The organism is Cellulomonas telluris, from assembly GCF_004886325.1.
GTDB lineage: Bacteria > Actinomycetota > Actinomycetes > Actinomycetales > Cellulomonadaceae > Cellulomonas > Cellulomonas telluris.
Genome location: NZ_QXFN01000001.1, coordinates 914497 through 1028338 on the forward strand (window position 1 = coordinate 914497; position 113842 = coordinate 1028338).

The window sequence follows — 113842 nt, forward strand, 5'->3', positions numbered from 1 at the left end:
GGCCCGGCGACGGCGGGGACCGTGGCCTTCACGCTGCCGGACGCCGGCGGCACCCCCGCCGACGTCGAGGTGTGGCTGCCGTACCGCGAGCGCGTCGCCCTCGTCGCGGTCGAGGCCGACGCCCCGGTGCTGCTGCCCGCACCCGTCGACGCGCCGCGCTGGGTGCACCACGGCTCGTCCATCAGCCACGGCGCCGACGCGGACGTGCCGACCGGCACCTGGCCGGCGGTCGCCGCCCGCAGCGCCGGGTTCGACCTGGTCAACCTGGGCCTGTCCGGCAACGCCGTGCTCGACCCGTTCGTCGCCCGCGCGGTGCGGGACCAGCCCGCGGACGTCATCAGCCTCAAGCTCGGCATCAACGTCGTGAACCACGACCTCATGCGCCGGCGCGCGTTCGTCCCGGCCGTGCACGGGTTCCTCGACACGGTCCGCGAGGGCCACCCGACGACGCCGCTCGTCGTCGTCTCGCCCGTCCTGTGCCCGCTCGTCGAGGACGCGCCGGGGCCGACGTCGATCGACCCCGACGCGCCCGTGACGACGTTCCGCACGGCCGGGCGGGCGGAGGAGGTCGCCGAGGGCAAGCTGTCGCTGCGCGTCATCCGCACCGAGCTCGCGGCCCTCGTGGCCGCCCGGCGCGCCGCGGGCGACACCGCGCTGACGTACGTCGACGGGCGCGACCTCTACGGCGAGGCCGACGCCGCCGAGCTGCCGATGGCCGACCTGCTGCACCCGGACGCCGCCGCGCAGCGGCGCATGGGCGAACGCTTCGCGCGGGTCCTGGCCGCCGTGCAGCGGGCGGCACCGGCCCGCTGACGGCGGCGCGACGTCAGATGCCGGCGTCCTTCAGCGTGCCCGTCACGCCGCCCTCCTGCTGCACCACCAGGCACTGCACCACGTCGTCGCCCTGGTCGAAGCTGAGCTCGGAGGGCACGAGGTAGCTGTAGTACAGGGCGGACTCGTCGTAGCTCATGCCGACGAACGTCGTGAACTGCTCGAGGCAGAACGCGTCCGCGAGCGTCTCGACCGTCGGGAGCTGGTCCTCGGTGATCGTCATCTCGGCGTAGATCTCCGAGTCGTGCGGCTCGCTGCAGGGCACCGTCGGCAGCGACGAGATCTGGTCCGCCTCCGACTGGTCCATGTAGTTCAGGCAGTCGCCCACCTGGAGCGTGAAGACGTCGGCCTCGGCGGAGGCGGTCACCTCGCCGCCGGGCTCCGCGCGGGGCGCCGGCGGGGCGTCGTCTCCGACGACGGCGTCGAGGACCGTGCCGCACCCGGACAGGGCGACGGCGGCGGCGAGGACGGTCAGGGGGAGCAGCGCACGGCGGTGGTTCACGGTCACCGGAGGAGTGAACCAGCAGGTCAGGGACGTTCCGGCGCGATTTGGACGCGCGTGCGGGTGAACCTGCGCACGCACGGTGTGCCGTGCGTCACGATGGGCCGCGCTGCTAGCGTGGGCGCCGGCGTGACACGACGCCGACCGAGCTGACCAGGAGTGCCGCACCCGTATCCGGGTCCCCGTGCCCCCGCAGGAGCGGGTGCGCGGTCAGCTTCGTCGTGCGCGCACTCCTGGGACGTCCCGCCACCTGCACGCGCACGGCCTCGTCCCGAAAGGTCGTCACCATGGCGCGCGTCCGTCTCCTGACCGCGACGGCATCCCACCTCTCCGCCCTCCTGCGCTCGCCGCAGGACCTGTCGGCCCTGCTGGGCGTCCCCGTCCCCGCGGGGTGGCCGGAGTTCCCCGAGGCCGTCCCGGCCACCCTGCGCATCCTCACCGAGCACCCCGGGCAGGCGCCGTGGTGGATGCACCTGTTCCTCGACGACGACAGCGGCCTGCTCGTCGGCTCCGGCGGGTTCGCCGGTCCGCCCGTGGACCGCACCGTCGAGGTCGGCTACGAGATCGCGCCCGAGCACCGGCGGTGCGGGTTCGCCACCGCGGCCGTCCGCGCGCTGCTCGCGGCCGCGGCCGCGTCGGGCGAGGTCGACCGGGTCGTGGCGCACACGCGCGACGGCGACGAGCGCTCCGGCGGCGTGCTGCGCGCGGCCGGGTTCGCGCAGGTCGCCCGGGTCGAGCACCCCGAGGAGGGGACGCTGCTGCGCTGGGAGCGCGGCGTGCCCGGCCCGGGGGAGTGACGCGCACGAGGGCGCCGGCACGTGGCCGGCGCCCTCGTGGTCACGCGCGGGGCACGCTCACGCGTGGGGCGTCCTCACAGGTGCGGCAGGACGTGCCGCACGTGCCGCTCCGCCAGGGTGGCCAGGGTGCGGTCGGCGGGGTCGGCCCAGATGCTCTCGTTGAAGATCTCGACCTCGACGTCGCCGGCGTACCCGGCGTCGCGCACCCACCCGGTGATCGTCGCGAAGTCGACGTACCCGTCGCCGACGTGCCCGCGCGAGTTCAGGGGCTCGGCGGCCAGCGGCAGCACCCAGTCGCACACCTGGTACGACGCGATGCGTCCCTCGGCGCCGGCCCGCGCGACCTGCCGCTGCAGGTCCGGGTCCCACCACACGTGGTACGTGTCGACGACGACGCCCACGACGTCGGCGTCGAACGGCGCCGCGAGGTCCAGCGCCTGCCCGAGCGTGGAGACGACCGCCCGGTCGGCCGCGAACATCGGGTGCAGCGGCTCGAGCACGAGCCGCACGCCGTGCTCGGCGGCGTACGGCGCGAGCTCCGCGATGCGGTCCGCGACGCGCTGCCGGGTGGCGACGAGGTCGCGGGCGGGGTCGGCGGCGCCGTCGCCGGGGTACGGGCGCGCACCGGCGCCGGGCGCGGGGCACGCCGGCAGGCCGCCGACGACCATGATCAGCTCGTGGGTCCCGAGGGTCGCCGCCTCGCGGATCGCGAACCGGTTGTCCTCGAGCGCCGCGGCCGCGGCCTGCGGGTCCGGCGTGGTGAGGAACCCGCCGCGGCACAGCGACGACACGCGCAGCCCCTGGTCCGCGACGATCCGGGCGGCCTGCTCGGCGCCGACCTCCTGCACGCGGTCGCGCCACACGCCGATCGCGGACAGCCCGGCGTCGGCGGCGGCCGCCGCGGCCTCGGCCAGCGTCAGGTGCTTGGTCGTCGCGGTGTTGAGCGAGAGCCGCGCGAGGTCCGCGCGCCGCCCCTCGGCCGCCTGCGCGACCGGGGCGACCGCGACCGTGCCGGTGCCCGCCCCGGTCACAGCGTGATCTCGGGGACGTCCAGGCGCCGGCCCTCGTCGGAGGAGCGCAGGCCCAGCTCGGCGAGCTGCACGCCGCGCGCCGCCGAGAGCAGGTCGAAGCGGTGCGTCCGGCCGAGCGCGACGTCCGCGAGGAACTCCTCCCACTGCGCCTTGAACCCGTTGTCGAGCTCGGCGTTCGCGGGGATGTCGATCCACTGGTCGCGGAACTTCTCGGTGGTCGGCAGGTCCGGGTTCCAGACGGGCTTCGGAGTGGCCGACCGGGGCTGCGCGACGCAGTGGAACAGGCCCGCGACCGCGGAGCCGTCCGTGCCGTCCACCTGGAACTCGACGAGCTCGTCGCGGTGCACGCGCACGGCCCACGAGGAGTTGATCTGCGCGATCACCGGGTCGCCGCCGGGCGTCTCGAGCTGGAAGATCCCGTACGCCGCGTCGTCGGCCGTCGCCTCGTACGGCTCGCCCTTCTCGTCCCAGCGGGTCGGGATGTGCGTCGCGGTCTGCGACGAGACGGTGCGGACCTTGCCGACGATGCCCTCGAGCACGTAGTTCCAGTGGCAGTACATGTCGACGGTCATGCCGCCGCCGTCGGCCTTGCGGTAGTTCCACGACGGGCGCTGGGCGGGCTGCACGTCGCCCTCCCACACCCAGTAGCCGAACTCGCCGCGCAGCGACAGGATGCGGCCGAAGAAGCCCTCGTCGACGAGGCGGCGCAGCTTGACCAGACCCGGCAGGTAGAGCTTGTCGTGCACGACGCCCGCGGTGACGCCCGTGGTCTCGCGCAGGCAGGCGAGCTCGACGGCCTCGGCCAGCGTCTCGGCCGTCGGCTTCTCGGTGTAGACGTGCTTGCCGGCCTTCATCGCCTCGGTCAGCGTGCCCGCGCGCAGGCTCGTCATCGACGCGTCGAAGACGATGTCGGTCGCCGGGTCGTGGATCGCGGCCTGCAGGTCCGTCGTCCAGTGCTCGACCCCGTGCTTCTCCGCGAGCTCGCGGACCTTGTCGGCGTTGCGGCCGACGAGCACGGGCTCCACCTGCACGCGCGTGCCGTCGGGCAGCGTGATGCCGCCCTGGTCGCGGATCGGCAGGATCGAGCGGACGAGGTGCTGGCGGTAGCCCATGCGGCCGGTGATGCCGTTCATCGCGATGCGCAGCGTGCGGGTGGTCATCGGGTCTCCCTGTGGTCGGGGCCGGCACCGTCGCCCGCCCGAGGAATGCGCTTTCCGGATCGTACGGACGGCCGGGCGGCACCGTCAAGACGCGACGGTCCCCGACGACCCCGGACTTCGTCAGCACCGCGGCCCCCCGGTCCTGACGAACTCCGGCCTCGCCGCCGTCTGCCCCGGGGGGAGGGCGGTGAACCCGGAGTTCCCGGCGTCCAGGCGGCGGCCGGCGCCGAGAAGTCCGGGTTCGCCGGGGCGGTCGCGGTGTCGCGGTCAGCGGGTCAGGTCGCGGAGGGCGGCGACGGCCGCCGAGCGGAACTCCGTGGACGCCGCGACGTCCGCCGGCACGACCTGGCGCAGCGCGAGGACGCCGTCGACGGCCTCCTCCGGCGAGCCCGCGGCGGCCTCGGCGAGCACCGGTGCCAGCGGGTCGTCGAGGGCCACCGTGCGGCCGCCGACGACCAGCCCGCCCTCGCTCGCGGCCCGCACGTACGCGACCCAGCCGGCGAACGCCGTGGCCGCCGCGTGCGGGACCGCGCCGGCCGCGAGCCGGTCGGCGACCGTGCCGAGCAGGCGCACGGGCAGCTTCTGCGAGCCGTCCATGGCGACCTGCACGGTCGTGTGACCGGTCGCGGGGTTCGCGAACCGGTGCAGCACCGAGTCCCGGTAGGCGGGCAGGTCCATGCCGTCGGGTGCGGTGAGCGTCGGCAGGACGTCCTCGTCGACGAGGGCGCGCGCCACCGCGGCCAGGTCCGGGTCCGCCACGGCCTCCGCGATCGTCGCGTGCCCGCGCAGCGCGCCCAGGTACGCGAGCGTCGAGTGCGTCGCGTTGAGCACGCGCAGCTTCGCCCGCTCGTACGGCGCGACGTCCTGCGTGAGGGTCGCCCCGGCGCGCTCCCACGCCGGTCGCGGCCCCGCGAACGCGTCCTCCACGACCCACTGGAAGAACGGCTCGCCCACGACGAGGCCCTCGTCCCGCAGTCCCAGCAGCGCCTCGGCCTCGGCGTGGTGCGCCTCGGTCGTCGCCGGGACGATCCGGTCGACCATGGTGGACGGGAACCGCACCGACTCCTCGACCCACGCGCGCGCCTTCTCGGCGCCGGGCACCGCGGCCAGCGCGTCCCCGACCAGCCCCGCCAGCACCGTGCCGTTGTCGGTGAGGTTGTCGCAGCACACCACGGTCAGCGGCGCCGCCGACGTGCGGTGCCGGCGGACGAGCCCGCGCACCAGCATGCCGACGGGCGTGCGTGCGGCGCCGGCGGCCCCGCCGGTCAGCTCGGCGCGGGCGTCGGCCAGGTCCGCCGCGACGTCCTCGGCGCCGACGTCGAGGCCCCCGCCGGCGCCGCGCCGGTAGCCCTTCTCCGTCACGGTCAGCGTGACGACGTGGGTCGTGGCCGCCGCGAGCGCGTCGAGCACCCGCCCGGTGTCACGCCCCGGGTACGCCACGTCGCGCACGGACCCGACGAGCCGCAGCGACGTCCCGTCCGCGCCCGCCGTGAGCACGCCGTACAGGCCGTCCTGCGGCACGAGCTGCTCGGCGACGCGCGGGCTGCGCTGCGTGACGCCGAGGACGCCCCAGCCCGTCCCGCCGGTCGCCGCCGCGGCGTCCTCGGTGCACACGGCCTGGTGCGCGCGCGTGAACGCACCGAGGCCCAGGTGCACCTGGCCGACGGTGGTCGCGGCGGGGTCCACGGCGGGGCCACGGACGCCGTCGGGCAGGGGCCGGGCGGCGCGCTCGTGCCACGTGCGCAGGGACAGCCGGGGGTTCGTCATCGAAGGGCTCCGGGGCTCGGGGGTGGTGGGCGGCCGCGGTCAGGCGGGCGGCGGTGCGGTGGACGCGCGTACGACGAGCTCGACGGGCAGGGCGACCCGCGCGGGCTCGTCGGTGCGCGGCGGGTCGAGCAGCAGGTCGACGGCGGTGCGCCCGAGCCGGGCGAGCGGTGCCGCGACGGTGGTCAGCGCGGGCGTCACGAGCGTGGCGACGGGCGCGTCGTCGAACCCGACCACGGAGACGTCGTCCGGCACCCGGACCCCGCGCGTGCGCAGCCGGTCGAGCAGGCCGAGCGCCATGAGGTCGTTGTGCGCGAGGACGGCCGTCGCCCCGGCGGCGAGTGCGAGGTCCGCGGCGGCGACGCCGCCGGCGAACACGGGGGCGTGCGCGCCCAGGTCGACCACCTCGAGGCCGGGCAGTGCGTCGGTCAGCTCGCCGCCGAGCCCCTCGCGGCGCCGGGCGTCGGACCAGGACCCGGGTGGCCCGCCCGCGTAGGCGACGCGGCGGTGGCCGAGCGCGTGCAGGTGGCGCACGGCCTGGCGGACGCCGTCGCGGTTGTCGATGACGACGGAGGGCAGCCCCGCGGCCTCCCGGTTCACCAGCAGCAGCGGGCGGTCGTCGGCCGCGACGTCGGCGAGGTCGTCGGGGGACATGCGCGGCGAGCAGAGCAGGACCCCGTCGGCCTGCGCGCCGAGGTGCCCGACGAGCTCGGCCTCGAGCAGCGGGTCCTCCTCGGCGTCGGCGACGACGACGGCGTGCCCGGCGGCACGGGCGCGGGCCTGCACGGCCTTGGCGACCGCCGCGAAGAACGGGTTCTCGAGGTCGGGCACGACGAGGCACAGGTGCCCGGAGCGCCCGGTGATGAGCTCGCGGGCCGCGCGGTTGGGCCGGTAGCCGAGCTCGCGGGCGACGCGACGGACGAGCTCGCGGCGCTCGGGCGCCACCAGGTCGGGTGCGCTGAGGGCGCGGGAGGCGGTCGCGGGGGAGACGCCGGCGGCGCGCGCGACGTCGCGCAGCGTGACGGCCATCCGTCCTCCTCGTGGCGCTCCTGCCCGGCGTCCCGTGCCGCAGGAGGCGGACGGGTGTCCGTGATGAATGCGATTGCAGCACGGTTCACGCACCGCGCGCAACGTTGCCGTCGACCCCTTGCGGTCGCCGCCTCACGCCTGGCATGGTCGTGCGTGCAAACGCATTCATCCGTCGGAATGCGCCGCCCGACCGGGCTCACCGCCCGGGACCGGGCCCGCGGCGTCGGGCGCGCAGGGGCGCCCGCCGCGCCGACGTCCAGGAGGACTCATGCCCGCAACCGACGCCCGCTGGACGCTGCACCCGGACCGCGCACTGCCGGCGGACCCCGTGACGCGGGGCATCGCCCGCCAGATCTTCGACGCGACCCGCGAGCTGCCGATCGTGTCCATGCACGGCCACGTGGACGCCGGCATGCTCGCCCGCGACGAGCCGTTCGGCGACCCCGCGTCCCTGCTCGTCGTGCCCGACCACTACCTCGTGCGGATGCTCGTCTCGCAGGGCGTGCCGCACGACGCGCTCGGCGTCCCGCGGCGCGACGGGCAGCCGGTGGAGACCGACCCGCGCGCGATCTGGCGCACGTTCGCGGCGCACTGGCACCTGTTCCGCGGCACGCCGACGCGGTTCTGGATGGAGCACGTGCTCGTCGAGGTGCTGGGCGTGCGGCACAAGCTGTCCGCGCGGACGGCCGACGAGGCGTACGACACGATCGCGGAGCGGCTCGCCGACCCGGCGTTCCGGCCGCTCGCGCTGCTCGACCGGCTCGACATCGAGATCCTCGCGACGACCGACCCGGCGACGGCGACGCTGGCCGACCACGCCGACCTGGCCGCCCGCGGGTGGGGGCAGCGCGTGGTCCCGACGTTCCGCCCCGACGCCGTGCTGCACGTGGACCGCCCGGGCTGGCGGGACGACGTCGCGCTGCTCGGCGAGCGGGCCGGCACGGAGATCGGCTCGTACCGCGACTACGTGCGGGCGCTCGAGGCACGCCGCTGGGCGTTCGTCGAGGCGGGCGCCCGGGCGACCGACCACGGGCACCTGCGCGCGGACACGACGCCGATGGACCCGGCGGACGCCCAGGCGGTGTTCGCGGCCGCCCTGCGCGGCGAGGTCACGGCGGCGGAGGCGCAGGCGTTCAGCGCGCACATGCTGTTCGAGATGGCGCGCATGTCGACGCAGGACGGGCTCGTCATGCAGCTGCACCCGGGTGCGCTGCGCGACCACGACCCGCGCGTGGCGCTCGAGCGCGGCGCGGACGTGGGCTACGACATCCCGGTCGCGACGGAGTACGTGCGCTCGCTGGCGCCGCTGCTCGAGGCGTTCGGGCACCACCCGGACCTGCGGCTCATCCTGTTCACGCTCGACGAGGACACGTTCAGCCGCGAGCTCGCGCCGATCGCCGGCGTGTACCCGGCGGTGCGCCTCGGGGCGCCGTGGTGGTTCCTCGACACCCCGGACGGCATGCGCCGCTACCGGGAGGCCGTGACCGACACCGCCGGCTTCTACAACACGACCGGCTTCGTCGACGACACGCGCGCGTTCCTGTCCATCCCGGCCCGCCACGACCTGGCGCGGCGCATCGACGCGGGCTTCCTGGCCCGCCTGGTCGCCGAGCACCGGCTGGACGTCGACGAGGCCGTCGAGACGGCCGTCGACCTGGCCTACCACCTGCCGCGCATGGCGTACCCTCCTGTCACAGCAAGCGCTTTCCGCGGCACCGACGCCGCCGCTCCCCAGGAGGTCCTGCCGTGACCGGCACCGACAGCGCCACCGCGACCGACGCGGGCACCACCGTCCTCGAGCGCCTCGCCGCGCACCGCCTCGTCCCTGTCGTCGTCCTCGACGACGCGAAGGACGCCGACGGCCTCGGCGCCGCCCTCGTCGGCGGCGGCCTGCCCGTCGCCGAGGTCACGTTCCGCACCGCCGCCGCGGCCGACGCCATCCGCGCCCTGCGCGACCGCGGCGACGTGCTCGTCGGCGCGGGGACGGTCCTCACCCCGCAGCAGGTCGACGCGGCCGTCGCGGCCGGGGCGTCCTACGTCGTGTCCCCGGGCACGAGCCGCGCCGTCGTCGAGCGGTGCCACGAGCACGGCGTGCTCGCGCTGCCCGGCGCCGTCACCGCCACGGAGGTGCAGGCCGCGCTCGAGCTGGGCGTCACCACGGTGAAGTTCTTCCCCGCCGGCACCTCGGGCGGTGCGAAGGCGATCGCCGCGCTCGCGGCGCCCTTCGGCGACCTGCGCTTCGTGCCCACCGGCGGTATCGGCCCGGCGAACCTCGAGGAGTTCCTCGCGCTGCCGTCGGTCGCGGCCGTCGGCGGGTCGTGGATGGTCCCGCGCGACCTCGTGCGCGCCGGCGACCTCGAGGCCGTGCGCGGCCTCGTCGCCGACGCCGTCGCCCTCGCGACCGACCTGCGCCCGACCGTCTGACGCACGCCCGCCCGCCGACGCCGCCCGCCCGCCCCCGGACCTCTCAGGAGCCGACGATGCCCGACCTGACGATCCGCCCCGCCGCCGAGACCCGCTACGACGCCGTCAGCCTCGGCGAGGTGATGCTCCGCCTCGACCCGGGCGAGGGCCGCATCCGCACCGCGCGCCAGTTCCGCGCGTGGGAGGGCGGCGGCGAGTACAACGTGGCCCGGGGCCTGCGCCGGGCGTTCGGCCTGCGGGCGGCGGTCGTCACCGCGCTCGCGGACAACGAGGTCGGCCGGCTCGTCGAGGACTTCATGCTCCAGGGCGGGCTCGACACGCAGTTCGTGCGGTGGGTGCCCTACGACGGCGTCGGCCGCGCGGTCCGCAACGGCCTGAACTTCACCGAGCGCGGCTTCGGCGTGCGTGGCGCGGTCGGCGTCTCCGACCGCGGCCACACGGCGGCGTCGCAGCTCAAGCCCGGCGACGTCGACTGGGAGCACCTGTTCGGCGAGCTCGGGGTGCGCTGGTTCCACACCGGCGGCATCTTCGCGGCGCTGTCCGACTCGGCGGCCGAGACGGTGATCGAGGCCGTCACGGTCGCGCACGAGCACGGCACGGTCGTCTCCTACGACCTCAACTACCGCCCGTCGCTGTGGAAGGCCGTCGGCGGCCAGGCCCGCGCGCAGGAGGTCAACCGGGAGATCGCGCCGCACATCGACGTGATGATCGGCAACGAGGAGGACTTCACCGCCTCCCTCGGGTTCGAGGTCGAGGGCGTCGACGAGAACCTCTCCGACCTCGAGGTCGACAAGTTCGCCGCCATGATCGAGAAGGTCGCGGCGACGTACCCGAACTTCCAGGTCATCGCGACGACCATGCGCACGGTCCGCACGGCCACCGTCAACGACTGGGGTGCGATCGCCTGGTCGCGCGCGTCGGGCCTCGTGCAGGCCACGCACCGCCCGGGCCTGGAGATCCTCGACCGCGTCGGCGGCGGCGACTCGTTCGCGTCCGGCCTCGCGTTCGGCCTGCTCGACGGGCAGCCCCTGCAGACCGCCGTCGAGTACGGCGCCGCGCACGGCGCGCTCGCCATGACGACGCCCGGCGACACGACCATGGCCACGAAGGCCGAGGTGCTCAAGCTCGCCGGCGGCGGCAGCGCGCGCGTCGACCGCTGAGCCGACCGGCCGCCCGGGTGGGCGCCGCGCCCGCCCGGGCGGCCGTCTCGCCGTCGCGCAGGTCCCGGCGGCGGTGGCCCTTGCTGCCCTAGCCTGACCGCCATGGCCTCCAGCGTGACCCTCAGCGACGTGGCGCGTGAGGCCGGCGTCTCGCTGGCCACCGCGTCGCGCGCGATCAACGGCAGCGCGAACCGCACCGTCCGCCCCGACCTGCGCGAGCGCGTCCTCGCCGCCGCCGAGCGGCTGCGCTACACCCCCGACGCGAACGCGCAGGCGATGGCCCGCGGGCGCACGACGTCCCTCGGCCTCGTCGTGCACGACATCGCCGACCCGTTCTTCTCGTCCATCGCGGCGGGCGTCACGCGCGCGGCCGACCGCGCCGCGCTGCAGGTGACGCTCGCGAGCACGCAGCACGAGCCCGCGCGCGAGGTCGAGCTCGTGCGGCTGCTGCAGCGGCAGCGGGCGCGCGCGATCGTCATCGCCGGCGGCCGGCACGACGACGACGCGGAGAACGTCGCCATGCGGGACGCCCTCGCCGACTTCCGGGCCGCCGGCGGCGCCGTGGCGCTGGTCGGGCAGCCGGTGCTCGGCGTCGACACGGTCGCGGTCGACAACGCGGCGGGGGCGGACGCGCTCGCGCGGGCCCTGCACGCGCGCGGCTACCGCCGGCCAGGGGTGCTGGGCGGACCGCAGGACCACCTGACGGCGCGCGAGCGGCGGGAGGCGTTCACGTCGGCGTTCGCCGAGCTCGGCGCGCCCGTCGACCCCGCGCACGTCGTCCCCGGGGAGTTCACGCACGAGGGCGGCGAGGCCGCGATGCGCGAGCTGCTGCACGTGGGCCCGGACGTCGACGTGGTGTTCGCCGTCAACGACGTCATGGCGCTCGGCGCGCTGGCGGCCGCGCGCGACCTGGGTGTGCGCGTCCCGGAGGACGTCGCGCTCGCGGGCTTCGACGACATCCTCACGCTCCGCGACGTCGTGCCGCCGCTGACGACCGTGCGGGTCCCGCTCGTCGACGTCGGGGTGCTCGCCACCGAGCTCGCCCTCGAGGAGCACGCCGGCGAGCCGCGCGTGCGCGCCGTGCCGACCGAGGTCGTGCTGCGCGCGTCGACGCCCGACCGCACCGCCTGACCGCCACGACGTCCGGCGCGGCGACCCTCGGACCGGAGACCGCCGGGCCGCCTGAGGGTCGGAGCGCGTGACTGCGTACCTCCGAGCGCCCGGCGCCGACACGAGGGTCGGAGCGCGTGACTGCGTACCTCCGAGCGTCCGGCGCCCGGCCCGGCACTCGGTCGGCGTGTCCGGCGGCGCGTCGCGCCGGAGGCGGGGCCCCTCCCGCACTCGTACGCCCGGTGTGCGCACACGGGGCGTACAGCCGCAGGAGAGGCTCCTCCCCACCTCGCGACACGCCGGTGTTCCGACGGCCGGCGCCGTGGGGGACGATGCGGTGGTGCCCCCCGACGGCCGGCTGTCCGCGCACGCGTGGGTGGGACGCGCCCCCGCCGGTGCGGCCGCCGTCGTCCTCGCGGCCGTCGCGGCCGTCGCGGCGTGCACGCCGGGTGCGACGGGCCCGGCGGCGCCGACGAGCGGCGGCTCGTCCGCGACCGGCGCACCCGCCTCGCCCGGACCGCTGCCCCGCTCCGTCACCGAGGGCCTCACGGTCGAGATCGCGCAGGCGCGCAGCGACCGCGTCGCCCGCGTCGTGGAGCTGCGCGTGCACAACGGCAGTGCCGCCGACCTGACCGTCCTCGAGGGCCGCCTGACGAGCGCGACGACCTCCGGCCCCGCGGTCACCGAGGAGCCGCGTGAGGTCGGTGCGGGCCGCACCCGCGCGCTGCGGGCGGCGCTGGCCGCGCCCGTCTGCCCACGCGGCGGCGTCACCACTGCGGTCGACCCCGCACCCGTCGTCGAGCTCGACGTCGTCGACGCCGACGGCCGCCGCGCCACGGTCCGCGTCGCGCCGACGGAGGAGACCGACGACCTGCGCCGCGTGCACGGCGAGGACTGCGCCGCCGCGGCCGTCGCCGCCGGCCTGGAGCTGGGCCTCGAGGAGACGCTGACGACCCGCGACGACGGCACCGCGGAGGTCGTCCTGCGGGTGCGGCCCGTGCCCGGAGGGCCGCACGTGCGGCTCGTCCAGGTCGGCGGCACGACGCTGCTGCGGCCGGCGTCCGGCTACGGCCCGTGGGTCCTCGACGTCGACTCCGCCGCCCCGCCGCCGGACGGGCGCGTGGTCCTGCCGGTCGCGCCCGCGCGGTGCGACCTGCACGCGATCGCGGAGGACAAGCGCGGGACGGTCCTGCCCGTGCACGCGGCGGTCGACGGGGTCGCCCTCCCGCCGGTGTTCGTCGCGGCCCCGCCCGCGCTGCGGGGCGCGCTGCACGACTTCGTGCTGGACGCGTGCGGGTCGGCGGACGACGCGCGCTCCTGACCGTCCCGGTCCGAGGCCGTCAGCTCCGGTCCGGGGCCGTCAGCGCGTGCGTGCCTCCTCGCGGGCGGCACGCCCGGTGACCAGGTCCTCGACGCCCAGCAGGTGCGTCGCCATGCGCAGCCGCGCGCGGTCGGGGTCGCGGTCCACGACCGCGGCGAGGATCGCCTCGTGCTCCGCGGTGACGCGGTCGCCGGCGACGTCGTGCAGCTCCTCCCACGCGCGGCGGCGTGCGTGGGTGCCGGCCAGGCCGTCGACCAGCGCGGCGAGCACGGTGTTGCCGGACCCGTCGGCGATGGCTCGGTGGAACGCCAGGTCCGCGGCCACGAGCACCTCGGGGTCGGGCGCCGCCTGCACCAGCGCGCGGTTCGTCTCGTCCAGCGCGGCGCGGGCGCGGGCGATCTGCGGGTCCGTGCGGCGCAGCGCCGCAAGGCCGGCCGCCTCCGTCTCGAGCATCCGGCGCACCGCGTGCAGCTGGGCCCGGTCGCCCGGCACGTCCGCGACGAACGCGAGGGGGGTCAGGAGCGTCGCCGGGTTGAGGTCGGTCACGTACGTGCCGTCGCCGTGGCGCGCCTCGAGGATGCCGAGGACGACGAGCGCGCGGACGCCCTCGCGCAGCGAGCCGCGGGACACCCCGAGCTCGGCCGCGAGCTCCTTCTCCGCCGGCAGCCGGTCGCCCGGGCGCAGCCCGCCGTCGAGGATCAGCCGCTGGATGTCCTCGACGACGCCCTGGGTGCGTGACACGTGCCCGTCCTCGTCCGGTCCGCCATGACCCGCCGACCTGGACGGCCGACCCGTTCGATGCTAACGCTCGGCGACGAGGGGCGGGATGCCGTAGACCTCGACGGCGGTGCGGCCCAGCACGCAGGCCCGGCCGGCGTCGTCGAGGTCCGCGAGGAGCGTGCCGACGGTCGTCCAGGCCTCGTCCCAGGACGCCTGCCCGTGCAGCGCGGTCGGCCAGTCGCTGCCCGCCATGAGGCGGTCCGGGCCGAAGGTCGCGAGGGCGTGGTCGACGGCGGGGCGGACGTCGTCCACCGTCCACCCCGGGCGGGCGACGCGGCCGAGCCCGGCGAGCTTCGCGACGACGTTGGGGACCTGCGCGACCTGCTCGAGCGCGGTCGCCCAGCGGGTCCACGTCGCCGTGTCGCCCGCGTGCAGCGCCGCGAGCGGGGGTGCGCCGAGGTGGTCCACGACGACCGTGAGCTTGGGGTGCCGCTCGGCGACGGTGACGACGTGCGCGAGCAGCTCCGGCGTCGTCGCGGGCAGGTCGAGGACGAGGCGGCGCTCGGTGAGCAGGTGCAGCCCGTCGTCCACGGTGTCGCGCACCAGCCAGCCCGCGTCCGCCTCCCGGTCGACGTGGTGGCTGATCCCGACGACCGGCTCGCCCCGCCAGTGGTCGAGCTGCGTGGCGGCCTCGTCGGGGCGGTCCAGGGGGACCCACGCGACGACGCCCACGACGGCGGGGCAGCTGAGCGCCTGGAAGAGCAGGTGCTCGGAGTCGGCCCGGTTGTCGGCGGACTGCACGAGCACCACGCCGTCCACGTGGTGCTCGTGCAGCGCTCCGCCCACGTCGGCGACGCGGTACGCCTCGTGCAGGAGGGAGGGGTCCTGCGTCATCCACGGGTAGTGGACCGTCTCCGGGTCCCACACCTGCAGATGTGCGTCCACGACGTCGTAGGGCATGGTTCGACCGTATCGGTGATCGGATGTCTGGAACGTCCCGGAGGTCGGATCCTCATGGAACCCTCATCGGGGACGGTAGACATCCGATGACTGGCCGGGCGTGCTGCGCCGGGTCCGTCACCGCCCGACGGCGTACCCCTGCATGCCGCGCGGGTTGGCCGCCGCCTCCAGGAGCCCGTCGGCCCGCACGCCGGCGGCGCTGATGCGCCCGAGCGTCCACGGTCCGGCGTCCTGCACCGCGTGCCCGCGCGCCGCGAGCGCCGCGAGGACCTCCGCCCCCAGGCGCGACTCGGCGGCGAGGCCGCGCGGGGTGTGCGTGCGGGGGTGGAACGAGCCGTGCACGTGCGTCGAGTGCCACGACGCGCCGTCGATCGCCGCCTGCAGGTCCGCCCCGCCGACCAGGTGCCGCAGCAGGAACGGGACGGTCCACTGGTCCTGCTGGTCGCCGCCCGGCGTGCCGAACGCGAACCCGGCGCCGCCGGCGCCGAGCACCATCGCGGGGCTCAGGGTCGTGCGCGGGCGCGTGCCGGGCACCAGGCTCGACGGCAGCCCGGGCTCGAGCCAGAACATCTGCGCGCGCGTGGGCAGCGCGAAGCCCAGCCCGGGGACGACCGGGCTCGACTGGAGCCAGCCGCCCGACGGCGTCGCGGACACCCGGTTGCCCCACCGGTCGACGACGTCGACGTGGCAGGTGTCGCCGGGGGACAGGCCGATCGGCGACACCGTCGGCTCCCCGAGGCCGCCGCCCGGCGCGCCGCCCGTCCTCCCCGGCGTGCCGCCCTCCGCCTCGGCGCGCGCCTCGAGCAGGGCGCGCGGCAGCACCGGCTCGCGCCCGTCGGGGCTGCCGGGCCGGTAGCCGCCGTCGGCCTCGGCGCCGACGAGGCGGGCGCGCTCGGCCGCGTACGCGGGGGACAGCAGCGCGTCGAGCGGGACGTCGCCCGAGTCGCCGTACCAGGCGTCCCGGTCGGCGAACGCGAGCTTGGCCGCCTCGGTCACGAGGTGGACGAGCTCCGTGGTCGGCCCGACGGCGACGAGGCCGTGCCGCTCGGCCGTGACGACCTCCCTGACCAGGTCCTCGACGCCGAGCGCGTCGAGCAGGCGCAGCTGCTGCAGCAGCACCGGGCCCTGGCCCCACGCGGCCGTCTTGTGCACCTCGACGCCCGCGAACGGCACCGCCACCGTCGGCTCCTCGCTCGCGCGCCACGCCGCCATGTCGTCGCCGCGCAGGAAGCCCGCGTGCGCGGACCCGGTCGCGTCGACGACGGGCGTGCCCGACACGAACGCGTCGACCGCCTCGGCGACGAAGCCCTCGTAGAACGCGCGGCGCGCCGCCTCGATCTGCGCCTCCCGGTCCGGGCCGGCGGCCTGCGCCTCCGCGACGAGCCGCTCGAAGGTCGCCGCGAGCGCGGGGTTGGCGAACCGGCTGCCGGCCTCGGGCGCGCCGCCGGCCGTCAGGTAGACCTCGGCGCTGGTCGGCCAGTGCTCGGTGAACATGTCCGCGACCGTGGCGATCGTGCGGGCCGCGGCGGGCACCAGCGGGTACCCGTCGCGCGCGTACCCGATCGCCGGGGCCAGCACCTCGGCGAGCGTCATCGTCCCGTGGCGCGCGAGCAGGTCGAGCCACGCGCCGAACGCGCCGGGCACGACCGCCGCGAGGTGGCCCGTGCCCGGGACGACGTCGACGCCCAGCGCCGCGAACGCCAGCGGCGTCGCCGCGGCCGGCGCGGTGCCCTGCCCGCACACGACGAACGTGCGCCCGTCGGAGGCCCGGTGGCCGATGACCGGCACGTCGCCGCCAGGGCCGTTGAGGTGCGGCTCGACCACGGACAGCGTGAAGCCGGCCGCGACGGCCGCGTCGAACGCGTTGCCGCCGGCCTCGAGCGTGCGCATGCCGACCGCGCTCGCCAGCCAGTGCGTCGAGCCGACCATGCCGAAGGTGCCCGTCAGGACGGGTCGCGTCGTGAACACCGGTCGATCCTGCGACGCGGGGGCGCGGACGGCCAAACGGGCGGCGGGTCCGGGGCGGCGTCGCCGACGGGTCCGGACGTCCCGGTCAGGCCGGCGCGGACGGGCCGTCGAGCGGCTTCTGCAGGAGCACGGCGCGGAACGTCGCGAAGTCGCGGTGCCCGACGGCCGTGAACCCGTACGCCTCGTAGTAGGCGCGCAGGGCGGGGTTCGTGTCCCGGCAGTCCAGGCGGAACAGGCCGACGCCGGCGTCGCGGCCGCGCTCGGCGGCCCAGTCCAGGAGCGCGCGCCCCAGGCCCGACCCCCGGCGGGACCGGGCGCTCATCAGCCCGTGCACGTACACGGCCGGCGCGTCGTCGTCGCCCCAGAACTCCGGGTCCGACCACAGCAGCCGCAGCGTCCCGACGACCTCGCCCGGGGCGCCGCGCACGACGTGCCACTCGCCGGCGGCGAGCTGCGCCTCCACGCGCTCGCGTGGCAGCGACCCGCGCGGCCACTGGACGACGCCCGCCCGCGCCATCCAGTCCTCGAGGGAGGTGCGCAGCGCGAGGATCGCGTCCACGTCGTCCGGCCCTGCGGGCTCGACGGCCGCGTCCGTGCGCGGGCCCGTGCCGGTGCTCACTGCCCGCCCGGGAAGCCGAGGACGCGCCACGCCTCGTAGGTGGCGACCGCGGCCGCGTTGGACAGGTTCATCGACCGCCGGCCCGGGAGCATCGGGATGCGCACCCGGTCGGTGACGCGCGGGTGGTCGACGACCTCGTCGGGGAGCCCGACCGGCTCCGGCCCGAACAGCAGGACGTCGCCGTCGCGCCAGTCGACGTCCGTGTGCCAGCGCTCCGACCGCGTGGTGAACGCGAACACGCGCGCCTCGGGCAGCGCCGTGAGCAGCGCGCCGAGGTGCGGGTGCACGACCACGTGCGCGAGGTCGTGGTAGTCCAGGCCCGCCCGGCGCAGCCGCGCCTCGGACAGCTCGAAGCCCAGCGGCTCGACGAGGTGCAGGGTCGCGCCCGTGCCGGCGCACATGCGGATCGCGTTGCCCGTGTTGCCGGGGATCCGCGGCTCGAACAGGGCGACGTGCAGCACGGGGACGATCCTCCCACCCGCCGCGCGGGTCAGCGGGCCGCGTCCGGCCGGGCGGCGTCCGGAGGGGCGGCGTCCGGCCGGTCGGCGTCCGGCCGGTCGGCGTCCAGCAGCGTGGCCGCGGCGCGGCGCGCGAGGGGGACGGGATCGGCCGGCTCACCGCGCAGCAGGCTCGCGAGGACGCCGTTGTAGAGCAGCAGGAGCGTCGCCGCGGTCCCGTCGGGGTCCGGGAGGCCGGCGTCCCGCGCCAGCGCCGCCAGGCGGCCGGTGACGAGGCGCGTGTCCTGCTCGACCAGCTCGAGGACCGGGTCCTGGCCGCCGTCTGCGGGCGCGGGCCGCTCGGACGCGGTCGCGAGGAAGCAGCACCACTGCGTGGGGGTGGCCGCGGCGCGGAACGTCGCCACGGCGTCGAACACCGCGAGCAGCCGGGCGCGGGGCGTGCCGGCCCGCGCGACGGCGGCATCCCAGTGGACGAGCCAGGCGTCGAGGCGGCGGCGCAGCACGTCGCGCAGGAGGGCGTCCTTGGAGCCGACGTGCTTGTAGAGCGTCACGACCGCGACACCGGCCGCCGCGGCGACGGCGTCCACGCCGGTGACCGCGATGCCGTCGCGGAAGAACAGGCCCTCCGCGGCGTCGAGGATCCGCTCTCGGGTGTCGCCGGGTCGCCGCACAGCGCTAGCGTAACGGTCGTTATGGCGAAACGAGCGTTATACCCCGAGGCGGCGCCGCGGTCCCCGGCGCCCCGGCCCGTCGCGGGAGCGGCCGTCGCCCTCGCCGGGATGCTGCTGATCGCGGCGACGTACGGCATGGCCCGGTTCGGCGTCGGGCTCTCCGCACCCGCGCTCGAGGCCGAGCGGCCCGGGCTCGCCGGCGCGCTCGGCTGGGCCGGCGCCGTGCAGTTCACCGCCTACGCGGTCGCCGCGCTGGCCGTGGCCCGCGTGGTCGACCGGCGGCCGCGCGCCGGGCTCGCGCTCGCGGGGACCGCGGCGACGGTCGGCTGCCTCGGCGTGGCCGTCGCGACGGACCCGGCGGTGCTCCTCGTCGCGGTGGCCGTCGCGGGCACGGGCGGGGCCCTCGCGTCCCCGGCGCTCGTGCCCGTCGTCGACGCCGCGGTGCCGGAGCGGTCCCGCGCCGCGGCGCAGTCCGTGGTGAACACGGGGACCGCCGTCGGCGTGGTCGGTGCCGGCGCCGTCGCCGCCCTCGTCCCCGCGACCGCCACGGCGTGGGTCCTCATGGCCGTCCTCTGCGCCGCGACGGCCGGTGCCGCGTGGTGGGCGGCCCGGCGCGCCGCGAGGCGGCCCGCGCCCGAGGCCGGCGGCGCCGACGCGCCCGGGCAGGCACCCGCCCGCGCCGCCGCGCTCGTCGTCCCCGCGGTGGCGGCCGTCCTCGCCGGAGCCGGGTCGGCGATGGTGTGGTCGTTCGGCCCGCTCGTGCTCACCGGGTCGGGCGCCGTCCCGCACGAGCGCACGGGGTGGCTGTGGGTCGCGCTCGGCGTGGGCGGCGTCCTCGGGACGCTGACCGGTGCCCTCGTCCGCCGGGTGGGCCTGCGCGGCGGGTGGGCGGCGTGCGCGGGCGCCCTCGCCCTGGCGACCGCCGGCGTCGCCGGTGCGGTCGCGACCGGCGGCGCGACCCTCGCGCTCGCCGCCACGGCCCTCTTCGGCGCCGCGTACATGGCCGCGTCGGGCGTGCTGATCCTGTGGGCGCGCGAGGCCTGGCCCGGCCGCGGCGGCGCCGGCACGTCGGTGCTGTTCGTGGCCCTGGCCACCGGGCAGGCGGCCGGGTCGGCCGCGCTGGGTGCCGCCCGGGGCGGCGTGGACCCGGTCGTCCTCGCGGTCGCGGCGGCGGGTCTGTGCCTGGCCGGGGGAGCGGCCGGCCTCGTCCGGCCCCCGCGCGTGCGGCCCTGACCCGCGGTCAGGACGCCGGCGGGTACCCCTGCCGCTTCAGCAGCCGCGCGAGGTGCGCCGTGTTCGCGGCGAGCGTCCGGGTGGTGGTCGTGACCGTCTCCGGGGTCTCGTCGAGGTCCTGGTAGTCCGCCGAGCCCATCGCCTCGCCCACCCAGTACGTGACCGCGGCGGCGGGGATCGTGAAGCCGACGTCGTTCAGCGCCTGGAACACCTCCGCGCTCACGTGGTGGGCGCCGTCCTCGTTGCCGACGACCGCGACCGCGGCCACCTTCCCGTAGGTGAGCAGGCGGCCCTCGTCGTCCTGCTCCGACAGCTCGGCGTCGAGGCGCTCCAGCGCCCGCTTCGTGACGCTGGACGGCTGGCCCATCCAGATCGGCGTGGCGACGACCAGGATGTCCGCCGCCAGCATCTTCTGCCGGATCGCCGGCCACGCGTCCCCCTCGCCCATGTCCTTCTGCACACCCGGCCGCACGTCGTGGTCCACGACCCGCACGACCTCGCCGGTCACCCCGTGCTCGCCCAGGGCGGCCAGCACCTGCCGCCCCAGCAGCTCGGAGCTGGACGCGGTCGGCGAGGGGGTGAGCGTCCCGACGAGGACGAGGGCGGTCAGGTCCGGTGCGGAGGTCTCGGTCATGCGTCCACCCTGGGCCGACGGGGCGCGGCGCGCGACCGCTGCGGACGCCCGCCGGGGGGCGGGACCGCCGTCGGTGCGCGCTGCTAGCGTGCCGGGCGGCCGGTGACGTGACGGGGCGTGCGACGGGGGACGGATGGGCGACGACGTGGTGGACCGGGACGAGTCCCTCGGGCTGCGGCTCGACGCACCGGCGCAGATGTGGACCGACGCGTTCCCCGTCGGCAACGGGCGCCTCGGGGCGATGGTGCACGGCGGCACCGGCCGCGAACGGCTGCAGGTCAACGACGACACGTGCTGGTCCGGCGCCCCCGGCGCGCACGCGCTCGCTCCGCTCGCGGACCCTGAGGGACCGGCCGCGGTCCTCGCCGCCGCCCGGCGCGCGCTCGCCGACGGCGACGTCCCCGGCGCCGAGCGGCACGTCCGGCGCCTGCAGAGCGGGTACAGCGCGGCGAACCAGCCCCTCGTCGACGTGCTCCTCGAGCAGCCGGCCGCCGACGCCGCGGAGGGGTACCGCCGCGTCCTCGACCTCGCCGACGGCGTCGCGACGACCACGTGGACGGCCGGTGACGGCACCCGGTGGCGGCAGGACGTGCTCGTCAGCCACCCCGACGGCGCGCTGCTCCTGGACCGGTGCACCGACGCGGCCGACGGCACCGGCACGGCGCCCGCCGGTGCGACCGCGACCGTCGCCGTCACCTCCCCGCACCCGTGGGTCCGCCCGCCGGCGCCGCTGCCGGGCGGCGCGCCCGGCCTCGTCGCCCTCGTGCGGATGCCCGCGCGCGTCCTGCCCGACTACCTGGGCGTGCCCGACGCGATCTCCTACGACGGCCCCGGGGTGCTGGCGGCGGTCGCGCTCGCGGTCGTGGCCGACGGCGCGGCGGAGGTCGCCGACGGCGGTGTCCGCGTCGCCGGTGCCCGGCGCCTGCGGGTGCTGCTCACCACCGCGACCGACCACGTCGTGGCGGACGGCCGCCTGCACGGCGACGCCGACCGCGTCGTCGCGGACGCGCTCACCGGGCTGGGGGCCGCGCTCGCGGACCTCGACGGGCTGCCGGGCCGGCACGTCGCGGACCACGCGTCCCTGATGGGGCGCGTCCACCTGGACCTGCGCGCACCCGTGCCGGACGCCCCGCTCGACGCGCGCCTCGTCGCGCACGCCCGCGGGCAGGCCGACCCGCACCTCGCGGTCCTGGCGTTCCAGTACGGCCGGTACCTCACGGTCGCCGGCTCGCGGCCGGGCACGCTCCCGCTGCACCTGCAGGGCATCTGGAACCCGCACCGGCAGCCGCCGTGGAACGCGAACTACACGATCAACATCAACACCGAGATGAACTACTGGCCGACCCTCGTCGGCGACCTCGCGGAGTGCCACGAGCCGCTGCTGTCCTGGCTCGACCGGCTCGCGGTCGCGGGGGAGCGCACGGCGCGCGGGCTGTACGGCGCGCGCGGGTGGGTGGCGCACCACAACAGCGACCCGTGGTGCTTCACGGGGCCGGTCGGCGCCGGCGAGGACAGCCCGAGCTGGTCGACGTGGCCGTTCGGCGGGGTCTGGCTCGCGCGGCACGTCGTCGACCACCACGACTGGACGGGCGACGACGACGCGCTGCGTCGGCACTGGCCGGTGGTCCGGGGCGCTGCGCTGTTCCTGCTGGACTGGCTCGTCGACCTCCCGGACGGCACGCTCGGCACCTCGCCCGCGACCAGCCCCGAGAACCAGTACCTGCTCCCCGACGGCACGGTCGCGAGCGTCGGGGTCTCCACGACGTCGGACCTCGCGATGGCGCGCGACCTGCTCGAGCACGTGCGCCGGCTCGCGCCCGTGGCCGGCGACCGCGACGAGGACCTGCTCGCGTCCGTCGACGGGGCGCTCGACCGGCTGCCCACGGAGCGCGTCGCGCCCGACGGGCGGCTGGCGGAGTGGTCGTCGGACGTGCCCGACGCCGAGCCCGAGCACCGCCACCAGTCCCACCTGTACCGGGTGTTCCCGGGCACGTCGATCGACCCCGACGCGGCGCCCGCGCTCGCGGCGGCGGCCCGGCGGACGCTCGACGCCCGCGGCCCCGACTCCACCGGCTGGTCGCTGGCGTGGCGCCTGGCGCTGCGCGCACGGCTGCGCGACGTCGGCGGGGTGGCGGACCTCGTCGACGCCTTCCTGCACCCGGTCGACGACGACCTCGCCGCGGCGGTCGGCGCGGGCGGCGCCGACCCCGGCCGTCCCGCGCCCCGCCACGTCGGCGGCGTCTACCGGTCCCTGCTGTGCGCGCACCCGCCGTTCCAGGTGGACGGCAACCTCGGCTTCACCGCGGGTGTCGCGGAGGCGCTCGTGCAGGCGCACCGCCTCGGCGCCGACGGCGTCCGCGAGGTGCACCTGCTGCCGGCGCTGCCGGCGGCGTGGCCGGACGGGCGAGTCACGGGTCTGCGGCTGCGCGGCGGCCTGCGGCTGGAGGAGCTCGTGTGGCGGGACGGGCGCGTGGTGCGCGCCGTGCTGCGGGCGGGCCGACGGACGGTCGTGGACGTGCGGACGGGGGCCGGCGCCGCGCGCCGCCAGGTCGTGCTGCCCGCGGGGGCGCCGGTCGCCGTCACACCCTGAGCGGGCGCCCGGACGGGGGAGGGCCGGCCGTCAGTCGGCCCGGTACGGCGCGGACGACTCCCGCACGACGAGCTCGGTGGCGAGGTCGATCCGCAGGTTCGCGGGGTGCTCGCCGGCGGCGAGGCTGAGCAGCATCTGCGTCGCGGTGGCCGCCATCTCCCGCAGCGGCTGGCGCACGGTCGTCAGGGAGGGGCCGAGCCACTGGGCGAGCGGGATGTCGTCGTACCCGACGACCGACAGGTCGTCGGGGATGCTCAGGCCGAGCTCGCGGGCCGCCCGCATCACCCCGAGGGACTGGTAGTCCGAGCCGGCGAAGATCGCGGTCGGCCGGTCCGGGCGCGACAGCAGGTCGATGCCGTGCGTGTACCCGCCGAGGACGTGGAAGTCGCCCCACCGGGTGAGCGCGGGGTCGGGCCGGATCCCGGCCTCCTCGAGCGCGCTGCGGTAGCCGTCGACGCGGGCCCGGCTGCACAGCACGTCGGCGGGGCCGGCGATGACGCCGATCCGCCGGTGCCCGAGCGAGAGCAGGTGCCGCGTGGCGATGAGCCCGCCGTTCCAGTTGTTCGAGCCGACGGTGGGGACGCCGGCCGGCGGCTCGCCCCACGTGTCGACGACGACGAACGGGATGGACCGGGACTCGAGCTGGTGGCGCTGGGTGACGTCGAGGGACGAGAGCACGAGCAGCACGCCGAGGGGGCGGCGGGCGAGGATGTCGTCGATGAGGTCCTGCTGCGGCCGGTGGGACCCGCCGAGCTCGGACAGCACGACGCCGACCCGCCGGGCGGACGCGGCGTCCTCGACGCCCTTGATGACCTCCTGCGCCCACGCGTTGTCGAGCTCGTGGAAGACGAGGTCGATGAGCGAGGGGTCCGTCGACGTGCGGGAGCGCCGCCGCTTGTAGCTGTGCTCCTCGAGGATCGCCTCGACGCGGGCGCGGGTCGCGGGGGCGACGTCGGCGCGCCCGTTGAGCACCTTGGACACGGTCGGGACGGAGACCCCGGCCAGTGCCGCCACGTCGGCGATCGTGACGGCGCGGGCGGTGCCCGTCGGTTCGGTCGGTGCCGGCACCGCGCCCCCTTCGTCCACGTCTGCGCAGCCGTTGCGCAAGTTTCGACAGGACCGTAGCACCCGGCCGTGCGGGAGGGCATCACCCGGTCGATTCCTCCCAAGGTCTCGGTTCGGTCACCGGTCTTGACTCCTGTGCAAACGCTTGCCTAAGTTGTCGGCCACAGCATTCCGGCAACATGCCGAAAGTTGCCGATACCACGAGGATGTGGGGTACGAGCCAATGGCGGCGCAGCAGCAGGACGTGCGACCGGTCGACGCGCAGGACGCGGCGTCCGGCACGGCGACGGAGGAGGCGACCACCGTCGCCGCCGACCGCGCCGCGCGTCGCCGGGACCGGGTCGAGCAGCTCCTCGCGGAGATGACCGCCGAGGAGAAGGTCGCCCAGCTCGTCGGGCTCTGGGTCGGCGCGGACGCGTCCGGCGGCGGCGTCGCCCCGCACCAGGCCGACATGAGCGGCACCATCCCGTCCTTCGAGGCCGTCATCGCCCACGGCCTCGGCCAGCTGACGCGCCCGTTCGGCACGGCCCCCGTCGACCCGGTCGTCGCCGCCCGCTCGCTGGCCGCGTCGCAGCGCCAGGTCGTGGCCGCCAACCGGTTCGGCATCCCCGCCCAGGTGCACGAGGAGTGCCTGACGGGCTTCGCGGCCTGGCAGGCCACGACCTACCCGACCCCGCTCGCCTGGGGTGCGTCCTTCGACCCGGCGCTCGTCGAGGAGATGGCCGGCCGGATCGGCGCCTCGATGCGCGCGGCCGGCGTCCACCAGGGCCTCGCCCCGGTCCTCGACGTCACGCGCGACTACCGCTGGGGCCGCACCGAGGAGACGATCGGCGAGGACCCGTACCTCGTCGGGGACCTCGGCGCCGCCTACGTCCGCGGGCTCGAGGGCGCGGGCGTCGTGGCGACGCTCAAGCACTTCGCCGGCTACTCCGCCTCGCGCGCCGGCCGCAACCTCGCGCCCGTGTCCATGGGGCCCGTCGAGCTCGCCGACGTCATCCTCCCGCCGTTCGAGACCGCGCTGCGGCACGGCGGCGCCCGCTCGGTGATGCACTCCTACGCGGAGATCGACGGCGTCCCGTCCGCGGCGGACGAGTGGCTGCTCACGGACCTGCTGCGCGGCCGCTGGGGCTTCGAGGGCACGGTCGTCGCCGACTACTTCGGCATCGCGTTCCTGCAGCGACTGCACGGCGTCGCGGGCTCCCTCGGCGAGGCGGCGCACCTCGCGCTGCGCGCCGGCGTGGACGTCGAGCTGCCGTCCGTGGACGCCTACGGCGCGCCGCTGCTCGCCGCCCTGCGCGACGGCACGGTGGACGAGGCGCTCGTCGACCGGGCGCTGCGCCGCGTGCTCACGCAGAAGGCCGAGGTCGGCCTGCTCGACGAGGACTGGGACCCGGCCCCGCCTGCGGGCGACGCGGTCCTCCTCGACGACCCGGTCGGCCGGGACGTGGCGCTGCGCCTGGCGCGCGAGTCCGTCGTCCTGCTGGAGAACCGCGACGGCGTGCTGCCCCTCGCGCACGGTGCGCGCGTCGCCGTCGTCGGCCCGCTCGCCGACGACCCGATGGCGATGCTCGGCTGCTACACCTTCCCCGCGCACGTCGGGGCCCAGCACCCCGACGTCCCGATGGGCGTGGACGTGCCGAGCGTGCTGGCCGCGCTGCGCGAGCGGGTCGGGGACGTGCCGACCGCCCGCGGCTGCGACATCGAGTCCGACGACACGTCGGGCTTCGACGAGGCCGTCGCCGTCGCGCGGGACGCGGACGTCGTGGTCGTCGCCGTCGGCGACCGGGCCGGCCTGTTCGGGCGGGGCACCTCCGGCGAGGGGTGCGACGCCACCGACCTGCACCTGCCGGGCCGGCAGGGCGACCTCGTGCGGGCCGTCCTCGCGACCGGCACGCCGGTGGTGCTCGTCCTGCTCACGGGCCGCCCCTACGCGGTCGGCGACCTCGCCGAGGGCGCGGCGGCCGTCGTCCAGGCGTTCTTCCCGGGGCAGCTCGGCGGGCAGGCGCTCGCCGAGGTGCTCACCGGCCACGTCGCGCCGTCCGGCCGCCTGCCGGTGAGCATGCCGCGCGACGCGTCCGGGCAGCCCGGCACGTACCTGTCGCAGCCGCTCGGCCGCCGGTCGGGCGTCTCCGACGTCGACCCCACGCCGCTCTACCCGTTCGGCCACGGCCTGACGTACACGACGTTCACCTGGTCCGGCGCGCGCGCCCTCGACGGCGACGTCTGGCCCGTCGACGGCGAGACGCGCGTCGCGGTGGACGTGCGCAACGACGGCGGGCGCGCCGGCACCGAGGTCGTCCAGCTGTACCTGCACGACCCGGTGGCCTCGGTGGTCCGCCCGGTCGTCCGTCTCGTCGGGCACGCCCGCGTCGACCTCGAGCCGGGGCAGAGCGCCACGGTCGAGATGACGGTGCACGCCGACCTGGCGTCGTTCACGCGCCGTGACGGCACCCGTGTCGTCGAGCCGGGCGACGTCGAGCTGCGTCTCGCACGCTCCAGCGCGGACGCCGAGCACGCCGTCCGGCTCCGCATGGACGGACCTGTCCGGACGGTCGGCGACGACCGTCACCTCCTGAGCACGGCACGCGTGCTCACGTCCCCCGGAGGGCGGTGACCTCATGACCGTGCACGACCCCCTGCCCGCGGGGCAGACGACGTCGACGACGCCCACGGGCGGAGGCGGCAGCACGGCGACGGCGGCGACGCTCGGCATGGTCGCCGGCGCCGGCACGGCCGGCCGGCGCCGGTTCGGCCGCGGCCGTCGCCAGCAGGGCGCCGCGCCCACGTCGTGGCGCAAGGCGCTGCGGCGCGACTGGCAGCTCTACTCGCTGCTGGTCCTGCCGCTCGTGTTCTTCGCGATCTTCCGCTACCTGCCGATGGTCGGGAACGTCATCGCGTTCCGCCGGTTCCGGCCGGGCGGTTCGATCTTCGGCGAGGAGTGGGTGGGCCTGCACTACGTGCGGATGTTCATCCAGGACCAGACCTTCTGGAACGTCTTCCAGAACACGCTGATCCTCGGCGTGCTGAGCCTCGTCATCATCTTCCCGCTGCCGATCGTCCTCGCGCTCATGCTCAACGAGCTGCGCTCCCAGCGGTTCAAGCGGATCATCCAGACGATCTCCTACCTGCCGCACTTCATGTCGATCGTCATCGTCGCGGGCCTGGTGTTCCAGCTGACCGCGATGCGCGGCACGATCAACCAGATCATCACCGCAGTCGGCGGCGACGCGATCTCGTTCATGCAGCTCCCGGAGTGGTTCCGGACGGTGTACATCGGGTCCGAGATCTGGCAGACGGTCGGCTGGGGCACGATCCTCTACCTCGCCGCCCTGTCGACGATCGACCCGCAGCTGTACGAGGCGGCGCGCATCGACGGCGCGAACCGGTGGCGGCAGACCTGGCACGTCACGCTGCCCGGCATCCGCCCGACGATGGTCGTGCTGCTCATCCTCAACATCGGCTCGTTCATGGCGGTCGGGTTCGAGAAGATCCTGCTCCTCTACAACCCCTTGCTGTACCCGACGGCGGACGTCATCGCGACGTACCTGTACCGCGTCGGCATCGGGTCGAGCCAGTTCTCCTACGCGACGGCCATCGGCCTGTTCGAGGCCCTCATCGGCCTCACCCTCGTCCTGTCCGCCAACGCGATCTCGCGCCGAGTGGTGGGAGCCTCCCTGTGGTGACCGTCGACGACGTCACGCGCCTCGACGAGCGGCTGACGAAGCCGACCGTCCGGGCCGTCAAGGACACGCGCGCCTACCGGGCGTTCCGGGTCATCAACGCGACGCTGCTGGTGATCATCGCGGCGGTGACGCTGTACCCGTTCGTCAACCTCGCCGCGCAGGCGTTCAGCTCGGAGGCGTACATCAACGCCGGCCAGGTGAGCCTGTGGCCGCGCGGGTTCAACCTCACGACGTTCGACCTCGTGATGGGCGACCGGATGTTCTGGCGCAACTACCAGAACACCGTGTACTACACGGTCGTCGCGACGCTCGTGGCGATGGTGCTGACGACGACGTTCGCGTACGCCATCTCCAAGCACCACCTCAAGGGCCGCAAGGTGTTCATCGGCATCGCCGTGTTCACCATGTTCTTCAACGGCGGCCTGATCCCCAACTACGTGCTCGTCAACGAGCTCGGGCTGCGCAACTCGGTGTGGGCCATCGCCCTGCCGAACGCGATCAGCGTCTTCAACCTGCTGGTCATGAAGTCGTTCTTCGAGAGCTTCTCCACCGAGCTCGAGGAGGCCGCCGAGATCGACGGGCTGAGCACGTACGGGAAGCTGTGGCGCATCGTCCTGCCGCTGAGCAAGGCGGTCATCGCGACGATGGTGCTGTTCTACGCGGTGTCGTTCTGGAACTCGTGGTTCGCCGCGTTCCTCTACATGGACCACCGCGAGCTGTACCCGGTCACCGTCTACCTGCGGAACCTCATCGCCGGCGCCACCAGCGTCGACGGCGCCGCGGGGTCGGCCGAGGCCACGCAGATCGCCGCGAACGTCAAGGCGGTGACGATGCTGCTCACCGTCCTGCCGATCGTGTGCCTCTACCCGTTCATCCAGAGGTACTTCGTGTCGGGCGTGATGCTCGGCTCGGTCAAGCAGTGACTTCGCTCAATTCCCGGTTCCCGCTGCGGGCCGACCGGCCCGCGGTGCACTTCCACGGATGCAGGACGACGGCGTTCCACCCGGAAGGAGAATGATGAGGACGACGAGGAAGCGGTCGGTGGCGTTCGCCGCCACCGCCACGACCCTGGCGCTGGCCCTGGCGGCCTGCTCCGGCGGCGGCTCGGGCGGCGACGAGGCCACGGCCGACGCCAGCGAGCTGGGTCAGGTCGGCGCGATGGAGGACTACGACGTCGGCACGACCTTCAAGGCCACGGAGCCGGTGACGTTCGGGCTGATGTACCGCGACCACCCGAACTACCCGCTCAAGGACGACTGGGACATCCTGACGAAGCTCAAGGAGAACCAGAACGTCGAGTTCGACATCCAGACCGCCCCGCTGTCCGACTGGCAGCAGGCGCAGTCCATCGCGATCGGCGCCGGCAACGCGCCCGACATCATCTCCGTGACCTACCCGGGCCAGGAGGTCCCGTTCGTCGCGGGCGGCGCGATCCTGCCGGTGAGCGACTACGTCGAGTTCATGCCGAACTTCCAGGACAAGGTCGAGAAGTGGGACCTCGGCGCGGAGCTCGACCGCCTGCGCCAGGAGGACGGCAAGTTCTACCTGCTGCCCGGCCTGCGCGAGTCGGTCCGGCCCATGTACACCTACGCGGTGCGCAAGGACGTCTGGGACCAGCTCGGCCTGAGCCTCGAGCCGGAGACGTTCGAGGACTTCAAGGCCGACCTGGAGAAGGTCAAGGCCGCGTACCCCGACCGCTACCCGATCTCCGACCGGTGGTCCGCCAACGGGCCCCTCGAGGCGACGCTCAACGTCGCCGCGCCGGCCTTCGGCACCATCGCGGGCTGGGGCTTCGGCGAGGGCGTCCAGTGGGACGAGGACGCCGAGGAGTTCGTCTACGCGGGCGCCAGCGACGAGTACCGCGAGCTCGTCGAGTACTACCACGGCCTCGTCGCGGACGGGCTCATGGACCCGGAGAGCCTGACGCAGGAGGACGACCAGGCCCTGCAGAAGATGGGCTCCGGCCAGGCGTTCGCGCAGCTGACGAACGACCAGGAGGTCCTCAAGATCCGCGACACGTTCACCGAGCTCGGCACGCAGGGCGAGGTCGCGATGATCCGCGTCCCCGCCGGTCCCGCGGGTGACATCCAGGGCGGTCAGCGCCTGGTCAGCGGTCTCATGCTGTCGTCCACGGCCGCCGAGGAGGACGACTTCCTCGCCATGCTGCAGTTCCTCGACTGGCTGTACTACTCCGACGAGGGCCTCGAGTTCGCCAAGTGGGGCGTCGAGGGCGAGACCTACACGAAGGACGCCGACGGCACCCGCACGCTGGCGGCGGACGTCGACCAGAACGGCCTCAACCCGGGTGCCCCGAAGTCGCTCAACGTGGACTTCGGCTACCACAACGGCGTCTGGATGCTCGAGCACGGCTCGACCGACGACCTCGACCAGTCGATGCTCCGCCCGGAGGTCGTGGAGTTCGTCGAGTCGATGTCGGACAAGGAGCTCGCCCCGGTGGCACCGCCGGCGCCGCTCAACGAGCTCGAGCGCGAGCAGGTCTCCCTCTGGCAGACGGCCCTGCGCGACCACGTCTGGCAGAACACCGCGGCGTTCATCCTCGGCCAGCGCCCGCTGTCCGAGTGGGACGCCTACGTGGCCGAGCTCGAGAGCAAGAACATGCAGCAGTACCTGGACGTCGTGAACGAGGCGCAGCAGCGCTACGCCGAGAAGAACGGCTGACCCGACGCACCACGCCGGCCCCGCGTCCACACTCGTGGACGCGGGGCCGGCCCGCACCACCGACGAGGGAGTCCCTGTTGCGCATCACCGTCCCCGCCCAGCCCACCGGACCGCTGCCCGACGCGTGGCGCGCCTGCGTCGGCACCGGGCGCATGAACCTGGCGCTGCGGTCCGACTACCGCGACTCGCTCACGCAGGTGCAGCGCGAGGTCGGCTTCCGGCACGTCCGCGGGCACGGCCTGCTGTCGGACGACATGGCGGCGCTGCGCACGGACGACGTCGACGGGCGCACGCACACCCGGTACACGTGGACCTACGTGGACCAGGTCCACGACTTCTTCCTCTCGGTCGGCATCCGGCCGTTCCTCGAGCTGGGCTTCATGCCGTCGCAGCTCGCGTCCGGCGACGACACCGTCTTCTGGTGGAAGGGCAACATCACCCCGCCGCGCGACCACGCCGAGTGGGTCGCGCTCGTGCAGGCGCTGCTGCGCCACCAGATCGACCGGTACGGCCTCGACGAGGTGCGGCGCTGGCCGATCGAGGTGTGGAACGAGCCGAACCTCACGGTCTTCTGGAAGGACGCGGACCAGGAGGCGTACTTCCGCCTGTACGAGGCGACGGCCCGCGCGGTGAAGGACGTCGACGCGGACCTGCAGGTCGGCGGGCCCGCGATCTCGCCCGGGTCCGACGAGTGGTTCGCGCCCTTCGCCGACTTCGTGGCGCGCCGGGACGTGCCGGTGGACTTCGTCAGCCGGCACGCGTACACGTCCGGCCCCGCGCAGCACGTGCCCTTCGGCACGTACCAGACGCTCATGCCGCCGCAGAGCCTGCTCGACCAGTTCGACGCGCCGCGCCGGCACCTGGAGGGCACCCGCCTGGCGGGCCTGCCCGTGCACGTCACCGAGTTCAACACGTCGTACCGCCCGGACAACCCGGTGCACGACACCGCCTACAACGCCGCGTACCTGGCGCCGGTGCTGGCCGGCGGGGGCGACCTCGTCGACTCGTTCTCCTACTGGACGTTCTGCGACGTCTTCGAGGAGACGAACGTGCCGACGTCGTTCTTCCACGGCGGGTTCGGGATGCTCACCCACCGGCAGGTCGCCAAGCCGACGTACCACCTCTACAGGTTCATGGCCCGGATGGGTCGCGACGTGCTGGCCCGCGGCGAGGACCACCTGGTCTGCGCCGACCCCGACGGGCGGGTGACGGTGCTCGCGTGGCAGCCCGTGGGCGGCACGGACGCCCCGGAGGCCCCGGCGGAGCACCGCCTCTCCCTGTCCCTGCCGGTCCCGGCCGGCACGCCCGCCGCGTTCGTGCGCCGCGAGCGCGTCAACGAGCACGACGGCAACGCGTTCGCCGCGTGGCGCGAGCTCGGGCGCCCGCAGTCGCCGACCACCCGTGAGCTCGACCTGCTGCGGGCCTGCGCGGCCCCCGCGTCCTCGCACGCGCACGCCGGCGTCCACGACGGGCGCGTCGACGTCGACCTCGTCCTGTCCCGCCACGAGGTCACGTTCGTCGAGGTGCTCCCGGTGACGCCGACCCACCACGAGGGCCTGGACGACCGTCGTCTGCTCGGCGGGGACGACGACCGCCTCGTCGCGGCCCACGAGCGCCGGGACGCGTGAGCGCGATGACGTACGGAGGCGTGGGCGGGCGGCGCGGGGCACCCGACGACGAGATCGGGCCGGGCCCGCTGTCGCGGGCGGCGGCCGTCGTGTGGTGGGTCCTCGCCGTGAGCGTGCTCGTGGTGCTCACCGGCGGGCTGCCGCTGGTGCTCGTCGCCCTGCTCGCGTGGGACGCGAGCAACGCGCCGCTGATCGCCCTCGCGTTCGTGCCCCTCGCGCCCGCGCTGGCGGCGGCGGTGTTCGCGTGGCGCCGATTCCTCGCGGACCGGGACCTGGGCCCGGGCCGGCACTTCTGGCGCGGGTACCGGCTGAACGCGCTCGACGTCCTGCGCTGGTGGGTGCCGACGCTGGCGGTGCTCGCGGTCGTCGGCTTCTCGCTGGGCAACCTCGGCGCCGCCGGGGTGCCCGGCGGGTACGGGATCGTGCTGCTGGTCGTGGGCGCCGCGGTGCTGCTGTGGGCCGCCAACGCGCTCGTGCTGTCCGCCACCCTCAGCCTGCGCACGCGCGACGTCGCGCGCCTGGCCTCCTACTACCTGGCCGCACGCCCCCTGGTCACGCTCGGCACGCTCTCGCTGCTGGTGCTGTCCGCCGGGATCGTGCTGCTCACGTCCGACTGGGTGCTCGTCGCCCTGCTCGGCCTGCTCGCCCTCCTGCTCACGCGCAACGCCGACCCGGTGCTGCGCGACGCGACCGCTCGCTTCACCCGACCCGAGAGCTGATTGAGGTCCGTCCGCATGACGTCGCACGTCCCCGGTCTCCCGCTGTCCGACCACCTGCGCTACGGCGGTGACTACAACCCCGAGCAGTGGCCCGAGCACGTGTGGGACGCCGACCACGCCGCGTTCACCGAGGCCCGCATCACGACGCTCACGGTCGGGGTGTTCGCGTGGGCGCACACCCAGCCCGCGGAGGACCGCTACGACTTCTCCCGCCTCGACGCGATCGTCGAGCGCGTGGCGGCCGAGGGGCGGCAGGTGGTCCTGGCGACCCCGAGCGGGGCCATGCCGCCGTGGCTCGCCCGGGCGTACCCGGACGCGTGCCGGGTCGACTTCGAGGGCCGGCGGCACGTGTACGGGCAGCGGCACAACCACTGCCCGTCGTCGCCGGACTTCCGGCGCCTGTCGGTCGCGATGGCCGACCGGCTCGCCGAGCGGTACGCGGGGCACCCCGCGGTCGTCGCGTGGCACGTGGGCAACGAGTACGGGGGCGGCTGCTGGTGCGAGCTGTGCACCGCGGGGTTCCGCGTCTGGCTGCGCGAGCGGTACGGCTCGCTGGAGCGCCTGAACGAGGCCTGGAACACCCTCTTCTGGTCCCACGTCTTCACCGACTGGGACGAGATCCCCGCGCCGTCGATGCTGTCGGAGCACTGGCGCGGCCCGAACCACACGGCCTTCCAGGGCATCACGCTCGACTACCGCCGCTTCATGTCCGACGCGCTGCTCGGCGGGTTCGTCGCGGAGAAGGCCGCGATCCGCCGGCACGACGCGACCACGCCCGTGACGACGAACCTCATGGGCTTCTACCAGCCGGTCGACTACCACCGGTGGGCCGAGCACCTCGACTTCGCGTCGTGGGACAACTACCCGCCGGCGGACGACCCGCTGCGCACGGCCGCGCGCATGGCGGCGACGCACGCGGCGATGCGGGGCCTCAAGGGCGGGCAGCCGTTCTGGGTCATGGAGCAGACGCCGTCGATCACGGCCTCGCGCGACGTGAACCCGGTGAAGCGGCCGGGCGTGCTCGCGCTGTGGACGTGGCAGTCGGTCGCGCACGGCGCGGACGCGGCCCTGTACTTCCAGATGCGGCAGTCCCGGGGGGCGTGCGAGAAGTACCACGGCGCCGTGATCGACCACTCCGGACGGACCGACACGCGCGTGTTCCGCGAGGTCGCGGAGCTCGGGGGCGCGCTGGCGGTGACGGGCGACGCGCTGCTCGGCGCCCGGACGCCCGCACGCGTCGCGCTGCTGCTCGACTGGGACTCGTGGTGGGCCGTCGAGATGACGGACGGCTACAACCGGCACGTCGGCTACCTGCCCACGTTCCTGCAGTACCACCGGGCGCTGTGGCACGCCAACACCCCCGTCGACGTCGTGCCCGTCACGGCCGACCTGTCGGGGTACGACGTCGTCGTCGCACCGCTGCTGCACATGCTCAAGGGCGACCTCGCCGACCGGCTGACGGCGTTCGTCGAGGGCGGCGGGTCGCTCGTCACGACGTTCTACGGCGGCCGGGTCGACGAGGACACGAACGCGTTCCTCGGCGCGCCGCCGCTGGACGCGCTGCTGGGCGTGCGGGTCGAGGAGACGGACTCGGCGGCACCCGGTGCGGCCAACCCCGTCACGCTGCGCCTGAACGGCTCCGAGGTCGTGCACGACGCGGGCCTGGTGTTCGAGCTGCTCGTGGCGCAGGCCGGCACCGAGGTGGTCGGCACGTACGGCGCCGACTTCTACGCCGGCACGCCGGCGGTCACCCGGGCCGGGCGCGGCCGGGGCGAGGCGTGGCACGTCGGCACGGGCCTGGACGACGACGGCGTGGCGGCGGTGCTCCGCACGGTGCTGGGCCGCCACGGGCTCGTCGGCCCGCACGCGGGCGACGACGGCGTCGAGGTCGTCGACCGGGTCGCGCCCGACGGCACGTGCTACCGCTTCCTGCTGCACCACGGCGACGGCCTGCGGACCGTGACGCTCGAGGTGGGCGGCACCGACCTCCTGACGGGCCGCGAGGTGGCCGTCGGCGAGGAGCTGACGCTCGCTCCCGCGCAGGTCATGGTGCTGCGGCAGGGCGAGGCCTGCTGAGGTCGGCGCTCACGCGGACGGGTGCCGGCCACGGTGCCGCCGTGTCGCGGCGGCGTTCGTCCCGTACCCTGAGCCGGTCGAGGGGAGTACTTCCCCGCACCGACCCGGTCAGTACGGCGCACCATGCGACCTCGGGCGGTGGCCCGCCGTCGCGGCGGGTGAAGGAGACCTCGGAGCCACACCACACGTGTAGGAGACTCCGTTGACCCCGTTGCTCGCTGCCGCCGGACCCGAGTCCGGCTCGGCCATCAGCACCATCGCCACGCCCACCATGTGGGGCCTGACCATCGCCGCCGTCATCGCGCTGCTCGCGCTCGACTTCGTCCTCACCCGCAAGCCGCACGAGGTGTCGATGAAGGAGGCCGCCGGCTGGTCGGCGTTCTACATCGCGCTGCCGCTCGCGTTCGGCGGGTGGATCTGGTCGCAGTACGGCCAGCAGACCGGCGTCGAGTACCTCACCGGGTACCTCGTCGAGAAGTCCCTGTCGGTCGACAACCTGTTCGTCTTCATGCTGCTGCTGACCGCGTTCGCGGTGCCCGCGGCGCTCCAGCAGCGCGTCCTGCTGTGGGGCATCATCGGCGCGCTCGTGCTGCGCGGCATCTTCATCGCGCTCGGTGCGGCGTTCCTCGCGAACTTCGCGTTCGCGTTCCTCGTGTTCGGCGCCATCCTGCTCGCGACGGGCGTGAAGATCCTGCGCGACCAGGTCAAGGGCACCGGCCACGACGTCGACGTCGCGAACATGCGGTCGGTCAAGCTGATCCGGCGCTTCATGCCGGTCACCGAGGACTACCGCGGCCCGCGGATGTCGGTCGTGGAGAACGGCAAGCGGATGCTCACGCCGTTCGCGGTCGTCGTCGTGGCCGTGTTCGCGACCGACATCGTGTTCGCCGTCGACTCCGTGCCCGCCGTCTACGGCATCACCGGCGACCCGTACCTCGTGTTCGCGACGAACGCGTTCGCGCTGCTGGGCCTGCGCGCCCTGTACTTCGTCCTCCAGGGCGCCCTGTCGAAGCTCGTGCACCTCGGCTACGGCCTGGCGGCGATCCTCGGCTTCATCGGCGTCAAGCTCGTCCTGCACTGGGCGCACGGCATCTGGCCGGGCGTGCCGACGGTCCCGACGGTCTGGTCGCTCGTGGTCATCGTCGTCATCCTCGGCGTGGTCACCGCGACGAGCCTGTACGCGACGCGCGGCAGGTCGGGCGACGCCGCCGAGTCGGCGCACGTCGCCGAGCCGGGGGCCCACCAGCACCGCTGACGCACCCGCGTCGAGCGCGGTACATGCGGCACGAGCGCGGTAGTCACGACTACCGCGCTCGTCGCGCATCTACCGCGCTCGACGCCGGCGGCGGGTCACGACAGGGCGTCGGGGTGCCCGTCGGACGCCGGGCGCAGGCGGGTGCGGAGCGTGTCGGCGTCGGCGAGGTGGTGCGCCATGATCGCGGCGGCACGGTCGCCGTCGCGGACGGCCAGCGCCTCGAGCAGCTCGCCGTGCTCGCGCGCGCTCTTCTCCCGGTCGCCGCCCTGCGCCCGCACGAGCGCGGCCAGGTAGAAGCTGCTGATCTGGCGCAGCGTGCGCAGCACGTCCCCGAGGCGGGGCGAGCGGGCCGCCTCGATCACCTCGAGGTGGAAGCGGCGGTTGAGCTCGAGCCACGTCGCGTGGTCGGGCGCCGCCTCCATGGCGTGCTCGGTCGCGCGCAGCGCCTCCAGCTCGTCGGCGGTGATGCGCTCCGCCGCGCGGCGTGCCGCGAGGGGCTCGAGCAGGAGCCGCATCTCGTTGACCTCGACCGCCTCGTCGAGGTCGATCGCGCGGACGGTCGCGGCACGGTGCGGGTCGACGTCGATGAGCCCCTCGTTGGCGAGGTCGCGCATCGCCTCGCGCACGGGGGTGACGCTCGTCCCGAACCGCTCGGCGATCTCGCCCTGCACGAGGCGCGTGCCCGGCGGGTAGGTGCCGGTGAAGATCGCCTCGCGGATCTGCTCGCGCACCCACTGGTGGGCGGTGCGCGGCGGTCCGGGCGTCGCCCGTCGGCGCGCGTGCTCGTCCACGCCGGACATCGTGGCACGCGGGGCACGGCCGCGGGCGGGGGCACCGGTGGTGGCGGGAGCGGCGGCCACGTCCGGGACCAGGGGTAACACCGAGTTCACGCGAGCCACATCCCAGGGAAACGAGTCGGGTGGAGAGTCCTCTATAGATTATAGAATCGACGAACCGAGGGAGACCCGTGGCCACCGTCCTCGCCCCCACCCCCGCCGCGCCGGCCGTGGCGCCGACGTCCGACCAGCTCGTCATCGACCACGTGAGCCGCCGGTTCCCGAGCCCCGAGGGCGGGACGGTCGACGCGCTGGTCGACGCCCACCTCACCGTCCGGCCGGGGGAGTTCGTCTCCCTCATCGGGCCGAGCGGCTGCGGCAAGAGCACGCTGTTCAACCTCATCGCCGGCCTGGACACCCCGTCCGAGGGCCGCGTCCTCATCGACGGCGTCGACCGCTCCGGGCAGCAGGGGCTCGTCGGCTACATGCTCCAGAAGGACCTCCTGCTGCCGTGGCGCACCGTGCTGGAGAACGTCGTCCTCGGGCTCGAGATCGGCGGCGTGCGGCGCAAGGCCGCGCAGGCCCTCGCCCGGCCGCTGCTGACCACGTACGGGCTCGGCGGGTTCGAGAACCGGTACCCGACGCAGCTGTCCGGGGGCATGCGCCAGCGCGTCGCGCTGCTGCGCACGGTCCTGTTCAACCGCGACGTCATCCTGCTCGACGAGCCGTTCGGCGCCCTCGACGCCCAGACGCGCGAGCACATGCAGGAGTGGCTGCTGGACCTGTGGGACGACTTCCACAAGACCGTCCTGTTCGTCACCCACGACATCGACGAGGCGATCTACCTGTCCGACCGGGTCGTCGTCATGTCCGCCCGGCCCGGCCGGATCGTCGCCGAGTTCGACGTCACGCTCGACCGCCCCCGCAAGCCCTCCGTGGTCACGAGCGCGGAGTTCGTCCGGCTCAAGGCCGACGCGCGCGAGCTGCTCAACGGGGCGCACCGCGCCCACGACGCCGAGGAGACCCGATGACCACGACCGCCCCCGCCCCCGCCGGGACCGGCGCACCGGCTGACGCGTCCGGCGGCGTCCTCACCGCGCAGGACAGCCTGCACGAGCTCGGCCGGCTGCGTGCGACCAGCACACCGGTGGTCCGCCGCCGCAAGGACGCCCGCGAGCCGGGCGCCTGGGGCGTCGCCGCCGCGCGGCTCGGCGTCGTCGTGGCCGTCCTCGCGCTGTGGGAGGTCGGCGCCCGGGTCGGCCTCGTCGACCCGTTCTTCTGGAGCCAGCCGTCCCGGATCTGGCAGACCGCGGTGACGGCCTTCCAGTCCGGCGACATCCTCGCGAACGCGCGGTTCACGTTCACCTCGACGGTCCTCGGCTTCGTGCTCGGGGTCGTCGGCGGGGTGGTGCTCGGGCTCTCGTTCTGGTGGTCGCGGCGGTACGCGCTCGTCGCCGAGCCGCTCGTCATCGCGTTCGAGGCGATGCCGAAGCTCGCGCTCGCGCCGATCGTCGTGCTCGTCCTCGGGCTCGGCCTCGGCTCGAAGGTCGCGATGGCGACGGCCCTGGTCATCGTCATCCAGACGCTGAACACGTACTCCGCGGTCAAGGCGGTCGACAAGGACCTGACGACGCTCCTGTACTCGCTCGGCGCGTCCCGCTGGCAGGTGTTCACCAAGGTGGTCGTCCCCTCGACGCTGCCGTGGATCGCCTCCAGCCTGCGGGTCGCGATCGGGCTCGCGCTCACCGGCGCGATCGTCGGCGAGTACATCGGCTCCACCGCCGGGCTCGGCCGGATGATCCACTACGCCGGCTCCACCTACGACATCGCGCTGATCTGGGTCGGCGTCTTCACGCTCGCGATCCTGTCGATGCTGCTCTACGTCGTCGTCTCGGGCGTCGAGAAGCGCCTGCTCAAGGGCCTCACCCACTCCCGCTGACCCGCCCCTCGGCACCCCCTCACCACCGCACCCCCTCACCACCGCGCGGCGCCCACCCCGGGCGTCCGCCCGGTCCTGCCTGCCCACCCCCAGGAGGAAGCACGTGAAGAACCTGCTCCGCGCCGCCGTCGCGGCGAGCGCCGTCCTCGCCCTCGCCGCGTGCGCCGGTGGCGCGTCCGCCGGCACCGGCGGGTCCGCCGACGGCGGCACCACGAAGATCACGATCGCCGAGCCCGTGCACGGCGTCGGCTACCTGCCCCTGTACGCCGCCCGCGAGCTCGGCTACTTCGAGGAGGAGGGGCTCGAGGTCGAGGTGACGACCCTGACGGGCGGCGGGCACGTGAACGCCACGCTCGCCGGTGAGGTGTTCGGCTTCATCGGCGGACCCGAGTCCGGCGCCGTCGCGAACGTCAAGGGCTCCGACCTCGTCACCGTCGCCAACGTGGTGAACCGCGGCAACGTGTACTTCGTGGCGGCCGCCGGCACCGAGCCGGAGGAGGGCGCCGACATGGGCGAGTACCTCCGCGGCAAGACGATCGCCGGCGGGCGCTACGGCGGCACGCCGAACGCGATCCTGCGCCACATCCTCATCACCGAGGGCCTCGACCCGGAGGCGGACGTCGAGCTCATCGAGGTCGAGGACTCCAGCGCCATCCCGGCGACCGTCGCGCAGGGGCAGGCGGACGTCGCCGTCGTCGCCGAGCCGCAGCTCGGCCTCGGCATCCAGCAGGGCCTGTGGGGCGAGCCGTTCCTCAACCCGCTGCAGCTGCTCGGCCCGTACGCGTACTCCTCCATCGTCGTGCCGCGCGCGACCGTCGAGGAGGACCCCGACCTGGTGCAGGCGTTCGTGGACGCCCTGTCGAAGGGGCAGCAGCGCATCGAGGAGGACCGGGAGTACGCGGAGGAGCTCGCCGCCGCCGAGTTCCCCACCATGGAGCCCGACGTGCTCGCCGCCACGCTCGACCGCGCCTACGCCGACTCCCTGTGGGACGGCTCGTGGCTGACCGAGGAGGCCGTCGAGATGGCGCTCGAGGTCGCCCGCAACGGGGAGATCCTCGACGACTCCCAGGTGCCCCAGAGCTTCGACGTCATCGCCGACACCCAGTTCGTCACCGCCGACTGACCCGCGCCACCCGAGAGGACACCCCCGTGAGCACTCCCACCCCCTTCGCCCCCAGCCGCTTCGCCCCCGGCCGCGCCGCCGTCGTCGTGGTCGACGTCCAGAACGACTTCTGCGACCCCGCCGGCGCCTGCGGGCAGCGCGGCAGCGACACCGCGGCCGCGGTCGCGATGGTCCCGCGGCTCGAGCGCTTCCTCGCCGACGCCCGCGCGGCCGGCGTGATGGTCGTCTTCATCCAGACGACGCACGACGAGAGCACCGACTCCCCGGCGTGGCTGGCCCGGCGCGGCGACGCCGAGGCCGGTGCGCCCGACCCCGTGTCGACCTGCCGCACGGGCAGCTGGGGCGCCGAGTTCTACCGCGTCGCGCCGCAGCCGGGGGAGCCGGTCGTCATCAAGCACCGGTACTCGGCGTTCGCGGGCACGAACCTCGACGTGGTGCTCCGCACCGCCGGCGTCGACTCGCTGCTGCTGACGGGCGTCTCGACGAACGTGTGCGTCGAGTCGACCCTGCGCGACGGGCTGTTCGCCGAGTACCGCGTCACGCTCGTCGAGGACTGCGCCGCCAGCTACGAGGCCGAGGCGCACGAGGCCACGTGCGAGAACGTCGCGCGGTACTTCGGCGTCGTCGCCACGAGCGAGGAGATCAGCGCGACGTGGTCGGCGCTCGCACAGGTCGCGTGAGGCGCGACCGGCCGGTGCGGCCCGCCCGCACCGGCCGGTCGGCCACCGCGCTCGTCGCCCTGCTCGGGGTCGTCTACTGGACCGCGCACACGATGCTGCGCCCGCTGGTCGGGCCGTACGTGCTCGACGACGGCGGCACCGCCGCGCAGGCGAGCCTCGCGCTCGCGTCGTTCGCGGTCCTGCCGACGCTCCTGGCGCTGCCGATCGGGGCGCTGACCGACCGGTGGGGCGTGCGCGCGCTGCTGGTCGGCGGGGGCGTCACGATGGCGGCCGGCGGGGCGCTGCTGCTGCTCCCGCTCGGCCTGCCGGGTGTGGTCGTGAGCCAGGCGGTGACGGGCGTCGGCACGCTCGCGGTGTGGGTGTCGCTGCAGACGGTCGCGACCCTGCCGCGGGGGGAGGACGAGCCGCCACGGGCACGCAACGCGCGCCTCGCGACGTTCTCGCTGTTCCTCGCGGCGGGCCAGGCCGTCGGGCCGGCGCTCGGCACGGGTCTGGCGGACACGCTCGGCCCGGACGTGGCCTTCGCGGCGTTCTGCGTGCTCTCGCTCGTGGTCGTCGCGGTCGCGGCGGGCGTGCGCGTGCCGGCGACGCCGCGGGCCCCGGGGGGACCCGGGGTGCTCCGCTCCTACCGGGACGGCGCGACGCTCATGCGCACGCCCGCCGTGCTCGTCACGCTCGTCGTCAGCTTCACGGCGCTCGTGGTCCTCGACGTGCGGACGGCCTACCACCCGCTGCTGCTCGGCGAGGCCGGCGTGCCGCAGTGGCAGGTCGGCGTGCTGCTCTCGGTGGCTGCGGCGTTCGGCTTCCTGTCCCGGCCGCTGTTCCCCGTGGCCATGGCCCGCCTGCCCGAGCCCGTCATGGTCGGGCTCGTGCTCGCGGTGTCGTCCGCGTCGGTCGTCGCGGTCGCGGTGGTGCCGCCCGAGCCGTGGCTGCTGGCGTCGCTCGCGGCCGTGAACGGCTTCGCGCTCGGGTTCGCCCAGCCGCTCACGCTCGTGCTCATGGCGGACCACACGCCCGCCGACCGGCGGGGGCTCGCCTCCGGCCTGCGCTCGTCCGCGAACCGCGGCGCGCAGTTCGTCAACCCGGCCGTGTTCGGCCTGCTCAGCGCGGTCCTGCCGCTCACGGGAGCGTTCCTCGTGGTCGGCGGCGTGCTCGGCGTCGTCACGGTGGGCAGCACGGTCGCGCTGCAGCGGGCGCGCCGGGCGGGGCGTGCGGACGACCCGGGGCCTGCGGCCGCGCCGGACGCCGTGTCCGCCGGCGTCCCGGAGCCGCTCGCCGCGCCCCGGTAGCGCGCCCCGGGACCGCCCGCCCGCCCGTCGGCCCCCACCGGCGGGCGGGCGGCGCGGTCCGCCGGGAACTCGCCGCCGGGTGCGACCGTTGAGCGGCAGGACGTCCCCCGACCTGGAGAGAGATGGACAGCGACAGTAGGTACCCCCTGGACCGGCACGAGACCGGAACGGGGGGTGAGAGGTGATGTGGGTGCTGTCGCTCCTGCTCGGGCTGCTGGTCGTGCTCGCGATCACGGCCGCGACCGGGTACTTCGTGGCGCAGGAGTTCGCGTACATGGCCGTGGACCGGTCGCGCCTGAACGCGCGGGCCGCCGACGGTGACGCCGGTGCGCGGCGGGCGCTCGCGGTGACGCGCCGCACGTCGTTCATGCTCTCGGGCGCCCAGCTCGGCATCACGGTGACGGGTCTGCTCGTCGGGTACGTGGCGGAGCCGCTGATCGGCGAGTCCCTGGGCGAGGCCCTGGGCGGCGTCGGCGTGCCGACGGGCGTCGGGGTCGTGGTCGGGACCGTGCTCGCGCTGCTGCTGTCGACGCTCGTGCAGATGCTGTTCGGCGAGCTGTTCCCCAAGAACCTGGCCATCGCGCGTCCTGAGCCGGTGGCCGTCGCGCTCGCGACGTCCACGACGCTGTACCTGCGCGTGTTCGGCTGGCTGGTCCGGGTCTTCGACTCGGCGTCGAACGCCCTGCTGCGCCTGCTGCGCATCGAGCCGGTGCACGACGTCGAGCACTCGGCCACCGCGCGCGACCTCGAGCACATCGTGGCCGAGTCCGCGCAGACCGGTGACCTGCCGCGCGAGCTGTCGGTCCTGCTCGACCGCATCCTCGACTTCCCCGAGCAGGACGTGGAGCACGCCATGATCCCGCGCTCGCGGGTGGACGTCGTGCGCGTCGGCGACACCGTCGGGCAGGTGCGGGCCCTCATGAGCGAGGGCCACTCGCGCTACCCGGTGCTGGGCCGCGACGACGACGTGCGCGGCGTCGTGCACCTGCAGGACGTGCTCGCCGCGGACGGGACGGCGGACACCCCGGTCGAGCGGCTGATGCGGCCGGCGGAGCTCGTCCCGACGTCGATGCGCCTGCCCGACGCCCTGCGCCGGCTCGCGGGCAGCCGCAACCAGCTCGTGTGCGTGCTCGACGAGTACGGCGGCCTGGCCGGCGTGCTGACGTTCGAGGACCTCGCCGAGGAGCTGGTCGGGGAGATCACCGACGAGCACGACCCGACGGACGCGACGGCCCCCGTCGTGGCGGACGACGGCTCGTGGACGATGGCCGGCGACGTGCACGTGGACGAGGTCGAGCGGGCCGTCGGCCGTGACCTGCCCCGGGGCGACCACGAGACGATCGGCGGCCTCGTCATCGCGGCGCACGGATCGCTGCCCGAGCTCGGCGCGAGCGTCGTCGTGCTGCTCCCCGGGGACCCCGGCGACCTCGCGCTGGCCGGCACGCCCGATCCCGTGTGGATGCGGGTGGAGGTGCTCGCGGTCGAGCGGCACGTGCCCGCGCTCGTGCGCGTCACCGTGCCCGCCGAGCCCCCGCCCACGGACGACGAGCGCGCGGCGGCGATCGCCCGCGGACAGGAGGAGGAGCGATGAGCGACCCCCTGGTCGTCACGCTGGTGACCGTCGGACTGATCGCGCTGAGCGCGTTCTTCGTCGCGATCGAGTTCGCGGCGCTCGCCGCCAAGCGGTACCGCCTCGAGGAGGCGGCCCCGCGCAGCCGGTCCGCGCGCGCGGCCCTGCGCAGCTCCACCGAGCTCACGGTCCTGCTGGCGGGGTCCCAGCTCGGGATCACGGCCTGCACCCTCGCCCTCGGGGCGGTGACGAAGCCGGCGGTGCACCACTGGCTGACGCCGCTGTTCGAGGACTGGGGCGCGGCCGCCTGGCTGGCGGACGCGGCCGGGTTCGTGCTCGCGCTGGTGGTCGTGACGTTCCTGCACCTGGTGGTCGGCGAGATGGCACCGAAGTCCTGGGCGATCGCGCACCCGGAGACGTCGGCGATCCTGCTCGCGACGCCCATGCGGGCGTTCATGTGGCTGACGCGACCGGTGCTGCGTGCGCTCAACGACGCCGCGAACTGGTGCCTGCGCAAGGTCGGCGTCGAGCCGACCGACCAGCTCGCCACGGGCCAGAACCCCGACGACCTGCGGCACCTCGTCGAGCACTCGGCGAACGTCGGCGCCCTCGACGAGGCGTACTCGCGGCAGATCACCGGCGCGCTGGAGCTGCAGACGCTCACCGTGCGGGACCTGGTCACGCCGGACGGGACGCCCACCGCGGTGCCGGCGGACGCGACGACGGACGACGTCCGCGACGTCAGCCGGTCCTCGGGCCACCTGCGGGTGCTGGTCGGCACCGGTGACCACCTCGACGGCGTCGTGCACGTGCGCGACACGCTCGCGCACCCCGACGGCACCCCGGTGTCCGCCCTGGTCCGGCCCGTGCTGCAGCTCGCGGCGGACGCCCCGGTCGCCGCGGCGCTGGCCGAGATGCGCGAGACGCGCCAGCACCTCGCGGTCGTCCACGACGACGCCGGGCGGGTGGTCGGCGTCGTGACGCTGGCGGACGTCCTCGCGCGGCTGTTCCCGGCGCTCACGGGTGCGGCGGCCTCCGGGACGGCCGCCGACCCGGCCCGCTGACGCCCGCTCGGTAGCCTGTCGGGGCGCCACCCTCCTCCGGGGTGGCGCCCCGACCCGCGTGAGGACGCCACAGATGCCGAGCCTGCAGCCGTACCGTGCCGACGACTCCCGGTACGACGCCATGACCTACCGCCGCACCGGCCGCTCCGGCCTCGACCTGCCCGCGCTGTCGCTCGGCCTGTGGCACAACTTCGGCGACCAGACGCCGTTCGAGGTCCAGCGGGCCGTGCTGCGACGCGCGTTCGACCTCGGCGTCACGCACCTCGACCTGGCGAACAACTACGGTCCGCAGCCGGGCGCCGCGGAGGAGAACTTCGGACGGCACCTGGCCCGCGACCTGCGGCCGTACCGCGACGAGCTCGTGATCTCCACGAAGGCCGGCTACGACATGTGGTCGGGCCCGTACCAGGACGGCGGCTCGCGCAAGTACCTGCTGTCGTCCCTCGACGCCTCGCTGCAGCGGATGGGCCTGGAGTACGTCGACGTCTTCTACCACCACCGCCCCGACCCGACGACGCCCCTCGAGGAGACGATGGGCGCGCTGCACCACGCCGTGACGAGCGGGAAGGCGCTGTACGTCGGCGTCTCCAGCTACTCGCCGTCGCAGACGCGCGAGGCGCACCGGATCCTCGGCGAGATGGGCACCCGCCTGCTCATCCACCAGCCCAGCTACTCGATGTTCAACCGGCACGTGGAGAACGTGGGCGAGGGCGAGACGGAGTCGCTGCTCGACGCGGTCGGCGAGCTCGGCGTCGGCATGATCGTGTTCTCCCCGCTCGCGCAGGGCCTGCTCACCGACCGCTACCTGGGTGGCGAGGCACCCGCGGGGTCGCGCGCCGCGGGTGCCAGTCCGTTCCTGTCGTCGCAGGCCATCTCCGAGACGTACCTGACGCGTGCGCGGGCCCTGAACGAGATCGCGGCCGGGCGGGGGCAGACGCTCGCGCAGCTCGCGCTGTCGTGGGTGCTGCGTGACGACCGCGTGACGTCGGCCCTCATCGGCGCCAGCTCGGTGCGCCAGCTCGAGGACAACGTGCGCGCGCTCGAGGCCGGCCCGCTGACGGCGGACGAGGTCGCGGCGATCGAGGAGCACGCGGTCGACGGCACCGGGCGCTGACGCCGGCGGCGCCGCGACCGGTCGGGTCGCCCGTCGGCCGCGCGGCGGGGTCCCTCCTCCCCGCCGCGCGGACGTCAGTAGATCCGCCGCCCGGAGGCGTCCGGCACGCCGGACTTGCGGAACACGTAGGTGCGGACCTGGTCGCGCCACTCGGTGGCGGACCGCAGCTGCTCGGCGAGCCGCTCGGTGACCCGCGCGTGCAGCGCGTCGTCGACGAGCCCGGCGAGGTCCGCCCACGCGGCGACCATGCGCTCGACCTCGTCGACGGCGTCGGCCCGCGAGTCGTACACGTGCTGCACCACCGTCGTCCCCGACTGCAGCCGGTGCTCCCACGGCACGTGGTGGAAGAACAGCAGCAGCTCGTCGGGGCAGGTCGCGACGTCCTCGTAGACGTCCCGCCACGGCGCCTCGTACTGCCCGGTGTACCCGGTACCGGTGGCCCGCGTGCGGTCCACACCGATGCCGTCGCGGTCGGCGAAGTGGTACGTGCCCCACGGGCTGTACTCGTACCCGTCGACGGACGGGCCGTAGTGCGACCCCGGCGTCACCATGAAGCCGACGCCGAGCGGGGCCGTGTAGGCCTCGTACGTGCGCCACGACCCGTCCATGAGGCGGTGCAGCGTGGCCGCCACGTGGGGGTCCGCGCCGGGGAACGTGAGGCCGATCCACTCGTCGAGCAGCGCGACGGGGTCCGACTCCGGGTCCCACGCCAGACGCGCGAAGGCGTACAGGTTGGCCTGTGCGAGCGGGTGCCCGGTCCAGAACGCGTCGTCGCCGACGTTGGAGACCGCGACGACGCCGCCGGCGCGTCGGGGAGCGGCCTCGGGGCCGTCGGGGTCGTCCGCGTCGGCGGGGCCGGGGAGACCGGTCACGATCTGCCCGACCGTGCGCGTCGCGTTCTGCGTGAGCGGGAAGCGCAGGATCTCGCTCCACCACGGGCCGAGGTAGCACACGTGCTTCTGGTGCCCCGTGTACTCCTGCGTGACCTGCAGCTCGACGGCCACCCGCGTGCGGGGCATCGCGCCGATCACGGGTGAGACCGCCTCGCGGGTCTGGAAGTCGAGCGGGCCGTGCTTGACCTGCACGACCACGTTGTCGTCGAACCGCCCGTCGAGCGGCTGGAAGTGGTCGTACGCCGCCCGGGCGCGGTCGGTCGACCGGTCCCGCCAGTCCTGCGTGTGGTTGTAGACGAACGCGCGCCAGAAGACCGTGCCGCCGTGCGGCGCGACGGCCCGGGCCAGCAGGTTCGCGCCGTCGGCGTGGTCGCGCCCGTACGCGAACGGCCCCGGCTGCCCCTCCGAGTCCGCCTTGACGACGAACCCGCCGAAGTCCGGGACCGCCGCCCACACGCGGTCGGCCGCCTCGGCCCACCAGCGCTGCACGTCGGCGTCGAGCGGGTCGGACGTGGGCAGCCCGCCGAGCGTCATCGGCGCGGCGAACGACACCGACAGGTACGTGCGGGCGCCGTGCGGGCGGAACACGTCCGCCAGCCGGGCGACGTCCGGCAGCCCGTCGGTGAGCAGCCGGGCCTCCGTGCGGTGCACGTTGACGTTGTTCAGGGAGACGGCGTTGATCCCCACCGAGCCGAGCAGCCGTGCGTACGCGGCGACGCGGGTGAGGTCCTCGCGCACGCGCCCGGCCTCGAACCACAGCGACCCGCCGGCGTACCCGCGCTCGACCTGCCCCATGACCGGGTGCACGTCGACGTTGTCCCAGTGGTCCAGCATGCGCAGCGACGACGTGGGGACGTCCACGACCTCGTCGTCGTCCGCGCCCCACGCGTCCTCGCCCCGGCGGACGAGCGCGTGCAGGCCGTGCAGCAGCCCGGCCGCCGTGGCGGCCCGGACGTACGCGCGCCCGTCCCGCCGGCCGAGCACGAAGCCGTCCGGGCCGACCTGCGGGGCGTCGCCGATCTCGAGCGTCAGGTCGTGCTCGCCGTCGGCCGGCTCCTGCGGGGTGCTCACCGTGAACGACCCGCCGAACAGGCGCGTCGCGCGGCGCACCTCGGCGACGACGGTGTCCGCGACCGGGCCGGCGTCGGGGCCGAGCGCCACGAGCACGCGGCGCGACCCGAGCGGGCGGAACGCGGCGTCCGGCAGCCACGCGTCGTGCCAGGGGTTCTGCCAGGAGTCCTGCGGGGTCGACGTGCTCACCAGTCGTGCACCGTCCCGTCCTTGAGCCGGTTGAACGGCAGGTACGCCGTCTCGTACGGGAAACGCGTCGCCGCCTCGTCGTCGTGCTCGACGCCCAGGCCGGGCTCCTCGCCGGGGTGCAGGTAGCCGTCGGTGAACGTGAACGAGGTGCGGAACACCTCGTACGTCGTCGCCGAGTGCTGCATGTACTCCTGGATGCCGAAGTTGTGGATCGCCAGGCCCAGGTGCAGCGCGGCGGCCATGCCGACGGGGGAGATGTCGGTCGGCCCGTGGAAGCCCGACTTGATCTGGTACTGGGCGGCGAAGTCGACGATGCGGCGCAGCGACGTGATGCCGCCCGCGTGCGTGACCGACGAGCGGACGTAGTCGATGAGCTGCTCGCGGATGATCGTCTGGTAGTCCCACACGGTGTTGAAGACCTCGCCGATCGCGAGCGGCGTCACCGTGTGCTGCCGGACCAGGCGCAGCGCCTCCTGGTTCTCGGCCGGCGTGCAGTCCTCGAGCCAGAACAGGTCGTACGGCTCGAGGTCCTTGCCGAGGCGGGCCGCCTGGATGGGCGTCATGCGGTGGTGGCCGTCGTGCAGCAGCGGCAGGTCGGGGCCGAACTCGTGGCGCACGGCCTCGAAGACGCCGGGCAGGTGGCGCATGTACGCGCGGGTGTCCCAGTCCTCCTCGGCCGGCAGGGGTGCGCGCTGCGCGGGCTCGTAGTCGTAGCGGCCGGACGTGGACGGCTGGGCGGCGACGCCGTAGACGGCGTTGATGCCGGGCACCGACGTCTGGACGCGGATCGACCGGAACCCCTCGTCGAGGTGGCGGCGGATGGAGTCGAACAGCTCGGGCAGGTCGCGGCCCGACGCGTGCCCGTACGCCATGAGCCCGCTGCGGCTGGCACCGCCGAGCAGCTGGTAGAGGGGCATGCCGGCGATGCGGGCCTTGATGTCCCACAGCGCCATGTCCACGGCCGCGATCGCGGCCATCGTGACGGGTCCGCGGCGCCAGTACGCGCTGCGGTAGAGGAACTGCCACGTGTCCTCGATCCGGTGCGCGTCCCTGCCGATGAGCAGGGGGACCACGTGGTCCGTCAGGTAGCTGGCGACGGACAGCTCACGGCCGTTGAGCGTGGCGTCGCCGAGCCCGACGACGCCGTCCTCGGTGACCACCCGCAGGGTCACGAAGTTGCGTCCGGGGCTGGAGACCAGCACCTCGGCGGTGCGGATCGCGGTGGACATCGGTGTCACTCCCTCCGCCCGCACGTCGTCGGCGGGCTGCGGCGAGCGTATGCAGGGCTGCCGCAGGATGGCAATCGTGTGCCATGCTTTGCCAGGCGATGTGCCACGGAAGGAGGGCGTCGTGAACGGCAGGCAGCCCACGCTGCGCGACGTGGCCGAGAAGGCCGGCGTCGCCGTGTCGACCGCGTCGCGCGCGCTCACCCGCCCCGGGCGGATCAGCGCGCACACCACGGAGCGGGTCCGCGCGGCGGCCGACGCCCTCGGCTACACGCCGAGCGCCTCGGCGCGCGCACTCTCCTCCGGGCGCACCACCACGGTCGCCCTCGTGGTGCCCGACGTGACGAACCCGTTCTACTTCGGGCTCGTCCGGGGCACCGGCGCACGCCTGCGCGAGGGCGGGTACGTGCAGGTCCTCGTCGACACCGAGGAGTCCGCCGAGGCCGAGGCCCGCGCGCTCGTCGGCCTGCGCGGCACGGTCGACGGCGCGGTGCTCGCCGCGTCCCGCCTCGCCGACCAGCGCCTGTCGGAGCTCGCGGCCGACCTGCCGCTCGTCGCGGTCAACCGGACCAGCCCGTCGTTCGCCGCGCCGAGCGTCCTCATCGACACCCCCGGCGGGCTCGTCCAGGCGCTCGAGCACCTGGCGTCCCTCGGCCACCGGCGCATCGCCTACGCGTCCGGACCGCGCACGTCCTGGTCCGACAGCCGCCGGCAGGCGGCGCTGCACCCCGCGGCCGCGCGCCTGGGGCTCGAGGTCACGGTCATCGGCCCGTACGCGCCCGTCCGCACGGCCGGTCCGGCCGCCGCCGACGCCGCCGTCCAGGCCGACGTCACCGCGGTCGTCGCGTTCAACGACCTGCTCGCGTTCGGGGTGCTGGAGCGGCTCGACGCCCGCGGCGTCGACGTGCCGGGCCGCATGAGCGTGGTCGGCTGCGACGACGTCTTCGGTGCGGACCTCGTGCGCCCGGCGCTGACGACCGTGGCGTCGCCGATGGAGCGCGCCGGCCGCCTCGCGGCGGACCTGCTCATCTCGCGGCTCGAGGGCACCGCCCCGCTCGCGGGCTACGGCACCGAGCCGGCCGTGCTGCCCACGCACCTGGTGATCCGCAGCTCGACAGGACCCGCGCCCGCCTGACAGACCGCCGCCCGCCTGACAGACCGGCGCCTGCCAGCCCCGACGTCGACGGCACGGCACGTCCCGCCCTCGTCCGCCGCCGTGGCGACGTCGGCGGGCGGCCGGCGGGTGGCCGGACCCGCAGAGGAAGGTGTCCTCCCGGCGCTGTGCGCACGTCGTGCGTACGCCCGCGGGAGGAGACCCGGTGACGCGCCACGCGCCGGGAGCGACACGCCGACCGCTCCTCACCGCTCCCCGCCCGGGCACCGACGGGGCACGCCCTGGCACCGACCGGCCAGGGCGGCCCGGCGCGCCCGACGGACCTCTCAGGCGCCGCCGTCCAGCGCGGCGAGCGCCTCCAGCACCCCGTCCGCGTACCGGTCGAGCTTCGCGGCGCCGACGCCGGCGATCGTGCCGAGCTCCGCCCGCGACGACGGCCGCCGCGTGGCGATCTCGCGGAGCGTCGCGTCGTGGAAGACCACGTACGCCGGCACGCCCTGCTCCTTCGCCGCGCCCGCACGCCACGCCCGCAGCGCCTCGAACGCCGTCGCGTCGCCGCCGGTGAGGTCCGCCGCGGCCGCCGGGCGTCCGCCGCTGCGGCGCTCGCGGGTCGCCCGGCCCGTCCGCTCGGGCTCGCGGCGCAGCCGCACCTGCCGCTCGCCGCGCAGCACGCCGGCCGAGGCGGGCGTGATCCGCAGCGTCCCGTACCCCTGCGTGTCCACGGCCAGCAGCTCGGCCGCGAGCAGCTGCCGCACGACCCCGCGCCACTCGCCGTCGGACAGGTCCTGCCCGATGCCGAAGGTCGACAGCGCCTCGTGCCCGAGCTGGCGCACGCGCGGCGTCTCCTTGCCGCGCAGGATGTCGACGACGTGCCCGACGCCGTAGCGCTGCCCGCGCTGGTCCAGGCGCACCACCGTCGAGAGCAGCTTCTGCGCGGGCACCGTGCCGTCCCACGACTCCGGCGGCTCGAGGCACGTGTCGCAGTTGCCGCACGGCCCGTCCGACGGCTGCCCGAAGTACGCGAGCAGCTGCACGCGCCGGCAGTCGACGGTCTCGCACAGCGCGAGCATCGCGTCGAGGTGCTGCGTCAGCCGCCGCCGGTGCTCGGCGTCACCCTCGGACCCGTCGATCATCTTGCGCTGCTGCACCACGTCGGCGAGCCCGTACGCGAGCCACGCCGTCGACGGCAGCCCGTCGCGGCCCGCGCGGCCGGTCTCCTGGTAGTAGCCCTCGACCGACTTGGGCAGGTCGAGGTGCGCGACGAACCGCACGTCCGGCTTGTCGATGCCCATGCCGAACGCGATCGTCGCGACCATGACCAGGCCGTCCTCGCGCAGGAACCGCGACTGGTTCTCCGCCCGCACGCGGCGGTCCAGCCCTGCGTGGTACGGCAGCGCGTCGACGCCGTTGCGGACCAGCCACTCCGCGGTCTGCTCGACCGACGCCCGCGAGAGGCAGTAGACGATCCCCGAGTCGCCGTCGTGCTCCGTGCGCAGCAGGTGCAGCAGCTGGCGGCGCGGGTCGTCCTTCGCCACGATCCGGTAGCGGATGTTCGGGCGGTCGAAGCTCGCGACGAACTGCCGGGCGTCCTCGAGCTGCAGGCGCTGGCAGATCTCGCGGTGCGTGGCGGGCGTCGCCGTCGCGGTCAGCGCGATCCGCGGGACGTCCGGCCAGCGCTCGTGCAGGACCGACAGCTGCAGGTAGTCGGGGCGGAAGTCGTGCCCCCACTGGGACACGCAGTGCGCCTCGTCGATCGCGAACAGCGCGACGTGCCCACGCTCGAGCAGCGCCAGCGTCTCGGGTACGCGCAGCCGCTCGGGCGCCAGGTAGAGCAGGTCCAGCTCGCCCGCGAGGAATGCGTCCTCGACCGCGCGGCGCTGGTCCCGCTCCTGCGTCGAGTTGAGGAACCCGGCCCGCACGCCGAGCGCCGAGAGCGCGTCGACCTGGTCCTGCATGAGGGCGATCAGCGGGGAGACGACCACCCCTGTGCCCTCCCGCACGAGCGCGGGCACCTGGTAGCACAGCGACTTGCCGCCGCCGGTGGGCATGAGGACGACGGCGTCACCGCCGGCGACCACCGTGTCGACGACCGCCGCCTGGTCGCCGCGGAACGCGTCGTAGCCCCACACCCGCTGCAGCACCTCGAGCGGGGTGCCGTGCGACGGGGCGGGGCGGCCGGGCTCGGCCGGGCGGGCGGGCGCGCGGCGCTCGCGTGCCGCGGGAGGTGCGGCGGGAGGTGCGGCGGGTGCTCCCGAGGGCGGGCCCCACGGGTCGGCCGGCGGCTCCCACCCGTCCGCCGGGGGCTCGACGTCCCACCACGGCGGCTCCTCGCCGCCGTCGGTCCACGCGGGCGGCTCGTCGACGGGCGGCGCGGCGGCCGCCGGCACGTCGGGCGACCGACGTCGCCGGGTCTCGGGGGAGGCGGGGTCCGGCAGCACCCGCCCACCCTACGAGCCCGCGCCGGCGTGCGGACCGCCCCGACCGGTGCTGTGGAGGAGGTGTGGTGCGGCCGCGCGCGGGGGCGGACGTTCCCTAGGCTGGCGGCCATGGGAACCGCACTGGTCACCGGGGCGAGCGCCGGCCTCGGCCTGGAGTTCGCGTGGCAGCTCGCCACGGCCAAGCACGACGTCGTCCTCGTCGCCCGCGACGAGGTGCGGCTCACCCGGCTCGCCGCACAGCTGGAGGCGGCCGCAGGCGTCCGGGCCGAGGTGCTCGTCGCGGACCTCACCGACCGCGCCGACGTCGAGCGGGTCGCCGAGCGCCTCCGGTCCGACGAGCGCCCCGTCGGGCTGCTGGTCAACAACGCCGGGTTCGGCATCCACCAGCGGTTCGTCGGCGGTGACGTCCACCGCGAGGAGGAGGGCCTGGACGTCATGGTCCGGGCCGTCATGGTCCTCTCGCACGCCGCCGCGGGCGCCATGGTGCGGCGCGGCCGCGGTGCCGTCCTCAACGTGGCGTCCGTGGCCGCCCTGCTCGCCTCGGGCACGTACTCCGCGCACAAGGCGTGGGTCCGGACGTTCACGGAGGGCCTCGCCGTCGAGCTGCGCGGCACCGGCGTGACCGCCACGGTCGTGTGCCCCGGCTACACCCACACGGAGTTCCACGCCCGCGGCGAGATCGACACGAGCGCGTACCCGGAGGTGGCGTGGCTCGACCCCGAGGACGTCGTCGCCGCCGCGCTCGCGGACGTCCGCCGGGGCGTCGTCATCTCCACCCCGAGCCTGCGGTACAAGGCCGCGTCGGCGCTGCTGCGGACCCTGCCGCGACCCGCGGTGCGCGCGTTCGGCCGCTACCGCAAGGGGCTCGAGCTCCCCGACGAGCCGTCCGCGACGGAGGCCGCCCGGCAGGACTGAGCGCGCGCCGCGCGGCGAGGCGACCGGCACCCGGTCGCCCCGCCGGCCGCCGGTGCGCCGTCGCTAGGCTGCCGCCGTGACCTCCGACCTGTCGCCCACCCCGCGCGAGCAGCTGCGGGACCTGATCGTCGAGCTGGCCGTCGTGCGCGGGAGGGTGACGCTGTCGTCCGGCCGCGAGGCCGACTACTACGTCGACCTGCGCCGCGCGACGCTGCACCACCGGGCCGCACCGCTCATCGGGCACCTGGTGCTCGACATGCTCGAGGAGGCGGGCCTGGGTACCGCCGAGGTCGACGCGGTCGGCGGGCTCACGCTCGGCGCCGACCCCGTCGCGACCGCGCTGCTGCACGCCGCGGCCTCGCGCGGGCAGGACCTCGACGCCTTCGTCGTGCGCAAGGAGGCGAAGGCGCACGGCATGCAGCGGCGCATCGAGGGGCCGGACGTCGCGGGGCGCCGCGTCGTCGTCGTCGAGGACACCTCCACCACCGGCGGCTCGCCGATCACGGCCGTCGAGGCGGTCCGTGAGGCGGGCGGCGAGGTGCTCGGCGTCGCGACGATCGTCGACCGCGCCACCGGTGCCCGCGAGCGGATCGAGGCGCTCGGCGTGCCCTACCACTCGCTGTTCGGGCTCGCGGACCTCGGCCTGGCATGACCGGCGCCGCCGGCGGTCCCGACGGTCCGCGACGGCCTTCGTCCGTGCGCCGCGTCGCGGTCGTCGGCGCGATGGTCCTGCTGCCGCTCGTCGTGGTCGGCGTGGTCCTCTCGCAGACCTCGTTCGACGGCTTCGACGGCGGGGCCGGGCCGCTGCTGCTCGTGCTCGTCGTCGGTCCGCTCGTCGCGGCCGCCGGGTGGTGGTGGCAGAAGAAGCGGCACGAGGCCCTCGCCGCCTGGGCGGCGTCGGTCGGGTGGGAGTACCCGCGCAGCGACCCGGGGTACGGGCTGGGGCGCGTCCACCAGGGCCGGCCGTTCGGGCGCGGGCACAGCCGGCAGGTCCGCGAGGTGCTGACCGGGCGGTGGCAGGGCCTGCCCGCGGTGTCGTTCACCTACCAGTGGTCGACCGGCAGCGGCAAGGAGGAGCGCACCTCCCAGGCGCACGTGGTCGGACTCGCGCTGCCGGCCTACCTGCCGACGCTCGAGCTCACCCCCGAGGGCGTCGGCGCGCGGCTCGCCAAGCTCGTCGGTGCGCAGGACATGCAGCTCGAGTCCCAGGCGTTCAACGAGGCGTACCGGGTGGCCGCGGGCGACGAGCGCGTCGCCCACGCGATCCTGCACCCCCGCCTGATGGAGCGGCTCCTGCAGGCGGACGCGCGCGACACGGCGTGGCGCATCGAGGGCACGTGGATCCTCTCGTGGGAGACCGGCTCGACCGACACGGCCCGCATCGCCCCCCGGCTGGGGGTGCTCGAGGCCGTCGTCCGTGCCGTGCCGCGGCACGTCTGGCAGGACCACGGGTACGACCCCGTCACCCACCCGGGCGTCGCCGCGTCCTGACCTGCCCCGGCGTCGCTACGATCGCCCGGACCCACCCCCTCGGAAAGGCCCTCTCGTGACCGGTGGCACCATCGCCCTGCTCGTGATCGGCGTGATCGTCCTGATCGTGCTGCTGTGGGCGGTCGCCCAGTACAACGGGTTCGTCCGGCTGCGCAACCTCGTGCAGGAGGCGTGGCGGCAGATCGACGTGGAGCTGCACCGCCGGCACGACCTCATCCCGAACCTCGTGGAGTCGGTGAAGGGCTACGCGGCGCACGAGCGCGCGGTCTTCGACGAGGTCACGCGGGCACGCGCCGCCGCGGCCGGCCCCGCCGCGGGTCCCGCCCAGCAGGCCGCGCAGGAGAACCAGCTGACGGCGGCGCTCGGGCGTCTGTTCGCGGTCGCCGAGGCCTACCCGGCGCTGCGCGCGAGCGAGAACTTCCAGCAGCTGCAGGCCGAGCTCACCAACACCGAGGACCGCATCGCGGCGGGCCGGCGGTTCTACAACGCGAACGTGCGGGCGCTGAACACCAAGGTCGAGACGTTCCCGCCGAACGTGATCGCCAACATGTTCGGGTTCCGGCGGGCCGAGTACTTCGAGGCCGACGACCCGCAGGTGCGCCAGGCGCCGGACGTCCGGTTCTGACGCGCCCGCGGCGGGCTCAGACGAGCTCGACGAGGTCGGCGACCGAGTCGCGCACGGCGGTGGGCCGGAACGGGAAGCGCTCGACGTCCTGCGCCCGCGTCGACCCGGTGAGCACGAGGTACGTGCGCAGACCGGCCTCGATGCCGGCGACGACGTCGGTGTCCATGCGGTCGCCGACCATGACCGTCGTCTCGGAGTGCGCGTCGATCCGGTTGAGCGCCGAGCGGATCATCATCGGGTTCGGCTTGCCCACGAAGTAGGGCTTGCGCCCGGTCGCGGCGCTGATCATGGCGGCGACCGCGCCGGTCGCCGGCAGGTCGCCCTCGGCGCTCGGACCGGTCACGTCAGGGTTCGTCGCGATGAACCGCGCGCCGCCCTGGATGAGCCGGACCGCCTGCGTGATCGCCTCGAACGAGTACGTGCGGGTCTCGCCCAGCACGACGAAGTCCGGCTGCGCCGCCGTGAGCGTGTAGCCCGCCTCGTACAGCGCCGTAGTCAGGCCGGCCTCGCCGATGACGTACGCCGACCCGCCCGGCATCTGGTCGCTGAGGAACTGCGCCGTGGCCAGCGCGGAGGTCCAGATGGCCTCCTCGGGGACGTCGATGCCGGTGGCCGCCAGCCGCGCGCGCAGGTCGCGGGGCGTGAAGATCGAGTTGTTCGTGAGGATGAGGAACGGGCGCCCGGCCGTCTGCAGGGCGCGGACGAACTCGGCGGCCCCGGGCAGGGCCGTGCCCTCGTGCACGAGCACGCCGTCCATGTCGGACAGCCAGGAGTGGATGGCGCGTTCCGTCATGGTCGTCAGGCTAGCCGTGGTGGCTACGCTGCCGGGGTGAGCGCCCACCACGCCGCCCCCGCCGCCCTCCCGCCGGAGCCCGACCTGGTCGACCCCCCGCGCCGCACCTCGTGGTCCCACGCACCGCTCGACGCGGTCCGTGGCGGGCTGATCGGAGCGGCGGAGTCCGTCCCGGGCATCTCCGGGGGCACGATCGCACTCGTCGTCGGGCTCTACGACCAGCTCGTGACGGCGGCCGGCCAGGTGGTGCACGCCGGCCGGGCGCTCGTGACCGGTGTCGCGCGCCGCACGGGCACGGGGGACGCGCTGGCGTCCCTGCGGCGCGTCGACTGGCGGCTGCTCGTGCCCGTGCTCGTCGGCATGGTCGTGGTGCTCCTGGTGTCGCTGCGCACGATCGCCCCGCTGCTGGAGACGCACCCGGTCCCGACCCGGGCGGTCTTCCTCGGCATGATCGCCGCGTCGGTGGTCGTGCCCCTGCAGATGATGCCGCGCCGCTTCCGTGCGCTCGACGCCGTGCTCCTGGTCGCGGGCGCAGTCGTGGCGTTCCTGCTCGCCGGGCTCGCTCCCGCGGAGGTGCGCGACCCGTCGCTCTGGTACGTCTTCCTCGGTGCGGCCCTCGCGATCAACGCGCTCGTGCTGCCCGGCGTCTCCGGGTCCGCGCTGCTCGTCGTGCTCGGTCTCTACGTACCGGTGCAGGCCGCCCTGGACGACCGCGACCTCGCGTTCGTGGGGGTGTTCGTGCTCGGGGCCGCGGTCGGGCTGGCGTCCTTCGTCAAGCTGCTCCAGTGGCTGCTGCACCGCCGCAGGCAGGGCACCATGGCGGCGCTCGCCGGTCTCATGGTCGGCTCGCTGCGGGCGCTGTGGCCCTGGCAGGACGAGGACCGGGGCCTGCTGGCGCCCTCCGGGGACGTGGTCGGCCCGGCGCTGCTCGCCCTGGCGGGTGCGGCGGTCGTGCTCGCCCTCGTCCTGTGGGAGCGCCGGCGCGTGGCGCGCGCGGCCACGGCCGGCTGAGCTGCGGGGGCCCCGATGCGCCCGACCGTGAAGGACGTCGCCACGCGCGCCGGCGTCTCGCCCAAGACTGTGTCCAACGTCATCCACGGACGCGTCTACGTGCGGCCCGAGACGCGTGAGCGCGTCGAGCGCGCCCTCAGCGACCTCGACTACGTGCCCAACCTCGTCGCGCGCGGGCTGCGCAGCGGCCGGTACGGGCTGATCGCGCTGGCCCTCCCCGACCTGTCGACGGCGTACTCCGCCGAGCTCGCGCACCACTTCGTCGAGGAGGGGCACGCGCGCGGCTGGGGCGTCCAGGTCGAGGAGACGGCGGCCGAGCCGCACCGTGAGGTCGAGCTGCTCTCGCGGGCGCGCTCCCAGCTGGTGGACGGGCTGGTGCTCAACCCGGTGTCGCTCGAGGACTCGGTCGTCGCCGACCACGTGGGCGTGGGACGCGCGCCGCTGCCGCCGACGGTCCTCATCGGGGAGGTGGTGCAGGACCGCACCGACCAGGTCGGGGTGGACAGCGTCGCCGCGGCGCGCGACATGACGGCGCACCTGCTCGCGACCGGCCGCCGCCGGGTCGCGGTCGTGGGGGCGCCCGGGCTGATGGAGACGGCCGCGGCCCGGCAGCGGACCGAGGGGTACCGCCGCGCCCTCGTCGACGCCGGTGTCCCGCACGACCCCCGGCTCGAGATCCCGGCCGCGGCGTGGACGACGCAGGACGCGGTCGCGGCGGTGACCGCGTTCCTCGACCGCGAGGCCCTGCCGGACGCGTTCTTCTGCTTCACGGACTCGATGGCGCTCGGGGTGCTGGGCCTGCTCTGGCAGCGCGGCGTGCGCGTGCCGCAGGACGTCGCGGTGGCCGGTTTCGACGACGTCGGGCCGGCGCGGTACGCCGTCCCGCCGCTGACGACCGTCGCGTTCGACCTGCGCCGGTTCGTGGCGACCACGCTCGACCTGCTCGCCGACCGCATCGAGGACCGGGCGCGTGCGCCGCGGCACGTGCTGGTCCCGCACCGCGTGGTGGTGCGCGAGAGCACGGGCGGCGCGGCCGCGGGGTCGGTGGGTGCGGCCGGTGCTGCGGCGGCCCTCGCCGAGGGCTGACCGCGACACGCCCTCTTCGTCCGGTCGCTCCTTCTTGTCCTCGGGTTCCAACGATGTAATGATCGCTGCGACGGTGACGGAGCCGCGGTCGGGGAGGACCTGCGGCCCCGTCGCCGCCACACGACGACGGTCCGCTTGGTGTCACGAAGGAGTGACGACATGGGCATCCGACGACCCCTCCGCCCCCACGTCCCCGCACCGCCCGCCGCCCGACCCCCGGACCCCGGGGGCGGACTCACCCGGCGCCAGGTGCTGCTCGGCTCGCTCGCCGCCGCCGGCGGCGTCGCCACCCTCGGCTCGCTCGGCGGGTGCAGTCCCGCCGCGGTCGCCGCCGGCGGTGCCCGGCCGCTGTCCTACTGGCACCTGCTCAGCGGCGGCGACGGCATCGTCATGGCGAACCTCGTCGAGGAGGCCAACGCCATGGAGCACGGGTACGAGGCGACCCAGACCGTGCTGGCCTGGGGCGCCCCGTACTACACGAAGCTCGCGATGGCGAGCGTCGGCGGGCGCGCCCCCGACGTGGCCGTCATGCACGCCTCACGCGTCGCCGGGTACGCCCCGGGCGGGCTGCTCGACCCCTGGGACCTCGACCTCCTCGCCGACGTGGGCGTGCAGGAGGGGGACTTCCTCGAGCGCGTCTGGCAGAAGGGCACGCTCGACGGGAACGTGTACTCGATCGCCCTCGACTCGCACCCGTTCATCCTCATGTACAACACGGACGTCGCCGCGCAGGCGGGTGCGCTCGGCCCGGACGGCCGCCTGGTGCCGATCGAGGACCCCGAGACGTTCCTCGAGGTCGCGCGGGCCATGCAGGGCGTGACGGGCGGCCACGGCATCGCGTACGGGTACCTCGGCGACGGCGCCCAGATGTGGCGGCTGTTCTACACCTTCTACAAGCAGCACGGCGCCGAGTTCGACCTGTCCGGGGACAAGGCGAAGGTGGACGTGGACGCCGCCGTGTCGTCGCTGGAGTACATCCAGCGGATGCTCGACGGGACGGTCGCCACGCCGAACGGCGACTACGGGACGGCCGTCTCGGAGTTCGCGTCCGCCGAGGCCGGCATGTTCCTCACCGGCGTGTGGGAGCTGCCGACCATGAAGGCGGCCGGGTTCGGGCTCGACGCGCAGCCGATCCCGACGCTGTTCGGTACGCCCGCCGCGTACGCCGACTCGCACGCGTTCACGCTGCCGCACCAGAACAACCCGGACCCGGAGCAGCGGCGGGCCACGTACGAGTTCGTCGCGGACCTGCTCAAGAACTCGCTGCCGTGGGCGGAGGCCGGGCACATCCCGGCGTTCCAGCCCGTGATCGAGAGCGAGGACTACGCGCAGCTGACGCCGCAGGCGAACTACGCGCCGGCCGCGGAGATCCTCAACTACGACCCGGAGGCGTGGTTCACCGGGTCCGGGTCGGACTTCCAGAACTACTTCCTCGAGACCGTGCAGAACGTGTACCTGCAGGGTGCCGACCCGCGTGCGGGCTTCGAGGCCTTCGTCCGACGCATCGACGTCCAGCTCGCCAAGCCGAACCCGGTCTGACCGGTCCGATCCGACAAGGGAGTCCGATCGTGTCCTCCGCAACACTCGGCGCCCGGACCGGCCGTGCCCGCGCGGGCACCGCCGCACCGGAGCGCACCGTCACCAGCGCGCAGCGCTCGCGCGACACCCGCATCGGGTGGGCGTTCGTCGCACCGTTCCTGGTCGTCTTCGTCATGTTCCTGCTGTGGCCGCTGCTGCACGGCTTCTGGCTCAGCTTCACCGGCGAGAGCATCACCGGCGCCGGTGGGGACTTCCTCGGCTTCGCCAACTACGCCGAGGCGCTGTCCGACCCGATCATGTGGCGCTCGATGCTCAACACCGTGTGGTTCACGGTGCTGTCGACGATCCCGCTGGTGCTCGTCGGGCTCGTCATGGCGCTGCTGGTCTTCCAGGGGCTGCCCGGGCAGTGGCTGTGGCGGCTGTCGTTCTTCATGCCGTTCCTGCTGGCGTCCACCGTCGCCGCGCAGTTCTGGATCTGGATGTACAACCCGCAGCTCGGGCTCGTGAACGCGATGCTCGGCGTCGTCGGCATCGAGGGCCAGGCGTGGTTGCAGGACCCGCAGTGGGCCATGCTCGCCGTCGTCGTGGAGACGCTGTGGTGGACCGTCGGGTTCAACTTCCTGCTCTACCTGACGGCCCTGCAGAACATCCCCGAGCAGCAGTACGAGGCGTCCGCGCTCGACGGCGCGGGCCGGTGGCGCCAGCTCTGGTCCATCACGCTGCCGCAGCTCGGCCCCACCACCGTGCTCATCGTGCTGCTGCAGATCCTGGCCTCGCTCAAGGTCTTCGACCAGATCTACATCATGACGCAGGGCGGTCCCGGCGGGACCACGCGCCCGGTCGTCCAGTACATCTTCGAGTCCGGATTCACGGGCTACCGGTTCGGCTACGCGTCGGCGATCGCGTACGTGTTCTTCGCGGTCATCATCATCATCTCCGTCGCGCAGCTGCGGTTCACGTCGCGGAGGAACGCCGCATGACCACCACCGTCGCACCCCAGCCCAACGCGGCCTACCGTCCGGGTCCGCGTCCCCGCATCCCCGGCCGCTTCACGCGCGGCGCCAACCTGCGCGTCGGGGAGCGGTTCGCCAGCCCCGGCCGCATCGTCGCGATCCTCGCGCTCGTCGTCATGGCCGTCACGTGGCTCCTGCCGTTCCTGTGGGCCGTGATCACGTCGTTCAAGTCGGAGGCCACGGCGGCCGCCACCCCCGTGACGCTGCTCCCCGAGGACGGGTTCACCACCGACGCGTACGCCAACGTGCTGCGCGAGGGGAACGTCCCGCTGTGGACGTGGAACAGCCTGCTCACCGCGACGGCCATCACGGTCGTGACGCTGGCGGTCTCGGCGCTCGCCGCGTACGCGCTGGCGCGCATCGACTTCACCGGCCGCAAGTGGCTGTTCTACCTGATCATCGCGTCGATCATCGTGCCGCCGCCGGTGCTGATCGTCCCGCTGTTCTACGAGATGCTCGCGCTGAACCTGGTCGACACGTACTGGGCGATCATCCTGCCGCAGCTCGTGCACCCGGCCATGGTGTTCATCCTGAAGAAGTTCTTCGAGCAGGTCCCCGTCGAGCTCGAGGACGCCGCGCGCATCGACGGCGCCAGCCGGCTGCGCGTCTTCTGGAGCATCGTGCTGCCGCTGTCGCGGCCGATCCTCGCGGCCGTCGCGATCTTCGTGTTCATCGGGGCGTGGAACAACTTCCTGTGGCCGTTCATCATCACGTCCGACGCGTCCCTCATGACGCTGCCCGTCGGCCTGCAGACCGTGAAGAGCGCCTACGGCCTGCAGTACGCGCAGACGATGGCGTCGGCCGTGCTGGCCGCACTCCCGCTGGTCATCGTCTTCCTGTTCTTCCAGCGGCAGATCATCCGCGGGTTCTCCACGACCGGCTTCGGCGGTCAGTGACCCGTCCCCGTGCCGGCCGCGGCCGGCGCTGACCGCACCACCGTCGTCGTCGTCCCGGGGCCCCGGACCGGTGCCCCGGGACGCGACGGCCCGTCCCACCCCGAGGAGTCCCATGACCCGCGCACGTCTCACCCTCGACCGCGACTTCACGGCCGGACCCGTGCCGCACCGTCTGTTCGGCTCGTTCGTCGAGCACATGGGCCGGTGCGTGTACACCGGCATCTACGAACCCGGTCACCCGGCGGCCGACGAGCAGGGGTTCCGCACGGACGTGCTCGAGCTGGTCCGCGAGCTCGGCGCCACGGTGGTGCGGTACCCGGGCGGCAACTTCGTCTCCGGCTACCGCTGGGAGGACGGCGTGGGGCCGCGCGAGGAGCGTCCCGTGCGGCTGGACGGCGCGTGGCACACCGTCGAGACCAACCAGTTCGGGCTGCACGAGTTCGTCGACTGGGCGCGCGTGGCCGGCGTCGAGATCATGGAGGCGGTCAACCTCGGCACGCGCGGCGTGGAGGAGGCGCGTGCGCTCGTCGAGTACGCGAACCACCCCGGCGGCACCGCGTGGTCCGACCTGCGGCGCAAGAACGGGCACGCGGAGCCGTTCGACATCCGCCTGTGGTGCCTGGGCAACGAGATGGACGGCCCGTGGCAGATGGGCCAGAAGACCGCCGAGGAGTACGGACGCATCGCGACGGAGGCGGCCAAGGCGATGCGCCTGGTCGACCCGACGATCGAGCTGGTCGCGTGCGGGTCGTCGAACTCCGGCATGCCGACCTTCGGGTCGTGGGAGCAGACCGTCCTGCGGCACGCGTACGAGCACGTCGACTACATCTCGGCGCACGCCTACTACCAGGAGGTCGAGGGCGACCACGGGTCGTTCCTGGCCAGCGCGGTCGACATGGACTACTTCATCGAGTCGGTCGTCTCCACCGCGGACGCCGTGCGCGCCGCGGGCAAGCACAAGAAGCACATCAACCTCTCGTTCGACGAGTGGAACGTCTGGTACCAGACCGGCAAGGAGACGCCCGACCAGCCGCACGTGATCGAGCGCGAGGCGGTCTGGCGCGAGCACCCGCGGATCATCGAGGACGAGTACGGGGTCACCGACGCCGTCGTCGTGGGGACGCTGCTCAACTCGCTCCTGCGGCACGGGGACCGCGTGAAGGTCGCCAACCAGGCGCAGCTCGTCAACGTCATCGCCCCGATCCGCTCCGAGGAGGGCGGGCCCGCGTGGCGGCAGACGATCTTCTGGCCGTTCGCGCGGACCGCCGCCCTCGCGAAGGGCGAGATCCTGCGGCCCGTCGTGGCCTCCGACCGGTACGCCACGGAGCGCTTCGGGGACGTGGACCTCGTCGACGTCTCCGCGACGTGGGACGAGGAGAACGGGCGCGTCGCGCTCTTCCTGGCCAACCGCGACCTCGACGAGGCGGCGGACGTGGCGGCGACGCTGCGCGGCTGGCGCCTCGGCCGCGTGCTGGCCGCCGAGGTGCTCGACGTCCCGGAGGGCGGCGACCGCTACACCGCGAACACGCAGGAGAACCCGGACGCCGTGGGCCTGCGTCCCCTCGGCGACGTCACGGTCGACGGCGAGCAGGTCGCGCTGCGCCTGCCGCCGCTGTCGTGGGCGGTCGTGCAGCTGGAGGCGACGGCGGCCTGACGCCCCCCGGCAGCCGGGGCGGGTGCCGGCGTGCGGCCGGCCCGACGGCCACCGCGCACCGGCACCCGTCGGCGCGCCCGGGGGATGATGCGCGGATGTGCGACGGACGGCCCGAGGGCGAGCGGGCGGGGGACGTGCCGGTGGGACACGTGCTGCCGGGTGAGGCGCCGGTGGACCAGGTCCCGGCCGGGGACGTGCCGGTGGACGTGCCGGTGGGGGACGTGCCGGGCGGAGGCGCCGGGGTGCGGGACGTGCCGGGCGGAGGCGCCGGGGTGCGGGACCGGCGCGCGGGCGGGGCTCCGGGCGGCCGGTCGCCGGAGGAGGCGCGCGAGGTCGGCGTCGGCCCGTGGCCCGGCGGCCCCGACGCCTGGCCACGGCTCGCCGGACCGGGCTCACCCCTGGACCCGCGCTACGACCCCGAGCTGCTCGCGCACGGGGACCGGCGCAACGTCGTGGACAGGTACCGCTACTGGACGGTGGAGGCGGTCGTGGCCGACCTCGACACGCGCCGGCACCCGTTCCACGTCGCGATCGAGAACTGGGCCCACGACCTCAACATCGGGTCGGTCGTGCGGACCGCGAACGCGTTCAACGCGGCGGGGGTGCACGTCGTCGGCCGCCGCCGCTGGAACCGTCGCGGTGCCATGGTCACGGACCGCTACCTGCACGTGCACCACCACCCCGACGCCGCGGCTCTGGTCGCGTGGGCGGCCGGGGCGGGACCGGACGGCGGCCGGCTGCCCGTCGTCGGCCTCGACAACGTGCCGGGATCGGTGCCGATCGAGGGGTACCGGCTGCCGCGCGCGTGCGTCCTGCTGCTGGGCCAGGAGTCCACGGGCCTGACCCCCGAGGCGCAGGCCGCCTGCGACGTCGTCCTGCACATCACCCAGCACGGCAGCACCCGCTCCCTCAACGCGGGTGCCGCGGCGGCCATCGCGATGCACACCTGGGCCCTCACCCACGCCACCCCCACCCCCTGACCCCCGCCCACCCCACCCCACCCCACCCCCACCCGCCGAGCGCAACCTGCTGCACCCTGAAGCCGCCGCACACGAGCGCCAAGTTGCGTTCGTGGACCCGATCCGGCCGGTTTAGCGGGTCGGAGGTCAGAGGGGCGAGCCGTCCTCAGGGCCGCGGCGTGCCGCGACGTCCACAGGGGGCGGAGGGCTGCCCCGCGGACGGGACGTGAGGAGGGTGACCTGGTCCCGTGGCGCCCGCTCCCTCGCTCCCGCCGGACCTGCGCGCGCTCGCCCGCGCACAGGCTGACCTCGTCTCGACCGCGCAGTGCGACGCTGCCGGTGTCGGCAGGGGCCGGCGCGGGCGCCTCGTGAGCGACGGGCTCTGGCAGCGCGTGGTCAGGGGGGTCTACGACGTCCGTCCCGAGGGGTCCCGCGCCCCGCACGAGCTCAGGCGACGGGCCGCGTGGACCGGCCTGCTGGCGTACGGTCCCGGAGCGGTCGCCGTGGGTGCCTGCGCGCTCGCCCTGCACGACGTGGCCGGCCTGCCCTCGGGCACGGCGCCCGAGGTGGCGCTCCCCGGCGGCCGGTACGCGCCCGGCCGGGACGGTGTCCGCGTGCGGCGGTTCGACGTCGTCGGCGTCCGCGTCGGCGGTGCGCTCGCGGCGCCCCTGCCGGTCGCCCTCGTCCAGGCGCTGCCCGAGCTGCCGCGGGACCACGCGGTCGCGGTGCTCGACGACGTGCTGCGCCGTCGACGCCTGACCGTGGCGGAGCTGCGGGCGGTACGAGCGGCCGTCGTCGGGCGGCGAGGTGCCGCGCGGACGCGTGGGTGGTGGGACCTCGTGGACCCGCGCGCGGAGTCGCCGCTGGAGACGTTCGCCCGGCTGCAGTGCGTCGACGGGGGCGTGCCGCCGGACGAGCTGCAGCACGTCGTCCGGGGGCGGGACGGGGCCCTCGTCGCGCGCTGCGACCTGGGCTGGCGACGCCGTGACGGGAGCTGGGTGCTGGGCGAGGTGGACGGGCGCGAGTTCCACGACGTCCCGGCCGCGCTGCTGCACGACCGGCGGCGGCAGAACGCGCTCGCCGTGCTCGGCCACACGGTGCTCCGGTTCACCGCGGCCGACGTCGCGCGGCGCCGCGTCGCCCCGGTCGTCCGCGCCGCCCTGACGGCCTCGACGCGCCCCTGACGCCCCCCGCCCGGCGGCCCCGCGCTCACGAGCGCAACCTCGTGCACGCGCGAGGGGCCGCAGGCGTGCACCAGGTTGCGCTCGCGAGCCGGGGGGTGGGGGTGGGGCGGGTGGGGGTGAGGCGGGTGGGGGTGGGGGTGGGGTGGGGTGGCGGCGGACGTCCCGGCGGGCGGTTCCGTGGGGGTGGCAGACTGCGGTCGTACCGCATCCGTCTACGTGCAGGAGATGCCGCGATGCCCATCGCAACCCCCGAGGTCTACGCCGAGATGATCGACCGGGCGAAGGCCGGCAGGTTCGCCTACCCCGCCGTCAACATCACGTCGTCCCAGACCGTCACCGCCGCCATCCAGGGCTTCGCGGAGGCCGAGTCGGACGGCATCATCCAGGTGTCCGTCGGCGGCGCCGAGTACGCCTCGGGCTCGACGATCAAGAACCGCATCAGCGGCTCGCTGGCGCTCGCGGCGTACGCGACCGAGGTCGCGAAGAACTACGGCGTGACGATCGCGCTGCACACGGACCACTGCGTCAAGAAGAACCTCGACTCGTGGGTCCGCCCGCTGCTCGCGCACGAGGCCGAGCAGGTCAAGCGCGGCGAGAACCCGCTGTTCCAGTCGCACATGTTCGACGGCTCGGACATCCCGCTCGAGGAGAACCTCGTCATCGCGGCGGAGCTCCTCGAGCTCTCCCAGGCGGCCCGCACGATCCTCGAGATCGAGGTCGGCGTCGTCGGTGGCGAGGAGGACGGCCACGAGGCCGAGATCAACGAGAAGCTCTACACGACGGCCGAGGACGGCCTCGCGACGGTCCGCGCGCTCGGCGCCGGCGAGAAGGGCCGCTACCTGACGGCCCTGACGTTCGGCAACGTGCACGGCGTGTACAAGCCGGGTGCGGTCAAGCTGCGCCCGTCGATCCTCGCGGACATCCAGAAGGCCGTCGGCGACGAGATCGGCAAGGAGAACCCGTTCGACCTCGTGTTCCACGGCGGTTCGGGCTCCACGGCCGAGGAGATCTCCGAGGCGGTCGACAACGGCGTCATCAAGATGAACATCGACACCGACACCCAGTACGCGTTCACGCGCCCGGTCGTCGGCCACATGTTCACCAACTACGACGGCGTGCTGAAGATCGACGGCGAGGTCGGCAACAAGAAGGCCTACGACCCGCGCGCCTGGGGCAAGCTCGCCGAGGCGGGCATGGCCGCGCGCGTCGTCGAGGCGTGCCAGCAGCTGCGCTCGGCGGGTCAGAAGCTCTCCTGACCCCCGGCACCACGCACGACGGCCCCGGACCTCGCGAGGTCCGGGGCCGTCGTCGTCCCACCGCAGTGACCGGCGGGTTCGTCTCAGGGAGTGGTCGAGTCCACGGGCTCGAACGGCTCCGCCGTGTCGTCGTCGTCCACCACGTCGAGCAGCTCGCCGATGCGGGTCACCTCGAGGAGGAACCGCACCGTCGGCGGCACCCGCAGCAGGCGCACGCGGTGCTCGCTGCGGATCGACAGGCGGGCCAGGAACGCGACACCCGACGAGTCCATGAACGTCACGTGGTGCGCGTCGACCTCGATCGGCAGACCGCGCTGCTCGGCCTCGGCCGTCGCCTCCTGGAGCTCGGGGCCCAGGTCCGCGTCGACCTCGCCCGACAGGACGATCCGCGTACGGTCCGTGCCGACGATGACGTGCACGGCCCCGGGCTCACCGGCAGCCGGTCCCCCGCCCGGCTCCGTGGTGTGCGTGGGCTCGCCCTGGTCGGGGCTGTTACCGTCTCGCACGATGCTCCTTCCGGCGCAGGGGGAGGGGCTCGCCGTGTGGTCGAGTTTGTCCTTCCGCTCGGCACGCTAGACGATCGGAGGTGGTGGTGGTCAACTCCCACGCCTCCGCGTCGCCCGTCGGTGCGGTCCCGGAGGTCCTCCACGGGGTGACCTCGGACCTCCTCGCCGGCGCCCTCGAGGCGACGCTCGTGCCGACCGCCCTGCTCACGGCCTCGCCCGACGCCGTCCGTGTCGCCTGGGCGAACGGGGCCCTGGCGCGGGCCACCGGGTACGAGCCGCAGCGGGTCGTCGCGCTCGACGTGCTCACCGACCCGCGTGTCCGACCCGTGGACGTCCCGGCCACGCGCGCCGGGTTCGCCGGCGGCCTGCCGTTCACGCAGCGCGTGGTCCTGCGGCGCTCCGACGGCGCCTACGTCCACTGCATCGCGCACCTCGCGCCCGTCGGTGCCCCCGCCCTCCGTGCCGGGGCCTGGGTCGTCGCGCTCCAGGACCTCACGGCGCAGCTGAGCGAGCGCGCCGAGCAGGTCGCGCTGGTGGAGGCCGAGCGGCGCGAGCGGCGCAGCCTGTCCCTCGTCGCGCGCGTCTCGGACCTGCTGATGGACGTCGACGAGCCGCACGGGCTGCGGGAGATCGCGTCCCTGCTGACGGCCGAGGTCGTCGGCTGGGCCGGCTTCTACCTGCACGACCGGGGCCTGTGGGCGGCCGAGGGCCTCGACCCCCGCCGTCCGGGCGGCGCGCCGCGGCCGGACGGGCAGGGCCCCCGCCTGCCCATGTCGTGCCCGCGGGACCCGGTGGGACGGCTCCTGGGCGGGTCCCCGGACCGGGCCGTGGAGCTCGACCTCGGCGCCGGTCAGCCGGAGGGCACCTACGCGCAGTGGCTCGCCGCGCACGTCGACCTGGCGGCCGCCCACGCCGAGCGCACCGGTCGGCCCGTCCCGGCCGGGGAGGACCGCACCGTGGTGGTGCTGCCCGTGCCCGGGCGGCGCCGGACCCTCGGCCTCCTGGTCGTCCGGCCGCGGGGCGGCGGCGGGCTCGCGGCCCTCGACGCGTCGACGCTGACGGTCCTCGAGCTCATCGCCCGGCGCGTGGGCATCTCCATCGACAACGTCCGGCTGTACGACCGCGAGCACCGGCTCGCGGAGACGCTGCAGCGCGCGATGCTCCCCGAGCAGGGCGAGGTCGACGGCCTGGACGTGTGGACGTACTACTCGCCGAACGCCGACGACGCGCAGGTCGGCGGCGACTGGTACGACGTGCAGCAGCTCGGGGCGGAGACGGTCGGGGTCGTGGTGGGGGACGTCGTGGGCCACGACGTCGAGGCGGCGGCAGCGATGGGGCAGCTGCGCTCGGTCGTGCGGTCGTACGCCATGGACATCGCCACGCCCGGCTCGGTGCTGGACCGCGTCGACCAGCTCTTCGGCGGCCTGCGCATCCCGCGTGCGGCGAGCCTCGTGCTGTCCACGCTGCGGCGCGAGCCGGACGGCACCTGGCTGCTGCGCTACGCCCGCGCCGGCCACCTGCCGGTCCTGCACGTGCGCGACGGGCACGCCACGCAGCTGCGTGACGCCGGCGGCCCCCTGATCGGGTTCGGCACCGGCGGCCGGACGACGGCGGAGGCCGTCCTCGAGCCCGGCGACGTGCTCGTCTACTACACCGACGGCCTCGTCGAGCGGCGCGACCGCAGCCTCCGTGACGGCCTGACCGTGCTGGAGACCGTCGCGGCGAGCATCACCGCCCGCGACGCCCCCGGCATCGGGGAGGACCTGCTCTCGCGGCTCGCGGACCACCCCGAGGACGACGTCGCGGTCGTGGTCGTCCGGGTGCCCGACCCGGAGGACCACCTGCGCGGCACGACGAGCCCGCGCCGGCGGCGGTGGTCGCTGCCCAGCGAGCCCGCGTCGATCGCCCGGGCGCGGCACGCCGTCGTGCGCACCTGCGAGGCCTGGGACATCCGCGAGGCGTCCAACGCCGAGCTCGTGGTGAGCGAGCTCGTCGCGAACGCCGTGCTGCACGGCTGGGGTCACGTCGCCCTGCAGCTCTACGACACGGGCGACGGCCTGCGGATCGAGGTCGAGGACGCCAACCCGACCCCGCCCGTCACGACCGACGGGCACCCGGGCCGTGTCGGCGGGTTCGGCATGCAGATCGTCGAGCGGCTGTCCGACTGGGGCTGGCGGCAGTCGCGCGGCGGCAAGGTCGTGTGGGCGAAGGTGCGCCCGGGCGCGCTGCCGCGGTCGGGGCGCACCGAGGACTGACCGCGCGGGCTCCCGCGCGCCGGTGGCCGCCGCGGCGGCCCGGGGTCAGGCCGGGGCGTTGGCCCGGTCGTCCTCCGTCACGCCCTCGAGCGGCTCGCAGCGGTGCGAGGTGTCGATGCGGAAGAGGTCGAGCGCGCCGCAGATCTCGAGGACGAACAGGTCGCGCTCGGCGGCCCCGCGCAGGACGGTGGCGCCGCCGCGGCGCCGCCCCGCGTCGGCGAGCGAGATGAGGAACGCCGCGCCGGTGGAGTCCATGAACGTCACGCGGCACATGTCGATGACGAGGAGCTGGCGGCGCAGGCCGACCACGCGCGCCGTGACCTCGGGGAACTGGTCGCGCTCCGCCAGGTCGAGGTCGCCCGCGATGACGAGGGTCGTGGTCGTGGACGACGTCGAGATCTCGATCATGGTGCTCCGGTCCGACGGTGCCGACCGGGGAGGGGCGGCCGCGGCACGGCCTGCTGGTCGGCCGTTCGACTGTAGCCGCGGTGCCGAGCGGTCGCACCTCGGCCCCGGGTGACTCCCGCGCACGTCCGCCCCCGCAGGCCCCCCGCGGTGCAGACTGGCGCCATGGCGCACGAGAACCTCCTGGACGGTCCCGCACCCACGCACCTGCCCGCCGACGGCCCGGACGGCGCCGCCCGCACCGCGCTCTCCGTCGGGGAGGACCCGCGGGACGTCGCCCGCGTCGCCCCCGCCTCGTCGCTCGCCTGGGCCCTGCTGGCCGAGCGAGCGGACGACCCGGTGGAGGCCTACGCGTACGCCCGCACCGGGTACCACCGCGGCCTGGACGCCCTGCGGCGGGCCGGGTGGCGGGGACGGGGGCCGATCCCGGCCGCGCACGAGCCGAACCAGGGCTTCCTGCGCGCGCTGCTCGCGCTCGCGGACGCCGCGGACGCGATCGGCGAGACCGAGGAGGGCGAGCGCTGCCGGCAGTTCCTGCTGGACTCGGGCACGTCCGCCGACGAGGTCCGCGCGCTGCGCTGATCCCGTCCGGACGGGCGCGCGGCACCCGCGTCACCACCCTCCGGTACCCTTCCGGGTGGCCGCGGGTCACTGCCGCCCGCGCCCGGGTCACCCGCGCCGCGAGCCCGCTCGCGCCCGTCTGCGGGCGGAGCCGCACCGCAGGCAGCAGGAAGTGGTGATCTGCATGCCCGCCGTCGTGGTGCTCGGCGCCCAGTGGGGCGACGAGGGCAAGGGCAAGGCGACCGACCAGCTCGGCGACCGCACCGACTACGTCGTGAAGTTCAACGGCGGCAACAACGCCGGGCACACGGTCGTGATCGAGGGCGAGAAGTACGCGCTCCACCTGCTGCCGTCGGGCATCCTCACGCCCGGCGTCGTCCCGGTGATCGCCAACGGCGTCGTCGTCGACATCGAGGTGCTGTTCGAGGAGATCGAGGCGCTCGAGGCCCGCGGCGTGGACACGTCCCGCCTGCTCGTGTCCTCGGCGGCCCACGTCATCGCGCCGTACCACCGCACGATGGACAAGGTCACCGAGCGGTTCCTCGGCAAGCGGCGCATCGGCACCACGGGCCGCGGCATCGGCCCGACGTACGCGGACAAGATCAACCGCGTCGGCATCCGCGTCCAGGACCTGTTCGACGAGAAGATCCTGCGGCAGAAGGTCGAGGGCGCCCTCGACCAGAAGAACCACCTGCTGGTGAAGGTCTACAACCGCCGCGCGATCACCGTGGACGAGACCGTCGACGAGCTGCTGCGCCACGCCGAGCGCCTGCGCCCGATGGTCGCCGACACGCCGCTCGTGCTGAACCGCGCGCTGGACGAGGGGAAGACCCTCGTGTTCGAGGCCGGGCAGGCCACGATGCTCGACGTCGACCACGGCACCTACCCGTTCGTCACGTCCTCGGCCTGCACCGCCGGCGGCGCGTGCACGGGCTCGGGCGTCGGCCCGACCCGGATCGACCGCGTCGTCGCGGTCGCCAAGGCGTACACGACGCGTGTCGGCGAGGGTCCGTTCCCCACCGAGCTGCTCGACGAGGACGGCGAGTGGCTGCGCCAGACCGGCGGCGAGTTCGGCACCACCACGGGCCGTCCGCGCCGCACCGGCTGGTACGACGCCGTCGTCGTGCGCTACGCGTCCCTCGTCAACGGGCTCACCGACCTCGTCGTGACGAAGCTCGACGTGCTCACGGGCCGCGACCGGATCCCCGTCTGCGTCGCCTACGACGTCGACGGCCGGCGCGTCGAGGACATGCCGGTCGACCAGACCGACTTCCACCACGCGAAGCCCGTCTACGAGTACCTCGACGGGTGGACCGAGGACATCTCCGGCGCGCGCTCGATGGACGACCTGCCGCGCAACGCGCAGCGCTACCTGCAGTTCCTCGAGGACGTGTCCGGCACCCGGATCTCCTCGGTGGGCGTGGGCCCGGGGCGCGAGGCGACGATCATCCGGCACGAGCTGCTCGGCTGACCTCCTCGTCGACGACGCGCTGGCGCAGGCGCGTCGCGAGGACCACGACGGCGGTGACGGCGACGGCGGTGGCGCCGAGCAGGGCGGGGGCGAGCCCCGCGAGCTCGGCGGCGGCGCCGGCGGCGAGCGCGCCCAGCGGCATGGCGCCCGTGGCGAGGGTGCGGGACGCGCCGCTGACGCGTCCGAGCAGGTGCGCAGGCACGAGCCGCTGCCGCATCGTCTGGTTGAGCACGTTGCCCGCGGTGCTCGTCGTGCCCACGACGAGCACCGTCACGGCGACGGCGGCCACGTGCGGGACCAGGACGGGCAGCGCGAGCGCGGCGTAGGCGACGAGCCACGCGCCGAGGATGAGCCGGACCTCGCCGACGCGGGCGACCAGCCGGGGCGCGAGCAGCGAGCCGGCGACCGCGCCGACGGCGAGCCCCGCGGCGAGCACGCTGTAGAGCTGCGGGGTCAGCCCGAGGCGCGAGCCGGGGCCGACGCACCACAGCACGAACAGCGTGAAGTAGCCGGTGCTCGCCATGTTGAGGACGGCCGCGGTGAGGACGACCGGCCGCACGACGCGGTGCCGCAGCAGGACGCCCAGGCCCTCCCGGGCGCGCACCGGACCGGCGCCGGCCGGCGCGCGGTGCGACCCGGGCACGCCGCGCGCGAGCAGCAGGACCGCGAGCAGGGCGAGCGCGGCGGGGGCGCCGAGCAGCCATCCGCCGCCGAGCGTGAGCAGGGCGCCGGCGACGGGCGCCCCGACGAAGGAGTTCGCGACCTGCTGCACGGCGACGAGGCGCCCGTTGGCCGCCGGCAGCAGGGCGCGGGGCACCAGCGTGGGCAGCATGGCGGCGGACGCGAGGTCCGCGAGGACCTCGGTCACGCCGTAGGCGAGGACGAGGACGGCGAGCACCGGGAGGGTGAGCCGGCCCGTGGCGGCGAGCCACGCCCCGGCGCCGAGGACCACGGCCCGTGCGGCGAGTGCCGCGAGCTGGGCGTGCCGCCGGTCGACGCGGTCGACGAGGGTGCCTGCGGCGACGCCGAGCACGAGCCACGGCAGCCAGGGCGCGGCGGCGACGAGGGAGAGCGCGGCGGGGGAGCGGGTGAGCGTGACGGCGAGCAGCGGCACGCCCATCTGCACGACGCCGTCGCCGAGGTTCGCGAGCCCCGACGAGGCGACGAGGGCGTGGAACGGGCGACCGAGGGTGGCGGCGGCCGGCGCGGGTGCGGACGCGGCAGTCGACGTGCCGGCCGTGGTGGTGCCGCTGACGGGGGTCGTCATCGCCTGCTCCTCGTTACAGTGGGACGAGCTCTGCAGAGATCTCTTTGCAGAGAGAACTTTGCAAAGGTATCTCTGCAGATGACCCAGGACAAGACCCCCCTCGGCACCGAGGCGCTGAAGGCCTTCGCCCACCCGCTGCGCATGGCGATGTACGCGGCGCTGCGCGACGACGGCCCCGCCACCGCGAGCATGCTGGCGCGACGCTTCGGGGAGTCGAGCGGCCAGACCAGCTACCACCTGCGCCAGCTCGAGCGGCACGGGTTCGTCGAGGACGACCCCGACCGTCCCGGCAGCCGGGAGCGCTGGTGGCGGTCGCGCGGGTTCAGCCTCGACGTGCGCGACCTGCTGGAGGACCCCGACGCCGCGCCCGCCGCGCACGCCCTCCTGGACGACGTGGTCGCCGAGCGCGCACGGACCCTGTCGGCGCGGGTCGAGGAGCGCCCGACACGCCCGTGGTCCCCCGAGATGACCCTGACCTCGACCCTCCGGCTCACGCAGGACGAGGCAGCGGAGCTCGTCGAGCGCGGCCAGGCGCTCGTCGAGGAGTACCGCGCACGGGCCGCCGAGCGGATCGACGCGGGCGACCTGGCGGGCCGCCACCGCGTCCGCGTCTACCTCGACGTCCTCGCGCTGCCGGCGGCCGCCGGCGGCGACGTGCCGGAGCCGCCCGCCGCGCCGCCGGCCGGCTGACCCGGCGGGCGGCCGGCCGGCTGACCCGGCGGGCGGCGCCCCGGACGGGCGTCCGACGCGGCCGGCGCCGCCGGTCGGTACGCTCGGCGCCCGTGGAGATCCTCGTCGTCGGCACCGGTGCCCGTGAGCACGCCCTCGTCCGCGCGCTGGCGCTCGACCCCGCCGTCACCGCGCTGCACGCGGCGCCCGGCAACCCGGGGATCGCGCGGCACGCGGAGCTGCACGCCGTCGACCCGCTGGACGGCGCCGCCGTCGCGGAGCTGGCGACGTCGCTCGGCGTCGACCTCGTCGTCGTCGGCCCGGAGGCGCCGCTCGTCGCGGGCGTCGCCGACGCGGTGCGGGAGGCGGGCGTCCCCGTGTTCGGCCCGTCGCGGGAGGCCGCGCGCCTCGAGGGGTCGAAGGCGTTCGCCAAGGAGGTCATGGCGGCGGCGGGCGTGCCCACGGCGGAGCCGCGCGTCGCGACCACGGTCGAGGAGGTCGAGTCCGCGCTCGACGCGTTCGGCGCCCCGTACGTCGTGAAGGACGACGGGCTGGCCGCCGGCAAGGGCGTCGTCGTCACGGACGACCGGGCCGCCGCGCTCGCGCACGCGGAGGCGTGCCTCGGCAAGGACGGCGGCACCGTCGTGGTCGAGGAGTACCTCGACGGCCCGGAGGTCTCGCTGTTCGTGCTGTCCGACGGCACCGACGTCGTGCCGCTCGTCCCGGCGCAGGACTTCAAGCGCGCGCTCGACGGCGACGCCGGCCCGAACACCGGCGGCATGGGCGCGTACTCGCCGCTGCCGTGGGCGCCCGAGGGGCTCGTGGACGAGGTCGTCGAGACCGTCGCCCGGCCCACCGTCGCCGAGATGGCCCGGCGCGGCACCCCCTTCGTCGGGGTCCTGTACTGCGGCCTCGCCCTCACGAGCCGGGGTGTGCGGGTCGTGGAGTTCAACGCGCGCTTCGGCGACCCGGAGACGCAGGTCGTGCTCGCGCGCCTCGCGACGCCGCTCGGCGGTGTGCTCCTCGCTGCCGCGACCGGGCGGCTGGGGGAGCTGCCGCCGCTGCACTGGCGCGCCGACGCGGCCGTCACGGTCGTCGTCGCGTCGGAGGGCTACCCGCAGGCCCCGCGCACGGGCGACCCCATCACGGGCCTCGACGGGGCCGACACCGTGCCCGGCGTGCACGTGCTGCACGCCGGCACCGCCGTGCGCACGACCGGGGAGACCGGCGAGAACCCGCTGAACGCACCGCTGCTCGTGTCCGCGGGCGGCCGCGTGCTCTCGGTGGTGGGTGTGGGGGAGACCCTCGCCGCGGCGCGGCGCGCGGCCTACGTCGCGGTGGACGCCATCAACCTCGGCGGGTCGCACCACCGCACCGACATCGCGCTCGCGGCGGCGGAGGACGCGGCGGCGGAGGACGCGGCCGGGCGCTGACGCGCGGACGCGGCGCCCGCCCGGCGCCGCGCCCGGACCGCCCTCAGCCGGCGACGCCCAGCAGCGACCGGGTGATCCGCTCGGAGTCGCCCGCCATCTCGCGGATGGCCGCGGCCAGGTCGGCGTCCCCGACCGTGCGGTTCTGCTCCGCCGCGAGCAGCACGGCCCGGCGGATCGCCTCCTTGACGAACGACGCCGTCATGCCGGCCGTCGCGTCCGCGGCGGCGTCCAGCGCGTCGTCGGAGAACGGCAGGCCCTGCGCGTAGAGGGCGAACAGCCGGCGGCGTCCCGCGTCGTCCGGCAGCGGCACCTCGACGGCCAGGTCGATGCGGCCCGGCCGCTGCGCGAGCGCCGGCTCGAGCACGTCGGCGCGGTTCGTCGTGAGCAGGAACGTCACGTCCGCGTCGGGGGCGAGGCCGTCGAGGGCGTCGAGCACCTCGAACAGGACCGGCGTGGTGCCCCCCATCGAGCGTTCCTCCGCGACGAGGTCGCAGTCCTCCAGGACCACGATCGACGGCTGCAGCGCCCGGGCGGTCTCGGCGGCGACGCCGATGAGCTGCAGCGCAGGGCCGGAGAGCAGGATCACCGTCGTGCCCGGGCTCGCGCCCACGAGGTGCCGGACGGTGTGCGTCTTGCCGGTGCCGGGCGGGCCGTACAGCAGCACCCCGCGCTTGAGGTGCTGACCGGCGGCGCGCAGGGCGTCCCGGTGCCGCGCGACGCCGAGCACCTGCCGCTCGACCCGCTCGAGCGTGCCGTCGGGCAGCACCACGTCCTCGCGGGGCACGACCGGCCGCGCGACGTGCACCACGCCGGCCTCGCCCGGGTCGAACGGCGAGCCCGAGAACGTGACGACCTGCCCGCGCAGCGCGCTGCGGGCGTCCATCTCGTGCCGGACCCGGGTGAGGACGTCGGCCGCCACCGCCTCGTCCGGGCAGAGCACCTCGAGGACGGGCGCGCCGTTGTGCCGCATGTTCGTCCGACGCTGCAGCAGCGCGACGGGCACGCCGTCCGCCGTGAACAGGTGCAGGCCGAACGCGACCGTCTGCCGGGTCGTCGTCGGGCCGGTGGCCGCCCGGTGGTAGTCGACGGGGCCCACGGGGAACTGCCCCCACGCACCCGCGTGCTGCAGGATCTCCGACAGCGACATGTGGGCGCGCTGGTCACCGCCGCCCACGCCGACGAGACGTCCGCCACCGGCGTCCGCGACGACGGCGGCGACGGCGATGTCCACGTCCACCCGGCGCAGCACCGGCAGCTCCGCGGTGTGGACGGCGAGCGTGCGCGGGTCCGTGCCGAGGTGCTCGGCGAGCAGGGGCACGAGCGGGTCGAGGACGGCGCCCTGCTCGGCCTGCTGGCGGCGCGCGGCCGCCTCGCCGAGGGCCTGGTACGCCGTGAGGAACGCGTCGAGCTGCTCGGGGGAGATCTGCGCCATGCCGTCCTCCGGGTCGTGGGTGCGTCCACCGTAGGGGTGGGGGCGCACGCCCGTCCCGCACTCCACGGCACACTGTGCCCGTGAGCGACGCGACCCCCACCGTCCCCGTCCTGCCCGGCTGGCGGCACGTCTACTCGGGCAAGGTCCGGGACCTGTTCGAGCCGGACGACTCGACCGCCGGCGTCGCGCTGCGCGACCTGCACGGCGACGTCGTCCTCGTCGTCGCGAGCGACCGGGTCTCCGCGTACGACCACGTGCTGAGCCCGGGCATCCCGGGCAAGGGCGTCGTGCTGACGCAGCTGAGCCTGTGGTGGTTCGAGCAGCTCGCCGACCTCGTGCCCAACCACGTCGTGACGACCGACGTGCCCGACGCGGTCGCCGGGCGCGCGATGGTCTGCCGGCGCCTCGACATGTTCCCGGTCGAGTGCGTCGCCCGCGGCTACCTCACCGGGTCGGGGCTGGCCGAGTACCGCGCGAGCGGCGAGGTCACGGGCATCCGGCTGCCGTCGGGCCTGGTCGACGGCTCCCGCCTGCCGGCCCCGATCTTCACGCCGGCGACGAAGGCCGCCGTCGGCGAGCACGACGAGAACGTGCGGTTCTCGGCGGTGGTCGACCTGGTCGGCCCCGGCACCGCGGAGCGGCTGCGCGACCTCACGCTCGCGGTCTACGGGCGGGCGGAGCAGGTCGCGCGCGACCGCGGCGTGATCCTCGCGGACACGAAGCTCGAGTTCGGCGCCGACCCGTCCACGGGCGACGTGACCCTCGGCGACGAGGTGCTCACGCCGGACTCCTCGCGGTTCTGGCCCGCGGACCAGTGGGAGCCCGGCCGCGCGCAGTCGAGCTTCGACAAGCAGTTCGTCCGCGACTGGCTGACGTCGCCGGCGTCGGGCTGGGACCGGGCGTCGGACACCCCGCCGCCCGCGCTGCCGCAGGACGTCGTCGCGCGCACCCGCGAACGCTACCTGGAGGCGTTCGAGCGCCTCACGGGCCGCGCCCTCAGCCTCTGAGGGCCGTCAGAGCAGCGTCAGCACCCCGAGCACGCCCACCGCGAGGCCGAGCGCGAGCGACACCGCGATGAGCACGGCGTGCACGGTGAGGAAGCGGGTCGGCCGGCCGGCGTCGTCGCGCGAGCGCGGGTCGGCGGCGATGCGCTGCCAGAAGCGCGGCCAGATGAGCAGGTTCCAGGCCCCCGCGACGACGAGGACGACGGACCAGGCGACGGGGAGCTCCACGGCGCCGATGATCCCACGCACGCGGCGGCGGGCCCGGCGCGGCCCTACTCCAGCCGGACGTCCGCGAGCCGGTGCAGGCGCCGCCAGGTGCCCGTGCCCGCCTGCGGCGCGACCGCCGCGAGGACGTCCGCGGCGGGCAGCGGCCCGAGGTCGAGCGCGGTGATCGCCGCGACCTCGGCGACCGGCACCTGGAACGTCCGGAACGGCCCGAGCGGCGGCGGGTCGCCGGCGGGCGGGGCGGCGGCGGGTGCGGCCTCGTCGAGCTGCGGGGACTGGTCGAGCACGAACGCGGCGGCCGCGAGCGCCCGGCCGCCGTCGACGGCCCACGCGGCGACCTTCCAGTAGCGCAGGGGGATGGCGACGCCGCGGTAGACCGGGTCGTCGCCGGCCAGCACGGGTCCGGTGAGGACGTTCACCCGGACGCGGTGCGCCCGCGCGTGCTCCAGCACGTGGTCCTCGAGGCCGACCCACAGGTCCTCGCCCTGGTTGAACGCGGCCGCCTGGGGCGCGGCGTTCGGGTACGCGAACGTCTCGCGGTTCGCCCGGGCGGCGACGTCCGGCGGCCCCCACACGGGATCACGACGGCGCACGAGGTGACCGCGGTCCAGGTCGTTGCGGGCGTACAGCTCCGGGCCGCACTGCTCGTCCGCGGGCACACGCGGGTCGAGGTGCCAGTCGTCGCCCCGCGGGACGTCGCGCAGCGCCGTCCCGTCGACGTTCACCGCCGTCGCCGCTGCCAGCCGGCGCACCGGGTCGAGGAGCACCGTGAAGTGCGTCGAGGGCAGCACGCGCACGGCCCCGCCCGGCTCGGGCAGCGGCACGTGCGGGCCGAGGAAGTCGGGGTCGTAGCCGGCGGGGGCGTCCTCGGTGGGCGGCATGCGCCGACGCTAACGGGCGGCACCGACGCGGGCCCGGGTATGGCGTCGATGCATCGTCACGCGATATATATCGGCTGTGCGCCTGACCGAGCAGAGCTACCTCGTCCTCCTCGCCCTCGCCGAGGAACCGCGGCACGGGTACGGCATCGTGCAGGCCGTCCGGGACCTGTCCGACGGCGACGTCCGGCTCGGCGCCGGCACGCTGTACGGCGTGCTCGACCGCCTCGTCGGGGCGGGCTGGGCGGAGGCCTGCGGCGAGGAGGTCGTGGACGGCCGGCTGCGCCGGTACTACCGGCTGACCGGGCAGGGGCGCGAGGTCGTCGCCGCCCACACCCAGCGGCTCGCGGCGCTCGCCCGCCGCGCGAGCCGGGTCGTCGGGCCCGTCGGCCGGCCCGCCGCCGGAGGTGCCTGGTGACCCGGCCGGACGCGACGCCGCTGCCCGGGGTCGACCCCCGCTTCGCGCGCTCCGCGCGGCGCTGGCTCGTCGCCTACCCGCGGGACTGGCGGGAGGAGCGCGCCGACGAGGTGACGTCCCTGCTGGCGGACCTCGCGGCACCGGGGGCGCGGCGCGTCGGCGCGCGCGCCGGCCTGCCGCTGGTGTGGTCCGGGATGGCGGCGCGCCGCCGTCGGCGTCCGCCCCTGCACGTCGTCCTCGGCTACCGGGCCCTCTCCCGCCCGGTCCCCGCCCGCTACCGGGCGTGGGTGCGGGCCGACCTGACCGACCCGTGGCGTCCGCTGTGGGCCGGCTGGTGGCGTCTCCTCGGGGTCACGCCGGTGCTCGCGATGCTCGTGGCCACGGCCGACGCGACGCACGAGGTGCTCGGGGTGCTCACGTTCCTCCTCGCCTTCGCCGCCACCGCGTCCGCGTGCGACGCCGCGTACCGGCGCCGCGACGCCGAGCGGCACCTCCTGCCGAGCGCGGGCGAGCGCCTGCAGCCGGGGGACGCGCGCCGCGCGGAGGTGCTGCGCGACCGTGCCCAGGCCCTGCCGGCGGCCGAGGCCGCCGTGCGTGCCCTCGTCGTCCTCGCCCTCGGCTCGGCCGGGTGCCTCGTCGTCGCCGCGGCCGGCGGCGGCCCGGGGGTGGGCATCGCGGTGACCGTCGCGGTCGGTGCCGCGCTGGGGCCGGTCGCGCTGCGACGGACCCGGCGGCGGGCGCCGCTGCTGGACGCGCTGCCCCCGCAGCCGGGGCGCCGCCTGGTGCTCCCGACGACGGGTGCGCTCGCGGCCGCGCCGCTGGGCGCGGCGGCCGTCGTCGGCCTCGCGGCGACCACCGTCGCCGCCGGTGACGAGCGGGCGGTCGTGGCGACGGTCGCCCTGGCGGCGGCCGCGGCCGGCGCGCCGGTGCTCCTGTGGGTGCGCGGATGGCTGCGGTCCCGGCGGGACCTCGCGGGCGTCGACGTCCTGCGCGCCCTCGTGACCGGGCGGCGTCCGCCGCTCGACCTCCCGCGTCCGGGGCTGGTCCTGGTGCCGCCCGCGGCGCAGGGGACCGACGGCGGCGCGCTGTCGGAGGCGTGAGGGACGGCCCTGCGCGGCGCTCCTCACCGCCGTCCGCGGACGGGCCGTCGGTCCTGCCCCGGACGGGCCGTAGGATCGGAGGGACCCCCCACCGTCGCGAACCAGGGAGCACCCGTGGGACGAGTCGTCGTCGACGTGATGCCGAAGCCGGAGATCCTCGACCCGCAGGGCAAGGCCGTGGCCGGTGCGCTGCCGCGCCTGGGCTTCGGGCAGTTCACGTCCGTGCGCCAGGGCAAGCGGTTCGAGCTCGAGGTGGACGGGCCGGTGACGCCCGAGGTCCTCGAGGCCGCCGCGGCCGCCGCCGAGCAGGTCCTGTCCAACCCGGTGATCGAGGACGTCGTCCGCGTCGCCGACATCGAGGCCGACGCCGCCGCGACGGTGGCGAGCCAGGGTCTGGCCTGATGACCCGCATCGGCGTCGTCACGTTCCCCGGGACGCTCGACGACCGCGACGCGGCCCGTGCCGTGCGCCTGGCCGGCGGCGAGCCGGTCGCGCTGTGGCACGCGGACGCGGACCTCAAGGACGTCGACGCGGTCGTGCTGCCCGGCGGGTTCTCCTACGGCGACTACCTGCGCGCCGGGGCGATCAGCCGGTTCGCGCCCGTCATGGGCGAGGTCGTCGAGGCCGCCGGCAAGGGCCTGCCCGTGCTCGGCATCTGCAACGGCTTCCAGGTCCTCACCGAGGCGCACCTGCTGCCGGGCTCGATGATCAAGAACGAGAGCCTGCACTTCCTGTGCCGCGAGCAGGTGCTCACGGTCGAGAACAGCGACACGGCCTGGACGCGCGAGTTCGAGCGCGGCGAGGACATCACGATCCCGCTGAAGAACCAGGACGGCCAGTACGTCGCCGACGAGCGCACCCTCGACGAGCTCGAGGGCGAGGGCCGGGTCGTGTTCCGCTACCAGGGCGGCAACCCGAACGGCTCGCGCCGCGACATCGCCGGCATCACGAACGCCGCGGGCAACGTGGTCGGCCTCATGCCGCACCCCGAGCACGCCGTCGAGCCGGGCTTCGGCCCGGACGGCGCGCAGGGCCCGCGCAGCGGCACGGACGGGCTCCGGTTCTTCACCTCGGTCCTGCGCGCGCTCGTCGGCTGACCCGTGGCGGGTGACGCCGGCGTGGGCGAGGCCGACGCCTCGACGTCGGTCCGTGTCGACGTCGTCCCGTGGGACGACCCCGACGCCCGCCTGCTGCGCGACGCCCAGCAGGCGGAGCTGCGCGAGCGCTACGGCGAGGACGACATCGGGCACGACATGACCGGCGAGGCCATCGCGGTCATGCTCGTGCTGCGCGCCGACGGCGAGGCCGTCGCCTGCGGTGCCCTGCGGGACGCGACCGACCTGGGCGCGGGCACGGGCGAGCTCAAGCGCATGTACGTGCGGCCCTCCTGGCGGGGCCGCGGCCTGTCGCGGCGCGTCCTGGAGGAGCTCGAGGCGGCCGCGCGCGAGCGCGGGTTCGGCCGGCTGGTGCTGGAGACGGGCGTGCTGCAGCCCGAGGCGATCGGCCTGTACCTGTCCGCCGGGTACCGGCCCGTGCCCCGCTGGGGCGAGTACGCGGACGCCCCGGACTCCCGCTGCTTCGCGAAGGACCTCACCGCCCCGGGCACGTCGTCGCCGGCGCCGGAGCCGCCGGAGGTCACCGTCGTGCCCGTCCGGTGGGACGACCCGGACGCGGCGGCGCTGCGGCGGGCCGTGGTCGCCGAGCTCGCGGCGCGCGGCCCGGGGGACGGCCACGGGCTGGACGACGCGGACCTCGCCCGGTCCGACGCCGAGGCGGGGGACGGCGTCCTGGCGACGCTCCTGGCGCGGCTCGGCGGCGAAGCCGTGGGCTGCGTGGCGGTCCGACGCGCACCGGCGCCGTGGCCGGACGGCTGGGCCGAGGTGAGGTGTCTGTACGTGTCGCCCCCGCTCCGCGGCCGCGGCGCAGGACGCCGGCTGCTGACCGCCGCGCAGGAGGCGGCCCGCGCGCGCGGCTGCACGGCGGCCGTCCTCGCCACCGGCGTCCTGCCCCCGGCCTCGGTCGGCCTGTACCTCGCGCTGGGCTACCGGCCGGTGCGCCCCGCGGTGGACTGGTCGGCGACCCCCGACCTGCTCTGGTTCGCCCGTCCCCTGTGACATGACGATCCGGATCGGGACGTCCGGCTGGTCCTACGACCACTGGGACGGCGTCCTCTACCGGCCCGGGCTGCCCGCCGCGCAGCGCCTGGCGCGGTACGTCGAGGCGTTCGACACGGTGGAGCTCAACGCGAGCTTCTACCGCTGGCCGCGCGAGCAGGCCTTCGCGCGCTGGCGGGAGCGCCTGCCCGAGGGGTTCACGATGTCGGTGAAGGCACCGCGCGGCCTCACCCACGCCCGCCGGCTGAACCGGCCGGAGGTGTGGTCGGAGCGGATGACGCGGTGCTGGCACGAGCTGCGCGGGCGCCGCGAGGCGCTGCTCGTCCAGCTGCGCCCCGACGCCGAGCGCGACGACGCCCGCCTCGCGTACTTCCTCGGCACGCTCCCGGACTGGCTGCAGGTGGCGGTCGAGCTGCGGCACCCGTCGTGGCAGACCGACGCCGTCTTCGACCTGCTGGCACGGCACGGCGCGGCGTACTGCGTCGTCTCGGGCGCGCAGATCCCGTGCGTCCTGCGCGCCACGGCCCGGCTCGTCTACGTGCGCCTGCACGGCCCGGACGACCGGCACCTCTACGCGGGCTCCTACTCCGACGACGACCTGCGCTGGTGGGCGGACCGCGTCCGCGAGTGGGACGCGCAGGGGCACGACGTCGTCGCCTACTTCAACAACGACGGGGGCGGCCACGCGGTGCGCAACGCGTGGCGGCTGCGCGAGCTGCTCCACGGGTGACGTCGCCCACCGGGGGTGGCTCCGCGGCGGGTGCGGCGTCTACGCTGGCGCCCATGTCCTCGTCCCGGGTGTGTTGTCGCTGAGCTGACGACCCCGCGCGCCCGTGGCCGACCGGCCCTCGCCGCGCACCCGGTACGACCCGAGGACCTCCTCCCGTGGCTCAGCCCGTTCTCGCGCGCACCCGCGCCGCCCACGTCCCCGCCGCCGCCCCCGCCTCGCGCGTGGAGGTCGCCGGCACCGCACCCGCTCCCGGCCGGGTGGAGTTCCGCCTCGACGGCGACGCCCTCACCGAGGCCGCGGTCGCCCTCGCCGCGGCGCGCGCCGACGTCGTCCGCCTCGTGCACTCCGCCGCGCTGCCCACGCCGGCCTCCGTGCGCGCGCTCGTCGACGTCCTCGAGGACGAGGTGCGAGCCGTCGGCCGCGACCGTGCGGACGTGCGCCTCGTCCTGGAGGTCGACGCGGTCGTCGCCGCCGACGACGCCGACGCCGCCCGCCGCCGCGAGCGGCTCGCGTACGCGGAGGCGTTCTCGGGTGCGACCTGGTCGGCGACCGCGACCTGGCTCGTCGGGACGCCCGCGCGGCTCGTGGACGACGCCCGCGACCTCGCCGCCCGGACCGGCGTGGACGCGGTCGCGCTGGCGCTCGTCGGGGGGTCCGCGGCGCACGGGCCGGCCCTGGCGGCCGCCGCCGCGTCCTGAGCGGCGGGTGCCCGCGCCTGCGGGTGCGACGCCGTCCCGCTCTGCCTAGCGTGGCGGGGACGGGTGCCGCCGGGGCGCCCCGCGGACGGAGGCACCCGATGGCGCACGAGGCGGACCACCTGGACCGGGACGAGGGCATCGCGAAGGTCGCCGAGCTCATCAAGGACGTCCGCATCGCGATGCTCACGACGGTCGACCCGTCGGGCGCGCTCGTGAGCCGACCCATGGCGGTGCAGGACGTCGACTTCGACGGCGACCTGTGGTTCTTCACCGAGGCGGACAGCCACAAGGCCGACGAGGTCCGCGGCGGCGGCCCCGCGAACGCGGCCTTCGCGGGGTCGACGCACTGGGTGTCGGTCTCCGGTACGGCGGAGGTCGTGCGGGACCGGGCGAAGATCGAGGAGCTGTGGGGCACGTCCGCGGAGGCGTGGTTCCCCGACGGGCCGACGACCCCGGGCGTCGCGCTCATCAAGCTCGAGGCGGAGAGCGCGGAGTACTGGGACAGCCCCGGCGGGCGGCTGGCGACGGTCTTCAGCCTCGTGAAGTCGAAGGTCAAGGGCGAGCGGTACGACGGGGGCGAGAACGCCGAGGTCGACCTGAGCTGACCGGGCAGGGCGGCGGCGGGTCCCGGTCGTCGTCGGCGGCCGGGACCCGCCCACGCGTCAGACGCCCGCCCCCACCAGCCGGTGCCGCGCCGCGAGCGCCTTGCCCGTGAGCGACGCCGGTTCCTCGACCAGCGCGGCCGGCGGTCCGCTGAACACGACGGTCCCGCCCTCGGAGCCGGCGCCCGGGCCCATGTCGAGCACGTGGTCCGCGCGCGAGATCACGTCGAGGTTGTGCTCGATGACGACCACCGTCGACCCGGCGTCGACGAACCGGTCGAGCAGGGTGATGAGCCGGTCGACGTCAGCCATGTGCAGGCCGCTCGTGGGCTCGTCCAGCACGTACAGGTCGGCGGGGGAGCCGAGCTCGATCGCCAGCTTGAGCCGCTGGCGCTCCCCGCCGGAGAGCGTCGACAGCGGCTGGCCGAGCGTGACGTAGCCGATGCCGACGTCGTCGAGGGCGGCGAGCGTCGCCGCGATCGCCTTCTCCGACCGCTCGGTGAAGAACTCCCGGGCGTCGGCCACCGACATCTCCAGCACGTCCGCGATGGACCTGCCGCGCAGCGTGTACCCCAGCACCTCGTCGGTGAACCGGCGCCCGCCGCAGGTCTCGCACGGGCTCTTCATCGGCTCGAGCGTCCCGAGGTCGGTGTAGATGATGCCCAGGCCGTTGCACGCGGGGCACGCACCCTCGGAGTTCGCGCTGAACAGCGCCGGCTTCACGCCGTTCGCCTTGGCGAACGCCTTGCGGACCAGGTCCGCCATGCCCGTGAACGTCGCGGGGTTCGAGCGGCGCGAGCCGCGGGTCGTGGCCTGGTCGACGACGACCGCGTGCGGGTGCTGGCGCGGCAGGACCCCGCGCACGAGCGAGCTCTTGCCGGAGCCGGCCACGCCGGTGACCGCGACGAGCACGCCCGTCGGGATCTCGACCGTCACGTCGTGCAGGTTGTGCAGGGTCGCACGGGCGACGGTCAGCGACCCCGTGGGCGTGCGCGGGTCCGTCTTCAGCGGCTGGTGGCGTGCCATGTGCTCGCCCGTGACCGTCCCCGAGGTGAGCAGGCCGGCGACGTCGCCCTCGTAGACCACCCGCCCGCCGGCGGCGCCGGCGCCCGGGCCGACGTCGACCACGTGGTCGGCGATCTCGATGACCTCCGGCTTGTGCTCGACGACCAGCACGGTGTTGCCCTTGTCGGTCAGGGCGCGCAGCAGCTCGTTCATGCGGTGCACGTCGTGCGGGTGCAGCCCGGTGCTCGGCTCGTCGAACACGTACGTGACGTCCGTGAGGGCGGAGCCCAGGTGGCGGACCATCTTCACGCGCTGCGACTCCCCGCCGGACAGCGACGTGCTCTCGCGCGACAGGCTGAGGTACCCCAGGCCGATGTGCACGAGCGCGTCCAGCCGGTCCGCGATGTCGTCCAGGAGCGGCCGATACTCCGGGGCGTCGAGGCCGCGCACCCACACGGCCAGCTCGCTCACCTGCATCGCCGTGCACTCCGCGATGGACCGCCCCGCGACGAGGCTGCCCAGGGCCGCGGGGCTCAGGCGCGTGCCGCCGCACTCGGGGCACGGGCCGCGCGTCGAGATCCGCTCGACCGCGGCGCGCACGTGCGGCTGCAGCTGCTCCGGGTTCTTCGTCAGGTACGACCGGCGCAGCTTGGTGATGAGGCCCTCGTACGTGAACGACGCACCACCCGCGTCGACCTTCGGCGGCTTGCCCTCCGGCCCGTGCAGCAGGATGCGGCGCTGCTCCGGGGTGTACGTGGAGATCTTCGCGTCGGGGTCGAAGAAGCCCGAGCTCACGAAGATGCGCCAGTACCACCCGTCCACCTGGTAGTTCGGGAAGTCGATCGCCCCCTCGTTCAGGCTCTTGTCGGGGTGGACCAGCGCGTCCTCGTCGATCGCCGCGACGGACCCGACGCCCTCGCAGCCCGGGCACCAGCCGCGCGGGTCGTTGAAGGAGAACGCGATCGGCGTGCCGAGGTTCGGCGTGCCGAGCCGCGCCCACAGCCGGCGCAGCATCGCGTAGGCGTCGGTGACGGTGCCGACCGTCGAGCGGGCGTTGCCGCCCATCGGCTCCTGGTCGACGACGATCGACGCGGTGAGGCCGGTCAGGGAGTCCGCGTCGGGCTGCGCGCTCTGCGGCAGGAAGTTCTGCACGAACGCGCTGTGCGTCTCGTTGAGCAGCCGCTGCGACTCGGCGGCGATCGTGTCGAACGCGATCGACGACTTGCCGGACCCGGACACGCCGGTGAAGACGGTCAGGCGGCGCTTGGGGACGTCCAGGTCGACGTCCTGCAGGTTGTTCTCACGGGCACCGCGGATGGCGATGACGTCGGGCACGGCTGCTCCTCGGGGCGGGGTGGGCGGCACGGCGGTACCGACCGGCGGGGGAGCCACGAGTCATCGGGGCACCGCCGGCGGAGACGGCTTCGAGCGTACGGTTGAACCGCACGTGCAGGGTTGCGGCCGAAGAGGACAGCGGCCGACCGCGACAACCCTCCACTCCCGGGAGGTGGTGTGGGCGACGGGTGGCGGACGGTGGACGTCGCGCGCGCGGCCGGTGTCTCCGTGCAGGCGGTGCGTCTGTACGCCGGCCACGGCGTGCTGGGGGACGTCCCGCGGTCGCCGAACGGGTACCGCGCGTGGACCGCCCGGCACGCGGACCTCGCGCTCGCGTACCGCGCGCTCGCGGCCGGGTACGGGGGAGACGTGGCGCGCCGGGTGCTGCGCGCCGTGCACGCCGGCGACCTGCGCGACGCGTTCGCCGCGCTCGACGCGCAGCACGCCGCGTGGCACGCCGAGCGGGAGCGGCTCGACCGGCTGGAGCGCGCGCTGGCCGAGCTCGCGGAGGACGACCGCGACGCGGGTGCGGTCGCGGCCGGGGCGTCGGACGGCACGACCATGACCGTCGGCGAGGTGGCCGACGCCCTCGGCGTGCGCACGTCCGCGCTGCGCGTGTGGGAGGACGCGGGCCTGCTGCACCCTGCACGGGACCCCCGCACGGGCCACCGCCGCTACTCCGACGCCGACGTCCGCGACGCCCGGGCCGTCCAGCTGCTGCGCAGCACGGGCGCGCTGCTCGACGCGATCCGTCCCGTGGTGGACGCCCTGCGCGCGCACGCCGACGTGGCGGCGCTGCGGGCCGCCGTCGACCGCCGGCGCGACGTCCTCGACGCGGTCGCCCGGGCACGCGTCGCCGGCCTCGCCCGCCTGCACGGCGTCCTGCCCCCGCCCTGACGGCGCCGTCGTCCGTAGGGTGTCCGCGTGGACGACCACGAGCGGGACGCGGGCGACCCCTCCGGCACGCCGACCGGCCAGCCCTCGCCGGGCACCCTGGACGGCGTGGAGCTCCACCTCGCGGTGGTCGACGTCGGGTCCGGCCTGACGGTGCGCCTCGAGGGCCGGGGGGCGCGGGCGCAGGAGGACCTGCGGGCCCACCGGGAGGAGCGCGCGCGGTGGGAGGCGTCGGTGGCCGCGGCACGGGAGGTCACGACGCCGCCGCCGTGGCCGGCCGAGCGGCTCGCGGGAGCGCACCTGGGCGTCGGTGACGCCGCCGGGACGGCGTACCGCTTCGTCAGCGGCGTCGCGGGCGGAGCCGGTAGGGAGTGGCGCTACGACGCCGTCTTCCGGCCCGCGCCCCCGCGGGACGTCCGTGCCGTGACGCTCGCGCTGGTCCTCGACGACGGACCGACGTCCGTCGACGTGCCGCTCCCGCCGGGACGCTGAGCGGCCGGCGCCGGTCGCCGACGGCGGACCGTCAGCGCCGCAGCGTCGACAGCCCGCGGTCGAGGTCGTCGCGCAGGTCCTCGACGTCCTCCAGCCCGACGGACAGCCGCACCGTCGCCTCGCCGATCCCGACCGCCGCGCGCCCGGCCGCGCCGAGCTTGCGGTGGGTCGTCGTGGCGGGGTGCGTGACGATCGACTTCGCGTCCCCCAGGTTGTTGGAGATGTCGACGACCTGGAGCGCGTCGAGCACGCCGAACGTCGCCTTCCTGGCCACGTCGGGGCTCGCGTCGCCCGGGACCGCGAGGTCGAACGTGACCACCGTGCCGCCGCCGCTCTGCTGCGCGCGGGCCAGGTCGTGCTGCGGGTGCGAGGGCAGGAAGGGGTAGCGCACGCGTGCCACGGCCGGGTGCTGCTCGAGCCACGTCGCGAGCTCGAGCGCCGACGCCGCCTGGTGCCGCACGCGCACGCTGAGCGTCTCCAGGCCCTTGAGCAGGACCCACGCGTTGAACGCCGACAGCGACGGGCCGGTGTTGCGGACCATCGTCTGCACCGGGCCGTGCACGAACTCCTCGGAACCGAGGATCGCGCCGCCCAGCACGCGCCCCTGCCCGTCGATGTGCTTCGTCGCCGAGTACACGACGACGTCGGCGCCGTGCTCGAGCGGGCGCGAGAACACGGGGGTGGCGAACACGTTGTCGACGACGACGACGGCGCCCGCCGCGTGCGCGAGCCGGCTCACCGCGGCGATGTCCACGAGGTCCTGCATCGGGTTGGACGGCGTCTCGAAGAACACGACGTCGGCGGGGGTCGCGAGCGCGGCCTCCCACTGCTCGGGCACGTGGCCGTCGACGTAGTCGGTGCGCACGCCCCACTTCGCGAGGATCTCGTCGAAGATCACCACCGACGAGCCGAACAGCGCCCGCGCGGCGACGATCCGCGAGCCCTGCCGCACGAGCGAGGCGAGCGCCGTGAACACCGCGGACATGCCGGTCGCCGTGGCGTACGCGGCCTCGGCGCCGTCGAGCAGGCGCAGACGCTCCTCGAACGTCGACACCGTCGGGTTGCCGTAGCGCGAGTAGAGGAACCGGTCGACCTCGCCCGCGAACCCGGCCTCCGCCTCCGCGGCGGACGCGTACGCGTACCCCTGCGTGAGGAACAGGCCCTCGGACAGCTCGCCGAAGCCGCTGCGGACCAGCCCGCCGCGCACCGCGAGGGTGTCGGGGCGCAGCGCCGAGCGGTCGGTGCGGTGGTCGTCCCAGTCGCCGGGGCCGGGGACGCGCGCGCTCACGGCTGCACCCACGGCAGGCCGGCGGCGCGCCAGCCCTCGTGCCCGCGGTGCCCGTCGGGGCCGGTGGCGCCCTCGAAGCCCTCGAGGACGTTGTACGCGGGGCCGTACCCGGCGGCCGTGGCCGCGCGGGCGGCGCCGATCGAGCGCTGGCCCGACCGGCACAGGAACACGACCGGCCGGCCGTCGCCCGGCGTGACGCCCGTGGCGGCGAGCTGGTCGAGGAACTGCGGGTTCGGCTGCCCGGTCGGGTAGGAGACCCACTCGACGAGCGCGGCGTGCCGGCCCAGCCCGCGCAGGTCGGGGACGCCCACGTAGCGCCACTCGGCGTCGGTGCGCACGTCGACGAGCACGGCGTCCGGCTCGTCGCGGAGCAGCTCCCAGGCCTCGGTCGGCGTGATGTCGCCGGCGTACCCCGCGGCGGGGCGTGGCTGCACGGTCATGCGTCCTCCCATCGGTCTGGCGGTAGCACCCTCGTCCGGGCCCGTGCGGGTCCCGCGGGTTGCTGCGGCGTCGTCGAGCCAGATCTCTCGGCCGCTCTGGATGGTCGCCGGTGATGCTACGCCGGACGCGGACCGGTACGGTCGCCAGTCTCAGCGGACGTCGTCAGGCCTCGACGGCCGGGCGCCAGCGCAGCCCGGGGAAGCGCGAGAAGTCCCGGTCCTGCGAGACCCAGGTCGCGCCGTGCTCGACGGCGACGGCGGCGTGCTGCGCGTCCGCCACCAGGTTGCCGCGCGCGTCCGCGGCCGTGCAGAGCCGCGTCACGATCTCCCAGTGGCGCGCGCCAGGCGCGACGCGGACCACGTCGGGGTGGGAGCGCAGCGCCTCGACCTGGGCGAGCGCGTCCCGCAGCGGCGTCGGACGGGCGAAGACGCGGGGGTGCGTGAGGACGCGCAGCGTGCCGCCCAGCACGGCGTCGGTGACCCCGAGGGTCTCGGGGCCGTTCACCGCGCTCTCGAGCCACGCGCGCAGGCCGTCGTGCTGGGGTGCGTCCGGGCGGAAGGCCCCGACGAGCACGTTCACGTCCGGCAGGATCACCGGCCGTCCATCCGGTCGAGGAGGGCGGCGGAGTCGTCGAGGTCCACCCCGGGCAGCAGGCCGCCGCTGCCGTGCGGCGTGACGACGAACGGGCGGCGTCCGCCCGCCTGCTCCTCGCGGTACCGCGCGAGCGCCGCGCGCAGGGCCTCCTCGACGACGGACGTCACGGTGCGGCCCGTGGCGGCGGCCGTCGTCCGGACCTCGCGGTAGAGGTCGTCGGGGATGTTCAGCGTGGTGCGCACCGTTCGAGCATATCCGCACATGGAGAGTGTGCGTCGACAGAGCTGCCTCGGCGATGAGACCCGACGTCTCGGATGGAGAGACTGGCGGCGTGTCCGCGTTGACACCCGGCGACGCCCGCGCCGATCCTCGACCCAGGTCATGAGCGCCAGCGCGAAGCCCCGGCTCGCTGGCCGGCAACCCTCCTCCGCGGTGGGGTGCCCCGGGTGACGACCTGGCCGAGCGCCGTCCGGTGCCGGCAAGCGCGGGGCCCGACCGTCGGGTCCCTCCAGCAGTGGAGGCAGGCATGACATCCATCACCGAGCTCCTCGCGTGTGCCGACGAGGTCTCCGGCACCGCCACCGCGCCGGCCGCCGCACCCGCGGGCGCCGGGCCGCTCCTGCCCGTCGTGGGCGCGTCGACCACCGTCCCGCTCGTCGACGGCACCAGCCGCACCTACGCGAACCTCGACTGCGCCGCGAGCGCACCCGCGCTGGAGTCCGTCGCCGCCCGCGTCGCCGAGGTCCTCCCGCTGTACGCCTCCGTGCACCGCGGCGCCGGGTACCTGTCCCAGGTCTCGACGGCGCTGTACGAGGCGTCCCGGCAGGCGATCGCCCGGTTCGTGGGCGCGCGGGAGGACGACGTCTGCGTCGTCACCCGGAACACGACCGACTCGCTCAACCTGCTGGCCGGCGTGGTGCCCGACGGCGGACGCGTGCTCGTCCTCGACGTCGAGCACCACGCGAACCTGCTGCCCTGGGTGCAGCGGGGCACCGGCGCGCACGCCGGCGAGACCCGGGCGGCGACCGTGCTCGCGCTGCAGCCCACCGTCGCGCGGACGCTCGCCGCGCTGCGCGAGGAGCTCGCGCGGCAGCCGTACGCGCTGCTGGCGCTGACGGGCGCGTCGAACGTCACCGGCGAGGCGCTGCCGCTCGACGCCGTCGTGGAGCTCGCGCACGCCGCGGGCACGCGCGTCGCCGTCGACGGCGCGCAGCTCGTGCCGCACCGCGGGTTCTCGCTCGCCGCGACCGGCGTCGACTACGTCGCCTTCTCCGGCCACAAGACGTACGCGCCGTACGGCGCCGGCGCGCTCGTGGGACGCCGCGACTGGCTCGACACGGGCACGCCGTACCTCGCGGGCGGCGGCGCGGTCCGCGACGTGCGGACCGACCGCACCCTCTGGCAGCCCGCGCCGGCTCGGCACGAGGCGGGGTCGCCGAACGTGGTCGGCGCGATCGCGCTCGCCCAGGCCTGCGAGACGCTCGCGGAGCTGCCCGCCGGCGCCCTCGAGGCGCACGAGCAGGCCCTGCGCACGCGCCTCGTCGACGGCCTGAGCGGCATCGAGGGCGTGCGGGTCGCCCGGATCTGGCCGGACTCGCCGGAGCCCGTCGGCGTCGTGACGTTCACGGTGGCCGACCTCAACCCGGGGCTCGTCGCCGCCTACCTGTCCGCCGAGCACGGCATCGGGGTCCGTGACGGCCGCTTCTGCGCGCACCCGCTGCTCGCGCACCTCGGGGCGTCGCAGGGCGCGATCCGCGCCTCGGTCGGCGTCGGCACGACCGCCGAGCACGTCGACCGGCTCGTCGGGGCCGTTGCCGCGCTCGTCGACCGCGGCACGCGGGCCGGGTACGAGGTCGTGGACGGCTGCTGGTCGGTCGTCGACGACACGCGTCCGCTCGTGGAGGTGCGGGGCCTGGACCACCTGGCCGCGACCGCGGCCGCCGCGTGCGGCCCGGCGCTCGACGACTGAGGGCGCCGCTCCGGCACCGCCCGGTCAGCGTGCGAGCCGGCGCACGGTGCGGCGGAGCATCGCCGTCACCACGACGGGGTGCACGAGCCGCACGACCCCGAAGTACAGGCGCCCGCGCCACCCGTGCAGGCGCACCGTCGTCGTGACCCGCACCAGACGCGCCGGCACGTCGACCGCGACACCGCAGCGGAAGTCCAGGTGCACGTCGTTCAGCGCCAGGAGCGCCTCGTCGCCCACCACCTCGGTGACCGCGAAGGCGTCCCGCGGCGCTGGAGGGATGCGCAGCAGCGGCACGAGCGCCTGCCGCAGGAGGAGGGCGGCGGCCACCCAGCGGGGCATCGCCGCGAGCGAGAACATCTCCCGCGCCCAGACCGCCGGGTCCGTCGGCGCACCGGGCGGCAGCGGGGCGATCACGGCGTCGGCGTAGTCGGGTGCGGGCACGTCGCGCAGGGCGAGCGACCAGTGCGTCATGGGTCCTCCGTCCGGTGGTGCTCGCCACGGTAGGGGGCCGTTCCTGAGAGGACGCCGAATGCCGTGGCGTCCCCGTGCCACCCTCGTCGCGTGCAGCACGACCTCACCCTCACCGGTCACGGAGTCCGTCTCGTCCCGCTCGCGCCGGCCCACGCGCACGACCTGCTCGGGTTCACCGACGCGACCGTGTGGCGCGGCATGTCGTCGCCGACGCCGCGCGACGCCGCGGACATGGAGGGCGTCGTGGCGACCGCGCTCGCGACGCCCGGCCGGTACGCCTTCGCCGTGCTCGACGACGCCACGGACCGGGTGGTCGGGTCCACGTCGTTCTACGACGTGGACCTCACCGCCGGCCGGCTCGAGGTCGGGCACACCTGGTACGACCCCGCCGTGTGGGGCACGTCCGTCAACCCGGCGTGCAAGCTCCTGCTCATGACGCACGCCTTCGGGACGTGGGGCGTCGCGCGCGTCGCCTACCGGGTGGACGAGCGCAACCACCGCTCGATCGCCGCGGTGACGAAGCTCGGGGCGGTGCCCGAGGGGCGGCTGCGCGACCACCGCCTGCGGCCCGACGGGTCGCGCGGGGCGTCGCTGTACTTCTCGGTCCTGGCCGACGAGTGGCCCGCCGTGCGGGACCGCCTGCTCGCCCGGCTCGCGGGGGAGGACGTCCCGGACGACCGCACGCACCTGCTGCTGGTCGGCGGACGCTCCGGCGTCGGCAAGTCGACCGTCGCGGCCGCCGTGCACGACCTGCTCACCGCGCGGGACGTGCGGCACGCCGTCGTCGAGGGCGACGCCCTGGACCTCGCGCACCCGGCCCCGTGGGAGCACGGGGTCGCCGCCGCGAACCTCGCCGACGTGTGGCGCCGCTACCGGGCGCTCGGGTACCGCCGGCTCGTCGTCACGAACACGGTGAGCGTGCTCGAGGCCGACGTGCTCGCCGCGGCCGTCGGCGACCGGCCGCACGTGACGTCGGTGCTGCTGACGGCCTCCGACGCCACCGCCCACGAGCGCCTCGCCCGCCGGGAACGGGGTGCGTCGCTGGTCGCGCACGTCGGGCGGTCCGACGCCGCCGCGGTGCGCCTCGAGGCCGAGGCGGGCCCGGACGTGCACCGCGTCCCCACCGACGGCCGCTCGCCCGAGGACGTCGCCGCGGAGGTGCTGCGTCTCGCCGGGTGGTGAGCGTCGGGGCACGGCGGGACGTCCGGAGGTCCGGACGTCCGGCGGTGCGGCCGCGCGTCGGCGTCAGCGGACGCGCAGGCCCAGGTGCGCGGCCAGCAGCGGCGCGAGGTCGAGCAGCTGGTCGCCGCTGATCGTGGCGCCCGCCAGGCCCCCGACGCCGTCGACGCCCCCGGTGAGGCGCGCACCGCGCAGGTCGACGTCGCGCAGGCGCGCGTCCGAGGTGTCGAGGCGGCGCACGTCGCAGTCGACGACCACGAGCTTCCGGACGGTCGCGCCCGACAGGTCGAGGTCGCCGAGCGTGACTCGCTCCAGGTGCAGCCCGTCGACCGTCGCGCCCCGCAGGTCCAGGTAGTCGACCTTGCCGCCGACCACCCGCAGCCGCACCACCTCGGCGGCGGACGTGCCCAGGGCACCCAGCCGCACGTCGGTGAGCGTGACGTCGCGCCAGGCGGACCCGGGCGCCCGGACGTCGCCCGCCTGCACGGCCGTCCACGTGGTGTCGAGCAGGCGCGCGTGGTCGAGGCGCAGGCCGTCCGCGCGGCAGCCGGTCAGCTCGCACTCGAGGAACCGCGCGCCGGACGCGTCCCGCCCGGACAGGTCGAGGCCCTCGAAGGTGAGCGCGTCGAGGTCGGCGTCGGGGACCAGGTCGTCAGCGGTGGCGTCCACGCGCGCGAGCCTGCCACGGACGTCCGACGCCCGGCGCCGCGGACGGTCAGGCCATGGACGCCAGCAGCGCCCGGCAGGCCTCCTCGCAGCGGCGGCACGCCTCGGCGCACACCCGGCAGTGCTCGTGCATCTGCGCGTGCTGCTCGCACTCCGCGGCGCACTGCCCGCACGCGGTCGCGCACGCCTCGAGCAGCGCCGCGACGAGCTTGAGGTCGGGCGCGGTCTGCCGGCTGAGGACGGTCGCGGTCGCGGCGCAGACGTCGGCGCAGTCGGCGTCGAGGCGGATGCACGCGCGCAGGTCGGCGACGTGCTCCTCGCCCAGGCACGCGTCCGCGCAGGCGGTGCAGGTCTGCGCGCAGTCCAGGCAGGCCTCGATGCAGGCGACCAGCTCCTCGGCGGGGGCGAACGGGTCGCCCGGGTAGGTGTCGACCATGCGGCGCGTGCTGCTCACGGTGCCTCCCTCGCGGCCCGCCGCGGCCGGTGAGCCGGCTCGGGGGACGACGGGCGTCCTCGCCACGGTAGGACGGCCGGCCGCCACCCGCCCGGCGGCACCCGCCCCCCGCCGACCCCGGACCTGGTCAGCACCGACGACCCCACGTGCTGACGAGCTCCGGGTTCACCGACGACGAGGACGACGAACCCGGACCTCTCCTCGTCCTCGTCGTGGCGGGGAGGGGGGTCCGGGTTCGTCGGCGCCGCGAGGGGCCGCGTCAGGGGAGCGGGGTCACGGACCCCAGGACGTGCGGCTTGCCCGTGCGGGCGTGCCAGGCGGCCAGGTCGTACCCGCCGCCGTCCGCGGGACGGGTGCTCACCGCGACCGTCGCGGGCAGCAGCACCGGCTTCACGAAGTCCACCGACCACACGAACGCCGCGCCGCGCGCCGGCCCGACGTCGGCGAGCAGCCGCGACGCCGTGTACATGCCGTGCGCGATGGCCCGCGGGAACCCGAACGGCCGGGCGGTGAGCGCGGACAGGTGGATGGGGTTGCGGTCGCCGGAGACGGCCCCGTACCGGCGGCCGGTGTCGGCGTCGAGGCGCCAGGAGCCGGTCGGCTGCGGCGGCGTGAACGGGGTGCGCTCGGACGCCGGCGCGGCGCCGGCATCGGCGTCCCCGGCTCGCGCGTCGCCGGTGTCCGCCAGCCGCAGCCCGGGCGCCAGGTACGTCGAGACGCCCCGCCACGCGACGTCGCCCCCGGCGCCGCCGGTCACCTCGACGACGAGGTCGACCTGCGTGCCGCGCGGGTGCGGCCGCATGGCCTCGGCGTGCGCCCGCACCGCCAGGGCCTCCCCGAGCGTCAGCCGACGGCGCTGCTCCACGCGGTTGGCCAGGTGCACCATGCCGAGCAGCGGCAGCGGGAAGTCGTCGCGCACCATGAGGGCCGTCGCGACGGGGAACGCGAGCACGTGCACGTACCCCGCCGGCAGGGCGTCGGTCCCCGGCTCGCCGAGCAGGCGCTGGTACGCCGTCAGGTGGGCCGCGTCGACGTGCAGGTCGCGGACCGCGTAGACGACGTCGGGCAGGGGACGCGACACCCGCTTGCCCCCGCCGTCGACGGCGAGCCGCGCCGCACCGGCCGCACCGCGCGCGTACAGCCCGCCGAGCCCCGGCACCGCGGGCAGCACGACCTCGCGCGCCTCGGCCACCGGGCTCACCGGCCCACCATGTTCTGCCCGCACACCCGCAGGGTGCGGCCGACGATCCCGCCGGCGGCCGGCGAGGCGAGGAACGCGATCGTCTCGGCGACGTCTACGGGCAGCCCGCCCTGCTGCAGGGAGTTGAGCCGCCGCGCGACCTGCCGCGTGACCGCCGGGATGCGCGCGGTCATGTCGGTCTCGATGAAGCCCGGCGCGACCGCGTTCGCGGTGCCGCCGAACGGCGTGAGCAGCGGTGCCGTCGCGCGCACCATGCCGACGACGCCGCCCTTGCTGGCCGCGTAGTTCGTCTGCCCGCGGTTGCCGGCGATGCCGGACGTGGACGCGAGCGCCACGATCCGCGGCGCGTCCACGAAGTCGCCCGAGGTCAGCAGCGCCTCGTTGATGCGCAGCTGGGCCGCGATGTTGACCGCGAGCACCGACGACCACTTGTCGTCGGACATGTTCGCCAGCAGCTTGTCGCGCGTGATGCCGGCGTTGTGCACGACGACGTCGAGGCGCCCGTGCCGCGTACGGGCGTGCTCGAGGATGCGCTCGCCGGCGTCGTCCGCGGTGACGTCGAGCTGCAGCGCCGTGCCCTTGACGCGGTTGGCGACCGCGGCCAGCTGCTCGCCCGCCGCGGGCACGTCGACGGCCACGACGGTCGCGCCGTCGCGCGCGAGCACCTCGGCGATCGCGGCGCCGATGCCGCGCGCGGCGCCGGTCACGACCGCGACCTTGCCCGCCAGCGGCTTCTCCCAGTCCGTCGGCAGCTCGCCGGCGTCGGAGTCCACCTCGAGCAGCTGCCCGTCCACAAACGCGGAGCGCGTCGAGAGGAAGAACCGCAGGCCCGCGACGACGCTCGGGGCGCTGACCGGCACGTCCGCGGCGAGGGCGAGACCGTTGCCCGTCGCCCCGCCGCGCAGCTCCTTCGCGAGCGAGCGCAGGAACCCGTCGACGCCCTGCCGCGCGGCGGCCACCGCGGGCGCGTCCGTCTCGAGCGCGGGCCGCGAGATCGTCACCACGCGTGCACCGGAGCGCAGGCTCTTCAGCGTGGACGCGGCCGCGAGCACCGGCTGCGTGAGGTCGTCCGGGTGCTCGACGCCCGTGAGGACGAGCACGACCGCGGCGTACCGCACGTCCGGTGCCGGGTGCCGGTGCACCTCGAGGTCCCAGCCGTCGAGGACGACCGGGGCGTCGTCGGGGCGCGGGTCGGCCGGTCCGCCGGCCGGCGACGACAGCAGCGTCGCGACCGCGTCGGCGTCCGGGCCCGTGCCGAGCACCAGCGCGGGGCCGTCGAGCAGCGGCTGCCCGGGCTGGTGGCGGCGCAGGCGGGCCGGCCGCGGCAGGCCGAGCTGCTTCGCGAGCTTCTTCGTGAACCCGCTGTTGACGAGCTCGAGGTACGTGTCGGTCATCTGCACTCCTGCGTCGGTCCGGGCCGGCGGGACGCCCGCCGTGCCGTCGGGGGAGAAGGAGCCGGGCCGCGCGCCTGCGGGGGGGACGGGCGCGCGACCCGGCGGTCAGGCGGCCTCGAGGATCGCGGTGAGGCCGAGGCCCCCGGCGGCGCAGATCGAGACGAGCGCGCGCACCGGGGCGTCGTCGCCGGCGGCGACCTGCGCGGCGCGGCGGCGGTGCAGCTCCTTGGCGACGGTGGCGACGATGCGGCCGCCGGTCGCGGCGAACGGGTGGCCCGCGGCCAGCGACGAGCCGTGCACGTTGAGGCGGTCGACGTCGACCTTGCCGAACGCGCCGTCGAGGCCGAGGCGCTCGCGCCCGAACTCCTCCGACTCCCAGGCCGCCAGCGTCGTGAGCACCGTGGACGCGAACGCCTCGTGGATCTCGACGTACTGGAAGTCCTCGAGCGTGAGCCCGTGGCGCGCCAGCAGGCGCGGCACCGCGAACACGGGCGCCATGAGCAGGCCGTCGACGCCGTGCACGAAGTCGACGGCGCCGGCCTCGGCGTCGACGACCGCGGCGAGCGGCGTGAGGTCGTGCTCGGCGGCCCACTCGGCCGAGCCGAGCAGCACGGTCGACGCGCCGTCGGTGAGCGGCGTGGAGTTGCCCGCCGTCATGGTCGCCGGGGTGTCGAGCGAGAGGCCGAACGTCGGCTTGAGCTTCGCGAGCTTCTCCATCGACGTGTCGGGGCGCAGGTTCGCGTCGCGCGTCAGCCCGCGGTACGGGGTGACGAGGTCGTCGAAGAAGCCCGAGTCCCACGCGGCGGCCAGGCGCTGGTGGCTGCGCAGCGCGACCTCGTCCTGCGCCTCGCGCGAGATGCCCCACTGCGCCGTGGTCAGCGCCTGGTGCTCACCCATCGACAGGTGGGTGCGCGGCTCGGACGTGCGCGGCGTCGCCGGGGCGAGGTCCTTCGGCCGCAGGCGGGCGATCGCCTTCAGGCGCTGCTGCGGGGTCTTCGCGTGCGAGAGGTCGAGCAGCACGCGGCGCAGCCGGTCGCTGACCGCGATCGGCGCGTCCGACGTCGTGTCGACGCCGCCCGCGACGGCGGACTCGAGCTGGCCGAGACGGATCTTGTTCGACAGCGAGACGACGGTCTCGAGGCCGGTCGCGCAGGCCTGCTGCACGTCGTACGCCGGAGTCGTGGGCGACAGCGCGGAGCCGAGGACGGCCTCGCGGGCGAGGTTGAAGTCGCGGCTGTGCTTGAGCACCGCACCTGCGGCGACCTCGCCGATGCGCTCGCCCTGCAGGCCGTAGCGGGCGACGAGGCCGTCGAGGGCCGCGGTGAGCATGTCCTGGTTGGACGCCTGCGCGTACCTGCCGCCCGCGCGGGCGAAGGGGATCCGGTTGCCGCCCAGCACGTAGGCGGCGCGGGGGGCGGCGGGGGCGGGAGTGCTCGTGTCACGGGTGGAGGCCATCGGGCGTTCCCTCTCGCATCGGCGTCGATGACGGGTCGGCCGGGGGCCCCGAGCGGTACCGGGCGGGAGCCCGGTGCGTCGAGGGACCTGGGTCCCGGCTGATGTCCGAAACCCACAGTACCTGATACCGTCGGTTGCGTGAGGTCCGTCACGCCGGGGCCGTCGAGGACGCCGGTCCCGCTCCCCGCCCCCGAGGACGCGGCGCCGCGCGCAGCCGCGGTCGTCGCCGTCCCCGCGCCCGGCCCCGGGGTCGAGGACGTCCCCGCGGACGGTCGCTCGACGCGCTGGGCGGACCACCGCGAGGCCCGCCGGGCCGAGCTCGTCCGCGTCGCCCGCCGGACCGTGCACCACCGCGGCCCCGACGTCTCGATGGAGGAGATCGCGGCCGCTGCCGGGACGTCGAAGTCGATCGTCTACCGCTACTTCACCGACAAGATGGGCCTGCAGATCGCCGTCGCCGAGGCGGTCGTGCTGCAGATCCAGGGTGCGCTCGAGGGCGTCCTGCGGGTCGCGCCGACGCCGCGCGACGGCCTGCGGGCGATGGTCGCGGTGTACCTGGAGATGATCGAGTCCTCGCCGAACGTGTACGCGTTCGTGACCCGGGACGGCTCGGTGGAGTCCGGAGGGCCGCTCGGGCACTTCCTCGACTCGGTGACCGCGCTCGTCGCCGCCCCGTTCGCCCGCGGTCTCACCGAGGAGCGCGACGGCCGCACCGTCGCCCGTCGCCCCGACGCCCCGCCCGCCGACCTCGCCGCGGAGCCGCCCGCCGACGCCGCCACCCGCGCCCTCGCCGAGTCCTGGGCCGCGGGCGCCGTCGGCTTCGTCCGCGGCGCCGGGGAGTGGTGGCTCGCGCACCGCCACGACCCCGGCACGCCGGACCGCGAGACCCTCACCGCCCAGGTCGCCGCGTGGCTGTGGGCCGGCCCCGTCGGCCTGCTGGCGCGCGACCGGCCCACCCGTGACCGACCCCGTACACCCGCCCACCCGGCGGAGACCCACCAGACCGGCGACGACGCCGGAACCCCCAGGGAGCAGCGATGACCACCACGACCGCCCGCCCCGAGACGCGTCCCACCCCCGCCGCGGCCCCCGAGCAGCCGGCCGCGCGCGTGGACGTCGACGCGCTGGAGAACCTGCTGCTCGGGCAGTACGCGCAGCTGCGCCGCGAGGCACGCGCCATCACGGCGGACCCCGACTTCCAGAAGATCGAGGGCCTGCCGATGGCGGAGCACCGCGAGCGCGTGCTGCACCAGCTGCGCCGCCTGGAGGCCGAGCACGACGTGCTGCGCGCGTTCCCGGCGCGGCACGGCGGCGCCGACGACCACGGCGGCTCGCTCGCGCGGTTCGAGGAGCTGGTCGCGGCGGACCCGTCGCTCCAGATCAAGGCGGGTGTGCAGTGGGGGCTGTTCGCGTCGGCGATCCTGCACCTGGGCACCGAGCACCACCACGACACGTTCCTGCCCGACGCGATGCACCTGCGGGTGCCCGGCGCGTTCGCGATGACGGAGACGGGCCACGGCTCGGACGTCGCGTCCATCGGGACGACGGCCGAGTACGACGCGGACGCGCAGGAGTTCGTGATCCACACGCCGTTCCGCGGCGCCTGGAAGGACTACCTCGGCAACGCGGCCGTGCACGGCACGGCGGCGGTGGTGTTCGCTCAGCTCGTCACGGCGGCGCCCGGGCAGCCGAAGGTGAACCACGGGGTGCACGCGTTCTACGTCCCGATCCGCGACCCGCAGACGCACGAGTTCCTGCCGGGCGTCGGCGGGGAGGACGACGGGGTCAAGGGCGGCCTCAACGGCATCGACAACGGGCGCCTCCACTTCGACCACGTCCGCGTCCCCCGCACGAACCTGCTGAACCGGTACGGCGACGTCGCCCCGGACGGCACGTACTCCTCGCCGATCGCGAGCCCGGGCCGCCGGTTCTTCACGATGCTCGGCACGCTCGTGCAGGGGCGCGTCTCGCTCGACGGCGCCGCGGTGAACGCGAGCAAGATCGCGCTGGCGATCGCCGTCACGTACGCCAACCAGCGCCGGCAGTTCGCCGGCGGTGGCTCGGACGAGGTGACGCTGCTCGACTACGGCCAGCACCAGCGCCGGCTCCTGCCGCTCGTCGCGGAGACGTACGCGGCGGCGTTCGCGCACGAGGAGCTGCTCGCGGCGTTCGACGACGTGTTCTCCGGCCGGGGCGACACCCCGGAGAACCGGGAGGACCTCGAGACGCTCGCCGCGGCGCTCAAGCCGACGTCGACGTGGGGCGCGCTGCGCACCATCCAGACCGCGCGCGAGGCGTGCGGCGGGCAGGGCTTCCTCGCCGAGAACCGGCTCACGGGCCTGCACGCCGACATGGACGTGTACGTGACCTTCGAGGGCGACAACACGGTCCTCTACCAGCTGGTCGCCAAGCGCCTGCTGGCCGACTACGCGAAGTCGCTCAAGGCGCTGCAGGCCGACCGCGGCGACATGGCGCGGTTCGTGGCCGAGCGTGTCGCCGACGTGGCCCTGCACCGCACGCCGCTGATCCGCGCCGTCCAGGCGCTCGGCGACCTCGGGGACGCCCGCCGCTCGGTCGGTCAGCTGCGCGACGAGCAGACCCAGCGCGACCTGCTCACCGACCGCGTCGAGGCGAAGGTCGCCCAGGTCGCGCAGGCCCTGGCCCCGGCCCGCAAGATGAGCCCGGACAAGGCGGCGGCCCTGTTCAACGCCCACCAGCACGAGCTCATCGAGGCCGCCCGTGCGCACGCCGAGCGCGTGCAGTGGGAGGCCTTCACGGCCGGCGTCGCCCGCGTCGAGGACCCGGGCACGAAGCAGGTGCTCACGTGGCTGCGGGACCTGTTCGGCCTGACGCTCATCGAGCGCGACCTGGCCTGGTACCTGGTCAACGGGCGCCTCTCGGCCGGTCGCGCGCGGACCGTCACGTCGTACATCGAGCGGCTGCTCGCGCGCCTGCGCCCGCACGCGCAGGACCTCGTCGACGCGTTCGGCTACCGCCAGGAGCACCTGCGCGCGCCCATCTCGTCGGGCGTCGAGCACGAGCGGCAGGAGGAGGCGCGGGCGTACTACCGGGCGCAGCGGGCCTCGGGCGACGCGCCGATCCCGGAGAAGCACCTCCAGGGCTGAGCGTCCTCAGCGGGAGCGCGGCTCCCGTGCCGTCGGGTCGTCGACGGCACGGGAGGCCGCGGACCGCGGGGAGATGATGACCGTGCCGGCGCGGGCGTCGCGCTCGAGGCGCGCCCGCGCGCGCCGGACGGCCTTCTCGTCGCCCGCGAGGTTCATCAGCAGGTCGGGGTCCACCACGAGCTTGCGCGGCGGAGGCGCGTCACCTCTGCTCATGCTGTGCGTCCTCCGGTCCTCACCAGGGCTCGGTGAGGGCCGACAGTCGTTCGCGGATGACGTCCACGGAGTCCACGCGGCCGGCAGCAACATCCATGATGAGGTCGTAAGCCTCGTCGTTCGTCGCCCTGAGACGGGTGCCGTTCACGCCGAGGAAGACGATGGTCCCCGCGAGGGCGAGTCTCTTGTTGCCGTCGACGAGTGCGTGGTTGCGAGCCAGCGAGTGCAGAAGGGCAGCGGCCTTCGTCAGCAGGTCGGGGTACGCGTCGGTGCCGCCGACCTGCGTCCTCGGGCGAGCGGCGGCTGACTCCACGAGGCCGGCATCCCTGACGACAAGGTCACCGACCACTCGGTGGGCGACGGCCAGCAGCTCGTCGGCCGTCAGGTAGATCATCGACCGAGTCGTTCGAGAGCCTCGGCGTAGCGCGGCAGCTCGCTGTCCATGACGGCGTTGATGAGGTCCTCACGGGACGTGCGCTCGATGTAGTCGCGCACCGCCTGCCGCGCGACGTCCTGCATCGAACGCTGCTCGACCTCCGCGCGGCGGCGGAGGGCCTGGGTCTCAGCGCTGTCGAGCCGGAGAGTCATGGCCATGGCAGTGATGGTATCTCTTCTGGTATCAAGCCGGCGCGCCGTTGGACCTCACGGCGCCCGTTCCCACGGCTCCACCCCACCCGGCACCACGACGAGCAGCGGGTGCGGGAACGGCCGCCCGACCCGCAGGAGCTCCCGGTACTGGTCCGGCGAGCGCTCGACCGTCTTGTGCAGCAGGTGCCGCCACTCCAGGTCGAGCTGCCCGGACGTCACGGTCATCGGTGCGACACCGCGGGTGCGCTCGTCGTCGGGCAGGTGCACCCGGCGCGGGTCGTAGCGGTAGCCGCGGCGGGTCGCCTCGTCGACCAGGTGGTGCAGGTACGCGGCGATCGCGACGACCGGCTCGGGGTGGGCGCGGAAGCGGTCGAGCTGCGGGTGCTTCGTGAAGCCCTTGGTGCGGTCGAGCAGCACGGCCTGCGCGAGCAGGGCCTCCCGCCAGCAGGCGGTCAGCCCCTGCCGGTCGAGCAGGGACGGGTGCAGCGACCAGAGTCTCACCGCCGCAGCACAGCACCCGGAAGCGGCGGCCGCGACCGGGGCGCCCGGCCTGCGTCAGCCGGCGGGCGTCGCGTCGGGCAGGCGCGGGACCGCGGCGAGCAGACGCTGCGTGTACGGCTCGCGCGGCGCCGTCAGCACCTCGCGCGTCGCGCCCTCCTCGACGACGAGCCCGTCGTGCAGCACGACGGTGCGCTCGCACAGCTGCCCGACGATCGCGATGTCGTGGCTGACGAGCACGAGCGTGAGGCCGTGCTCGTCGCGCAGGCGCGCGAGCAGGTCGACGACCTGACGGCGGACCGAGACGTCGAGCGCGCTCACGGGCTCGTCGGCGACGAGCACCGACGGCCGCGGCGCGAGCGCCCGGGCGATGGCGATGCGCTGGCGCTGCCCGCCGGAGAACTGCGCGGGGTACCGGTCGACGACGTCCGCGTCGAGCCCGACCGACGCGAGCACCTCACAAACGCGCGCCCGGTGGTCGCCCTCGACGCGCAGGGACCGCAGCGGCTCCGCGACGATCGACCCGACGCGCTGGCGCGGGTCGAGGGACGAGCGCGGGTCCTGGAAGACGACCTGCACGTCGCGGCGGAACCGGCGCACGGCGGCGCGGTCACGCCGGTCGAGCGGCTCGCCGCGGTACGTCACCGTGCCGGACGTCGGGCTGTCGAGCGCGAGCAGCAGACGCAGCAGGGTCGACTTGCCCGCGCCGGACTCGCCGACGATGCCGACGCCCCGGCCCGCCTCGACGCGCAGGTCGACGCCGCGCAGCGCCTGCGTCGTGCGGCCGAACGTGCGCGTGACGCCGGTCAGCTCCAGCAGGGGCGTGCTCATCGGGCCTCCGGGGTGGGCAGCGCGGTGACGGCGCGGGCGGCGTCGACGAGCTCGCGGGTGTACGCGGCGCCGTCCCCGGCGAGGGCCCGGGGGACCGTCGTGCGCTCCACGACCGCGCCGTCGCGCATGACGACGAGGTCCTGCGCCACGCGCGCGACGACGGGCAGGTCGTGCGTGACGAGCACGAGGGCGAGCCCGGTGCGCTCGACGACGTCGTCCAGCAGCTCGAGGACCTCGGCCTGCACGGTCACGTCGAGCGCCGTCGTCGGCTCGTCCGCGAGCAGGACGCGGGGGCGGCACGCGAGAGCCATCGCGAGCGACACCCGCTGCCGCTGCCCGCCGGACAGCTGCCACGGGTACGACCCGAGGACGCGCTCGGTGTCGTCGATCTGCACGAGCCGCAGCAGGCGCGCGGCCTCCTCGCGGGCGGCCGTGCGCGAGAGCCGCTGGTGCAGGCGCACCGGTCCGCTGATCTGCCGGCCGACCGTCATGAGCGGGTCGAGCGCGGTCAGCGGCTCCTGGAAGACCATCGCGACCTGCGCGCCGCGCACGGCGTCCATGCGACGCGGCGGCAGCGCGAGCAGGTCGGTGCCGTCGAGGCGCACGTGGCCGGTCGCGCGCATGCCGGCGGGCAGCAGGCCCAGCACGGCCAGCGCCGTCATCGACTTGCCGGAGCCGGACTCGCCGATGATCCCGAGCCGCGCGCCCGCCGCGACGTCCCACGTGACGCCGTCGAGCAGCGTGCGCCCGTCGGACGTGCGGACGGTCAGGCCGTCGACCTCGAGCAGGCTCACCGGTCACCTCGCAGGTTCGGGTCGGTGCGCTCGCGGATGCCGTCCCCGAGCAGGTTGAGCCCGAGGACGAGCACGACGATCGCGAGGCCGGGCAGGATCGCGCTCCACGGCGCGACGACCATCGTCGACTGCGCCTCGCGCAGCATCCGCCCCCAGGACGCGGCGGGCGGCGGCGTGCCGAGGCCGAGGTACGACAGCGCCGACTCGGCGAGCACGGCCCCGCCGGCCAGCAGCATGAGCTGGACCAGCAGGGTCGGCGCGACGTTCGGCAGCACGTGCCGCGTGATCGTGCCCCACCACCCGGTGCCGGACGCCGTGGCGGCGGTGACGTAGTCCTCGCGCAGCACGCGCGCGACGGTGATGCGGGTGACGCGCGCGATCACGGCGGCGCCGGAGATGCCGATCGCCGCGATGGCCGTCGCCGTCGACGCCCCGCGGACCGTCACGAGCAGCATCGCGAGCAGCAGGGTCGGGAACGCGATGAGCACGTCGACGGTGTTGACCAGCACAGTGTCGGCCCAGCGCGTCGTGGCCGCGGCCAGCACCCCGAGCACGAGGCCGAGCGTCCCGGCCACGACGACGCTCGCCGCCGCGACGAGCAGCGCGCTGGCCGCCCCGGCCATGAGCTGCGTGAGCAGGTCGCGGCCCAGCCGGTCGGTGCCGGCGGGGAAGTCGCCGCCCGGCGGGGCGAGGCGCGGGCCGCTGCCCGTGACGTCCAGCGGGTACGGGGTCCAGACGAGCGCCACGAGGCCGACGACGGCGACGAGGCCGACCAGCACGGCACCGGCCACGAGGGACGGCGGCCAGCGGCGGGCGCGTGCGTGCGGCGTCCCCGTGACGGCCGGCTCCCGGACGGCGAGGTCCTCCACACCCGTGGTCATCGTGCCCCTCCCGTCAGGCGCAGGCGCGGGTCGAGCGCGCGCTGCGCGAGGTCCACCCCGACGTTGACGACCAGCACGACCGCCGTCAGCCCGAGGACGAGCGCCTGCACGACCGGCAGGTCGCGCGCCTCGACGGAGTCGAGCAGCAGCGTGCCGAGGCCCGGCAGCGCGAACACGTTCTCGATGACGACCGCACCGAGCAGCGACGTCGCGAGCTCGATGCCGAGGATCGCGACGACCGGCGCGGCGCCGTTGCGCAGCCCGTGCCGGCGCAGCGCCGCCCACCGGCCGTAGCCGAGGGAGCGGGCCGTGCGGACGTAGTCCTGGTCGAGCACGTCGAGCGTCGCCGACCGCACGTACCGCACCATGACGGCGGACATGGCGATCGCCACGGTCACCACGGGCAGCACGAGCGCGCGCACCGCCGCGGCCGGGTCGCCCCAGCCCTGCCGCGGGAACCCGCCGGGTGGCAGCCAGCCCAGCTGCAGCGCCAGGACGAGCACGAGCAGCACACCGACCCAGAACACCGGCACGGCCACGCCGAGCTGCGACAGCGCCGACACGACCACGCCCAGCGGACCACGCCGCCACACCGCCGCCGCCACTCCCAGCGGCACCGACACGAGCACCGCGAGCACGAACGCCGCGAGGCTCAGCGGCAGCGTGACCGGCAGCCGCGCCGCGACGAGGTCCGCCACGGGCTGCCGGGACACGAACGACGTGCCCAGGTCGCCCTGGACGAGGCCCGCCACCCACTGCCCGAGCTGCACCGGCACGGGCTGGTCGGTGCCCAGCTCGGCGCGCAGCCCCTCGAGCTGGTCGCTCGTCGTCCCGACGCCCAGCGACGCGCCCGCGGCGTCCCCCGGCAGCAGCCGCAGGACGACGAACACGACGACGGCCGCCAGGGCCAGCGAGACGAGCAGCGACGCGACCCGGGTCAGCAGGGAGCGCGTCAGCAGGTGGCGGGCCACGGGTGCCTCAGCCCTCCCGGACGATGTCGGCGACGTAGAAGCTCTCCGTCACCTGGTCCACCGGGAAGCCGCTGATCTCGGCCTTCGCGACCCGGATCTGCGGGTCGAGGTACAGCCACGCCGACGCGGCCTCCTGGCCGATGGTCTCGTTGACCCGGCGCAGCAGCTCGACCTGCTCCTCCTCGGTCGCCGCCTGGTCCGCCTGCGCGACCCACTCCTGGACCTGCGGGTTGTCGTAGCCCCAGTAGAAGTCCGGGTTCGCGTACCAGACGACGTCGCGCGGGTTCACGTGCCCCATGAGCGTCGTCTGGAAGTCGTGGTCCGTGTAGACCTTCTGGTACCAGGTGGCGTCGTCGATCGGGTTCGGCGTCAGCGTCACGCCGACGTCGGCGAGGTCGGAGCGCAGGAGCTGCACGACCGTCTCGGTCGTGTCGTCCGGGATGTAGTCGACGGGGATCGTCAGGTTCGTGACGCCCGCCTGGGCGAGCAGGTCACGCGCGGCGGCCGGGTCGTACGCGTGCACGTCCGCCTGGTCGACGAACCACGGGTCGGTCGGCGGGACCATCGAGCCGATGACCTGGCCGTAGCCGTCCCACACCGCCTCGAGCAGCGCGTCGCGGTCGATCGCCTTGTAGAGCGCCTGCCGCACCCGCACGTCCGAGAACGGCGCGACGCGGTCGTTGAACGCCCACAGCTGCTTCGTGGTGGAGGAGCCCTCGGTGATCGTGAAGCGCGGGTCGTCCTCGAACTGGACGAGCTGGTCGGGGGAGTTCTCGGCGATGACGAGGTCGAGGTCGCCCACGAGCAGCGCGTTGTTGAGCGCCGTCGGGTCGTCGAAGAAGCGGAACGTCACGCCCGGGTTCTTCGCCTGCTCGCCCCAGTAGTCGTCGAACCGCTCGATCGTCAGGTGGTCGCCCTGCACCCACTCGACGAACCGGTACGGGCCCGTCCCGTTGTCGGGGCCGAGCTCGCTGTCGCCCTCCTGCACGACCGTCAGGCCGGCGAGGTTGAACGTCAGGCTCTGGCTGCGCCGGCTCAGGGTGAGCTGCACGGTCTCGTCGTCGGGCGCCGAGATGTCGGTGATGACGGCGAGGTCGTTCTTGCGCGCGAGCTTCGACTCCGGGGAGATCGCGTCGGAGATGCTCCAGACCACGTCGTCCGCGGTGAGCTCGGTCCCGTCGTGGAAGACGACGTCCGGCTGCAGGTGGAACGTGTACGTCAGGCCGTCCTCGGAGACGTCCCACGACTCGGCGAGCGCGGGCACGACCTGCCCGTCGACGTCGACCGCCGTGAGGCCCTCGAAGACGTTGCGCGTCATGGTCTGCGAGACGCCGGACGAGCCGCCGACGTTGCGCACGAGCCCCGTCGGCTCGTTGGTGGTGCCGATGACGATCTCGTCCTGCGGCATGCTGCTGGACGCACCCGTGCTCCCGCCGCCCGAGCACGCCGCGAGCGCGAGCGCGGCGACGGCGGACAGGGCGGCACCGACGAGTGGGCGGGTTCTCATGCTGGGGGACCTCCGGCGGACGGGCACGGCCGCCGGGCCGGACGAGCGAGGTGCGCGCGCGCCCGGGGGACGGGGGACCGGTGCAGGGGTGGGGGAGTCGAGCGCGAGGGCGCTCGGCGCGCCGCGGGGCCGGCCAGGCGGTGGCGAGACCGGTCCCGGTGCGCCGGGGACGTCAGCCGCGACAACTCGCGCGCGCCGCGAGGACGGGGCGAGCGGCGTGCGGGGCGACGAGCACGGTGCGCATGGTGCTGTGACCGTACATCGCCGCCGTGGAGCGGTTCCAGCGCCGCCGGCGAGACGTGCATCTCGCTCGTCGGCGCGTCGGCGCCGCCACCGCTCAGCGCAGGTTCCCCAGCACCGCCGCCGCGACGTCCGCAGGCCGGTGCTCGGGCAGCCAGTGGTCGGCGTCGAGGTCGACCCGCAGGAACGAGCCGTCGACGTGCCGGGCCGTGGCGTCCACGGATGCGGGGGCGAAGAACGGGTCCCGGCGGGCGGAGACGTAGGTGGTGGGGACCTCGATCCGGCGCGTCGAGCCGCCGCCCGGCACCGGGACGGCGCGGTACCAGGCGAGGGCGGCCGTCAGGGCGCCGGGCTCGCGCATGCGGGCGACGTAGCGGTCGGCGCGGTCGGGCTCGAGGCCGGCCCTCCTGAGGGCGGCGCGCAGCCGGGCGCCGTCGTCCGCGAGGAGCAGGCGCTCCGGGACGCCGGGCAGCTGGAAGAAGCCGACGTAGGACGAGCGCAGGGCCTGCCCGCCGCGCAGCAGCCCGGCGCGCATCGCGGCGGGGTGCGGCGTGCCCAGCACCGTGAGCGTCGCGACGCGGTCCGGCTCACGGGCGGCGACGGCCCACGCGACGGCACCGCCCCAGTCGTGGCCGACGACGTGCGCCTGCTCCGCGCCGGCGGCGTCCAGCAGCGCGACGACGTCGGCGACGAGCTCCGGCACGGCGTACGGGCGGCGGCCCGCCGGGCGGGCGCCGGGGGAGTAGCCGCGCTGGTCCGGCACGAGCACGCGCGCACCCGCGGCGGTCAGCAGGGGGGCGACCGCGTCGTAGGCCGAGGCGTCCTGCGGGAAGCCGTGCAGCAGGACGACGACGGGGGCGTCGTCCCCGGTCGTGCCGGTGGGGGCGTCCGGTGCGTGGTCCCGCACGTCGAAGCGCAGGCCGTCGCGCGTGAAGGAGTCCATCCCGGCAGCACAGCACGCGCGCGGGGGCGCGGCGAGCGGGGGCGGGGGAGGACCCGCGGGCGCGCGTCTCCGGACGACGTCAGACGCGCAGGTGCGCCGGCAGCGTGAGGACCTCGACGCCGTCCTCGGTGATCGCGACGGTGTGCTCGCTGTGCGCGGTGCGGGCGCCCGTCGCGCTGCGCAGCGTCCAGCCGTCGGTGTCCGTGACGAGCTCGTCGGTGTCCGCCATCACCCACGGCTCGAGCGCGAGCAGCAGGCCGGGGCGCAGCGTGTACCCGCGGCCCGGGCGGCCGGTGTTCGGCACGTGCGGGTCCTGGTGCATGGTCGAGCCGATGCCGTGGCCGCCGAACTCGGTGTTGACGGGGTAGCCGGAACCCGTCAGCACCTGGCCGATGGCGTGCGAGACGTCGCCGAGGCGGACGCCCGGGCCCGCGGCCTGGATGGCTGCGGCGAGGGCGCGCTGGGTGGCCTCGATGAGCGCGACGCTCTCGGCCGGGCGGGCGTCGCCCACCAGGAAGCTGATGGCGGAGTCCGCCGCGATGCCGTCCTTGAGCACGGCGAGGTCGAGCGTGAGCAGGTCGCCGTCGGCGAGGCGCTGGTCGCGGGGGCGGCCGTGCAGCACGGCGTCGTTCACCGACGTGCAGACGTAGTGGCCGAACGGGCCGCGCCCGAACGACGGCGCGTAGTCGACGTAGCAGGACTGCGCGCCGGCCTTCTCGATGAGCTCGCGCGTCCAGCGGTCGATCTCGAGCAGGTTGGTCCCGACGGTCGTGCGCTCGCGGAGCGTCTGGAGGATGTCGGCGACGAGGGCGCCCGTGACCCGGGCGCGGTCGATCTCGCTCGGGCTCAGGATCTCGATCATGGCGGTGCGCTCCTCGGTGCTGGGCGGGACGAGGCCGGCGACGGCTTCGGCGGTAATACTATCCCGGTATTAGAATCGGTCCATGATGGTCCGGCTCCCGCTCACCCCCGCCGAGGTCGACCGCGGGCGCCGCCTCGGTGCGCTCCTGCGCCGCGCTCGCGGGGAGCGGTCGATCGTCACGGTCGCGCTCGACGCGGGCGTCTCGCCCGAGACGCTGCGCAAGATCGAGTCGGGCCGCGTCGCGACGCCCTCGTTCTCGACCGTCGCGGCGATCGCCGGGGTGCTGGGGCTGTCGCTCGACGCGGTGTGGGCGGAGGTCGGCGAGGACGGGCGGCGCACCGCCCGCCCCGACGACCTCGTCCCTCAGCTCCGGCAGTGACGGGCCGCACCCGCCGCTGACGTGCTCAGGCGCCCTGCCGCACCACCGTGAACGGTGCCTTCCCGGACACGCGGCCCTCGATGCCCGCCGTGACGAACTCCTTCGCGCGGGTGACCGCGTCGCGGACCTCGCGCCCCTTGGCGAGCTCGGCGGCGATCGCGGCGGCGAGGGTGCAGCCGGCACCGGCGACGCGCTCGTTCCCCACCTTCGGCGTCGCGAGCACGGTGACCTCGTCGCCGTCGAGGAGGACGTCGACCGCGTCGTCACCGGGCAGCTCGACACCGCCCTTGGCGACCACGGCGCGCGGGCCGAGCGCCTGGATGCGGCGTGCCGCCTCGGTGAGCTGCTCGACCGTCTCGATCGTGTCCATGCCCGAGAGCGTCTTCGTCTCGAACAGGTTCGGGGTGACGACCGTCGCGAGCGGCAGGACCTGCTCACGCAGCGCGGTGTCGGTGTCGAGGGCCGCGCCGGGCTCCTGGCCCTTGCAGATGAGCACCGGGTCCAGCACGACGTGCCGCCACGGCTGGCGGCGCAGCCCCTCCGCGACGACGTCGATCGTCGCCGGCGTGCCGAGCATGCCGATCTTGACCACGTCGAGGTCGTAGGCGGTCGTCGCCGCCTCCATCTGCTGCGCGATGATCTCGGCCGGCACGGGGAAGAAGCGGTGGTTCCAGTCGTCCGCCGGGTCGAACGACACGATGCACGTCATCGTGCCGAGGCCGAAGGCGCCCAGCTCCTGGAACGTGCGCAGGTCCGCCTGGATGCCGGCGCCGCCGGTCGCTTCCGATCCGGCGATGACGTACGCGAGGTCGACCACGGGAGTGCTCCTGTCGATGTGGTTCGTGTGGGGGTCTGCACGACAGCCTCGCACGGTCGAGGGGGCCACCGGACGCGGGGGTCGCTTGTCGGCAGCCCTGGCGCGGAGGTCACCGAGCGGTAGTGCTCTCGTCGTGGACGGCCGTCGCCAGGTCCCGCGCCACCCAGGTGTGCTGCTACAGCTCGACCAGGTCACCGAGCACGGTCGTCCGTGCCGTCCGGACGAACCGGAGCAGCGCGGACCACGCCGCGTGGACGCTCATGACGTACGCCCCGTCGAAGGCGACCACGTCGTCCATCACGGGGATGTCGGCGACGTCGCCCGGGGCGAGAGAACCGTTCCCGGCCATGAGGAGTGTGGTGTCGGCGTCCGGCAGCACGTGCACGACCGCCCACCCCGATCGGAATCCCAGCGCGACGACCGGGTAGTCGTCGTCCGAGCGCCGGACCTCGAGGTACCCCGAGCCCGCCGAACGCAGCCGCTCGACGTGCTGGGCGAGGGCGTGCACGTCGGAGTGGACCTCGGTCGGGACGAAGCGCCCGGACGTCGACGTCGCGCTCCACGACACGGTCATCGCACTTCCTCCTCACCTCGCCCAGGCCGTGGCGCACGACCTCGGGGACCGGTCGGTCGACTGTCTGCGAACGGGCTGTCGAAGATGTCGCCCTGGTGCTCGTGCAGCCGGAGGGACGAGGCGACGACGACGTTCCGTCGACCCTCCGAGACGAGGACGAAGACCTCGAGCGGAGCGTCGATCTCCTGCCCCAGTGCTGCGCGGGCCGCCCGCACGTCGTCAGGCCCCGCCTGCTCGACGACGAGCCCGCGGAGCAACCGCGGACAGGAGATGAGCTCGACGCCGGCGAACAGCAGGTCCACGTTCGTCGTCCGGTCGGGACCGCGAGGACTCCGCACCAGCAGCGCGCCGTGGCTCACGCGGTACTCCCAGAGCTGGAAGACGCGGTCGGGGTACGTCGCGGTCATGAGGGGGAGGAGCGGGTGCTCGCGCGGTGTTCCCGGGTGAACACCGCGATGTCGTCCCACGCGTCCTGGGCGTTCCCCCGTGCGTCCGGGTCGCCCAGCAGGCCGTTCAGAGCCGGGACGTCCCGCTCGACCAGCGACCGTGCAAGATCCGTACGCCCGAGGTCCGGCGGCTCGCGGTAGGTCCGCCCGCCCATCATGCCGTGGACGAGCGTTGCGCTCGCCGGCCCTCGGGATGCGCGAGGGACGACGACCCGGGTCCCGATGCGGACTGCTGGAGCTCTCGATCGCAGAACACGCGTGCGGTCCTCCCGCCTGCCGCTCTCTACTCGCATCGGTTCGGCTCTCGCCTCGGCGGCCCGGTCCGCCTCCGTCGGGATGATGCACCCTACCGAGGTCCGTGCCTCGCCGGTGCGCCCTCGAACGCCTCGGCGTCCGTCGGCGTGTGCGCCGTCCGCAGCTGGCTGACGACTCTCGAGTTCTGAGGGTCGAACGTGACGAGCCCGTGCCGCGACGCCATCTGCTGCAGGCGCGGCATCACCTCGACCGAACGTGAACCGGAGATGGAGACCATCACGCACCCGTCCGTCGCACAGACCGGGCCGGCCCAGGGG

At 75.2% G+C, this 113842-nt stretch carries 110 protein-coding genes and 2 riboswitches (2 of these 112 running past the window's edge); of the genes, 60 read left to right on the forward strand and 50 right to left on the reverse strand.

The annotated features are described in order from the left end of the window. A protein-coding gene (locus tag FB586_RS04345) for an SGNH/GDSL hydrolase family protein (protein ID WP_187697839.1) crosses the window boundary here: on the forward strand, positions 1-813 show its 3' portion. It extends 381 nt beyond the left edge of the window; only the last 813 of its 1194 coding nucleotides appear in the window; its start codon lies beyond the left edge, outside the window; it ends in the stop codon at positions 811-813. Between the two features lie 13 nt (positions 814-826). On the opposite strand, the gene FB586_RS04350 is transcribed toward FB586_RS04345, so the two are convergent. Next, positions 827-1339, reverse strand: coding sequence for a septum formation family protein (locus FB586_RS04350; RefSeq protein ID WP_136518048.1), 513 nt, complete (start codon positions 1337-1339; stop codon positions 827-829). A gap of 281 nt (positions 1340-1620) precedes the next feature. Between FB586_RS04350 and FB586_RS04355 the strand changes: the two genes are divergently transcribed. Then, a complete protein-coding gene (locus tag FB586_RS04355; RefSeq protein ID WP_136518049.1) occupies positions 1621-2130 on the forward strand; it encodes a GNAT family N-acetyltransferase in 510 nt (169 codons plus the stop codon). 74 nt (positions 2131-2204) lie between these two features. On the opposite strand, the gene FB586_RS04360 is transcribed toward FB586_RS04355, so the two are convergent. The 4 genes from FB586_RS04360 to FB586_RS04375 form a co-directional block, all read right to left on the reverse strand. Beyond that, positions 2205-3050 carry a sugar phosphate isomerase/epimerase family protein gene (locus FB586_RS04360; RefSeq protein ID WP_246036511.1) on the reverse strand — a complete coding sequence of 282 codons (846 nt, stop codon included), beginning with the start codon at positions 3048-3050 and terminating at the stop codon, positions 2205-2207. A 107-nt stretch (positions 3051-3157) separates the two neighbouring features. Beyond that, a complete protein-coding gene (locus FB586_RS04365; protein ID WP_136518051.1) occupies positions 3158-4321 on the reverse strand; it encodes a Gfo/Idh/MocA family protein in 1164 nt (387 codons plus the stop codon). 267 nt (positions 4322-4588) lie between these two features. Then, positions 4589-6088, reverse strand: a complete 1500-nt coding sequence (locus FB586_RS04370) for a mannitol dehydrogenase family protein (RefSeq protein ID WP_136518052.1) — start codon at positions 6086-6088, stop codon at positions 4589-4591. 39 nt (positions 6089-6127) lie between these two features. Next, a complete protein-coding gene (locus FB586_RS04375; RefSeq protein WP_136518053.1) occupies positions 6128-7114 on the reverse strand; it encodes a LacI family DNA-binding transcriptional regulator in 987 nt (328 codons plus the stop codon). A gap of 268 nt (positions 7115-7382) precedes the next feature. Here FB586_RS04375 and uxaC point away from each other — a divergent pair, with 268 nt between their 5' ends. The 5 genes from uxaC to FB586_RS04400 all read left to right on the forward strand — a co-directional run bounded on the left by uxaC (position 7383) and on the right by FB586_RS04400 (position 13129). Beyond that, entirely contained in the window at positions 7383-8864 is a 1482-nt protein-coding gene (gene uxaC / locus FB586_RS04380) for a glucuronate isomerase (protein ID WP_136518054.1), read from the forward strand. Further along, complete coding sequence (eda, locus tag FB586_RS04385; RefSeq protein WP_136518055.1) at positions 8861-9538, forward strand: bifunctional 4-hydroxy-2-oxoglutarate aldolase/2-dehydro-3-deoxy-phosphogluconate aldolase; 678 nt, start codon at positions 8861-8863, stop codon at positions 9536-9538. The genes uxaC and eda overlap by 4 nt, the downstream gene beginning before the upstream one ends. A 56-nt stretch (positions 9539-9594) precedes the next feature. Beyond that, positions 9595-10698: a sugar kinase gene (locus FB586_RS04390; protein ID WP_136518056.1), complete on the forward strand. Its 1104-nt coding sequence runs from the start codon at positions 9595-9597 to the stop codon at positions 10696-10698. A 102-nt stretch (positions 10699-10800) separates the two neighbouring features. Then, positions 10801-11829, forward strand: a complete 1029-nt coding sequence (locus FB586_RS04395; protein WP_136518057.1) for a LacI family DNA-binding transcriptional regulator — start codon at positions 10801-10803, stop codon at positions 11827-11829. 319 nt (positions 11830-12148) lie between these two features. Continuing rightward, positions 12149-13129, forward strand: a complete 981-nt coding sequence (locus tag FB586_RS04400; RefSeq protein WP_136518058.1) for a hypothetical protein — start codon at positions 12149-12151, stop codon at positions 13127-13129. Between the two features lie 39 nt (positions 13130-13168). Here the strand turns inward: FB586_RS04400 and FB586_RS04405 are convergent, their stop codons facing one another. The 6 genes from FB586_RS04405 to FB586_RS19290 all read right to left on the reverse strand — a co-directional run bounded on the left by FB586_RS04405 (position 13169) and on the right by FB586_RS19290 (position 18525). Next, positions 13169-13870, reverse strand: a complete 702-nt coding sequence (locus FB586_RS04405; RefSeq protein WP_136518059.1) for a FadR/GntR family transcriptional regulator — start codon at positions 13868-13870, stop codon at positions 13169-13171. Between the two features lie 60 nt (positions 13871-13930). Further along, entirely contained in the window at positions 13931-14809 is an 879-nt protein-coding gene (locus FB586_RS04410) for an amidohydrolase family protein (protein WP_136518060.1), read from the reverse strand. Between the two features lie 117 nt (positions 14810-14926). After that, on the reverse strand, positions 14927-16738 hold the full coding sequence (locus FB586_RS04415; RefSeq protein WP_222928293.1) for a gamma-glutamyltransferase family protein: 1812 nt from the start codon (positions 16736-16738) through the stop codon (positions 14927-14929). A 124-nt stretch (positions 16739-16862) separates the two neighbouring features. Further along, complete coding sequence (locus tag FB586_RS04420) at positions 16863-17396, reverse strand: GNAT family N-acetyltransferase (protein WP_246036426.1); 534 nt, start codon at positions 17394-17396, stop codon at positions 16863-16865. Next, complete coding sequence (locus FB586_RS04425; RefSeq protein ID WP_136518062.1) at positions 17393-17857, reverse strand: tRNA (cytidine(34)-2'-O)-methyltransferase; 465 nt, start codon at positions 17855-17857, stop codon at positions 17393-17395. The genes FB586_RS04420 and FB586_RS04425 overlap by 4 nt, the downstream gene beginning before the upstream one ends. Before the next feature lie 29 nt (positions 17858-17886). Continuing rightward, a complete protein-coding gene (locus FB586_RS19290) occupies positions 17887-18525 on the reverse strand; it encodes a TetR/AcrR family transcriptional regulator (RefSeq protein ID WP_168800449.1) in 639 nt (212 codons plus the stop codon). Positions 18526-18546: 21 nt separating this feature from the next. Here FB586_RS19290 and FB586_RS04435 point away from each other — a divergent pair, with 21 nt between their 5' ends. Then, positions 18547-19758: an MFS transporter gene (locus tag FB586_RS04435; RefSeq protein WP_136518063.1), complete on the forward strand. Its 1212-nt coding sequence runs from the start codon at positions 18547-18549 to the stop codon at positions 19756-19758. 7 nt (positions 19759-19765) lie between these two features. Here the strand turns inward: FB586_RS04435 and FB586_RS04440 are convergent, their stop codons facing one another. Then, positions 19766-20392, reverse strand: coding sequence for a flavodoxin family protein (locus FB586_RS04440; RefSeq protein ID WP_136518064.1), 627 nt, complete (start codon positions 20390-20392; stop codon positions 19766-19768). A gap of 133 nt (positions 20393-20525) precedes the next feature. Here FB586_RS04440 and FB586_RS04445 point away from each other — a divergent pair, with 133 nt between their 5' ends. Beyond that, positions 20526-22982 carry a glycosyl hydrolase family 95 catalytic domain-containing protein gene (locus tag FB586_RS04445; protein WP_136518065.1) on the forward strand — a complete coding sequence of 819 codons (2457 nt, stop codon included), beginning with the start codon at positions 20526-20528 and terminating at the stop codon, positions 22980-22982. 30 nt (positions 22983-23012) lie between these two features. Here the strand turns inward: FB586_RS04445 and FB586_RS04450 are convergent, their stop codons facing one another. Further along, positions 23013-24050 (reverse strand): LacI family DNA-binding transcriptional regulator, encoded by a 1038-nt coding sequence (locus FB586_RS04450; RefSeq protein ID WP_136518066.1) that lies wholly within the window; start codon positions 24048-24050, stop codon positions 23013-23015. Between the two features lie 220 nt (positions 24051-24270). Here FB586_RS04450 and FB586_RS04455 point away from each other — a divergent pair, with 220 nt between their 5' ends. From FB586_RS04455 to FB586_RS04490, 8 genes are all read left to right on the forward strand, one after another. After that, on the forward strand, positions 24271-26661 hold the full coding sequence (locus FB586_RS04455) for a beta-xylosidase/alpha-l-arabinosidase (RefSeq protein ID WP_136518302.1): 2391 nt from the start codon (positions 24271-24273) through the stop codon (positions 26659-26661). Between the two features lie 97 nt (positions 26662-26758). Next, positions 26759-27730, forward strand: coding sequence for an ABC transporter permease (locus FB586_RS04460; protein WP_370741049.1), 972 nt, complete (start codon positions 26759-26761; stop codon positions 27728-27730). Then, the gene (locus FB586_RS04465; RefSeq protein WP_246036428.1) at positions 27727-28653 is read left to right on the forward strand and encodes a carbohydrate ABC transporter permease; all 927 of its coding nucleotides are present in this window, start codon (positions 27727-27729) and stop codon (positions 28651-28653) included. The genes FB586_RS04460 and FB586_RS04465 overlap by 4 nt, the downstream gene beginning before the upstream one ends. 94 nt (positions 28654-28747) lie before the next feature. Continuing rightward, positions 28748-30409, forward strand: coding sequence for an ABC transporter substrate-binding protein (locus tag FB586_RS04470; RefSeq protein ID WP_136518067.1), 1662 nt, complete (start codon positions 28748-28750; stop codon positions 30407-30409). A 74-nt stretch (positions 30410-30483) separates the two neighbouring features. Beyond that, positions 30484-32037: a GH39 family glycosyl hydrolase gene (locus tag FB586_RS04475; protein ID WP_222928294.1), complete on the forward strand. Its 1554-nt coding sequence runs from the start codon at positions 30484-30486 to the stop codon at positions 32035-32037. 5 nt (positions 32038-32042) lie between these two features. Further along, on the forward strand, positions 32043-32756 hold the full coding sequence (locus FB586_RS04480; protein WP_136518069.1) for a glycosyl transferase: 714 nt from the start codon (positions 32043-32045) through the stop codon (positions 32754-32756). A gap of 15 nt (positions 32757-32771) precedes the next feature. After that, complete coding sequence (locus FB586_RS04485) at positions 32772-34832, forward strand: beta-galactosidase (RefSeq protein ID WP_136518070.1); 2061 nt, start codon at positions 32772-32774, stop codon at positions 34830-34832. A gap of 202 nt (positions 34833-35034) precedes the next feature. Next, positions 35035-36087: a TerC/Alx family metal homeostasis membrane protein gene (locus tag FB586_RS04490; protein WP_246036431.1), complete on the forward strand. Its 1053-nt coding sequence runs from the start codon at positions 35035-35037 to the stop codon at positions 36085-36087. A gap of 95 nt (positions 36088-36182) precedes the next feature. On the opposite strand, the gene FB586_RS04495 is transcribed toward FB586_RS04490, so the two are convergent. Beyond that, positions 36183-36878: a GntR family transcriptional regulator gene (locus tag FB586_RS04495; protein WP_168800450.1), complete on the reverse strand. Its 696-nt coding sequence runs from the start codon at positions 36876-36878 to the stop codon at positions 36183-36185. A gap of 176 nt (positions 36879-37054) precedes the next feature. On the opposite strand from FB586_RS04495, the gene FB586_RS04500 reads away from it, so the two are divergent. The 8 genes from FB586_RS04500 (at position 37055) to FB586_RS04535 (ending at position 45642) form a co-directional block, all read left to right on the forward strand. Next, the gene (locus FB586_RS04500) at positions 37055-37894 is read left to right on the forward strand and encodes an ABC transporter ATP-binding protein (protein ID WP_222928271.1); all 840 of its coding nucleotides are present in this window, start codon (positions 37055-37057) and stop codon (positions 37892-37894) included. Further along, positions 37891-38802: an ABC transporter permease gene (locus FB586_RS04505; RefSeq protein WP_136518072.1), complete on the forward strand. Its 912-nt coding sequence runs from the start codon at positions 37891-37893 to the stop codon at positions 38800-38802. Before FB586_RS04500 ends, FB586_RS04505 begins: the two co-directional genes overlap by 4 nt. Before the next feature lie 103 nt (positions 38803-38905). Further along, positions 38906-39925, forward strand: a complete 1020-nt coding sequence (locus tag FB586_RS04510) for an ABC transporter substrate-binding protein (RefSeq protein WP_168800451.1) — start codon at positions 38906-38908, stop codon at positions 39923-39925. Between the two features lie 26 nt (positions 39926-39951). Next, a complete protein-coding gene (locus FB586_RS04515; RefSeq protein WP_222928272.1) occupies positions 39952-40605 on the forward strand; it encodes a cysteine hydrolase family protein in 654 nt (217 codons plus the stop codon). Then, on the forward strand, positions 40602-41894 hold the full coding sequence (locus FB586_RS04520) for an MFS transporter (protein ID WP_136518074.1): 1293 nt from the start codon (positions 40602-40604) through the stop codon (positions 41892-41894). The genes FB586_RS04515 and FB586_RS04520 overlap by 4 nt, the downstream gene beginning before the upstream one ends. 184 nt (positions 41895-42078) lie before the next feature. Continuing rightward, complete coding sequence (locus FB586_RS04525; RefSeq protein WP_136518308.1) at positions 42079-43485, forward strand: hemolysin family protein; 1407 nt, start codon at positions 42079-42081, stop codon at positions 43483-43485. Then, positions 43482-44528 carry a hemolysin family protein gene (locus FB586_RS04530; RefSeq protein WP_136518075.1) on the forward strand — a complete coding sequence of 349 codons (1047 nt, stop codon included), beginning with the start codon at positions 43482-43484 and terminating at the stop codon, positions 44526-44528. Before FB586_RS04525 ends, FB586_RS04530 begins: the two co-directional genes overlap by 4 nt. A gap of 73 nt (positions 44529-44601) precedes the next feature. Then, positions 44602-45642 (forward strand): aldo/keto reductase, encoded by a 1041-nt coding sequence (locus FB586_RS04535; protein WP_136518076.1) that lies wholly within the window; start codon positions 44602-44604, stop codon positions 45640-45642. A gap of 74 nt (positions 45643-45716) precedes the next feature. Here FB586_RS04535 and FB586_RS04540 read toward each other — a convergent pair whose 3' ends face one another. Continuing rightward, the gene (locus FB586_RS04540) at positions 45717-47795 is read right to left on the reverse strand and encodes an alpha-glucuronidase (RefSeq protein WP_136518077.1); all 2079 of its coding nucleotides are present in this window, start codon (positions 47793-47795) and stop codon (positions 45717-45719) included. Beyond that, the gene (gene manD, locus FB586_RS04545) at positions 47792-49024 is read right to left on the reverse strand and encodes a D-mannonate dehydratase ManD (protein WP_136518078.1); all 1233 of its coding nucleotides are present in this window, start codon (positions 49022-49024) and stop codon (positions 47792-47794) included. Before manD ends, FB586_RS04540 begins: the two co-directional genes overlap by 4 nt. A 121-nt stretch (positions 49025-49145) precedes the next feature. On the opposite strand from manD, the gene FB586_RS04550 reads away from it, so the two are divergent. Next, positions 49146-50156: a LacI family DNA-binding transcriptional regulator gene (locus FB586_RS04550; protein ID WP_246036436.1), complete on the forward strand. Its 1011-nt coding sequence runs from the start codon at positions 49146-49148 to the stop codon at positions 50154-50156. A 305-nt stretch (positions 50157-50461) separates the two neighbouring features. Here the strand turns inward: FB586_RS04550 and recQ are convergent, their stop codons facing one another. Then, a complete protein-coding gene (gene recQ / locus FB586_RS04555; RefSeq protein WP_136518080.1) occupies positions 50462-52573 on the reverse strand; it encodes a DNA helicase RecQ in 2112 nt (703 codons plus the stop codon). A gap of 108 nt (positions 52574-52681) precedes the next feature. On the opposite strand from recQ, the gene FB586_RS04560 reads away from it, so the two are divergent. From FB586_RS04560 to FB586_RS04575, 4 genes are all read left to right on the forward strand, one after another. Further along, positions 52682-53488, forward strand: coding sequence for an SDR family NAD(P)-dependent oxidoreductase (locus tag FB586_RS04560; protein ID WP_136518081.1), 807 nt, complete (start codon positions 52682-52684; stop codon positions 53486-53488). 76 nt (positions 53489-53564) lie between these two features. Then, on the forward strand, positions 53565-54140 hold the full coding sequence (gene pyrE / locus FB586_RS04565) for an orotate phosphoribosyltransferase (RefSeq protein WP_136518082.1): 576 nt from the start codon (positions 53565-53567) through the stop codon (positions 54138-54140). 44 nt (positions 54141-54184) lie between these two features. After that, entirely contained in the window at positions 54185-54979 is a 795-nt protein-coding gene (locus FB586_RS04570) for a DUF3137 domain-containing protein (protein WP_136518083.1), read from the forward strand. 55 nt (positions 54980-55034) lie between these two features. Further along, positions 55035-55604: a LemA family protein gene (locus tag FB586_RS04575; RefSeq protein WP_136518084.1), complete on the forward strand. Its 570-nt coding sequence runs from the start codon at positions 55035-55037 to the stop codon at positions 55602-55604. Positions 55605-55620: 16 nt separating this feature from the next. On the opposite strand, the gene FB586_RS04580 is transcribed toward FB586_RS04575, so the two are convergent. Then, the gene (locus tag FB586_RS04580) at positions 55621-56397 is read right to left on the reverse strand and encodes an HAD-IIA family hydrolase (protein WP_136518085.1); all 777 of its coding nucleotides are present in this window, start codon (positions 56395-56397) and stop codon (positions 55621-55623) included. A 36-nt stretch (positions 56398-56433) separates the two neighbouring features. Here FB586_RS04580 and FB586_RS04585 point away from each other — a divergent pair, with 36 nt between their 5' ends. From FB586_RS04585 to fbaA, 9 genes are all read left to right on the forward strand, one after another. Then, the gene (locus FB586_RS04585; protein ID WP_246036438.1) at positions 56434-57408 is read left to right on the forward strand and encodes a DUF368 domain-containing protein; all 975 of its coding nucleotides are present in this window, start codon (positions 56434-56436) and stop codon (positions 57406-57408) included. Positions 57409-57423: 15 nt separating this feature from the next. After that, positions 57424-58494, forward strand: coding sequence for a LacI family DNA-binding transcriptional regulator (locus FB586_RS04590; protein ID WP_136518086.1), 1071 nt, complete (start codon positions 57424-57426; stop codon positions 58492-58494). 159 nt (positions 58495-58653) lie between these two features. Continuing rightward, on the forward strand, positions 58654-60033 hold the full coding sequence (locus tag FB586_RS04595) for an extracellular solute-binding protein (RefSeq protein ID WP_136518087.1): 1380 nt from the start codon (positions 58654-58656) through the stop codon (positions 60031-60033). Between the two features lie 29 nt (positions 60034-60062). Beyond that, positions 60063-61013: a carbohydrate ABC transporter permease gene (locus FB586_RS04600; RefSeq protein WP_136518088.1), complete on the forward strand. Its 951-nt coding sequence runs from the start codon at positions 60063-60065 to the stop codon at positions 61011-61013. Further along, positions 61010-61942 carry a carbohydrate ABC transporter permease gene (locus FB586_RS04605; protein WP_136518089.1) on the forward strand — a complete coding sequence of 311 codons (933 nt, stop codon included), beginning with the start codon at positions 61010-61012 and terminating at the stop codon, positions 61940-61942. Before FB586_RS04600 ends, FB586_RS04605 begins: the two co-directional genes overlap by 4 nt. 112 nt (positions 61943-62054) lie before the next feature. Next, entirely contained in the window at positions 62055-63596 is a 1542-nt protein-coding gene (gene arfA / locus FB586_RS04610; protein ID WP_136518090.1) for an arabinosylfuranosidase ArfA, read from the forward strand. A 272-nt stretch (positions 63597-63868) separates the two neighbouring features. Further along, positions 63869-64576, forward strand: a complete 708-nt coding sequence (locus tag FB586_RS04615) for a TrmH family RNA methyltransferase (protein WP_136518310.1) — start codon at positions 63869-63871, stop codon at positions 64574-64576. Positions 64577-64803: 227 nt separating this feature from the next. Next, complete coding sequence (locus FB586_RS04620; RefSeq protein ID WP_136518091.1) at positions 64804-65739, forward strand: putative endonuclease domain-containing protein; 936 nt, start codon at positions 64804-64806, stop codon at positions 65737-65739. 233 nt (positions 65740-65972) lie between these two features. Continuing rightward, complete coding sequence (gene fbaA, locus FB586_RS04630) at positions 65973-66995, forward strand: class II fructose-bisphosphate aldolase (RefSeq protein WP_136518093.1); 1023 nt, start codon at positions 65973-65975, stop codon at positions 66993-66995. A gap of 83 nt (positions 66996-67078) precedes the next feature. On the opposite strand, the gene FB586_RS04635 is transcribed toward fbaA, so the two are convergent. Next, the gene (locus tag FB586_RS04635; RefSeq protein WP_246036440.1) at positions 67079-67501 is read right to left on the reverse strand and encodes an STAS domain-containing protein; all 423 of its coding nucleotides are present in this window, start codon (positions 67499-67501) and stop codon (positions 67079-67081) included. Between the two features lie 146 nt (positions 67502-67647). On the opposite strand from FB586_RS04635, the gene FB586_RS04640 reads away from it, so the two are divergent. Further along, entirely contained in the window at positions 67648-69756 is a 2109-nt protein-coding gene (locus FB586_RS04640) for an ATP-binding SpoIIE family protein phosphatase (RefSeq protein ID WP_246036442.1), read from the forward strand. 45 nt (positions 69757-69801) lie between these two features. Here FB586_RS04640 and FB586_RS04645 read toward each other — a convergent pair whose 3' ends face one another. After that, complete coding sequence (locus tag FB586_RS04645) at positions 69802-70164, reverse strand: STAS domain-containing protein (protein WP_136518095.1); 363 nt, start codon at positions 70162-70164, stop codon at positions 69802-69804. Between the two features lie 162 nt (positions 70165-70326). On the opposite strand from FB586_RS04645, the gene FB586_RS04650 reads away from it, so the two are divergent. Both FB586_RS04650 and FB586_RS04655 read left to right on the forward strand, forming a co-directional pair. After that, a complete protein-coding gene (locus FB586_RS04650; protein ID WP_136518096.1) occupies positions 70327-70743 on the forward strand; it encodes a DUF3151 domain-containing protein in 417 nt (138 codons plus the stop codon). 163 nt (positions 70744-70906) lie between these two features. After that, positions 70907-72193 carry an adenylosuccinate synthase gene (locus tag FB586_RS04655; protein ID WP_136518097.1) on the forward strand — a complete coding sequence of 429 codons (1287 nt, stop codon included), beginning with the start codon at positions 70907-70909 and terminating at the stop codon, positions 72191-72193. On the opposite strand, the gene FB586_RS04660 is transcribed toward FB586_RS04655, so the two are convergent. Then, positions 72168-73460 (reverse strand): MFS transporter, encoded by a 1293-nt coding sequence (locus tag FB586_RS04660; protein ID WP_136518098.1) that lies wholly within the window; start codon positions 73458-73460, stop codon positions 72168-72170. The genes FB586_RS04655 and FB586_RS04660 overlap by 26 nt on opposite strands. Positions 73461-73538: 78 nt before the next feature. Between FB586_RS04660 and FB586_RS04665 the strand changes: the two genes are divergently transcribed. Beyond that, entirely contained in the window at positions 73539-74150 is a 612-nt protein-coding gene (locus FB586_RS04665; RefSeq protein ID WP_136518099.1) for a winged helix-turn-helix domain-containing protein, read from the forward strand. Positions 74151-74242: 92 nt separating this feature from the next. Then, the gene (gene purD, locus FB586_RS04670; RefSeq protein ID WP_136518100.1) at positions 74243-75562 is read left to right on the forward strand and encodes a phosphoribosylamine--glycine ligase; all 1320 of its coding nucleotides are present in this window, start codon (positions 74243-74245) and stop codon (positions 75560-75562) included. 43 nt (positions 75563-75605) lie between these two features. Here the strand turns inward: purD and FB586_RS04675 are convergent, their stop codons facing one another. Further along, positions 75606-76994, reverse strand: a complete 1389-nt coding sequence (locus tag FB586_RS04675) for an AAA family ATPase (protein WP_136518101.1) — start codon at positions 76992-76994, stop codon at positions 75606-75608. A gap of 80 nt (positions 76995-77074) precedes the next feature. Here FB586_RS04675 and FB586_RS04680 point away from each other — a divergent pair, with 80 nt between their 5' ends. Continuing rightward, the gene (locus FB586_RS04680; RefSeq protein WP_370741043.1) at positions 77075-78001 is read left to right on the forward strand and encodes a phosphoribosylaminoimidazolesuccinocarboxamide synthase; all 927 of its coding nucleotides are present in this window, start codon (positions 77075-77077) and stop codon (positions 77999-78001) included. Between the two features lie 6 nt (positions 78002-78007). On the opposite strand, the gene FB586_RS04685 is transcribed toward FB586_RS04680, so the two are convergent. After that, entirely contained in the window at positions 78008-78226 is a 219-nt protein-coding gene (locus tag FB586_RS04685) for an SCO4848 family membrane protein (protein ID WP_136518103.1), read from the reverse strand. A gap of 44 nt (positions 78227-78270) precedes the next feature. Then, positions 78271-79104, reverse strand: coding sequence for a DNA/RNA non-specific endonuclease (locus tag FB586_RS04690; RefSeq protein ID WP_136518104.1), 834 nt, complete (start codon positions 79102-79104; stop codon positions 78271-78273). A 76-nt stretch (positions 79105-79180) separates the two neighbouring features. On the opposite strand from FB586_RS04690, the gene FB586_RS04695 reads away from it, so the two are divergent. The 8 genes from FB586_RS04695 to FB586_RS04730 all read left to right on the forward strand — a co-directional run bounded on the left by FB586_RS04695 (position 79181) and on the right by FB586_RS04730 (position 84766). Continuing rightward, positions 79181-79519, forward strand: a complete 339-nt coding sequence (locus FB586_RS04695) for a PadR family transcriptional regulator (protein WP_246036444.1) — start codon at positions 79181-79183, stop codon at positions 79517-79519. Further along, positions 79516-80619, forward strand: coding sequence for a hypothetical protein (locus tag FB586_RS04700; protein ID WP_136518106.1), 1104 nt, complete (start codon positions 79516-79518; stop codon positions 80617-80619). Before FB586_RS04695 ends, FB586_RS04700 begins: the two co-directional genes overlap by 4 nt. Before the next feature lie 114 nt (positions 80620-80733). Continuing rightward, complete coding sequence (purS, locus tag FB586_RS04705; protein ID WP_136518107.1) at positions 80734-81021, forward strand: phosphoribosylformylglycinamidine synthase subunit PurS; 288 nt, start codon at positions 80734-80736, stop codon at positions 81019-81021. Further along, positions 81021-81716, forward strand: a complete 696-nt coding sequence (gene purQ / locus FB586_RS04710; protein ID WP_136518108.1) for a phosphoribosylformylglycinamidine synthase subunit PurQ — start codon at positions 81021-81023, stop codon at positions 81714-81716. Before purS ends, purQ begins: the two co-directional genes overlap by 1 nt. Positions 81717-81719: 3 nt before the next feature. Beyond that, positions 81720-82733, forward strand: a complete 1014-nt coding sequence (locus tag FB586_RS04715; RefSeq protein ID WP_246036446.1) for a GNAT family N-acetyltransferase — start codon at positions 81720-81722, stop codon at positions 82731-82733. Position 82734: 1 nt separating this feature from the next. Next, complete coding sequence (locus tag FB586_RS04720) at positions 82735-83463, forward strand: DUF72 domain-containing protein (RefSeq protein WP_136518109.1); 729 nt, start codon at positions 82735-82737, stop codon at positions 83461-83463. A gap of 155 nt (positions 83464-83618) precedes the next feature. Beyond that, positions 83619-84161, forward strand: coding sequence for an LLM class flavin-dependent oxidoreductase (locus FB586_RS04725; protein ID WP_136518110.1), 543 nt, complete (start codon positions 83619-83621; stop codon positions 84159-84161). A 98-nt stretch (positions 84162-84259) separates the two neighbouring features. Next, complete coding sequence (locus FB586_RS04730) at positions 84260-84766, forward strand: pyridoxamine 5'-phosphate oxidase family protein (protein WP_370741044.1); 507 nt, start codon at positions 84260-84262, stop codon at positions 84764-84766. A 57-nt stretch (positions 84767-84823) separates the two neighbouring features. Here the strand turns inward: FB586_RS04730 and FB586_RS04735 are convergent, their stop codons facing one another. Next, entirely contained in the window at positions 84824-87103 is a 2280-nt protein-coding gene (locus tag FB586_RS04735) for an ATP-binding cassette domain-containing protein (RefSeq protein WP_136518111.1), read from the reverse strand. A 177-nt stretch (positions 87104-87280) separates the two neighbouring features. On the opposite strand from FB586_RS04735, the gene FB586_RS04740 reads away from it, so the two are divergent. Both FB586_RS04740 and FB586_RS04745 read left to right on the forward strand, forming a co-directional pair. Beyond that, positions 87281-88000, forward strand: a complete 720-nt coding sequence (locus FB586_RS04740; RefSeq protein WP_136518112.1) for a MerR family transcriptional regulator — start codon at positions 87281-87283, stop codon at positions 87998-88000. Between the two features lie 27 nt (positions 88001-88027). Further along, positions 88028-88489 carry a hypothetical protein gene (locus FB586_RS04745; protein WP_136518113.1) on the forward strand — a complete coding sequence of 154 codons (462 nt, stop codon included), beginning with the start codon at positions 88028-88030 and terminating at the stop codon, positions 88487-88489. Positions 88490-88520: 31 nt separating this feature from the next. Here FB586_RS04745 and FB586_RS04750 read toward each other — a convergent pair whose 3' ends face one another. From FB586_RS04750 to FB586_RS04765, 4 genes are all read right to left on the reverse strand, one after another. Beyond that, the gene (locus FB586_RS04750; protein WP_187697840.1) at positions 88521-89777 is read right to left on the reverse strand and encodes an O-succinylhomoserine sulfhydrylase; all 1257 of its coding nucleotides are present in this window, start codon (positions 89775-89777) and stop codon (positions 88521-88523) included. Next, positions 89774-90217 carry a rhodanese-like domain-containing protein gene (locus FB586_RS04755; protein ID WP_136518115.1) on the reverse strand — a complete coding sequence of 148 codons (444 nt, stop codon included), beginning with the start codon at positions 90215-90217 and terminating at the stop codon, positions 89774-89776. Before FB586_RS04755 ends, FB586_RS04750 begins: the two co-directional genes overlap by 4 nt. A 5-nt stretch (positions 90218-90222) precedes the next feature. Continuing rightward, a riboswitch (SAM riboswitch) is annotated at positions 90223-90324 on the reverse strand. A gap of 56 nt (positions 90325-90380) precedes the next feature. Beyond that, complete coding sequence (locus FB586_RS04760) at positions 90381-90812, reverse strand: type II toxin-antitoxin system VapC family toxin (protein ID WP_136518116.1); 432 nt, start codon at positions 90810-90812, stop codon at positions 90381-90383. Then, on the reverse strand, positions 90809-91054 hold the full coding sequence (locus FB586_RS04765) for a ribbon-helix-helix protein, CopG family (protein ID WP_136518117.1): 246 nt from the start codon (positions 91052-91054) through the stop codon (positions 90809-90811). The genes FB586_RS04760 and FB586_RS04765 overlap by 4 nt, the downstream gene beginning before the upstream one ends. A gap of 135 nt (positions 91055-91189) precedes the next feature. Further along, positions 91190-91303, forward strand: a riboswitch (SAM riboswitch). A gap of 35 nt (positions 91304-91338) precedes the next feature. Between FB586_RS04765 and FB586_RS04770 the strand changes: the two genes are divergently transcribed. Next, a complete protein-coding gene (locus FB586_RS04770; RefSeq protein ID WP_136518118.1) occupies positions 91339-92781 on the forward strand; it encodes an aminotransferase class V-fold PLP-dependent enzyme in 1443 nt (480 codons plus the stop codon). Between the two features lie 24 nt (positions 92782-92805). Here the strand turns inward: FB586_RS04770 and FB586_RS04775 are convergent, their stop codons facing one another. Then, a complete protein-coding gene (locus FB586_RS04775) occupies positions 92806-93252 on the reverse strand; it encodes a DUF2867 domain-containing protein (RefSeq protein WP_136518119.1) in 447 nt (148 codons plus the stop codon). A gap of 90 nt (positions 93253-93342) precedes the next feature. Between FB586_RS04775 and FB586_RS20235 the strand changes: the two genes are divergently transcribed. Beyond that, positions 93343-94434: a GNAT family N-acetyltransferase gene (locus FB586_RS20235; protein ID WP_136518120.1), complete on the forward strand. Its 1092-nt coding sequence runs from the start codon at positions 93343-93345 to the stop codon at positions 94432-94434. Between the two features lie 63 nt (positions 94435-94497). Here FB586_RS20235 and FB586_RS04785 read toward each other — a convergent pair whose 3' ends face one another. The 5 genes from FB586_RS04785 to FB586_RS04805 all read right to left on the reverse strand — a co-directional run bounded on the left by FB586_RS04785 (position 94498) and on the right by FB586_RS04805 (position 99601). Continuing rightward, a complete protein-coding gene (locus FB586_RS04785) occupies positions 94498-95100 on the reverse strand; it encodes a pentapeptide repeat-containing protein (protein ID WP_136518121.1) in 603 nt (200 codons plus the stop codon). A gap of 46 nt (positions 95101-95146) precedes the next feature. Next, complete coding sequence (locus FB586_RS04790; RefSeq protein WP_136518314.1) at positions 95147-95533, reverse strand: four-helix bundle copper-binding protein; 387 nt, start codon at positions 95531-95533, stop codon at positions 95147-95149. A 277-nt stretch (positions 95534-95810) separates the two neighbouring features. Then, on the reverse strand, positions 95811-96752 hold the full coding sequence (locus FB586_RS04795) for a MaoC family dehydratase (RefSeq protein ID WP_136518122.1): 942 nt from the start codon (positions 96750-96752) through the stop codon (positions 95811-95813). Beyond that, a complete protein-coding gene (locus FB586_RS04800) occupies positions 96749-98146 on the reverse strand; it encodes a 3-oxoacyl-ACP reductase (RefSeq protein ID WP_136518123.1) in 1398 nt (465 codons plus the stop codon). The genes FB586_RS04795 and FB586_RS04800 overlap by 4 nt, the downstream gene beginning before the upstream one ends. 105 nt (positions 98147-98251) lie before the next feature. After that, entirely contained in the window at positions 98252-99601 is a 1350-nt protein-coding gene (locus FB586_RS04805; RefSeq protein WP_136518124.1) for an acetyl-CoA C-acetyltransferase, read from the reverse strand. 138 nt (positions 99602-99739) lie between these two features. Between FB586_RS04805 and FB586_RS04810 the strand changes: the two genes are divergently transcribed. Further along, positions 99740-100642, forward strand: a complete 903-nt coding sequence (locus FB586_RS04810) for a TetR/AcrR family transcriptional regulator (RefSeq protein ID WP_136518125.1) — start codon at positions 99740-99742, stop codon at positions 100640-100642. Then, positions 100639-102726 carry an acyl-CoA dehydrogenase family protein gene (locus FB586_RS04815; protein WP_136518126.1) on the forward strand — a complete coding sequence of 696 codons (2088 nt, stop codon included), beginning with the start codon at positions 100639-100641 and terminating at the stop codon, positions 102724-102726. The genes FB586_RS04810 and FB586_RS04815 overlap by 4 nt, the downstream gene beginning before the upstream one ends. Positions 102727-102732: 6 nt before the next feature. Here FB586_RS04815 and FB586_RS04820 read toward each other — a convergent pair whose 3' ends face one another. The 11 genes from FB586_RS04820 to map all read right to left on the reverse strand — a co-directional run bounded on the left by FB586_RS04820 (position 102733) and on the right by map (position 111054). Continuing rightward, positions 102733-102939 carry a hypothetical protein gene (locus tag FB586_RS04820; protein WP_136518127.1) on the reverse strand — a complete coding sequence of 69 codons (207 nt, stop codon included), beginning with the start codon at positions 102937-102939 and terminating at the stop codon, positions 102733-102735. Between the two features lie 19 nt (positions 102940-102958). Continuing rightward, the gene (locus tag FB586_RS04825; protein WP_136518128.1) at positions 102959-103333 is read right to left on the reverse strand and encodes a type II toxin-antitoxin system death-on-curing family toxin; all 375 of its coding nucleotides are present in this window, start codon (positions 103331-103333) and stop codon (positions 102959-102961) included. Continuing rightward, a complete protein-coding gene (locus FB586_RS04830; protein ID WP_187697841.1) occupies positions 103330-103533 on the reverse strand; it encodes a ribbon-helix-helix protein, CopG family in 204 nt (67 codons plus the stop codon). Before FB586_RS04830 ends, FB586_RS04825 begins: the two co-directional genes overlap by 4 nt. 48 nt (positions 103534-103581) lie before the next feature. Next, complete coding sequence (locus FB586_RS04835; RefSeq protein ID WP_136518129.1) at positions 103582-104028, reverse strand: pyrimidine dimer DNA glycosylase/endonuclease V; 447 nt, start codon at positions 104026-104028, stop codon at positions 103582-103584. Positions 104029-104082: 54 nt separating this feature from the next. Beyond that, positions 104083-104856, reverse strand: a complete 774-nt coding sequence (locus FB586_RS04840) for an ABC transporter ATP-binding protein (RefSeq protein ID WP_136518130.1) — start codon at positions 104854-104856, stop codon at positions 104083-104085. Beyond that, positions 104853-105650: an ATP-binding cassette domain-containing protein gene (locus tag FB586_RS04845; protein ID WP_136518131.1), complete on the reverse strand. Its 798-nt coding sequence runs from the start codon at positions 105648-105650 to the stop codon at positions 104853-104855. The genes FB586_RS04840 and FB586_RS04845 overlap by 4 nt, the downstream gene beginning before the upstream one ends. Then, positions 105647-106531 (reverse strand): ABC transporter permease, encoded by an 885-nt coding sequence (locus FB586_RS04850; RefSeq protein WP_136518132.1) that lies wholly within the window; start codon positions 106529-106531, stop codon positions 105647-105649. Before FB586_RS04850 ends, FB586_RS04845 begins: the two co-directional genes overlap by 4 nt. Beyond that, positions 106528-107502 (reverse strand): ABC transporter permease, encoded by a 975-nt coding sequence (locus tag FB586_RS04855; protein WP_246036449.1) that lies wholly within the window; start codon positions 107500-107502, stop codon positions 106528-106530. The genes FB586_RS04850 and FB586_RS04855 overlap by 4 nt, the downstream gene beginning before the upstream one ends. Before the next feature lie 7 nt (positions 107503-107509). Continuing rightward, positions 107510-109009 (reverse strand): ABC transporter substrate-binding protein, encoded by a 1500-nt coding sequence (locus FB586_RS04860; RefSeq protein ID WP_136518133.1) that lies wholly within the window; start codon positions 109007-109009, stop codon positions 107510-107512. Positions 109010-109346: 337 nt separating this feature from the next. Further along, complete coding sequence (locus tag FB586_RS04865; protein WP_136518134.1) at positions 109347-110192, reverse strand: alpha/beta fold hydrolase; 846 nt, start codon at positions 110190-110192, stop codon at positions 109347-109349. Positions 110193-110271: 79 nt separating this feature from the next. Further along, the gene (map, locus tag FB586_RS04870; RefSeq protein ID WP_136518135.1) at positions 110272-111054 is read right to left on the reverse strand and encodes a type I methionyl aminopeptidase; all 783 of its coding nucleotides are present in this window, start codon (positions 111052-111054) and stop codon (positions 110272-110274) included. An 85-nt stretch (positions 111055-111139) separates the two neighbouring features. Here map and FB586_RS04875 point away from each other — a divergent pair, with 85 nt between their 5' ends. Then, positions 111140-111433, forward strand: a complete 294-nt coding sequence (locus FB586_RS04875) for a helix-turn-helix domain-containing protein (RefSeq protein WP_136518317.1) — start codon at positions 111140-111142, stop codon at positions 111431-111433. A gap of 25 nt (positions 111434-111458) precedes the next feature. Here FB586_RS04875 and thiD read toward each other — a convergent pair whose 3' ends face one another. The 4 genes from thiD to FB586_RS04895 form a co-directional block, all read right to left on the reverse strand. Beyond that, positions 111459-112250, reverse strand: a complete 792-nt coding sequence (gene thiD, locus FB586_RS04880; protein ID WP_136518136.1) for a bifunctional hydroxymethylpyrimidine kinase/phosphomethylpyrimidine kinase — start codon at positions 112248-112250, stop codon at positions 111459-111461. A 175-nt stretch (positions 112251-112425) separates the two neighbouring features. Further along, on the reverse strand, positions 112426-112824 hold the full coding sequence (locus FB586_RS04885) for a hypothetical protein (protein ID WP_136518137.1): 399 nt from the start codon (positions 112822-112824) through the stop codon (positions 112426-112428). Continuing rightward, on the reverse strand, positions 112821-113231 hold the full coding sequence (locus FB586_RS04890) for a hypothetical protein (RefSeq protein WP_136518138.1): 411 nt from the start codon (positions 113229-113231) through the stop codon (positions 112821-112823). Before FB586_RS04890 ends, FB586_RS04885 begins: the two co-directional genes overlap by 4 nt. A 385-nt stretch (positions 113232-113616) precedes the next feature. Next, positions 113617-113842, reverse strand: the 3' portion of a protein-coding gene (locus FB586_RS04895) for a hypothetical protein (protein ID WP_136518139.1). Its footprint extends 185 nt past the window's final position; the window shows 226 of its 411 coding nt (coding positions 186-411); its start codon lies off the right edge, out of view; it ends in the stop codon at positions 113617-113619.

Excerpts from the sequence above, each read along its gene's own strand:
- FB586_RS04355 (WP_136518049.1), top strand. The coding sequence starts at position 1,621 with ATGGCGCGCGTCCGTCTCCTGACCGCGACGGCATCCCACCTCTCCGCC.
- FB586_RS04365 (WP_136518051.1), bottom strand. The coding sequence starts at position 4,321 with ATGACCACCCGCACGCTGCGCATCGCGATGAACGGCATCACCGGCCGC.
- FB586_RS04370 (WP_136518052.1), bottom strand. The coding sequence starts at position 6,088 with ATGACGAACCCCCGGCTGTCCCTGCGCACGTGGCACGAGCGCGCCGCC.
- FB586_RS04375 (WP_136518053.1), bottom strand. The coding sequence starts at position 7,114 with ATGGCCGTCACGCTGCGCGACGTCGCGCGCGCCGCCGGCGTCTCCCCC.
- uxaC (WP_136518054.1), top strand. The coding sequence starts at position 7,383 with ATGCCCGCAACCGACGCCCGCTGGACGCTGCACCCGGACCGCGCACTG.
- FB586_RS04390 (WP_136518056.1), top strand. The coding sequence starts at position 9,595 with ATGCCCGACCTGACGATCCGCCCCGCCGCCGAGACCCGCTACGACGCC.
- FB586_RS04395 (WP_136518057.1), top strand. The coding sequence starts at position 10,801 with ATGGCCTCCAGCGTGACCCTCAGCGACGTGGCGCGTGAGGCCGGCGTC.
- FB586_RS04410 (WP_136518060.1), bottom strand. The coding sequence starts at position 14,809 with ATGCCCTACGACGTCGTGGACGCACATCTGCAGGTGTGGGACCCGGAG.
- FB586_RS04415 (WP_222928293.1), bottom strand. The coding sequence starts at position 16,738 with ATGGTCGGCTCGACGCACTGGCTGGCGAGCGCGGTCGGCATGCGCACG.
- FB586_RS04435 (WP_136518063.1), top strand. The coding sequence starts at position 18,547 with ATGGCGAAACGAGCGTTATACCCCGAGGCGGCGCCGCGGTCCCCGGCG.
- FB586_RS04440 (WP_136518064.1), bottom strand. The coding sequence starts at position 20,392 with ATGACCGAGACCTCCGCACCGGACCTGACCGCCCTCGTCCTCGTCGGG.
- FB586_RS04445 (WP_136518065.1), top strand. The coding sequence starts at position 20,526 with ATGGGCGACGACGTGGTGGACCGGGACGAGTCCCTCGGGCTGCGGCTC.
- FB586_RS04455 (WP_136518302.1), top strand. The coding sequence starts at position 24,271 with ATGGCGGCGCAGCAGCAGGACGTGCGACCGGTCGACGCGCAGGACGCG.
- FB586_RS04460 (WP_370741049.1), top strand. The coding sequence starts at position 26,759 with ATGGTCGCCGGCGCCGGCACGGCCGGCCGGCGCCGGTTCGGCCGCGGC.
- FB586_RS04470 (WP_136518067.1), top strand. The coding sequence starts at position 28,748 with ATGAGGACGACGAGGAAGCGGTCGGTGGCGTTCGCCGCCACCGCCACG.
- FB586_RS04480 (WP_136518069.1), top strand. The coding sequence starts at position 32,043 with ATGACGTACGGAGGCGTGGGCGGGCGGCGCGGGGCACCCGACGACGAG.
- FB586_RS04485 (WP_136518070.1), top strand. The coding sequence starts at position 32,772 with ATGACGTCGCACGTCCCCGGTCTCCCGCTGTCCGACCACCTGCGCTAC.
- FB586_RS04505 (WP_136518072.1), top strand. The coding sequence starts at position 37,891 with ATGACCACGACCGCCCCCGCCCCCGCCGGGACCGGCGCACCGGCTGAC.
- FB586_RS04525 (WP_136518308.1), top strand. The coding sequence starts at position 42,079 with ATGTGGGTGCTGTCGCTCCTGCTCGGGCTGCTGGTCGTGCTCGCGATC.
- FB586_RS04530 (WP_136518075.1), top strand. The coding sequence starts at position 43,482 with ATGAGCGACCCCCTGGTCGTCACGCTGGTGACCGTCGGACTGATCGCG.
- FB586_RS04535 (WP_136518076.1), top strand. The coding sequence starts at position 44,602 with ATGCCGAGCCTGCAGCCGTACCGTGCCGACGACTCCCGGTACGACGCC.
- manD (WP_136518078.1), bottom strand. The coding sequence starts at position 49,024 with ATGTCCACCGCGATCCGCACCGCCGAGGTGCTGGTCTCCAGCCCCGGA.
- FB586_RS04560 (WP_136518081.1), top strand. The coding sequence starts at position 52,682 with ATGGGAACCGCACTGGTCACCGGGGCGAGCGCCGGCCTCGGCCTGGAG.
- FB586_RS04580 (WP_136518085.1), bottom strand. The coding sequence starts at position 56,397 with ATGACGGAACGCGCCATCCACTCCTGGCTGTCCGACATGGACGGCGTG.
- FB586_RS04590 (WP_136518086.1), top strand. The coding sequence starts at position 57,424 with ATGCGCCCGACCGTGAAGGACGTCGCCACGCGCGCCGGCGTCTCGCCC.
- FB586_RS04595 (WP_136518087.1), top strand. The coding sequence starts at position 58,654 with ATGGGCATCCGACGACCCCTCCGCCCCCACGTCCCCGCACCGCCCGCC.
- FB586_RS04605 (WP_136518089.1), top strand. The coding sequence starts at position 61,010 with ATGACCACCACCGTCGCACCCCAGCCCAACGCGGCCTACCGTCCGGGT.
- arfA (WP_136518090.1), top strand. The coding sequence starts at position 62,055 with ATGACCCGCGCACGTCTCACCCTCGACCGCGACTTCACGGCCGGACCC.
- fbaA (WP_136518093.1), top strand. The coding sequence starts at position 65,973 with ATGCCCATCGCAACCCCCGAGGTCTACGCCGAGATGATCGACCGGGCG.
- FB586_RS04645 (WP_136518095.1), bottom strand. The coding sequence starts at position 70,164 with ATGATCGAGATCTCGACGTCGTCCACGACCACGACCCTCGTCATCGCG.
- FB586_RS04650 (WP_136518096.1), top strand. The coding sequence starts at position 70,327 with ATGGCGCACGAGAACCTCCTGGACGGTCCCGCACCCACGCACCTGCCC.
- FB586_RS04655 (WP_136518097.1), top strand. The coding sequence starts at position 70,907 with ATGCCCGCCGTCGTGGTGCTCGGCGCCCAGTGGGGCGACGAGGGCAAG.
- FB586_RS04660 (WP_136518098.1), bottom strand. The coding sequence starts at position 73,460 with ATGACGACCCCCGTCAGCGGCACCACCACGGCCGGCACGTCGACTGCC.
- FB586_RS04665 (WP_136518099.1), top strand. The coding sequence starts at position 73,539 with ATGACCCAGGACAAGACCCCCCTCGGCACCGAGGCGCTGAAGGCCTTC.
- FB586_RS04675 (WP_136518101.1), bottom strand. The coding sequence starts at position 76,994 with ATGGCGCAGATCTCCCCCGAGCAGCTCGACGCGTTCCTCACGGCGTAC.
- FB586_RS04690 (WP_136518104.1), bottom strand. The coding sequence starts at position 79,104 with ATGCCGCCCACCGAGGACGCCCCCGCCGGCTACGACCCCGACTTCCTC.
- purQ (WP_136518108.1), top strand. The coding sequence starts at position 81,021 with ATGACCCGCATCGGCGTCGTCACGTTCCCCGGGACGCTCGACGACCGC.
- FB586_RS04720 (WP_136518109.1), top strand. The coding sequence starts at position 82,735 with ATGACGATCCGGATCGGGACGTCCGGCTGGTCCTACGACCACTGGGAC.
- FB586_RS04730 (WP_370741044.1), top strand. The coding sequence starts at position 84,260 with ATGGCGCACGAGGCGGACCACCTGGACCGGGACGAGGGCATCGCGAAG.
- FB586_RS04755 (WP_136518115.1), bottom strand. The coding sequence starts at position 90,217 with ATGACCGTGCAGCCACGCCCCGCCGCGGGGTACGCCGGCGACATCACG.
- FB586_RS04770 (WP_136518118.1), top strand. The coding sequence starts at position 91,339 with ATGACATCCATCACCGAGCTCCTCGCGTGTGCCGACGAGGTCTCCGGC.
- FB586_RS04775 (WP_136518119.1), bottom strand. The coding sequence starts at position 93,252 with ATGACGCACTGGTCGCTCGCCCTGCGCGACGTGCCCGCACCCGACTAC.
- FB586_RS04790 (WP_136518314.1), bottom strand. The coding sequence starts at position 95,533 with ATGGTCGACACCTACCCGGGCGACCCGTTCGCCCCCGCCGAGGAGCTG.
- FB586_RS04800 (WP_136518123.1), bottom strand. The coding sequence starts at position 98,146 with ATGACCGACACGTACCTCGAGCTCGTCAACAGCGGGTTCACGAAGAAG.
- FB586_RS04805 (WP_136518124.1), bottom strand. The coding sequence starts at position 99,601 with ATGGCCTCCACCCGTGACACGAGCACTCCCGCCCCCGCCGCCCCCCGC.
- FB586_RS04815 (WP_136518126.1), top strand. The coding sequence starts at position 100,639 with ATGACCACCACGACCGCCCGCCCCGAGACGCGTCCCACCCCCGCCGCG.
- FB586_RS04820 (WP_136518127.1), bottom strand. The coding sequence starts at position 102,939 with ATGAGCAGAGGTGACGCGCCTCCGCCGCGCAAGCTCGTGGTGGACCCC.
- FB586_RS04825 (WP_136518128.1), bottom strand. The coding sequence starts at position 103,333 with ATGATCTACCTGACGGCCGACGAGCTGCTGGCCGTCGCCCACCGAGTG.
- FB586_RS04830 (WP_187697841.1), bottom strand. The coding sequence starts at position 103,533 with ATGGCCATGACTCTCCGGCTCGACAGCGCTGAGACCCAGGCCCTCCGC.
- FB586_RS04840 (WP_136518130.1), bottom strand. The coding sequence starts at position 104,856 with ATGAGCACGCCCCTGCTGGAGCTGACCGGCGTCACGCGCACGTTCGGC.
- FB586_RS04850 (WP_136518132.1), bottom strand. The coding sequence starts at position 106,531 with ATGACCACGGGTGTGGAGGACCTCGCCGTCCGGGAGCCGGCCGTCACG.
- FB586_RS04860 (WP_136518133.1), bottom strand. The coding sequence starts at position 109,009 with ATGAGAACCCGCCCACTCGTCGGTGCCGCCCTGTCCGCCGTCGCCGCG.
- FB586_RS04865 (WP_136518134.1), bottom strand. The coding sequence starts at position 110,192 with ATGGACTCCTTCACGCGCGACGGCCTGCGCTTCGACGTGCGGGACCAC.
- map (WP_136518135.1), bottom strand. The coding sequence starts at position 111,054 with ATGATCGAGATCCTGAGCCCGAGCGAGATCGACCGCGCCCGGGTCACG.
- FB586_RS04875 (WP_136518317.1), top strand. The coding sequence starts at position 111,140 with ATGGTCCGGCTCCCGCTCACCCCCGCCGAGGTCGACCGCGGGCGCCGC.
- FB586_RS04885 (WP_136518137.1), bottom strand. The coding sequence starts at position 112,824 with ATGACCGTGTCGTGGAGCGCGACGTCGACGTCCGGGCGCTTCGTCCCG.
- FB586_RS04890 (WP_136518138.1), bottom strand. The coding sequence starts at position 113,231 with ATGACCGCGACGTACCCCGACCGCGTCTTCCAGCTCTGGGAGTACCGC.